Genomic DNA, 114,926 nt, shown 5'->3' with positions numbered 1-114,926 from the left:
GCGGCACGTACCAGTTCGTCCACGTCGGTGGAGGGCTGCGAGGAACCGAGCACCGGTACGCCGGCCGCGCGCGCGGCGGCCACCGCGCGGGCCTTGTTCCCGGTCAGTTCGAGCGTGTCCGTGCCCGGCCCGACGAACGTGATGCCCGCCTCCTCGCACGCACGCGCCAGCTCGGGGTTCTCGGACAGGAACCCATAGCCCGGGTACACCGCGTCCGCTCCCGCCCTGCGCGCGGCACGGATGATCTCCTCCACGGAGAGGTAGGCACGCACCGGGTGTCCCGGCTCGCCGATCTCATGTGCCTCGTCGGCCTTCAGCCGGTGCAGTGAATTGCGGTCCTCGTGCGGGAAGACGGCAGCGGTTTTCGCGCCCAGCTCGTAGCTGGCACGGAAAGCGCGAATCGCGATCTCACCGCGATTGGCGACCAGTACCTTGCGGAACATTCTCGATCCCTTCAGCCTGCCGTAGCGGACACCATGGTGTCCGCTACGGGCAGATCAGACGCCGGACCCGTAGTGACTTGTTACCTGACCAGGCGCCATGTATCTCAGCAATGGGTCAGCATGCACCCTGCCAGAGGTGTGGAAGGACGCCGACACCTACCCACCGGTATCGCGCTCCGACCCCCTCTGAACTGCAGAAACACCGGTCAGCCCACCAAGACTGCAGGTGTGGTGAAAACCGGTGCCGGCGGAAGCCGAAGGGGCGCCACGCCCAGCACCTGACCGGGTTGCCGCGCCCCTGCACGTTCAGCTGTGGCCAGTGCACGTTCAGCTGTGGCCGGCCCTCGTGTCCTGCACACCGACCCCAGCATTCAGGTAGCCGACGCCAAGGTCCGGACCATTCACGGACCACGCTCCGTCGACGTCAGTCACAGCCGCCATTTCAGCAGGTCAGCAGGTCAGCAGGTCAGCAGCAGCAACAACAGGTCAGCAGCAAGATGAGCGCGGTACCACCCGCAGACAGAAAACCTGCCCGCGGCGCCACGCGGTGCGAGCCGGAGCGGTCAGCCCGCGGGAAGAGTAACGGTGAAGCGTGCCCCGGGCCCGCCGCCCGCCAGGGTGATGTCGCCGCCGGCCGCGCGGGCCAGACGCCGGGCAAGCGCCAGGCCGAGCCCCGCGCCGTCGTGTCCGTCCTCGGGCCGCGCACGACGGCCGGGCTCGAAGAGCGAGGCGACGAACTCCTCGGGCACACCGGGCCCGTCGTCGCTGACCTCCACCGTGACCGCACCGGCCTCCGCGGTGCAGGCGAGGGTGACCGAGTGCTCGGCATACCGGAGGGCGTTGTCCAGCAGCGGCATCAAAATCCGCTCGGCGACGGCGGGCGAGACACCGATGTCCACCGCCTCACCGACCACGCCGACCGTGGGGGCACCGGGGTGTGCGATGGCGATGCGCTCGGCCAACTGGCGCGCCAGGTCGGGGAAACGGCAGCGCCCGGGGGTCTGGGAGCTGCGCGTCCGGACCTCGGAGAGCAGGGTGTCGCAGATCTGCTGCATGGTGGCGGCGGCGCCCGCGATGGCTTCGTGGGAGGCCGCCTGTTCGTCCGCATCGCGCGGACGGCGGGTCAGCCACTCGGCTTCCGCGGTGATCCGCGCCAACGGCGTCCGCAGCTCGTGGGACAGCTCGGCGGCCTGCTGCTGCTCATGTCGCAACACGGCGGCGAGCCGGTCCAGCAGGGCATCGAGACTGGTAGCGAAGGAAGCGAGCTCGTCGGGGCGGCCGACGGCGCCGAAGCGTTCCGGGGCTCCCGCCGCACTCCACCGCGCGGCCTGGTCACTCATGGCGGCGACGGGCCGCAGAGCCCGGCGCACCACGAGCCGGGTCAGCAGATAGATGGTGCCCAGCAGCAGCGCCGCCAGCGCGATCGACCCGGCCAGGGCGGCCTCCGCTGTACTGCGATACGGGTCGAGGATCACGGACGAGACCACGGTGCCCGTCTGCCGGCGGCCGTCGGGGGCCTTGACCGGGAAGGCATAGAGCCGGGTCGCACCGGGCCCGCCGGTCTCGGCAAACGCCTCGCCGTGGCCCGCCAGCAGAGCCGCCTGCCGTTGCAGACCGGCAGGCACGCCGGGCGGCTTCTCGATCGCGCGGTTGCCCTGGAAGATCCACACGCCGGTGTCCAATGCCTGGTCCTGCGCGGGCTCGTGGACGAGCAGCCGCCCGTCGGGCCGTGCCTCCACGGTGGCCGCCACCGCCTCCGCCCGGGTACGGAGCACGTCGTCGGCCTGCTCGTGCAGCCGCTTGTCGAGGGCCAGGTTGAACACCGTCGTCAGCACGGCGACCCACAGCGCGCTGGTGGCCAGCGCCATCAGCGCCAGCCGGCCGCGCAGGGTGCGTGGGGCGGGGAAGCGTTTCACGGGATTGCGTTTCATGAGAAGCGGTAGCCGACGCCGCGTGCGGTGCTGATGCCGTGCGGGCTGTCCGCCTCGCGCAGCTTGCGCCGCAGCCGTGCCAGGTACTGGTCCAGGGTGTTGTCACTGACCTGCGCCCCCTCCGGCCAGCCCGCCCGCACCAGCGCCTTGCGGCGTACCACGGCTCCCGGGTCCGCCATGAGACAGGCCAGCAGCCGGAACTCCGTAGGGGTCAGCGGGACCGCCTCGCCGTGCACCGTCAGCTCGTGCCGAACGGGGTCCAGACGCAGCGCGCCCGCACTGTCGGCGAGCGCGTTGCCGCCGCCTCCGCGGCGCAGGACCGCCCGGATCCGGGCCGCCAGTTCACTCAGATGGAACGGCTTGGGGAGGTAGTCATCGCCGCCCGAGGCGAACCCGGCGAGCCGGTCGGTGAGATTGCCGCGGGCGGTCAGAAAGATCACCGGGGCCGTGATGCCCGCACCGCGCATCGCCTGGCAGACATCCCGTCCGTCGGAATCCGGCAGCCCGATGTCGAGTACCACCGCGTCCACCGCCGCGTCGACGCGGCGCAGCGCCGCGGCACCGTCAGTGGCGGTCACGACGTCGAAGTCCTCCTCGCGCAGGCCGCGCGCGAGGACATCGCGCAGGCCGTGGTCGTCCTCGACGATCAGAATGCGGGCAGCGGTCACCTCGCCAGTATTACCCCGGCCCGCCCCGCCCCCGTGAACGAGGACGAGGGCATCGGTGGACGCGTTCAGGTTCCGTTCAGGTCCGGCTCGGTCCCGCGCGGCGGGGAGCTGAGGGAGGGGCGCAGAACCCGGGCCCGCTCAACGGACCCGCGGTCGCGTGATCGGTGGCAGGCGTCATGGCCATCGTGGACGCCCCGATGATTGGCAGCCGGCTCATCGCCACACCGCGCGTGCACGGCCGTAACGAGCGCGGACAAGGCATGACGCATGGGGACACTCGACGAGAGGTCACGAGAGGTCATGAGTCAGCCGGAATACCGCCTCTCCCCCGCAGCCCGAAGAGCTTCGGCCAATGCCCGAGTCGTACCGGGTGAGTGAGTACCGCCGCGCGGTCTCCGCCCTGCGCCAACAGGTCGTGCATACCGGCTGCGGCGTGCCCGGCCTCGTCGCGCACCGGGGATAGAGGTAGCCGCGCCCGGCGCGCTCGCGGGTCACCAGACCCTTATCGGGCCCTAAGGCGTGAGGGCGCTCCCCAGGAAGTGGAGGAAGTCGCTGGTCGCGTCGGCGGCTCCGACGGCGGGGAGGATCGCCGAGGCGAGTACCGCGACGGCCAGCAGCCGGGCGCGGGGAAGGGGTGCGGCCTGGAGGGCCGCGACGCGTCGGGTGACGGCCAGTTGGGAGAGGTGCAGCGCGGAGGAGAGACGGCTGCGGTGGGAGAGCAGCGCGGCGCGGGCGACCGCCCGGGCCGTGGTCTCGCGTCCGGCGCCGGTCTCGGCCGCGTCCTCGTCGGCCCACCTCTCCAGCAGGAAGGTGACCGTTTCCCGCAGGGGTACGAGCACCGGGACCACGGCCGCGGCGAGGTCGGCGACCAGCCGGAGCCGGTCGTGCCGGTGCCGCAGATGGGCGCGCTCGTGGGCGAGCAGGACCCGGCGCTCGTGCGCGTCCAGGCCCGCGAGCATGGCGGAAGTGACCACGATCCGGCCGTCCGTGCCGGGCAGCGCGAACGCCTGGGGGGTGCTGGAGGTGATGACGATGAGCTCACTGTCCGCGGGATGCGTCTCGCGCAGTCGCTTCAGGTTCCGCAGGGTGGCGCGATGGGTCCGTAGGACCCGGTGGGCTCGGTACATGCCCCATACGAGCAGGGCGATGGCCAGGACGGCGATGACCTCGGGGACGGGCTCGGGGATGTGCAGGCGGTCCTCCTGCGCCTCGGCTATCACCGGCGGCGCGTCGTCCAGGAGCGTGCCGCCCAGCAGCATCAGCGCCCACACCGAGGCCGCTGCCGTCACCCCACCGGTGATGACCAGGGCCCGTGCCGCGTAGGCGGGGGCGAGCACCCGGCCCACCCCCGGAGCCGCCACGGCCAGCAGCACCGCGAGGACCAGGGGCACGTACACATCGACCCTCATGTGTCGCTGCCCCCGCCGAGAAGTTCCCGCAGCGCCCGTTCCTCCGCCGGGCTGAGTCCGGTCACGAACTGCTGGAGCGCGGCGATGGGGTCGGGGCCGCGGTCCAGGGCCTGATGCATCACCTCGGCCGTCAGCTGCGCCGCGTTCTTGGCCGGACGGTACGCCCCGCGCCGGCCGTCGGCACCGCGCACGACCAGGCCCTTGTCGCACAGGCGCTTGAGGATGGTGTGCACCGTGTTGTAGGCGAGTCCGCCGATGTCCGTCTGGACCTCGGTGGGGGTCATCGGCCGCTCGGACGCCCACAGCGCGGCGAGGACCTCGCTCTCCAGCTCACCAGAGCTGCGGCGTTCGCCTTCGCCACGGGAATTACCGGGAACCATGACCCCCACCTTACGGCGTGTAGGGGCGCTCAGGCGACGAGCAGTTCGGAACCGTGCTTGGCATCGAGCAGCTCGGCGAAGAGCCGCTCCCATCGCGGCCGGAGAAGGTCCATGTCGTAGCGGCGGGCGGAGACGGCGGCCCGTTCGCCCAACTTGTCGCGCAGCGGCTCGTCCTCGATCACCCGGGTCATGGCGGCAGCGAGGCCGCCGGTGTCGTCCGGGGCGACGAGCAGGCCGTCCTCGCCGTCGGTGATGATCTCCCTCGGACCCTGCGGGCAGTCATAGCTGATCACCGGCACGCCATGGCTCATCGCCTCGGCGAGGACCATTCCGAAGCCTTCGTGCCGGGAGCTCAGAACGAACAGCGAGGCCTTGGCGAGTTCCTCGTCCAGATGTGTTGTGGCGCCCATCAAGTAGACGTGGTTGTACAGGTGGCGGGCGTGGATGAGGTCGCGCAGCCGCTGCTTCTCCGGCCCCGAGCCGAAGATCCGCAGCTGCCAGTCGGGGTGCTCGCGGGCGACCTCGTCGAAGGCAGTGATCATCTGGTCGAACCCCTTGGACCTGACCAGCCGCCCGGCCGCGACCACCACCGGCCGACGCAGGGTCGAACGCTGGGCCGTGGCGGCGTGGAGCGGGTTGGGTATGCGCGCAATCCGCACATCGGACACGGTCAGCGCCGAACGGTAGGCGCGCTCATCGGCATCGGTGAGCACCGTGACCGCGTCCAGCTGCGGGTAGGACTCCCGGATGGCGTCGGCGAGCTCGGGCTTGTGGTGCGCGAAGTGCAGATGTTCCTGCCCCACCCTCGCCACGCCCTCCGGCGCATACCGCGCGATCAGCAGATTCAAGGCCGGCCGGGTCCCGACGACTATCCCGTCCTCCAGTGACTGGAGATAGCGCACGATGCGGCGGTCCGTGAGCCGGTTGAACCGGTGGTAGCGCACTTCCGCCTTCGGCACCAGGCGACTTGGCCCCCGCATGGCCAGTGACTCCCAGCGCCGGCGCCAGGTGGGCGCGGCAGCGGAGACGTCGAGCAGCGGGCGCAGGTGCACGCGGCGGTCGAGGGCGAAGACCGGAGTCTCCCGCCGGCGCCACACGCTGACGACTTCCACCTCGTGGCCGGCGGCGACCAGGGCGTTCGCCTGACTGATCACCGTCCGTACGGTGCCGCCGACGGTGTAGGCGTTGAGCAGCAGGAAGCGGATCTTCATGGTGCCTCCCGACGGCAGACGACCGACAGGTTGTCCTTCACCGTGTAGTACGGCTCGATCCACATGCCCGCCACCGCCTGGGCCGGGTAGGTGAAGATCTTCTTCTTCCCCACGATGTCGTCCAGGTGGCGCCCCAGCCGCAGCATCTCGGCCCGGCCGGGAAGCTTCAGATACAGGTCCCAGGTCTGCTCGGCTCCGGAGCAGGCTGCGGCCAGCTCGTCGAGGCCGATGGACGCCCCGAACCGGCCGCCCGCACCAGCGGTCGACAGACGCAGTTCGCTGCCTGTGGATTCCCGGGAGCGGACGACCAGCGTCCCGTCTTCCCGCGAGCCCCCGCCTGCCACCATTCCGCGGATGAGGATCTGGCCGTCGCGCGGCCAGACTTCCTCCACTTCCGCCTGCGCGGGTATGAAGACGGCATTCGCCCCGTCCACCAAAAGCACCTCCCACAATCCGCCCTACAGCCCGTAGGGTCCCTAAACCCTACATGTTGTAGTGCAAGAAGGGGGGAGAGGTCGATCACTTCCGGTGGGAGAGCGGGAAGGCCGGGACGGGGCACCGAGAGGACGGGCGTGCGGGGGCGGGCCGATGTGGGGAGGAGTGCTCCGCCGGCCGTGAAGTGACCCATGGCGCCGGGCACACCCCGGGCGCGCGCTTCGTGGTCAGCCTGCCCCGCCCGAAGCCCCCGGGCGGGACAGCTGCGAGACAGCTGCGGACATCGCGCCGGTCCCGGTGATGCTCAGGAAACACCCGTGAGGGTCTTGTCCTGGGGGACGGCGGTCCTGCGCTCCTGTACGTGGGCGTAACCCATGAGGCCGAGGAGCACCGCGAGGAGCACCGCCGACGAACCCGCCGTGCCGAGGTCGAGACCGCCCTTGGCGAGCGGCTTGGTGAGGAAGTCACCGGCGGTCGCCCCGAGGGGCCGGGTGAGCACGAAGGCGATCCAGAACAGCACCACGTTCGGCACGGCCGGCACCCGCATCAGGGCGACGAGTACGGCGAGCACACCGGTGACGAGCAGGGCGCCGCCCGCGTAACCGAGTCCGGAGCTGTCGGAGAGGAAGTCGCCCATCGAGGTGCCGAGCGTGTTCGACACGAGGATCGCCGCCCAGAAGAGGGCCTCCGCGCGGAAGGTGACGATGTCGCGGATGGCGAACGTCAGGCCGGTGCACTTCCAGATGACGAAGATGGCGAGCAGCAGCGAGATCAGGATGGCGGCCCCTGTGGGGTAGCCCAGCCCCAGGCCCTGCGGTCCCCAGCCGAGCGACTTCGCGCCGTCGGTGAGGAACTTGGCGCTGGCGTCCCGGTTCATGAAGTCGGACATCGTGGTGCCCGCCATGCTCGTGGACAGGATGACCGTCCAGTAGAAGAAGGGGTTGTAGCGCCGGGACCGGAGCTGCACGACCAGCGTGACCACGAAGATCAGGAACAGCGCGATGGTGGTCAGGAAGTAGCCGAGCTTGAGGGTCTGGGCAAAGAGGTCACCGGCCGTCTCGCCGAGGGTCGTCGCGGCGATCTTCATGACCCAGAAGGCCAGTGTGACCTCGGGGAGCTTCCGCAACACGTACCTGTCGGTACCGGCGACGTCCATGTCGGTCAGGACTTCGGGCTCAGGCAAGGTCGATCCCTCCTGGGAGGCGCCTCCGCATCGCCACACGGCGTGCCGTGGGGCCCTGCGGGGTGCGCACAGCGGTGGCAAACGGCGAGTACGAGGTACACCGCGCTCAGCGATGACGCCGCACGCCGCCCAACGCTCCCAGCCGCAGCCTGAACACATCCTGAACGCCACCGACCGCACCCACGAAGCAGCCCCGGACGGGTGAAAGCCGGCCCCCGGAATCCGGGGACCGGCCGTCGTTCGGGGCGAGCCCGCGCTCAGCTCGCCCGTGCGGTGAGCCGCTCCGGCTCGGAGACGTCCCGTCGGGTGACCGTCAAGAACACCACCAGGCCGAGGATGACGGTGAGGAACAGCACGCTGGTGATCACCGTGCCCAGGCCGAGCCCGCCGTCCGAGGTCGGCTGGGACAGGTAGTCGCCGATCGAAGCGCCCAGCGGCCGGGTCAGGATGTAGGCGATCCAGAAGCTCCACACCGCGTCCAGACCAAGGGAGAAGTGCGCCACCGCAACCGCGGCGATCCCCAGGGCGAACAGGCCGGCGGACAGCCAGTACCCGAGGTCCATGCGCTCGGCAACCAGGTCACCGGCGGCGGTGCCCAGGGCGAAGGTGAACAGCACGGCGAGCCAGTAGAAGGACTCGCGGCGGGTGGTGTCGACATGGTGAATGGACAGGGTCCGCTCACTGCGGTACCAGGCCACGAACACCACGACGAGGGCCACCCCGAAGGCCACCGTGCTGGTCTCCAGCGGTACGCCCAGGTTGTCGGTGAGGTTGTCGCTGATCAGCGTGCCCACCACGCTGATCAGCGCCACGGCGAGCCAATAGATACCGGGCCGGTAGGCGCGGGTGCGGAACTGCGCCACCAAGACCGCGACGAGCAGGACGCTCATCAGCAGCGACACACCCGTCAGGCCCAGGCCGAGCTTCGCGTTCAGCAGATCGGCCGCGGTCTCGCCGACGGTGGTGCAGAGAATTTTGATGACCCAGAAGTACGCCGTGACTTCGGGAACCTTGTTCCAGCGGAGGCGCTTGCCAGTGGGGGCGGAAGCAGTGCCGGACGCCTCGTGCGCCTCGACTGCCCCAGGGATATCAGCTGTCATGGTGCCCGACCGTGCCATCAGCAACCTGAACGCATCCTGAGCACGCACCGCGACGCACTGTGCCGCGCCGCATCGGGCGGGATCATGGTGAGCACACTCATCGAGGTCTCCTCCCAGCATGGGGCGCCGTCTGAGCTGCCGTTCCCCCGAGGAGGGGGACGTTGGGCAAGGTTGCGGCAGCTCAGGATGCGGTCCGGCTGATGCGGTCCCGCTGATGGGATCCGGTGGACGGGGAACGACAATGGGGGTGGCCCCCCGCGCCGCCGGACAGCGTCTGAAAGGTGGCAGGCATGCGTGCCTCGCTGATCCAGCTCACGGTGTCGGACACCGAGTCGGCAGACGAACGCCGGTCGCGCGCAGCCGAGTTGGTCCGCGGTCGGGCCGGGGACGACCTCGTGGTCCTGCCGGAACTCTGGACGACCGGCGCTTGGGCCTACGACGCCTGGGAGGCGGGCGCCGAACCAGTCGACGGCCCCACGGCCCGCGCCATGTCGGAGGCGGCGAGCGCCGCGGGCGTATGGCTGCATGCCGGCACACTGGTGGAGCGCGGGGACGACGGTGCGCTCCGCAACACCGCATTGGTCTTCGACCGCACCGGAGCGCTGCGCGGGGTGTACCGGAAGATCCATCGCTACGGCTTCACCGTCGGCGAGGCCGCGCAGATGGCCGCGGGGCGGGAAGTCGTGACGGTCACCACCGAGTTCGGCATCCTCGGCATCGCCACCTGCTACGACCTGCGCTTCCCCGAGCTGTTCCGCGCGCTGGTCGATGCCGGTACGGAGATCCTTGTCCTGGCGTCCGCATGGCCGGCCCGGCGCCGTGAACAGTGGCGGATCCTGGTGCGTGCCCGAGCCGTCGAGGAGCAGGCCGTCGTCCTGGCCTGCTGCGCCGGCGGCACGCACAGCGAGATGAAGCAGGCCGACGGCAGTCTGATCGTCGACCCGTGGGGCACGGTGCTCGCCGAGGCCGGCGAGGGCGAGGAAGTTCTCACGGCGGACGTCGATGTGGACGTGGTGGGGGCGATCCGGGAAGAGCTGCCGGTCCTCCGGGACCGTGTCCTCGCCATCCCCGCACTCCCGGCCCGGTAGGCAGCGGCCGGATGGGGTGATCGGGTGCGAGCCGCGCTTGCCGCTGGACGCACCCAGGCCGCGCGGCGAGCGCACGCGGCCGGGTCCATGGAAACAGTGATCCCGTTCACTATCGGTCCGTCGTCGCCAGGAACCGCTTCAGGGCCCGGGCTCGCTCCGGCCCGCAGGCCCGGCAGCGGCCTGGCCTGCGCACCTGTCCCGGACGGCGGGGGATTTTTTCCCCTTCTTCCGAAATGGGTGGTTGCGTGTATCGTCCTCAGAGGCAGTTCCCGCACGCGATGGAACTGGTGGGAGACAAGACATGATGAAGAAGATCATCGCGATAGCGTTCGTCACTGCACTGTTCGGCGCCGGAGGCGCCGGCATCGCCTCCGCGGCCCCCGCATCGCCGGGACCTCCGCCGGGCCGTGACACCGTCACCACGACGTTCCACTGTCCCGCCCCGCGCGGCACCTTCACGATCACGGCGGACCCGTGGGTGATGGGCCAGTACGAGTGGTATTACAGCGAGCACGGCTGCACATACACCTCGTAATCACCGGCCCCCCACGGTCACGCTCATTCACGCGTCACCCTCATTCGCTCGTCACGGTCATTCCCTCGTCACGGTCATCCGCTCGTCGGGCCCCCTGCGGCCACCGGGCCCGGCCCGGTCGGTAGAGTCCTGCCGTGGCACGGAGGGGGGACCTGCGATGACGGACATCGACGCGGTGGTGGCTCGGTTGCGCCAACTGCCGGACGTCTCGGGTGGGTTGGTGCAGCTGGATCCCGGGATCGACGACGCCCGGATGGACTCCTGGCCGGTTCCGGTGCCGCCAGAGATGCGCGTGCTGTTCCGCTCCGTCGGCGGCATCCGGATCACCGTGCGTCGTTCCGTGGTGAACGGACATACCTCGGCCGAGCACGTCGACTTCACCGAATCCTTCAACAACGGTGAGTACCTCGGGCACGACGTCAGCTGGTACCTGGAGCACGCCGGTGGCCCGGGCAGTCACTGGTTCGTCTACCTGGACCACGGCGACGGACACTGCTATGTCGATGTCGACCGGGACACCGGTGACTGGGGCCCGGTCTTCCAGTTCTGGGACGCCACCGACACCCGCCGGCTGGCACTTTCGCTGCCCGACTGGCTCCAACGGTTGGGTGACTGCGTGCACCAAGCCGTTGCGGAGGCAGGCACGGAGGACACCAACGCCTTCGGGACGGCGTTCACCGACCGGTGGTGGGAGCCCGCAGGGGATCCGGTACCGGTCACACCCGTCCGTGCAAACGAGGCCAGATCGGCCGACGACCCGGTGCTGCGAGACGCGGCGGCCGGTTTGCCGGACGAGGCTCTCCTCGCGGATCTGCGACCGGTCGCCGGAGTTGCCGAGGTGCTGTTCGACCTCCCCGTGAGTTGCCGCTACGCACGTCGGCACGGCGGAGCCGTCCTGACCGCGGTGCAGTGGGACGGCGAATAGACCGTGCCCTGAACATCTCCACGGACGCAGGGACGCAGGGACGCACGGACGCAGGGACGCACGGACGCAGGGACGCACGGACGCACCGACGCACCGACGCACCGACGCACCGACGCACGCCTCGGCCGTCGGTGTGCCCGACCCGAGGCTGGGTGGAGGTCGGCTGCGCCTTCATCGTCCCCACAGCAGGCCACCGTCCGGCCGAGGAAAGGGGCTCGGCATCATCCGTTGCTGGAGCTCTCTCACTTGGGCTCACGTCAGCTGAACCGATACCGCCTTCCTCGGAACTTCACGGCGTTGGCTCTCTCCCGCGGGCAGAGCTGTCGGCTCTGCCTTTGGGCAGAGGGGCCGTGGTCCGTGAGGGCGATGCTACTGCCGTGGGTCTGCCATGGGGCAGGCGGCGCTTCCCCGACTTGAGAGCGACGGATTCGGGGGTGTCTCGCGGCCACGATGGTGGGGAGTTTCGCACCCCTTCCAGGAGCACTTATGACGCAGCCCACCACCCTTGCCGCCGCCCTTAGGGCCCCCTCCGGTGTCGCCGCCCGCGCGACGGGCTGACGCACGTCCACGGCGAGGGCGACACCCGCGTCGTCGCCCTCGACTCGGTCTTTGTGGAGTTCGGGTGCGGGCCGATTCATCGCAGGTCGTCGCAGGTCGTCGCAGGTCGTGGGGCCGCCCGACTCCGGCAAGTCGACGCTGATGCAGTGCATATGGGAGCTCGACGCGCTCTCCGCGGGCTCATTCCGCAGCCGAGCGGCGGCACTGCCCCGCTGCCAATTCAGCCAACCCCCAGGTACCGGCGGGACCGTCAAGCGGTCGACGCCCGAGGGAAAGGAACAAGAAAATCCGCCTGTCCATCATGAGAAACACACATCGGCGCAGAAGGTCATGGAAACGCTGGGGCACCTGGGCAATCCCGGCCTGCGCCGCCGCCCTCCTCGCGCTTCCCATGCTTCCGGAACGGGGTCAGGCAAGTGCCGGCATAACCTGGCGGCCTTGCGCGGGAAACCGTCATGCTCAGTGCGGCACGCTGCCTCTCCCCGTCAACTGGACCGCCCCTGGCGAGACGTTCAAGCTGGAGGTAGCCAGAAGAAAGGCCACCAACCCCGCCAAACGCATCGGGGTGCTGCTGGTCAACCCCGGCGGGCCCGGAGGCTCCGGCGTCAACATGGCGCTGGACAGCCAATTTCCCGCCGAGCTCAGGGAGCGCTTCGACATTGTCGGGTTTGACCCACGCGGGATAGGCAAGAGTCATCCAGTCAAATGCTCGAAACGATTGGTCGACAATCCCCCGCGTGGGCTGCCACGCAATCAGCGCGAATTTGAACGACTCGTTTCTTACCACCGTGAACTCCGCCAGGACTGCCGCAAGCACAGCGGTCCGCTCTTCGACCACGCCGACACGCTCAACGTCGTCCGGGACATGGACGCGCTACGTGCCGCGCTCGGCGAGGAGAAGATCAATTACTTCGGCCATTCTTACGGCACGCTCATCGGCCAACAGTACGCGGAGAGTTTTGGCGGACATATCCGGAGCATGGTCCTCGACAGCAACATGGACCACAGCCTGCAGACAAGGGACTTGGCTGTCACCGCAGCGGCTTCGGTCGAAGATTCGCTGAAGGAATTCGTCCGGTGGTGCAAGACCACACCGACGTGCGCGCTCCATGGCCAGAACGTCCTGCTCCGCTGGGACCGCCTGCTGTCTGCAGCCGACCGCGGCGCACTGTACGAGTCCAACGCCCCGGTCTCCGCCGACGACATCATCAGCCGGGCCTACGACGCCTTCAGCTCCGGCCCACCGGAGCGGTCTCAGCTCGCCAAGTGGCTGACCACGTTGCGGATCGGCAAGCCGCACTCGCAGGGGGACACACCCCGCGCCAGTCAGGCCTCCGGAACCGAACCCCACGGCAGAGACGCCGTGTTCTGTCAGGACTGGCAGACGCGGATACGCGACTACCGGGAACTTCACGCCCTCGTTCGTGCCGAGAGAGCAGCCGCGCCGCATGCGCGCACCTCTCCCGAAATGCGCAAAGCCATCCTGAGCTGCGTCGGATGGCCGAAGCACGCCAACAATCCGCAGCACCCCCTGCGCGTCGATCCCCACGCACCCGTCATTCTGCTGGCCAACGCCCGCCACGACCCCGTAACCGGGTACACCTGGGCCCTCAACGTACAAAGGCAAGCCCAAAAGAAGACCCGACTGCTCAGCTTTGGCGGATGGGGGCACGGCGCCATCGGCACCAAGTGCACCATAAACGCGGTAAACCGCTACCTGATCCATGGCTCATTGCCGCGACCTGATACCGGCTGCCCCGCATCTCAGAAGTGAGGGTGCGGGATTGATCATGCAGGTCAATTCGACGGTGTAACGGGTCTGTCTGGTTTCTGTCTGGTTGGTGAGAGTAAGGGGCGGTCCGCTGAGACCGGGCAGCCCCCTCCCCCGCCGAACTCCGGCCTCCTCAGCGCCGCCTCCGCCCACGCGCCGGCGGGTTGTCACAGGCCGATCAAATGATCGCAATGCGCCCGATATACGACCTTGGGACGGCCGAAACAGGCCCTGTCTAATGTGCCCGGCATGGGGCTTTTCAGCGCCTCTGTACACCACATACCTCCATGAAGGAGCAGCTTTGTCCAAGCCAGCCATGTCATCTGTCCGACGCCCCAAGCGCACCGGGATGCGCACCGCCCTCACCGTCGCCGTGGCCGGCGCCGCCCTCGCCGTACCAGCCGGTGCGGCGGTCGCCATGCCGACCGATTACGTCAAGGAAGTCAAGGTCGAGAGCGGCGACACCCTCACCCTGGACGGCAACACCCGTACTGCCACCGTCAAGGATCCCGAGCACGGCGTCACGGGCAAGCTGAACCAGCACAAGCCCGGCCCGGTGCCGAGCCGGATGGACCCGAACGGGACGTACACGCTGGTCTTCCCGAAGCCTGCGGCGCAGGCCGATGCCACGCCCAAGGTCGTCTACAAGCACGACGGCAAGACGGTGAAGACCTTCGCCCTCCCCCATGGCCCCGGCTGACGACAGCTGATCGTCCGGACCAGCGGCGGCTCCCGGCGCCACTCAGTGGCCGGGGGCCGCCTCGCCGTGCGGCCGCACCGCCTCTGTCCCGACCGCACGCCGTGAGAGCACCGATGGATTGCCGCACATGCAGGACAGACAGCATCATGTGCGTTGTGAAACCGCCCCCCGCCCTGACTGGAAATGACGTGCCGGTGCCTCGCCCTCTGCCGGCCTCCGCGGGGCGCGCCAGGGCGGCGCTGCCGGTGCTCGCCTTCGCCATGGCGCCCGTCTTGTTGCTGCTGACCGGTTGCGCCGGCGGCGGTGAGCCCAAGAGCGCGGGAACGACGCCGGCCCTTTCGGCCCCCAGGCAGTTGTGGGCCCCCAGCAAGCCCCCGCCACCGCTCGCCGAGCCCAATTCGAAGGTCTCGGACGGTGTGCCGTCACCCGTGCGCGGGGTGCCGCGCGTGCCGTCCGGCGACATCCACCAGGTCTCGGCGCTCGCCCTCGCCAAGGCCCGGCTCACCACGATGACCAGCCCTCTCGACGAAGAGGGCACCGACAAGAAGATCAAGGACTGCAAGACCGCCGGGCAGAAGCCGTGCCCCGTCCAGAAGCCGCAGTACCGGGACATGAACGGCGACGGTAAGGACGAATTGCTACTCGGCATCACCTCGGGGCGTTACTTTCTCTTCCTGTGGGGCTTTACCGTCAAGGATGGCCAGGTCAGCCTGATCCTCGACCAGGCCGAGCGCCCACTCTCAGTGGAATTGTCGGGACGTGACGTCATCGTGCGGGAGCCGGCCGACAAGGGTTATGACATCCGCCGGGTCTACTCGTGGGACGCACGGGAGCAGGCCATGGACGAGCGGTCCTTCGAATACCTTGAGTCAAGCCGCAGGAAATGAGCGCCGCCCCTATGGTGACGCGAATACCGAGGTCGGGGGCGTGTGTCGCCCCATTTCGACCGGAGCGAGCGTGCACGATTTTCTCGCCGCCCCTTCTCCCGTGGTGAGCCGGCGGGCGCAGCGGAAAGCTCACACCGCGCCCTCGCGGGCTGCGCGGGCCGCGCGGGCCAGGTCCATGTCCGTGGTCTCCGGGGCCAGGAACTGCGATACCAGGCCGCCGAGTGCGAGCACACCTGCGCCGACGAGGAGCACGAACTCCGCACCGAACCGCTCCAGGCCCATCGGCAGCAGGAAGGTGCCGACGGCGGCGCCGACCCGGCTCATGGCGGTGGCGAAGCCGACGCCCGTGGTGCGCAGGGAGGTGGGGAACACCTCCAGCGGATAGACCGCGGTCAGCGCGCTGGAGGCGGCGTTGAGGAAGATGAAGAAGAGGAAGCCGACGACGATGACGGGGGTGGAGGACGGCCACACGGCAACCAGGGCCAGGCAGACCGCGGTGATCCAGAACGGCGGAATCAGCAGCTTGCGCCGGCCGATGCGGTCCACGACCAGGCATCCCGCCGTCACCCCCGCCACGGCGGTGAAGGAGTAAACGAGCAGCGCCGCGACCGCGTTGTCGCCCATGTGAAGCGCCTCGAAGACCTGGGTCCAGAACGTGCCGATGGCGAAGTACGGCAGCACGAGGGCGGCCCAGAAGACGCTCGCGAAGACGGTGCTGCGCAGGTGACGGCGGCTGAACAGGGCGCGGAAGCCGTCCTGTTGGCCTTGGCCCTGGGCGCGCTCGTCGAGCTCGGCCGTGATGTCGATCTCGATGCCGTACTTGGTGATCAGCGCCTCGGCCTCCTCCCGGCGCCCCTTGCTCAGCAACCAGCGCGCCGACTCCGGGATACCGCCGCGCAGCGCCACGCACACCGCGGCGATCACCGCGCTGCTGGCCAGCGACCAGCGCCAGCCGCCCGCGACGTCCGCGAACAGGGCGCCGACCACCGTCGCCAGCGCATAGCCCACGTACCAGCTGATCTCCAGGCTGGCCAGCAGCCGCCCGCGGCCCTGCCGCGGCGCGTACTCGGACAGCAGCGGCGCGCCGATCGCGTACTCGCCGCCGATCGCCACACCCATCAGCAGCCGGATGAGGAAGAGCTGGAGACCGTCGGTGACGAAGAACTGGAGCACCGACCCGATCAGGAAGATCAGCATGTCGACGAGGAATACCGGCCGTCGCCCGAAGTGGTCGGCGAGCCGTCCGAACAGCGGGCCGCCGACGAAGATGCCGATCAGCGGAGCGGCGCCGACCAGGCCCTGCATCACTGGGGAGAGGTGGAGGTCGGCGGTGAGCGCGGCCATCGCCATGCCGATGCCGCCGATGATGTAGCCGTCGATGCCCTGGCCGATCTGCGTGGCGAGCTTCAACTTGGTCTGCACGAGACGGCGTTGGCGCTGGGTGGCGCTGCCGGGGGCCGGTGGGGCGCCGGGCTGGTGGTGCTCGGTCGCAGGCGTCGTTGCCATGTGCGGTCCTTGTCTTTCGGTGTCGGGACAGGCCGGGGCGCGCCGCGGCCCGCGGCGGAGCACAGCGGGGAAGAGCTCAAGGAGAAGTGGGAGAGGAAACGGACGGGGAAGGGGTCAGCCGGTGGGCCAGTCGAGGGCGACGTACTGGGTCTCCAGGAATGCCTCGATGCCCTCGCGGCCGCCTTCTCTGCCCAGCCCCGACTGCTTGACGCCGCCGAACGGCGCCGCGGGGTCGGAGAGCAGGCCCCGGTTGAGGCCGACCATGCCGGCTTCCAGCTGCTCGGCGATGCGCAGCGCCCGGGCCACGTCGCGGGAGTAGACGTACGAGGCGAGGCCGTGCACCGTCGCGTTGGCGCGGGCCAGCATCTCGTCCTCGTCGGTGAAGGTGGTCAGCGGCGCGACGGGCCCGAAGACCTCCTCGTGGAGGATGCGGGCGTCATCGGGTACGTCGGTCAGGACCGTCGCCGGGTGGAAGTGGCCGGGCCTGTCGGGGATCGTGCCGCGCGCGGCGACCTGCGCGCCCCGCGCGAGCGCGTCGTCGACGAGGGAGCGGATCTTCTCGACGGCCGCCTCATTGATCATGGGGCCGAGGGTGATGCCGTCCTCCAGGCCGGGTCCGGTGCGCGCCTCGGTCATGGCCGCGCCGAACTTCTCGGTGAACTCGGCCGCGACGGAGGCATGGACGTAGAAGCGGTTGGCGGCGATGCAGACCTCGCCGCCACCGCGCATCTTGGCGTCCATCGCACCGCGCACGGCGGCGTCGATGTCGGCGTCCTCGCAGACGATGAAGGGCGCGTTGCCGCCGAGCTCCATGGTGACGTTGACGATGTGCTGCGCGGCCTGTTCCAGGAGGAGCTTGCCGGTGGCGGTGGAGCCGGTGAAGGAGAACTTGCGGACGCGCTCGTCGTCGAGCCAGGCGGTCACGACCTCGGGGGCGCGGTCGGTCGGCAGGACGTTGAGCAGGCCGTCGGGCAGGCCTGCCTCGGTGAGCAGCGCGGCCACCGCGAGGGCGGTGAGCGGGGTGTCCGGGGCGGGCTTGAGGAGCACGGGGCAGCCCGCCGCGAGCGCCGGGGCGATCTTGCGGGTGGCCATCGCGGCGGGGAAGTTCCAGGGCGTGACGAAGGCGGTGACGCCGACGGGATGCTTGCGCACGACGTGGCGGTAGCCGCCGCCGGGCGCGTCGCCGAAGGAGGAGCCGATCCGTACGGCCTCCTCGGCGAACCAGCGGAAGAACTCGGCCGCGTAGCCGACCTCGGCCGCCGCGTCCCGGTATGCCTTGCCGTTCTCCAGCACGATCAGCCGGGCGAGCGTGTCGGTGTGCTCGCGCATCAGCCGGAACGTCTCATACAGGATTTCGGAACGGCGCCGGGCCGGTGTGGCGCGCCAGCCGGCCGCGGCCGCCGTAGCCGCCTCGACCGCGGCGAGAGCGTCGTCGGCACTCGCCGCGGACACCTCGCGGACCAGGTCGCCGGTCGCCGGGTCGTACAGGGGGAAGGTCCGATCGTCCGATGCGGCGCGCCAGCGGCCGCCGACGAACACATCGCCTGCGGCGAGCGGTGCTTTGGCGAGGGTGTCGATGCCGACGAGGTTCATGAGCTGCTCTTTTCTCCGTTCCGAAACCGGGCTCGTCCTGTTCGCGGCGAATTTACGAGCGGGTCACACGGGCGACAAGGCCGCTTCCCGGATCGCAATGGGGGTTGCTGTCAGGGCAACTCCCAGGTCGCCCGCGGGAGTACGGCCCATGGGGGAGCAACCCGACGGCGAGCCCGCGCCCACGCGCAGCGGAGGGTGGAGGGAGAAGAGAGCTCAGGTCAGTCGCGCCCTGGGGGTCGCCGTGCGGCGTGGCTCCCAGCCGAGGAGGGCGGAGACCCGAGCCGCCGCCCTGGCCGTCGTGCGGCCGGCTTCGTCGAGGCGGTCGCCGAGCCGGGGCCTGGGCGCGGAGATGTTGAGGGCCGCGACCACCCGGCCCCGGAAGTCCCGTACCGGCGCCGAGACGCCGACCAGGCCGGCCTCGAACTCCTCGCTCACTCGCGCATAGCCCTGCCTCTTGGCCTCCTGGATCAGGGCCCACAGGTCGGGGACGGGCATTTCTCCGCTCGTGCCGAAGCGGACGTACAGCTCGTCGGGGGTGGCGTCGGCGAGCAGTACCCGGCCGGCCGAGGTCTGCCAGGCAGGTACCCCGCGGCCCTCCCAGCCGTGTACCCGGAAGGAGTGCCCGGAGACCGACAGCAGGGTGAGCACTTCGCGGTCGCTGAGCACGCACAGGTGGCTGGTCTCCTCCAGGTCCGCTGACAGCGCATGCATGAGCGGCTCGGCCATGCGCACCAGGCGGCTTTCCGAAGTCCGGGCCACCAGCGAGAAGAGTCGCCAGCCGAGCCGGTACTCCAGGGTGTCCGGGTCGCGTTCGACGATGCCTTCGGCGGCGAGGGCTTTGAGCGCGCGGGAGACCTGGGTCTTCTCGCGTCCCACCAGTTGGGCGAGGCGTACGACGCCGAGGCCGCCTGCGTTCTGTGCCTCGTCGGAGGCGAGGGTTTCCAGCAGGTCGATGTCGCGGCGCAGGCCGTGTCCGCGTGGGGTCGCGGGGGCCGGCGAGGGGGTGTCCGTCACGCGCGCCATCCTAGGCACCGATCCGTACGCGGAAGCCCCAGGTCAAGGCAGGAGTTGTCATGAGAGCAACCGGCATTTCGATTCACCCTGCGGCCTTGCGAGGGGGTGGTGGCGGACCTAGATTCGCCGCATCGGGCCGGATGAACTGCGTCGGAAGCGAGGTTCATCTCGTTCACCCGAGTAGCAGCCCTTTCAGGCGATTTTCCCGCCGTTCTCGCTTTTCCTCACCACGCATTGCCGTTCATTGCCGTTCATTCGAGTTTCCCGCCGGTCACTCGACGACGCACCTTCCCGAGGTCCAGGAGTTCCGATGCCCTCCCCCTTTGCCGCGACCGCATTGATCGGCGAATCCTTCGTCGGTGACGGTGCCAACGCCGCGCACACGAACGTCGTGATCGGCCGCAAGGGCGGCCCGGTCGAAACGGCCTGGGCGACGGCGCTGGCCACCCCGAGCGCCGGACACGTCCCGTTCATGACCGTCGTGCGGCCGTCGGTTCCGGTCAAGCCGCAGACGCTGTTCGTGAACAAGGCCGTCGCCGGGGGTGAGCTGCACCAGCGCGCGACCTGGGGTTCCGCTCAGGCGGGACTGGCGCGCGGGGTCATGGACGCCGTCGAGGAGGGCCTGATCCCCGCCGAGACGGCAGACGACCTGCTGATCATCGCCGCGGTGTGGGTCAACCCGGCGGTCGACGACCTCGACGTCTCGTTCCGCAACCAGCGCGCCGCGGGATACGGCGCGGTGCGGGCCGCGGTGACCGCCACGCCGTCCGTCGCAGATGTGCTGGCCGCGGCGGTGAGGGGCCCGGAGAACCCCTTCTACACGCCCACTCCCGAGGTGCTCGCCCGATGAAGATCACTGACATCACCCTGGACCGGCTGCGTCTGGAGCTGGACCCGCCCTTCCGCGCCGCCTGGGATCCCGAGCCACGCCGGCGCTTCGACGCCACCATCGTCCGGGTGCACACCGACGAGGGGATCACCGGCATCGGTTCCGGCGACCTCATGGACGGTTTCGACACGTACAAGCACCTGTTCGTCGGCGAGGACCCACTCGACATCACCCGGCACGTCCGGGCGATCGAGACGGCCAACTTCCACGGCGCCCACTACTGGCCGCTGGAGGCGGCGCTGTGGGACATCATCGGCAAGGTGCACGGCCGCCCGGTCGCGGAGCTGTTCGGCAATGCGGCGAAGCGGCTGCCGGCGTATGCGTCGTGCGGGGAGCTCAAGTCCCCCGAGGAGCGCGTGGCGACGGCGCTGAAGGTACGCGAGGCCGGCTTCCGGGCCATGAAGATCCGGATCGACCGGAACCACGTCGACGAGGGTGTCGCGGCGGTCCGGGCCGTCCGGGAGGAGCTGGGCACCGGCTTCGAGATCATGGTCGACCTCAACCAGTCCTGGCGGATGGCGGGGGACACCGCCCCCGCCTCCGACCTCGCCAAGACCCGCAAGGTCATCGCGCGCCTCGCCGAACTCGATGTGTTCTGGGTCGAGGAGCCGCTGCCCTACGCCGACCTCGACGGCTTCAAGCGGCTGCGGGCCGAGAACCCGGGGGTGCGCATCGCCGCCGGCGAGATGCACCACTCCCCCACCGAGCTGCTGCGCTACCTCGAAGAGGACGCCCTCGACATCTACCAGATGGACGTGGTGCTCGCGATCGGCATGCACCGTGCCCGCACCCTGGCCGAACTCGCCCAACTGAAGCACCGTCAGTTCACCCCGCACAGCTGGACCAACGGCATCGGCGTCCTGGCCAATCTGCATGTCGCGGCGGGCGTCGGCGGCGGCCCCTTCTTCGAGTTCCCCTACGACCCGCCCGGCTGGACCCCCGAACGCCGCGATTTCATGCTCGCCGAGCCGGTGCGGGTGAACGCCGAGGGCGATCTCGAAGTGCCGGACAAGCCCGGTCTCGGCATCGAGCTCGACGAGGAAGCGATCGACCACTGGAGGCTCACGTGACCTACACCATCGAGGAATTGCTGCACCGGTCGTACGACGAGTGGCGGGCCGCCGCGGACAAGCTCAGGTTCGAGACGCGGCCGTTCATCGACGGCGCCTTCACCGACGCCACGTCCGACGACACCTTCCCGAGCGTCTCGCCGCGCGACGGCGCGCTGCTCGCCGAGGTGCAGGCCGCGTCCGCCGAGGACGTCGACCGGGCGGTGCGTTCCGCCCGCGCGGCCTTCGAGGACGGACGCTGGCGCGACCTCGCCCCCAGGGAGCGCAAGCGCGTCCTGCTGCGCTGGGCCGAACTGATCCGCGCGAACGCCGAGGAACTGGCCCTGCTCGACACCTTGGAGATGGGCAAGCCCATCACCGAGTCGGTGCGGATCGACGTGAACCAGGCGGCCGAGACCATCGCCTGGTACGCGGAGGCCATCGACAAGACGTACGACGAGGTGGCGCCGACTCCCGGTGACGCGCTCGCGCTGATCACCCGGGAGCCGCTGGGCGTGGTCGGCGCGGTCGTTCCGTGGAACTACGCGCTGCTGATCGCCAGTTGGAAGCTGGGCCCGGCGCTCGCCACCGGCAACAGCGTCGTCCTGAAGCCCGCCGAACAGACCTCGCTCGCCGCCCTGCGCCTGGCCGCGCTCGGCAGCGAGGCCGGACTGCCCGACGGTGTGTTCAACGTGATCCCCGGGCGGGGCGAGGTGGCGGGGCAGGCGCTCGGCCGCCACCCCGAGGTCGACAAGATCGCCTTCACCGGCTCGGCGGAGGTGGCGCGGCTCTTCCAGGTGTACGCGGGCGAGTCCAACGGCAAGCAGGTCGCCGTCGAGGCCGGCGGCAAGTCCCCGCAGCTCGTCCTGGCGGACGCCGACATCGAGGCCGCCGCCTCCGCCGTGGCCTGGGGGATCTTCTACAACGCGGGCCAGACCTGCAACGCGGGATCCCGGGTCGTCGTACACGCCTCCGTGAAGGAACGGCTCCTGGAGGCCGTTCGCCGGATCACCGCCGCAACCTTCCGGGTCGGCGACCCGCTCGACCCGGCCACCGTCATGGGCCCGATCGTCGACGAGGACCAGCTGGCCAAGATCCTCGGCTATATCGCACGCGGCAGGGAGGACGGCGCGACCGTACTCCTCGGCGGCGGACGGACCCTTACCGAGTCCGGCGGCAGCTACATCGAACCGACCGTGCTGAACGGGGTGGCGAACACCTCCGCCGTCGGCCAGGAGGAGATCTTCGGCCCGGTCCTCGCCGTGGTGACCTACGACGGAGACATCGACGAGGGCGTACGCCTCGCCAACCAGACCGACTTCGGACTCGTCGCCTCGGTCTGGACGCGGGACATCACCGTCGCCCACCGCACGGCCAGGCGCCTTCGGGCCGGCACCGTCTGGATCAACACCTTCGATGCCAGCGACGTCATCACTCCCTTCGGCGGCTTCAAGGCCACCGGCGCGGGCCGCGACAAGTCCCTGCACGCGCTGGACGCGTACACGGCACTCAAAACCACCTGGATCAACCTCGGGGGCTGAACACGAGCCCCTTTCGCCGCTCCCCCCTCTTTCCCCATTCGCCGCCCCCCTTCTCACTTCTCCCCTCTCCCCTCTTCCCCCTTCTCCCTCCTTCTCTTCTCACCGCAGCGAGGACAACGATGAGGATCGGTTTCATCGGCCTGGGCAATATGGGTCGCCACATGGCCCGCCATCTGATTCACGCGGGACATCTGGTCACCGTGCACGACACCCGGCCCGAGGCGGCCGCCGAACATCTCGCGCTCGGCGCCACCTGGGCCGACTCCCCCGCCGCCTGCGCCGAGGGCGCGGAGCTGCTGCTCACCATGCTGCCCAACCCGCGGATCGTCGAGGAGGTGCTGCTGCGCGGCGGTGCGGCGCAGGCGCTGGCGCCGGGCGCGCTGTGGATCGACATGTCGACGTCGACGCCCGCGGCCGCCGAACGAGTAGCCGCCGAGGTCCTCGACGCCCGGGGCGTGCGCCGACTCGACGCGCCGGTCAGCGGGATGGCCCGGGGCGCCGAGGCCGGCATACTGCAGATCTTCGCCGGTGGCGCGGACGACGACTTCCGGATCGCGCTGCCGGTCCTCGAAGCCATGGGTGACCCCGACCGGATCCTGCACGTCGGCCCGATCGGCGCCGGATACAGCGTCAAGCTCATGATCAACCTGTTGTGGTTCAGCCATCTGGTCGCCACCTCCGAGGTGCTCGCCATGGGCGTGAAGGCGGGCGTCGACCTGGGAGTGCTGCGCAGCTCGCTGCTCGCCAGCCCGGCCGCCTCGAACTTCCTGGAGAGCGACATCATGTGCGTGCTCGCCGACGGTGACTACGACGACTCATTCGCGATGGCACTCGCCTGCAAGGACCTTGGGCTCGCCATCGACCTCGGCCGGGACCTGGGTGTGTCCACCGAGCTGTCCGCCCTGGTCGAGCAGATCTACCGCCGCGCCAAGGCCGAGCACGGCGACCTCGCGGGCGAGATGAGCCCCGTCCGCCTCTACGAGTCGCTCGCCGGCCGGGAGTTCCGTCTGCCGAATCCGGCCGCCGCGCTGGACGACGCGGCACTGGTGCTCTGAGGCGCCGGAAGGCACCGCCGGACACGCTCCCACGCTCACACTCACCCACATCAGGAGCCGCACCCATGGCCTCTCCTCAGCGCGACAGCCTCGCGCCGCTGAGCATCGACCCCATCTGCCGCATCGAGTTCGGGCCCGGTCACATCGACCGGCTCCCCGAGCTGATCACGACCACGGGCCGGCACCGCGCCTTCGTCGTCACCGACCGGGGTCTGCGCGCAGCGGGCGTCGTCGAACGCGTCCTGAAGATCCTCGACTCCGGCGGGATCGAGTACGCCGTTCACGACGAGGTGGCGCCCAACCCCTCCACCGGCGACGTCGACGCGGGCGCCAGGCGGGCCCGCGCCTTCGGGCCGGCCGCGGTCGTCGCGCTCGGCGGCGGCTCCGTTCTCGACGCGGCGAAGGGCATCTCCCTGCTCGTCGGCAATCCGGACGCGGTTGCCGCCGACGCCGGCCGTCTATGGGAAGCGGCCGACGGACTGCCGCTCATCGCGATCCCCACCACGTCCGGCACGGGGGCGGAGACCAACGGCTTCGGGGTGATCGAGGACGCCGGAGCCTGCCGCAAGGTGTATCTCGGTCACCCTTCCGTGAAGCCCCGAATCGCCCTGCTGGACCCTGAGTTGACGCTCGGTCTGCCCGCTCCGGCCACCGCCGCCACCGGCATCGACGCACTCGTCCACGGCATCGAGTCGCTGGCCTCACGCGGCGCGAACCCGGTCTCCGTCGCCTACGCCACGCAGGCCGTGACGATGGTGAGCGGCGCGCTGCCCACCGCGTACCGGGACGGCTCGGACCTCGACGCCCGCGCCGCACTGATGCTGGGCGCCCACCTCGCCGGCCAGGCCCTCACCCTGTCCGGACTCGGCCTCGTCCACGGAATCGGCCACGCGCTCACCGCCCACACCGGAACCCCGCACGGAGTGGCCCTGGCCGCCGTACTGGAGGAGGTCATGGTGTTCAGCGCTCCGGCGGCCCGGGACGCGTACGAGCAGGTGGGACGGGCCATGCGCCGCACCCCGCCCGCGGACGGCGACTGGGCACGGGCCACGGTGCAGGCCGTGCGCGAGATCTCCGGAACACTGGACGTCAAGCGGCCCCTGCGCGAACTGGGCGCCGACCGCGGAATGCTGCCGGCCATCGCCGCGGGAGCGGTCGCGGACGCGGTGACCAAGAACGCTCCGCTGCTGCCGAGCGAGGCGGAGGTGCTGGAGATCCTCACCCGGGTGTACTGACGGGCGGCGCGGAATCGCGGGGGGCGGATGCGGAGTTTCGTCCCTGGGCGGCGAGGCCCGGGGCGCGACCCCGCGCCCTCGCTGTTCCTCGAACGAGGGGGCCGCACGGCTCGCGCAGGTCGACGGTTGGGGCCGGTCGAGCTTCGCCTCGTGCACGGGCCACGCGCCGCCTTGTCTACCCTGGACCCGCAGCTGGTTCACCCCGCCCGCCAGACGGGGTGTCGCAAGAGGGAATCCGGTGGAAGTCCGGGACTGCCTCGCAGCGGTGAGTGGGAACGACCGCCGTCATGAAGCACTGGGTCCGTGTGTGACCTGGGAAGCGACGGCCAGTAGGCGTCCCGTCCTTCGGGATGTGCCCACAAGTCCGAAGACCTGCCACTGCTCGTGCGCGGTGCGATCACCACGCACGCCTCCATGGCGACCCGGTAGCGGGACCGCTGAGTGAGTGGTGCGTTTCACCCCACCGTGCCCGTGGTGCGCGGGGCGGGCCCGCATCCCGTTCGCGGCCCGGCGCCGGTCCTCACGACGACTCGCGAAGGAGAGTTTCGTGCCCGGCGAAGCGAGCGTTCCCTCCGTCCCTTCTCCCCGTACGCCCCGCCCAAGCGGGCCCTGTGTCCTGCTCAAGCATGGTGAGATCTTCCTCAGGGGCCGCAATCGGCACCTGTTCATCGAGCGGCTGCACGACAACCTCCGCCGCGCGCTGCGGGGCGTCGGCGGCTCCACGTGGATCAAGTCCGGCCAGAGCGTCACCGTGCTCGGCGGCGAGGTCCCTCTGGATGTCCTCGTGGAGCGCGCCCGACGGGTGATCGGGTTCAACTCGGTGGAGCCCGCCCTGCGCGTCCCGAGCACCGTTACGGACCTCACCGAGGCAGCCGTGGAAGCGCTCGCCGGCGCCCGTGCCGAGCGACCCGGAATCAGTTTCGCCGTGCGGGTCAAGCGCCGGGACAAGACCTTCGAGATGACCTCGTCGCAGTTCGAGCGCTTTCTCGGGGCACGGGTCCAGGAGGCCCTGGGGCCCGTACCGGTGAACCTCTCCAGCCCGGATGTGCGGGTCTCGGTCGAGATCGACCGCACGGAGAGCTATCTCTCCTGGATCCGTCACCAGGGGCCTGGCGGACTCCCCGTCGGTTCCGGCGGACGTGCCCTGGTGCTGCTCTCCGGCGGGTACGACTCGCCGGTGGCCGCCTACCGGGCGATGCGTCGTGGACTGGGCTGCGACTTCGTCCACTTCACCGGCGCTCCGTACACGAACGCCGCTTCCGTGTACAAGGCTTACGCCCTCGCCCGGGAACTCAACCGCTACCAGCCCGGTGGGCGGCTGCATGTCATCGCGCTCGGCCACGCCCAGAAGCAACTGGCCATCGCGGGGGCCGGCAGGCTCCAGGTCGTCGCGCAACGACGGCTGATGGTCCGTGCCGCTTCCGCGCTGGCGGGCCGGACGCGAGCGGAGGCCCTGGTGACGGGTGACAGCCTGGGACAGGTGGCCAGCCAGACCCTGGCGAACATGGCCGCCGTCGACGAGGCCGCCGCCCTGCCGGTGCTACGGCCGCTGGTCGGCTGGGAGAAGCAGGAGATCATCGACGAGGCCCGGTCCATCGGCACCGCGGAGATCTCCGTGCTGCCGGACGAGGACTGCTGCAAGCTCCTCGCACCGTCCCGGGTCTCCCTCCGGGCCGGACTGACCGACCTGCGTTCGGTGGAGAAGCGCCTCGACCTGGACGACGTGGTGGACAGTCTGCTGCGCGATGTCCAGGTCATGTACCCGGGCGAGACCGACGGAGAGACGGAGCCCGGCGCGGACAGCCCTGACGGCGGCTCCGCGCCCGGCAGCCCTGGCCCGGCCGTGTGTGCAACGGGGCCGTCCGGGGCGGTGTCCTCATGACCGGAGAAGACCGTCGACGGATCCTCGTGATCGGGATCGGCTCGGGGGATCCGGCGCATGTGACGCTGTCCGCTGTACGGGCCATGCGGGACTGCGACGTGTTCTTCCTGCTCGACAAGGGCACCCGGACGTCCGCACTGACCCGGCTGCGCAGGAATCTGTTGGCCGAGCACGCCGGCTCCGGACACCGAGTGGTCGAGGCCGAGGACCCTCGGCGTGACCGCTCCCCCGCGAGCCCGGCCGGCTATCGGGCCCAGGTCGTCGACTGGCGCCACCGCCGCACCGCCCTGTACGAGCGGCTGATCCGGGACGAGCTGGCGCCGGGCCGGACCGGCGCCTTCCTGGTGTGGGGCGATCCCGCTCTCTACGACAGCACGATCGACACGCTGGAGGAGGTCGCCGACCGGGGTGCGGTGCCCTTCACCTACGACGTGATTCCCGGGGTGAGCAGCCTCTCGGTGCTGGCCGCCCGCCACCGTACGACAGTGACCCGGCTCGGGCGCCCGGTCCGGATCGCCCCCGGCCGGCACATCGCCGGGTCCGCTCTCGGCGAGGGCGAGGGCGAGGACATCGCCGTGATGCTCGATGTCGGTGCGGCACTCACCGCGCACCGGGACGAGGGCTGGTGGATGTACTGGGGCGCCTACGTCGGCACACCGGAGGAGTTGCTCGTCTCCGGCCCGCTGGCCGAAGTTGCCGACCGGGTACTGGAGTTGCGTGCCGCGTCCCGGGAGCGTCATGGCTGGATCATGGATGCCTGCCTGCTGCGCGCCGACGCTCCCGGAGCGTCGGCAGATGCCGTTCCACCGGAGTCCTGCTAATGCTGTGACCGCAACCTTCGGGCGGCCGGCCGCCGGCCCGCCGGCCGCGCCACCGGATGCGGGTGGCGTGCCTACGGATGCCCGAACCGCCTCGCCTGGCCCCGGTATTCGCCTCGGTTCACCGAGGCCCGCGCCCCGCCACCGAACAGTGAGCCACGCGACCGCCACCTCGCCCTCGCCGGTCCGACCGATGTACCCGGTTGTCGGTCGATGGTCGCAGTGGGCGGGTCACGCATCGGGACGATGGAGGTGCTGGAGTTTCGACTTTCTGGCGTCCCGCTGGGCCGGGCTGCGTCCGTACGGTGCTCAGGACCGGGAAGACCATGGCAGTTGTGCGGAACGGAGCGTGCTCGTGAGCGTAGGGGTGTTGGAGGCCAGGGGGCTGACCAAACGATTTGGGGGGAAGCCGGCGGTGGACGACCTGTCCTTCGTGGTGCGGGCCGGCCGGGTGACCGGTTTCCTGGGCCCGAACGGGGCGGGCAAGTCCACGACGATGCGGATGTTTCTGGGCCTGGACCGCCCGGGGTCAGGCAGTGCGCTGGTCAATGGCACGCCCTTCCACCAGCTGCGTCGCCCTATGCACGAGGTCGGTGCCGTGCTCGAGGCCAAGGCCGTCCATCCCGGGCGCAGTGCGTACGGGCATCTGCTGGGCCTCGCGTACAGCAATGGGATCGGCCGCCGGCGGGTGGCGGAGGTCCTGGAGATCGCCGGCCTCGCGAAGGTGGCGCACAAACGGGTGGGCGGCTTCTCGCTGGGGATGGGACAGCGGCTCGGGATCGCTGCCGCTCTTCTCGGAGATCCCCAGGTGCTGCTCTTTGACGAGCCGGTCAACGGTCTCGACCCCGAGGGCGTCCGCTGGATTCGCAACCTGATGAGAGGGCTCGCGGCCGAGGGCCGCACCGTGTTCGTGTCCAGCCATCTGATGAGCGAGATGGAGGTGACGGCCGACCATCTTGTCGTGATCGGCCGGGGGAAGCTGATCGCCGACACCGGCGTGCGCGAATTCATCGCGGGCAGTTCACGCAACATGGTCAAGGTGCGCTCTCCACAGGCCATCCAGCTGGCCGGACGGCTCCGGGCGGCCGGCGGGCAGGTCACCGCGGATGACGAAGGCGCGCTCCTGGTCACCGGCCTGGACCAGGTCCAGGTCTCGGAGGCCGCGGCGGAGTGCGGGGCCGCCCTGCACGAGCTGTCGCAGCAACGCGTTTCGCTGGAGACGGCGTTCATGCAGCTCACCGAGGACAGCGTGGAGTACCGCACCGAGTCGCTGCCGTAGGTCTGAGTTCCGAGCCGCAGCCCCATCCCGACCCAGGAGGTACCCCCATGTCCGTGACCATCCCCGCGGCCGAGCGCCGGTCCGACGTTCCCGCCGAGCCCGTGTTCTCCCACCTGCTCCGGTCCGAGTGGGCCAAGTTCCGCACCGTCCGTGCCACCGTGTGCTGCCTGCTCGCCACCGCGGCGGTGGCTGTCGGTGTCGCCGTCATCGTGGCAACGGCGATCGACAAGGAGGGTCCCCAGCCCATCGGCCGGCTGGTGATCAACAGTCACATGGGCCTCGGCGTCGGCCAACTCGCCGTCATGGCCCTGGCGGTGACGACCATCGGCAGCGAATACAGCACCGGGATGATCCGCACCTCGTTGACGGCCGTACCGCGGCGCGGGCCGTGGCTCGCGGCCAAGACCCTGGTCATGGCCGCGCTGGTGCTCATCACCGGGATGCTGCTGAGCATCGTCTCCTTCGCCATCGAGTACGCGTCCGCGCCCGCTGTTTCCGGCTCGGTCACGGATCCGGCGGTCGTACGGGCGATTCTCGGGGGCGGGCTCTACCTGAGTGTGCTGTCCGTGCTCTCGCTGGCTGTCGGCGCCATGCTCCGGAGCACCGTCGGCGGCATCGTCGTGATGTTCACGCTCATCTTCGTTGTGCCGGGGCTCGCGTCCGCCCCGGCGCTCAGCGATCTTGCACATTTCCTGCCCGGCAGCCTCCCGCCCGGCAGCGCCGGTTGGGCGATCATGCAGCCCGGCCCGATGCTGGGCGGCCTTGGCCCGTGGGCCGGTTTCGGGGTGCTGTGCGCCTGGGCGGCGGTCGCGATGGCGGGAGCCGTGTATCTGCTGGACAAGCGGGACGCCTGACGCTACGCCTCAAGGAGGCCGGCATCGTGGGCAAGAATCGCGGCCTGGACGCGGTTGGTGCACTCAAGTTTGGCGAGAAGCCGACTCATATGGGTCTTCACGGTGGACTCGCTCATGTGCAGGCAGGCGCCTATCTCGGCGTTGGACATGCCCTCGCCGACCAGGCGCAGCACCTCGCCTTCGCGTTCCGTCAGGGCGGATGTGCGGCGGCGCGCGGCGGTGGCCCTCGACGTGCCGCGGGCGGAGAAGTTGGAGATCAGCCGCCGGGTCACCGAAGGGGCCAGCATGGCATCCCCGTCGTGGACGGTCCGGACCGCTCGGGCGAGATCGCGGGGCGGGGTGTTCTTGAGCAGGAAGCCCATCGCTCCCGCCTCCAGGGCCGCGTGCACGTACTCGTCGAGATCGAAGGTGGTGAGCACCGCCACCTTGGGCGGGTGGGGCAGCTGGTTGATCTCCACGGTCGCCGCCAGTCCGTCCATGACCGGCATACGGATGTCCATCAGCACCACGTCGGGCCGGTGCATGCGGGTCAGGTGCACGGCCTCCACCCCGTTGCTCGCCTCGGCCACCATGCTGATCCCGGGGTCGGCTTGCAGAATCATGCTCAAGCCGGACCGGACCAGGTCCTCGTCGTCGGCAAGCAGGACGCGAATGCTCATGGTGCTTCTTCCCTCGTGGGTATCACGGCTGAGACCCGGAATCCGCCGTCGGGTGTGGGGCCGGCCTCGAAGGTTCCGCCCAGGACGGTGACGCGTTCGCGGAGCCCTACCAGGCCGTGGCCGCCACTGGGCAGGCGTGCGGTCGACGGTGCGGTGGGCAACTCATTGTCCACGGTGATGTGCAGCTCATCGGGCACATACCGCAGTTGGATACGAGTGGCGGCGGTCCCCGCGTGCTTGTGTACGTTGGTCAGCGCTTCCTGGACCAGCCGGTACGCGGTGCGCTCGGCCGTCGTGTCCAGCGACCGGCAGGGGCCGGACGTGGCCAGTTCGATCCGCATGCCGGCCGCGCGCGACTGGTCGACCAGCCTGGACAGGTCGTTCAGGGTCGGCTGCGGCGCGCGTGGTGCGGACTCCTCGCATTCGTCGACCCGCAGTACGCCGAGTACCTGGCGCAACTCGTCCAGAGCCTGTCGGCCGATCTCGCCGATGAGCCGGGCCTGGGTGGTGTGCTCGCCATGCGCCGTGCCGACTTCCAGGGCGCCGGAGTGGATGACCATCAGGCTGACCCGATGGGCGACCACGTCATGCATCTCCCGCGCGATCCGTGCCCGCTCTTCCATCCGGGTCTGCGAGGCCAGCAAGTGCTGCTCACGTTCCAGGCGTTCGGCCTTCTCACGCAGGTTCTCCACCACCATCCGCCGCGCCCCCGCGTACATGCCGGACAGGACGGGCACGACCATGAGGAAGCCCATGAGCGGTATGCCGGACACCAGTTCTTCGACGGTGAACTCGCGCTGGTCGGTGAGGAGTACGTAGCCGGCAGTGGCGGCGGTGGCAACGGTGGACAGCACAGCCAGGGTGCGTCGACTGCGGCCGTATTTCGCCAGGGAGTACAGGCAGACGGGAAGCGCCGGGAAGCAGATCTCGGCGGGTATGGCCAGGATCACGGCGACACACAGCCCCACCGGCCAGCGCCGCCGCACCACCATCGCCAGCCCGGTCAAGGCCGCCAGCGCGAAGTAGACCGGTGCGGGAAGCCCGAGCGGATAGCTCTCCTGGACGTCTACGAGGACGGTGGGGAACAGGGCGCAGCCGAGCGCGACCAGGACGTCGAAGGCCATGCCCCGGCGGTTCTCCCACCAGAACGGCCGCGCCGGAATGAACGCCGGGAATCGTCGACGCCCGTCGGCGGTCACAGGGCGGGGCGCCCTGGTGGGCGGGGTTGGCAGGGCTGGAGACGGTCCTGGAACGCGCGGCTCGGCCCGTGCGACATCGTGAAGTCGCATGGCGGCTCCATCCTCCAGCGGTGTGAGGGGGCTGTCACCAGCGGTGGGAGCCGGTGCCCTGCCCCTGCCCGCCTGGTCACCCGTGGGTGTTTCAGTGCTCAACCAATTGCTCGGTGGTCAATTGGCCCAGCATGCAGCAAACAAGCCATCACTGCATCAGCCGATCGACGTACCGGCGGGTACAACGACGGCACCGACCTGGTCGGCACCACGTCCGGGAGCGTCGTCACGCCGGGGCGCCTGGTGACGGCGGAGGACGCGGCCGTGCCCACCCCCGACCTGCCCCGCGTTTCGGAAGTGGCCCTGACGTTCGCCGAGCGAGGTATCCGCATGTCGGCAGTGCGGCTGCCCCTGTCGGTGCACGGCGAGGGCAATCACGCCTTCGTTCCGAGTCTGATCAACCTCGCATGCGAGAAGGCTTTTCGGCCTATCCGGGCGACGGCTCCAACCGCTGGCCGGCGGTACACCGGCCAGCCGCCGCGCCCCTGTTCCGGCCGGCGCTGGAGTCGGGGGGGCGCGCGGGCAGCCGGTGGCACTGGACGGGCGAGGACGGCATACCCGTCCGCGACATCACCGAGGGCATCGGCCGGCGCCCGGGCCTGCCGGTCGAGAGCGTCTCCCACGAGCAGGCCGCCGACCGCTTCGGCCGGCCCGCCTCGGTACAGACGCAGCCCGGCGGCCCCTCGTCGGCCCGCGCGGCAGCTGCCGTAGCACGCCTTGCCAGCACCCGGGCAAAGCAGGGTAAATATGAACCATGAGCGGAAATTCGGGTCGTTTCCGGCGTTGGCTGAGCCGCGCACCCGGCCGTTCCGTCTCTCCGGGCGTGGCCCCTGCCGGGAGCGGCACCGGCGACCGGCAGGACGAACGCCCTGTGGGGGCCGGAGATCCCCAGCGCATACGGCGCTCGTTGACCACGCGCAGCGTCGCCCGGGAGGTCTTCCTCCTCCAGCTGGTGCTCGTGGTGCTGCTCGTCGCGGCGGCAGTGGTGGCCCTCGTCGTCCAGACCCAGCGGGACACCATGACCGACGCCCGGCACCGGACGATCGCCGCCGCTGAGTCCTTCGCGCACTCCTGGGGGCTCCAGCAGGCGCTGAACAGCGACAATCCGACCGCGAAGCTCCAGCCGCTCACCGAGGCGGCCCGGAAGGCCTCCGGCGTCGACGCCATCATCGTCTACAAGCTCGACGGGATCACCCTCACCCACAGCGACCCGGGGCAGATCGGCAAGCACGTCATCGGCCCCTATGCCGACGCCGCCCGGGGCAAGCCCTTCACCAGGACCTTCCAGGGCGCCCTGGGCCTCTCCGTGATCTCTGCAGCCCCCGTCAAGGACTCCTCGGGCAAGGTCGTCGCCATCGTCGCCGCACCGGTCACGGTGGAGAAGGTGCAGAAATCGGTCAACCGGCAGCTGCCCATCTTCCTGGGCACCGCAGTCGGGGCCCTGGCACTCGCCGCAGGCGGCGCGGGGCTGGTGAGCCGTCGGCTGCGTCGGCAGACCCACGGTCTGGGACCGGCCGAGATGACCCGGATGTACGAGCATCACGATGCGGTCCTGCACGCGGTACGGGAGGGCGTCCTCATCGTCGGCCGCGACGGGCGGCTGCTGTTGGCCAATGACGAGGCACGGCGGCTGCTGGACCTGCCGGCGGACGCGGAGGGACGCCATGTCGGCGACCTGGGGCTGGACCACCGCACCGCCGAGCTGCTGGCGTCGGACCGGAGCGCCACCGACGAGGTGCACCTGGCCCAGGACAGACTGCTCGCCGTCAACAAGCGGTCCACCACCCCCTACGGATCCCACCAGGGAAGCGTGGTGACCCTGCGCGACACCACCGAACTGAGGTGGCTGTCGGGGCGCGCCGAGGTGGCGCGGGAGCGGTTGAGACTCCTCTACGACGCCGGGCTACGGATCGGCTCCACGCTGAATGTCGTGCGCACTGCCGAGGAACTGGCGCAGGTGGCGGTCCCCCGGTTCGCCGACATCGTCACCGTCGAGCTGCTGGACCCGGTCCTGAAGGGCGAGGAGCCTGCCGTGTCGGGTACCGAGCTGCGCCGGACCGCCATCGCCGGCCTGGCGGCGGACCATCCGCTCTACCCCGTCGGCGAGCTGATCCGCTTCGCCCCGGGCACCCCGATGGCGCCGAGTATGGACCAGGTCCGCTCCGTGGTGGAGCCAGACCTGGCCGGCTCTCCCGCCTGGCGGTCCCAGGACCCGGAACGCGCCCGACGCATCCTGGACCACGGGGTGCACTCCTTGGCGGTCGTACCGCTGCGCGCCCGGGGGGTGGTGCTGGGACTGGTTGACTTCTGGCGGTCGGGGAGCTCCCCTCCATTCGACGACGAGGACCTGTCCTTCGCCGAGGAACTGGCAGGGCGGGCCGCGGTGGGGATCGACAACGCCCGGCGCTACACCCGCGAGCGCACGATGGCGATGACGCTCCAGCGCAGCCTGATGCCCCGCGGCCTGCCCGACCAGGACGCCCTGGAGGTGGCGCACCGCTATCTCCCCGCCCAGGCGGGGGTGGGCGGGGACTGGTTCGACGTCATCCCGCTGCCCGGCGCCCGGGTGGCGCTGGTCGTCGGCGACGTGGTCGGACACGGTCTGCATGCGGCGGCCACCATGGGCCGGCTGCGCATCGCCGTGCACAACTTCTCGGCCCTGGACCTCTCCCCCGACGAGCTGCTGGGCCACCTGGACGAGCTGGTGACCCACCTCGACGTCCAGGACGAGGACACCGACGAGGGACCGACGATCACCGGCGCCACCTGTCTGTACGTCGTTTATGACTCCGTCTCCGGGCACGTCACCGCGGCCACGGCCGGCCATCTGCCGCCGGCCGTGGCCTACCCGGACGGGAGCGTGGAGTTCCTGCACCCGCCGGTTTCCCCGCCGCTGGGTCTGGGCACCGGCCTGCCCTTCGAGACCGCTGAGCTCTCGCTGCCGGAGGGCTCCCGGCTGGTGCTCTACACAGATGGGCTGGTCGAGAACCGCAGCCGCGACGTGGACGCGGGACTGGAAGCACTGCATGCGGCCCTCACCGGACCGGACCGTACGCCGGAGGACACCTGCGCCACCGTCTTGCAAACGCTGCTGCCCGCCAGGTCCACCGACGACGTCGCGCTGCTGGTGGCCCGGCTCCGGCGGCTGGACCCGGCCCATGTCGCCGAGTGGGACGTGCCCCGCGACCCGGCGGCGGTGGGCCCGGTCCGCAACGCCTGCGTCCGCCAGTTGACGGACTGGGGTCTGCAGCACATCGCCTACGGCACCGAGCTCATCCTCAGCGAACTGATCACCAACGCCATTCGCTATGGCGTCGAGCCCATCCACGTGCGGCTCCTGCACACCCGCAGCACCCTGATCTCGGAGGTCTCCGACGGCAGCAGCACCTCCCCGCACATCCGCCAGGCGAAGGCCACCGACGAGGACGGCCGCGGCCTCTTCCTCGTCGCGCAGTTCGCCGAACACTGGGGCACCCGCTACTCCCCCAGGGGCAAGACGATCTGGGCCGCTCAGCCGGTCGGCCCCGACGCCGTGAACTCGGAAGAGGAGCTGCGGGAGCATCTCCTGAACCATTGGGAGCAGCGCGGGGAGTGGTGAGGCCGCGGCTGTGGTGAGGCCGCGGCCCGGCGCCTCGCGCCCGGCAACGAGCGTGGTGCCTCCCTACGCGCGTGGTGCCTACTCGCCGCTATGACCTGGCCCGACCACCGTCCTGCCAGAGGCGCGCAATGGCGCGGAGTACGCTGGTTTGGACCATTTCTGAGAGAAGCTCGGGCGGTGACCCGTCGCGGCGGGGTGGCGCCAGGACCGCCCGCGTGACAAGCGTCGGCGGCCCTGCGGGAGTGCCGAGGACGCCCGCTCGGCCAGCCTGCGAGGCCGTCGGCGTTCCGCCCCACCTCCTGGCGGGCGCCGTCCTTGGCGATGGGGCCGCTGTACGAGCCATGTGACCCGCACCGTGTCATGGCTTGCCCTGGTCCGCGTCCGCCACCCGCCCGGCGGACCGCTCCCCCACCTGGCCCTGTTGGAGGCGCCGTGGCTACACATCATCGAGTCCGCGCAGGCGCTCTCCTGTGCTGTCTCGGCCTTGCGACGCTCGGTCTCGGTGGGTGCGAGGAAGGGAGAACCACCCGGCCGGTCGCGCCCTCCCGGGCCGGGTCCGCCGCGGAGGTGGGCGGGACGGCGGCACTGATCAAGGCGGCGAAGAAGGAGGGCAGGCTCAACACGATCGCGCTGCCGCGCCAGTGGGCGAGCTACGGCGGGCTGATCGACGGCTTCGAGAAGAAGTACGGCATCAAGGTCGTCGTCGACAATCCGTATGGCCACAGCCGCCAGGAGATCGATGCGGCGAAGCGCTACCGTGGCCAGAAGCGCGCCCCCGACGTGCTCGACATCGGGGATTCCTTCGCCCAGTCCGCGGCGCGGCAGAACCTGCTGGCCCCCTACCGGGTCGCGCCGTTCGACCAGATCCCACCGGAGCAGAAGGACTCCAAGGCCCGCTGGTACAACAACTACGGCGGCTACATCTCCATCGGCTGCGACGACGCCCGCGTCCGGACCTGCCCCGACTCCTTCGCAGATCTGCTCCAGCCGGCGTACAAGGGCATGGTCGCGATGCACGGCGAACCCACGAGCGCGGGATCGGCCTTCGCCGCCGTGTACGCGGCGGCGCTCGCCAACGGAGGGTCGTTCGACAACATCCAGCCGGGCATCGACTTCTTCGCCCGGCTCGACAAGGTCGGCAACTACAACCGGGCCGACCCCAACCCGGCCGCGATCGCCAAGGGCAAGACACCGATCAGCATCGAGTGGGACTACCTCAACCTGGAACACATCGACCAGCTCCACGGGACGGGCGTGCACTGGAAGGTCTCCATTCCCTTCGACGGCAGCTTCTCGCAGTACTACGCGCAGGCGATCAACAAGGACGCCCCCCACCCGGCCGCGGCACGACTGTGGGAGGAGTACCTCTTCAGTCCGGAAGGCCAGAACCTCCGCCTCGTGGACTACGCCCGCCCGGTGCTGTTGGCCGCCATGGCGAAGAACGGCACACTCAACAAGGCCCTGGCCGCCCGGCTGCCGACAGTCGAGGGCACACCACAGTTCCCGAACGAGGCCCAGCTCGCCAAGGCCCTGCGCACCGTGCGGAAGAACTGGGCCAAGGCCGTCGGCAACTGACCCGTCAGCGCCGGCCACTCGGCCGCCTGCACCCTCATCTGCTACCGCAGGCTCGCCACATGAAATGGCCTCTAATGGCCCGGGTCATTCGGGTGCGGGGACAGCGGCGTCACCGTGTCGCGCCGCCACACCCGCAGGGGCATCGACACGAGCACCTGCTCCAGCTGCTCCGCGTCGTCCGCGCTGAAGAGACCCCAGGTGCGCCATTCACCAGGGGCATGCGGCGGACGCCACAGTCGCGCCAGGCTTCCCTGCGCGGCCAATTCCGCCGACCGTACCGCTTCCCGGGTCCGGATCTCCTCCACGGCCTCTTTCGACGTGCCCTCCGGAACGGTGGTCACCATGTCGACCAGGAACTCCATGAGCGGCTCTTCTCATCACGTCAGCCCCGATACCGCAAACACTAGCGTCGGCCGCAGCGTGTGGAGGATGACGTGCGGGCGCGGCGCGCCGGGCGCGCGACACAGAGTGGACCGGCACCTGCCCCACCTGCGGCCGCTCCCTGGGAAGAAGCAGATCCAGCACCTGACGAAGCACTGCTACAGGATTCAGTCGAGACGGGATACCTGGTAGTGGCTGATGTACCAGCCGTCGGTCGCGCGCTTCACCAGCGTGCTGAGATGGACGCTGAGCGTGGGCCGGTCGGTGAAGGAGAAGTCGACGCTCAGGTACCCCAGCACGAGGTCGTCGGCGAGCTGCCTCGTTTCGAGGATCCGATAAGCGGCCGTCATCCCACGGGGTTGGGACGCGTAGTAGTCGGCGACGCCCTGCCGTCCGACACTGTAGGGGTGCAGTCCCTGGAAGATCGCGTCCTCGGTGAAGAGGGAAGCGACGCGCTGGGGCTCATGTGCGTCAACGGCTGCTTTCCACCGGGCGAGGACGCCACGCAGGACCCCCTCGCTGTCTGTCGTGCTGTTCATCGAGCCTCCCTGATGACGGAATCGGGCATCGGTCTCGCGCCGCGAGCCGACGTTGGCCGTCGCAAGCTCAACGCCCCGCGCTCTGGCCGCCGTCGACGTGCAGGATCTCTCCGGTGACGAACGAGGCGTTCTCGAGGTAGACGATCGCGTCGACAACGTCGTCGACCTCGCCCATCCGGCCGAGCGGGTGCAGTGCGGCGAGGCCCTCGTACGTCGCGGCCGGGTGCATCGGCGTGCGGATGATGCCCAGCGCGACGGTGTTGACCCTGATGCCGCGCCCCGCGTACTCGATCGCCAGTGCCTTGGTGACCGCGTTCAGCCCGCCTTTGGTCAGCGACGCGAGCGCCGACGGCTGCTGCGAGTCGGCGTGGTCGACCAGGCTGGTGGAGAGGTTCACCAGATGGCCCCCGCCATCCCGCGCGAGCATGGCGGCGACTGCGCTGCGGGAGAGCTCGAAGAATCCGCGCAGATTCACCCCGGTCATGGCGTCGTAGTCCTCGTCGGTGTAGTCGGTGAACGGCTTGGCGATAAAGGTTCCGGCGTTGTTGATCAGTGTGTCGATCCGGCCGAACCGCGCCAGGGCCGCGTCGACGACCCGGGCGCCGACGCCCTGCTCGGCCACGTCTCCGCGGACGGCCAGTACCCCGGCGTCGCTGGATTCGCCGATGGTGCGAGAGATCGCGGCGACCCCGTACCCGAGCGCGCGGTACGCGGTGACGAGCGCGGCGCCGATGCCGTGGGAAGCACCGGTGATGACGGCGGCCTTCTGTACGGCCTTCACCGGAGGGAGGCCGACCGCTCGCGGCCGGCCGCGAGGAGTCCCGCTCCCACGATGCCGCCGGCGGCGCTGATGAGGCCGAGCGTAAGGGCAGCGCCCGTTCTGGCGAGGGACGACATCACAGCAGCTCTCCTTCGCAGCACGGGCGAGATGTCTGCCAGCCTCCCCGGGCTGCGCCGAACGCGCGCTCGTGGAGGAGCAGTTGGGCGGATTGCTACGCCCATTCAGGTGCCGTCGGTGGATTTACGGTTCAGAAGAGGCCGGCGTGTCACTTGGAGTGATTTCGCTCGGGTGCGCGGAAATGGTCGACGTCCACGACGGCCTGCGCGAAGGCTTTGGGGGCTTCCTGGGGCACGTTGTGGCCGATGCCCTGCAGAGTGCGGTGCGCGTATCGGCCGGTGAACTTGTCGCGATAGGAGGAGCCGCCGCCCGCAGGTGTGAAGGGATCTGCCGCGCCGTCAAGGGTGAGGGTGGGCACGGTGATGACAGGGCTTTGGGCCAGGCGCCTTTCGAGGCCGTCGTACCGTGGGTCGCCCTGGGCCAGGCTCAGCCGCCAGCGATAATTGTGGATCACGATGCTGACGTAATCGGGATTGCTGAATGCTGCCGCGGTGCGATCGAATGTGGCAGCATCAAAATTCCAGGTCGGGGAGTTGAACTTCCAGATCAACTTCGCCAGATCATGCCGGTTCTGCTCCAGGCCGAGCCGGCCTCTTTCCGTGGCGAAGTAGAACTGATACCACCACGCCCATTCGGCCTTCGGCGGCAACGGCTTCTTATTGGCTTCACGGTTCGTGATCAGATAGCCGGTCACGGAGACCAGGCCCTTGACCCGCTCCGGCCAGAGTGCCGCGATGATGTCCGCCGTCCGTGATCCCCAGTCGTACCCGGCGAGGATCGCCTTGTCGATCCGCAATGCGTCCATCAAAGCGATGATGTCGAGAGCGAATACCGACTGCTGTGCGTTGCGGAACGTCTTGCTCGAAAGAAAACGCGTCGTGCCATGGCCACGCAGATACGGGACGATGACGCGGTAGCCCTTCGCCGCCAGCAAAGGCGCGACAGCGGCATAGCTGTGAATGTCGTAGGGCCAGCCGTGCAGCAGAATGACCGCGGGGCCATGGGCCGGGCCTGCCTCAGCGTATCCAACATTCAGGACGCCGGCCCTGACCTGCTTCAATGGGCCGAAAGGCGATTCCTTCCCCGGCTCTTCCCTCCCCTGGGCGATCGTCGGCGGACCCTGATCGTTGTCATTGGGCACGGCCTTCGAGCATGCCCAGGAAAGGCCGGCAGCTGAAGCCACGGCCGCTCCCGTACCGAGGACCTTTCCGAAGGTTCGCCTGCTGATCATCCGAAATCTTCCCGTGAAGCCGCGGCCACCAGGCACCCGGGTTCGTCATGGGTGAATACACGAAATCCCCTACCCGGTCCGGCACCCCTCACCTCGCCGATCACGCGAATGCCAGGCCATCGGGTCGACGTGGCTGGTCGGCCTGGGTTCGGCAGGGCCTGGAGCCGGTCCATGGCGTTGGTGAGCACGCTGGTCCAGGGCCATCGGGTGGGGAAGCGGAGCCAGTGGCGGCGGCCGGTGTGTACGAGCGGTGCGGCGGCGGAGAACAGCCGGAACCGGAGCCATTCGGGGTCCCACTTGGCGGTCGCCGTGGCTCACATCGGCCGGCACCTAACGGCGCGCCACCGCTTCGCGAGAAGCTTGTCCGTTCCAGCGGACGCCAAAAAGCAAAGGCAAGGAGATTTCTCTCCCTGCCACTACCAAGCTATAGCGCACTGGGGGGCTTGCGGCAAGGCCCGGGTCGGGGCGCAGAATCGTCGGCCGAGGCCACAACCTGCGGAAATGGGGGCAGTACGTGCGTGTGTTGTTGTCGACGTATGGGGGACGCGGTGACGTCGAATCAGGGGTGGGACCGGCAGTGCGGTGGCGCGCGCTCGGGGCGGAGGTGCGGGTGGGCGCGCCGCCCGGCTGGGCGGTGTGGCCGGCCGGCTCGTCAGAGGGAAGGCAGCCAGAGATGAGGACGTGCCTGGCAAGAGGTTCGGCAGGGCTGAAGGCGCCGGTGATTCGATCGGCCACCGCAGCGCAACGGAGCACGGCTGCCTCGGAGGTATCGCAGTGATCGAGCAGTACGTGTTGGGTCTTCAAGAGGTTGACGAGACGCAGGTCGCGGTCGTTGGCGGCAAGGGCGCGCACCTGGGCGGGCTGTCGCGGATCGAAGGCATCCGCGTGCCGGGGGGCTTTTGCGTGACGACGGACGCCTTCCGGCGGATCATGGCGGAAGCGCCGTCGATCGACGAGCGGCTCGATCAGCTGTCGCGCGTGAACCCGGACGACCGGGAGGCGATCCGCACACTCAGCGCGCAGATCCGCCGGACCATCGAAGGGATTGCCCTCCCGGGCGATCTCGCGGCGGCGATCACCCGCGCGCTCGCCCAGCTCGGCGAGCAAGCCGCCTACGCCGTCCGGTCCAGCGCGACGGCAGAGGACCTGCCGACGGCCTCCTTCGCCGGCCAGCAGGACACGTACCTGAACGTCGTGGGATCGACGGCGATCCTCCAGCACGTCAGCCGGTGCTGGGCCTCGCTGTTCACCGAGCGGGCCGTGACCTACCGCCGGCGGAACGGCATCGACCACCGTACGGTCCACATGGCCGTGGTCGTGCAGCAGATGGTCTTCCCGCATGCGGCCGGCATCCTGTTCACGGCCGACCCCGTCACGGGCAACCGGAAGGTCGCCACCGTGGACGCCGGCTTCGGCCTCGGCGAGGCCCTGGTCTCCGGCCTGGCGAACCCGGACGTCTTCAAGGTGCGACACGGCGAAGTCGTCGACAGGGCGATCGCCGCCAAACAGCGTGCCGTTCAGGCCCTGCCGGCCGGCGGTACGCAGGAAGTGGCGATCGCCTCGCAGGAGCAGGAGCAGCCGGCGCTGACGGATGCGCAGGTCGTGCGGCTCGTGCAGCTCGGGCGGCGGATCGAAGCGCACTTCGGCCGCCCGCAGGACATCGAATGGTGCCTGGCCGACGACGGCTTCCAGATCGTTCAGAGCCGGCCGATCACGACGCTGTTCCCCATCCCGGAGACCGGCGACCAGGAGAATCACCTCTACGTCTCCGTCGGCCACCAGCAGATGATGACCGACCCCATGAAGCCCCTCGGGCTCTCCGTCTGGCAGCTGACGGCCATGGTGCCGATGCACACGGCCGGCGGGAGGCTGTTCGTCGACGTCACCCGGCGCCTGTCCTCGCCCGCGAGCCGCGCCGGCCTCCTGGACCTCGTGGGGAGAGGCGATCCGCTGGTCAGGGACGCCCTGGAGACCGTCCTCGACCGTGACGATTTCATCCCGTCGCTCCCGGACACGGGTCCCGGCGGGCCGCCGGCCGGCGGTGCGTCCGCCCCGACCGAGACCGATCCGGCCATCGTCACCGAGCTGATCGAGCGCAGCCGGGTGTCCATCGCCGCCCTGGAACGCGACATCCGGACGAAGACCGGACCGGCCCTGTTCGACTTCCTGCTGGCGGCCTTCGAAGAGCACAAGACAGTCCTCAGTGATCCGCTGAACCTTCAGGCGATCATGGCGGGGATGGAGGCCACATGGTGGCTCAACGACAAGCTGCAGGAGTGGCTGGGCGAGAAGAACGCGGCTGACACGCTCACGCTGTCCGCCCCCGACAACGTCACGTCGGAGATGGGACTGGCGCTGCTCGACGTCGCGGACGTGATCCGCCCGCAGTCGGAGGTGGTGGCGTTCCTGCAGGGCGTCGAGGGCGTCGAATACGTCGAATACACGGCCTTCCTGGACGAGTTGGCGAAGCGCGCGGGCGGGAGCGAAGCGCGCGACGCCATCGAGGCCTACCTCGACCGGTACGGCATGCGCTGCGTCGGCGAGATCGACATCACGAGGCCGCGTTGGCGCGAGCGCCCCACCACGCTGGTGCCCGTGATCCTCGACAACGTCAGGAACTTCGAACCGGGCGCCGCCGAGCGGCGCTTCGAGCAGGGGCGGCAGAAGGCGCAGAAGAAGGAACAGGACGTGCTGTCACGCTTGCGGGCCCTGCCGGACGGCGACCGGAAAGCCGACCAGGCCAAGCGGATGATCGACCAGGTCAGAACCTTCATCGGGTACCGGGAGTACCCGAAGTACGGCATCGTCAGCCGCTACTTGGTCTACAAGCAGGCCCTGCTGAAGGAGGCCGAGCGCCTCGTGCAGGCAGGCGTGCTTCCTGAAAAGGAGGACATCTTCTTCCTCACGTTCCAGGAACTCCACGACGTCGTGCGCTCGAACCAGGTGGATGACCGGCTCATCCAGCAGCGCAAGGACGCGTTCCGGTCGTACCACGCGCTCACCCCGCCCCGAGTGCTCACATCGGATGGTGAGGCCGTCACCGGGACTTACCGGCGCGACGACGTGCCGGCCGGCGCCCTGACCGGCCTACCGGTTTCCGCCGGGACCATCGAAGGAAGGGCCCGCGTCATCCTTGACATGGCGGAGGCCGATCTCGAAGCGGGCGACATCCTGGTCACGACCTTCACGGACCCCAGCTGGTCGCCGCTGTTCGTCGGAATCGCGGGCCTGGTGACGGAGGTGGGCGGCCTGATGACCCATGGCGCAGTGATCGCCCGGGAGTACGGCCTGCCGGCCGTCGTGGGCGTGGAGCAGGCCACCCGGCTGATCCGGGACGGGCAGCGGATCCGCGTGCACGGAACCGACGGGTACGTAGAGATCCTGCTCTGACCGACCACACCGAGAAGCCCCATCCGTAGCTTCCGACTGAACAACGCCAAGCAGTTGATGACCACCCCACGACCGCCGCCCGCAACCCGGACACGCGGACACGACCCGTTTCTGTTCTTCACCTGGGAAGTGCCTCTTCCGCTATCACGTACCTATCGTTGCAGCTCAGAGGCACTTTCTACGTTCTCGAACACCTACCGGACAGCACCCCTCGTGACAGCCCGAGGCTAGAAGCACCACTGAACTTGATCGGGCGCTGTCGGAGTCGTTCGCCTGACGACGGTGGGTCCGCCGGAGCCGCCTCGGGCACACACCGGTCGTCAGCGTGCGCGGCCGGAGACCCACCAACATGCCTACAGGCGTTCCGGATGCTGACCGCGATGACCCGCGCCAGTGCAGTTGCAGGCCAGGAGGCTGGGAGCAGATCCGTCGATCACCCGACCTGTGCGGCGATGGTTCGCGCACACACCAGGGACTCGGTGTGCGTGGTGTCCACCTCCAGGTCATAGATCACGCCCTCGTGAACCCGATGTGCCTGCGACGCGGCCATTCCCTGGACCCGATCTCCCCGTGCGACCTCACGGTCGGCGGCTACCGCACTCTCACACCTGACGCCGACCCACAGCACGGCCAACCCGCCAAGAGCCTTCTGCCACCGCTGCTGGGACTCCGCTCCGCCGAGGAAAACCTCATCAATGATGACCCGGGCGCCTGCACGGGCCATCGCCACGACGCCTTCCATCCAGGCTGCCTCCAGCACCCGGAAGTCCGGCCCGACGCTCACCCCGCCGTCCGCGTCGAACTCGATCCCCTGGTCCGACCTCTGCATCTTCGCCGGCATCGCGTCGATGAGCGAATCGACCCCGAACGCCAGCCATGGATCCGGCAGTACGGCCTGTAGGCACCGTACGATCCCGGACTTCCCCGAGCTGGAACCACCGTTGAGAATGATCATCTGAGTCGTCACCGCGCCACAATAGAGCGCCTGCCACACGGCACGAACCGAATTTCGGCTGACACTGCTCTACTGCCACAACCCGGTGCACCTTTCAGGACACGGCAGCAGCACCACGTCCTTCCGGTCCAGGGCTCCGGTGTGGTCCAGGGCGGCCGGCCGGGCACGGTGAGCGGGCACGCCGGCCACGGCCGACCGGACACAGTGCTGCGCGATACCGCCGGTCACGGCAACGTCTCAGCTCAACCATGCCGTCAGGCCCGCCCGTTGATGAACGTCCCGGCCGCCGTCACAGTCCTGGCACGCTCAGCGGCAACGTCCCGGCCCACGCCGTGGCAGGCACCGGGGCCGAACCTGCGTCGATCAGCAGCCGGGCGAGGCGGTGGGCGCACTCCGCCTCGGTCCCCGGCCGGGCCGGCCGGGTGGCCGGATGCGGCGGGGGGCCGGGTAGCCGGTGGCCGGCTCGCTCGCCTTCGGCGACGCGCGCTCGGGGCTCGCATACGGCTACACACGCCGCCGGTTCGCCTTCCCGGGCGGCGCGGCGCCGGAGAACGCCCGTCTGTCGAAGGCGGTCTACGAGGCCGCGACCGCATAACGCGGCAGGAGGAGCAGCACCGTCATCGTCCGCCCAGTAGGCAGGTTGCCGGTTCCACCCGCCTGCTGGGCAGCCGAACCGGGAGCCTGGCCCCAGCCGAGGGGCCTTCTGCCGCAGCACCAGGCTGATCGGGCGTTGAGACGCCCTACGAAGGTTCGGCCCGGCTGGTGCAGGTGAACGGCTTGTCGATCCAGTAGGTGTGGTGCTGCTCGTCGTTGACGACCGGGTACTTGGTGCTCGGATCGCAGAGCTTGTCAATCTGGGCACCGTCCGCGGAACTGATGGTGAACCAGTACTTGTTGGTGTCCGGGCCGACCTTTTGGCACTTGTAGAAGAACCCCTTCATGCCAGGACCGAACACATCACTGCGGTAGTCGGCGGCCAGCTTCTTGTTCAGGTTGATGTTGTCGCAGTCGGCCGTCATGCCCTGGACGTTGATGGTCTCGGCCGCCTCGGTCGTATATCCCTTGGCCGTGTGGATACCCGACGCCGTCCAGGTCCGCGCCGGCAAGCCGATCTGCTCGGCAATCTCGGCAAGCAACGGACTGTCGGGGGCGGCCGGCTCGGTCCGTGTCGTGCTGCTGGCGTCCGCAATGCCTACGACGACGGCGACGCCGATACCCAGAGTCGCCAGCAGAAGGGGTGCGATCCAGATCCCTTTTCGAACCAGGGGCGAGAATGTCACGTCGCGCTCCATTCCAGGCAGGCCCGGCGGGCCGACTTCCGCCCCCGGGGCTGATCGCACCCTAGGTGTCCGGGCGGGTGGCCGAAGGGATCGGCGGCCGGGTCGGGGTTCTTCTGCACCACGGTCGACCCGGACGGGCGAAACATGCACATAGTCAGATTGCGAGTGGCGTTGCCGCAGGCCAGAGAGTCTATGCCGCACGGGACGTCGTCCTGCTGAACCAGCATCGTTGCGGCGTGCGCACAGCGGGTGGTCCCCACGCGCACAGCCGGTGGTCCCCCCGGACGTGGACAAGGTGCGTCATGCCGGGGCACCCAACACACTGGTGAGTAGTGGCGGTGTTCTGCCCCACGACGAGCGCGGTGTGTCGAGGCGGATGCGCCGAGTAGACGGATGCGTCGGTCGTGCGCTGTTCGCTTACGGACGCCTCGCGACCGCCCGACCAGAGTCGCGGCCCGTCGCGAAGGGACGTTGTCGGCCTCCCGCACTCGATCGATCGCTCTTCACCTCTGGGAGGAATCGATGAGCGTTGTTCTCCCCTCGCTCGACGAGCAGAACGCACGCGAACATGCCGTTTACCGCCAAGTCGAGAATCACCTCTTCGAGACCGAGATCAAGCCGCGCGTCAGGCCGGAGATCGTCGAGGAGCATCGGCGCCGCCCGATCGGCAAGCACAGTGACGACCTTGAGCGGGTCCTCACCTATCTGCGCAGGCACCACTTCGAAATGACCGGCAAATACATCCTCGTCTGCACCAAACCGCACGAGGAGTGGCGCATCGCAGTGCTCCGCGACGACCTGCCGCCGCAACTCCTCGACGAGGCGTTCCCTGACCGATACGAGGCGGAGCATGCACTGTTCCTCAAGCGTCTGTGCGACGCCGGGCTGCTCACGGAGTGAGGGATGAGTTGCGATGAAGGTCGTCGGCTATAGCGAGCAACTGAGTATCCGCCCCGGCCAACGGGTGGACTTCCTCGTCAGCTGCGACGCCGAGCGGTACCACGCGGACATCGTCAAGCTGATCCACGGGGACACCCATCCCGACGGTCCGGGTTTCAAGATCGAGCCCGTGCACACCGAGGTCGACACCGACTTCCCCGGCCGGGTCCAACGCGTCCATGCCGGCTCGCACATACTCGTGGACCATCACCCGACGCTTCAGACGGACACGCCCTTCACGCTGCAGGTGTTCCTCGCCCCCACCACCCCGCACAAGGGGGTCCAAGGTCTGGTCACCAAGTGGCACGAAGGCAGGCAGTCCGGTTACGGCCTGTTCATCGGCGACGACGGCTGTCTGCAGCTCTGGCTCGGCGACGGCTCCGGCGAAGTACAGAAGGTCACCTCCGGCAAGCCGCTGCTCGCGGGCACCTGGTACCTGGCGTCCGGATCGGTGAACACCGACGGCGAGATCCAGCTCCGCCAGGAGCCGTTCGTGACCCCGGCCAACGGGCGGTTCACCATCGCGTCCTCGCTGGAGTCGACCACCGCGGTGGTCACCGGGCGGGCTCAGGTCACGCCGGCCTCGGACAACGACGTTCCGTTGGTGATGGCCGGATACGTGGAGGCGCTGACCGACGAACTCATCGGCGTCGTGGTCGCAGGCCACTACAACGGCAAACTGGACCGTCCGCGCATGCACCGCGAAGCCCTCTCCCCGCAACAGATCGTCTCGCAGGTCGACGCGCCCCGCGGAGCGGCACTGGCGGCGGCGTGGAACTTCCAGGAGGAGATCACCGACTCCGGTATCCGGGGCACCCGCACCATCACCGACGTCTCCCCGAACCGACTGCACGGCCGCACGGTCAACGTGCCCACCAGAGCGGTCACCGGCTACAACTGGCAGGCGCGTGAGCAGAACTTCATCCACGCGCCGGAGCAGTACGGCGCCATCCACTTCCACGACGACGATCTCGACGACGCGAGGTGGCGCGTCAGCTTCACACTGACCGTCCCGGAAGACCTCCCGTCCGGCCTGTACGCGGCTCGGTTGCGCGCCGACGGCGACACCGACCACGTACCGTTCTATGTGCGTCCCCGCGAAGGCCAGGAGAAGAAGATCTGCTTTCTGGCGCCGACGGCGAGCTATATGGCCTACGCCAACGACCACGTCGCCCTCTCGACCCCGCTCGCCCAGATGCTCATCGCACGAGCGCCCGTCCTTCAACAGCAGAACATCGTGCTCAGTGAGCGCCGCGAGTTCGGACGCTCGACGTATGACGCCCACAGCGACGGCTCCGGGGTGGCCTACTCGACCCGTCTGCGCCCTGTCCTCAACATGCGCCCGGGGTACCGGCATTGGCTCTCCCCGTCGCTGTGGCAGTTCAACGCGGACCTGCACCTCATCGACTGGCTGATCGAGAAGGGGTACGACTTCGATGTCATGACCGATGAGGACCTGCACCACGAAGGTGTGAGCGCGCTCAAGCCCTACCGTGTGGTCCTCACCGGGTCCCATCCCGAGTACTACTCGGAGCAGATGCTCGACGCCCTGAACGGCTACCTCGACACCGGTGGCCGCATGATGTATCTCGGCGCCAACGGGTTCTACTGGGTCACCAACTACGACCCTGAGAACAAGAACATCATTGAGGTCCGCAAGGGACACGGCTCGAACGCGTGGCGCTGCAAACCCGGTGAGTTCCACCTCTCGTTCACCGGGGAGTACGGCACCTTGTGGCGGCATCGAGGACGAGCCCCGCAGCGCCTCGTCGGTGTCGGATTCGTGGCACAAGGCTTCGACGTCTCGTCCTACTACCGGCAGACCCCGGACAGCCTCAACGGTGCCTCCTGGATGTTCGAGGGTATCGAGGAGAACGGGAAACTCGGCGACTTCGGGCTCGTCGGCGACGGCGCTTCAGGCCTGGAACTCGACATCTACAGCGCCGAACTCGGCACGCCCCCCGAGACGGTGATCGCGGCCGCTTCGCAGGACCACACCGACATCTATCTCGAAGTACTGGAGGAGCTGTACTTCAACGCCCCGGGCACGGGCGGAACCGAAGACCCGCGCGTACGTGCCGACATGGTCTACTTCCCCACCCCCAACGGCGGCGGCGTATGGTCGGCCGGCTCGATCGCCTACTGCGGTGCGCTGTCGCACCACCACTACGACAACAATGTGTCGCAACTGGTGGGGAACGTCCTGAACCGCTTCCTGTCCGACGAACCCGCACCACTCGGAGCCGGCTCGGAGAAGCAGTCGACACAAGCCACCCGGACTTCCTGACGCCTCGGCAAACCGAGGCGGCACGCTCACCGGTGGGAGGTCGGGACAACCGTGTCGGGGCCGGCTTGGATCACGGGGGCTCGGCCTCCCCGCCACCATCACCGTGCTTGCCCCTCGTGGAGGTGCGCCAGGGCAAGCACGTGTGAACCAGGACCAGGGTGTGACGCTATTCGGGCCGGATGGGGGCCAGTTGACGGCTGGGACACGTAGGGTCGTCGGTGACCAGGTTGTTTCACTGCTTGGAGGAAATGGAATGAAAAAGGTCCCATTCGGCGCCCTGACCATGGCGCTCGCGGGGCTCGCGACGGCGCTTGGGTTCCTCGCGATCCAGTTGCGCACACAAGGCTACGAGCCGTACGTCAGGGACGTGACCTTTACGGCCACCATGATGTACTTCACCGCGATCATGACTGTGGTGACGTGGTTCCGTGCTCGCGGGACACACTCAAGCTGAGTTCTTCGGGCACGGTGACGGGCGCCAGGGCTGAGGTCCTGGCGCCCATCACCGTTCGGGGACACGGCCGTTCGGGGGTCGTGGTCAGGAAGCAAGTGCCTGGCATCAGCCGGCGCTGTGGTTTGCCGCTGCCGTTGGTCCCGGCGACTACAGGCCGATGCCCTGGGTGGTCAGCGGCCCGTACTCGTCGACCAGCTCGCGCCACATCAGGTAGTCCCCGTCTCTCTCCTCGTGGCAGGCGGGGTTGAAGCTGAGCATGTACCAGGTTCCGGCGCTGGTGCGCGTCCACACCTCTCCCTCACCGTCGACCACCTCCGCCGGCGCCGGAACGGGCTCGATGTGGTCCGTCGGAGCCCAGGTGGTCCGGCCGGGGTACTGCCTGCGGCGGGCCTCGGTCGCGGCGAGCTGCGCGGCGAGGCCGTGGTCCTTCTCCGGCCCGGCCGTGACCTCCGGCCGGCCAAATGCCTCGGTGACGGTGGGCAGCTCGGCATGCGGCTGCATGCCCTTCTCCGTCATCTCGTGATCACCTCAGCGGTCACCGGAGCCTCCGCTCCACCGTGCACAAGAGGTTCTCCGCCGAGCGCAAGAGGTTCTCCGCGGCGCGCAGCGCCTCCTTGCCGAGTGCCAGGACATGGCCCTCCTCCCGGTCGACGTCACCGCTGCGCGTCATAGCGGTGACGGGCGGTCTCGATCTCCTTGAGGTATCGACGGGTCCAGGCGCACATGCCGTTGACCGTGTCGCGCAGCGCCAGCCCCGCTTCGGTGAGGCGGTAGTCGACGCGAGGCGGCACGGTGGGATACACCGTCCGGTCCACCACACCGTCACGTTCGAGCCCACGCAGGGTCTGGGTGAGCATTTTGTGACTGATGCCGTCCACCGCGGTCCGCAACTCGGTGAAACGCAGTGTCCGGTCTTCCAGGACATTGATGATCAGAAGCGCCCACTTGTTGGCCACCCCGGCGAAGATCTCGCGGGCCAGGGAATCGGCGCGCGTCACATCGGCGTCCTCGGACATGCGGCTCATCTGCTCGGTCACCATGAGGTTCCCCTCTCACCGGAAAGTGCGTTCTTCCACGTCAGAGCTTACTCACCTACGGTTCCTGAGTAACTGAAAGTGACCGGGTTCGCAGCCACGGACGTTGCGGAGCGCACTGCAAGAGATGGGTCAGGCAATGATTTTTGACCACCGTGGAGAACCCGTCCGCACGGGCCGCGTCGCCGTCAACGGGACGAGACTGCATTACCGAACGGCCGGATACGGTCCGGCGGTGGTGTTGCTGCACGGTGTGCCCAAGACCGGCTATCACTGGCGGCACCTCGTCCCGAGGCTCACGGCACAGCACACGGTCGTCGTGCCGGACCTTCGTGGACTCGGCGATTCCGCCCATCCCGCAGGAGGGTTCGACTCCGCGACGATGAGCGACGACATCGCTGCGCTGATGGCCCACCTCGGGTACGAGTCCTACAGCGTGATGGGTGAGGACTGGGGAGCGGCGGTCGGTTATCAGCTCGCCGCCCGACACCGTGATCACGTCGACGCATTGGTGTTCGCCGAGGCGTTGTTGCCCGGGTTCGGCTTCGAGGAGCACAGTTTCCTCACCCGCGAGAATGTCTCGGGTGGAATGTTCCTGTGGCATCTGGGTTTCTATTTCCAGCCGGACGTACCCGAGATGCTGATCGCCGGGCATGAACGCGAGTTGATCACCTTCATGCTGAAGGACGAGCGCAACTACCCCGACACCGCCACGGCCGACGCCGTCGACGAATACGTGCGTTGCTACTCCCTGCCCGGCGGCATCCGCGCGATGCTGTCGATCTACCGCGCGATGCTCGACGACGCCGAACAGAATCGGCAAGCCGCGCAGACCATGTTGGACATCCCGGTACTGGCGCTCGGCGGCGCGGCATTCATCGGCGACCGCAATGAGACCCAGATGCGACTCCTCGCTCATGACGTCACCGGTCACGTCTTCCATGCCGGACACGACCTCGCCGAGGAGGTACCGGACGAGGTGGCCGATGTGGTGCTGCCGTTCCTGGCCGACCTGATTCAGGTGTAGTTGCCGTGCCTCCTCCAAGCTCGTCACATCTCCAAAGTCCTGGACGAGTACCAGCCCTATCTGCGGCTTCCCCAGTGGCTCGAAGCCATCCGCCTGTCGTTGACGGACAGTGGCGGCTTCGCAGTTGTTGAGTCAGAGCCACGACTCGCGAAGAGAGCCACTGTTGCCCGGTCCTGGAACGGGCCGGGCAAGCCTGGTTGAGCCGACCGACCCGGCGACCCGAGGCCGGAACAGTCAGGAGCCGAGAAGCGCGTGGGCGATGGCTGTCTGCTCGGGCTGGAGGGTGACCGCGCCGTCCTCGATGTCCCAGAGGCAGTTCTGCAGGACGCGGCCGAGTGTCCATCCGGCGGCCCGCTCGCGGTCCAGACAGACGACTTCTGTCATGAGGTGGAAGCGATGGCGTACGGCCCGGGACACGTCCGCGGTGCCGATCACGTCGTCCCACCGGTTTCGCAATGCAGGCAGCAGTTCGAAGCCGGGGTCGCCGGCCAGGGGTTTGGGGTCGATGGCGAGCCAGGGTGCCCGTCCCGAGACCTGCGCGGACGGAAGAGGGGCGAGAACGTTGTCGTAGTGCAGATCCCAGTGCAGAAGCCGGGCACCGGGCTCGTCCAGTAGTTCCCGCACCGCGGCCGCGCACGTAGCCAGCAGTCGGCGCTCGGAGGAGTCCGCCAGAGAGCGGCAGTACGTGGGAACCCGGTCGAGCATGGCCTGGGCGATATCGGCCAATAGCCGCAGGCCGGCGGGGGCCGGAACGGCGACCAGGTGCGCCAGCAGCCCGGAAAGGTGCTCGAGAGCCGCCGTGCCGTCGGGCACCGTCGCAAGGGTCCGGGTCGCATCGAGACGTTCCAGAAGCATGGCCCCGGAGTCCGGGGCGCAGTTCAGTAGTTCGACCGCGTGGCGGGTGCCCCAGACGCGCAGGGCGAGCGGCTCGCCGTGCGTTTCCTCATCGACGGGCTGGAGCTTGAGTACCGCGGGCGAGCCGTCCGCCTGGAGAACCGGCAGTACGAGTGCGACGGCTCCGTGCGCGGGCGGGCCATCCAGTCGCAGACTCCAGCGGGCCAAGAACTCCTCGGCCAGAGTCGGCAGGGCAGCGGTCCATACTCGCCAGGCATCGCCGTTCTGGGAGGCGGTCAGGGCCGCCGGCACTTGGACCTGGGACTGCGGTCGGCTGAAGTCCACGACGCTCCCGAATTGCAATGGTGTGGGGATGCCGGCGTGCCTGACCGTCCTCGTCATCAAGACCCTCGGGCCGCCGTCGTGCGAGCGTACGGCGTCCTCCGCACCGCCCGCTCTGCACTTCACAAGGTCGCGGGCCTCACCCTGCCCCGAGTGGGCCGTCTGCTCCACCAGGCGCCTCTGCGCCACCGTGCGTGGGTGACGCCTCTCGACGGCAATCATTGGGCGCCGCTGTGTCGTGAGCCGGAGTGGTCCCGTCAACTTTGGGGAGGCGGGCCTTGGGCAACTGTCCGGAACCCGCCGCTTCGTGAGGTCCGGCGAGAAGATCGCCTGCTTCGGTGCGCCGGTAGACCACGCGACGGCCGACTCGTGTCCCACTGATCAGGTCCGCGTCGCGTAGTACGGCCAGGTGGCCGCCGATGGTGCCGAGCGACTGATGGAGTTGTGCGGCGAGTTCGCTGCTGGTTGCGGGGTGTTGGAGTTCGAGGAGGATGGCCGCGCGGCCGGTGCCGATCAGCCGCGCCAGGGCGTGAACCGGCCTGCCGGGCAAGGGCGTTGCGGCAGATCCGCGGGCCGGGTAGACCTGTGCGTACCGGCCTTCCGGCGTCGCGCACAGCCAGGTACCGCTCGACACGCTCACGGGGACGAACAACATTCCTTCGTCGCCGATGATGCGGTCCGGACCGGGCCGGCCGCTGAAGCGGATCGCGTCGGCGCCGACCCAGGCACTTCGGCGGCTCATGCGCTCCAGGGCACGGGGCCAGCCGTGGGCGGCCAGCAATCCCGCCCGGTAGGTGACATCGCGTTCGAGCAGTGCCCGGCGACGTGTCCAGTCCGGGGAGACATGGGATTTCCACACGGCATGGAGCAGGTCTGCTGTCCTGGCTGCCCACCCTCGCCCGGACAGCCAGCTCAGGTCGTGACGCTTCCAGCTGTGCGCTACTGATTTCTCCAGCCCCGCGCGGATGTCCGCGTCGGGTACCCGGGCGACGTCCTTGAGCTCGCTGGTGAGAGTGGTGCGCATACCGCCCGACGGGGGATCGCTACGAACTCGGGCAGCCACTTGGTCGAGCCGAACAAGTTGACCATGCCTTTGGCGAAGGGGTCCGCATCGAGGGTGGCCATGAACGCGTCCCGGTGGCGGGTGTGCCAGGTGGCCAGCCACGGGTCGGAGCACGGCTTGCCCAACACGATCATCGTGCCCAGTGTCTCGGCCAGTGGAGACAGCGCGAACCGGGACCGCGACAGGGCCGTCGTGCTCAAGCGCAACATCGTCATCTTTCGCCTCCTGCCGAAACGATAGTGTCCGCCTCGACGCGCCAGGAGAGTCTTGCCGGTGCACTCCTCTCTCCTGAAACAGGCAGACTTCCGCTGGTTCTTCACCGGGCAACTGGTGTCCCTGCTCGGCAGCTCCATGGCACCGGTCGCGTTGGCCTTCGCTGTCCTGGATGCCTCGGGCAATTCGGGCGATCTCGGCATCGTTCTCGCTTCCCGCATGGCGCCCCTGCTGGTCTTTCTTCTGGTGGGCGGAGCCGCTTCCGACCGGTTCCCGCGCCGGACGGTCCTGACGGCCGCCAATCTGGGCTGTGCCCTCGCCCAGGGCGGCACCTCTGGGCTCCTGCTGACCGGCCACTACTCGCTGCCCCTCGTGGCCGCGCTGGAAGCCCTGGGCGGCGTCCTCGCCGCGTTCACCACACCGGCATTGCGCGGTGTCGTGCCCCAGCTCGTCGACAGGACGCAGCTCCGGCAGGCGAACGCGCTACTGGGGTCGGTACGCAATGCCACGAAGGTTCTCGGGCCGAGCCTGTCGGGCCTCCTCGTCGTGGCTGCCGGCAGCGGCCCGGCCCTCGCCTTCGATGCGTTGACCTACCTTCTGGCGGCGGGATGCCTCACTCGGCTGGCCGTCACCGCCACGGCAGCCAGACCCCGGCCCACTGCCCTGCTGACCGGCATCCGCGAGGGCTGGACCGAGTTCCGCCGTATCCCCTGGGTCTGGAGGGGCGCCGTGTCCTTCTGCGTGATCAACCTGGTGCAGACCGGCACTTGGCAGATCCTGGGGCCCGCGCTCACCCGGCAGAGCAGCGGCGAGGCGACCTGGGGACTGGTGCTCAGCGCCCGCGCCATCGGCCTGCTGGTGATGAGTGTGCTGATGTACCGGCTGACGGTGACGCACCTGCTCCGTCTGGGGCAGCTGGCGAGCACGCTCGGCGCCCTGCCCCTGCTCGTGCTGGGCGCGCACCTCAACGCCCCCTGGCTGATCGCCGGAGCCTTCCTTGCCGGGCTGGGCTCCTCCCTCACCGGCATCGGCTGGGACACCTCACTGCAGGAGCACGTTCCCACGCACGTGCTGTCACGCGTCTCGTCCTGCAACGATCTGCTGTCCTACCTGACGATCCCGGTCGGCCAGCTCTGCGTCAGTCCCCTTACCCAGACGTTCGGCGGCTTCCGGGTGACCACCACCGCCGGAATCATCTACGCCGTCGCGGCCGTCCTGCCCCTGGCATCCACCGCCGTCCGTCGCCTCCCGCACACCCAGGCCGAAGCGCCTGACGTGACGGTTTCCGGCAAGACTCCCGAAGCAGCCGGGGGATGACGGACCGGTCCTACGGGCTGTCTTCCAAGGGCCGGCGGCCCCAGGCCGAGATCATCGGTGAGGTGGCCAGATCGAGGCGCCCTGCCGCGATGTTGGCGAGGTGCTGCTCGATCTCCTCGTCCGTGGCGAGACCCGCGGCGGTGAGCTTGCCGCGCACCTGGTGGACTGTGGCCGCTTCGAGGGCGTCGCACGCGGGCGAGGCGATCGGGAAGTAGGCGTCGGCCTCGACATCGACGAGGCCGACCTCGCGCAGCAGCCGCGGCAGCTTGCGTCCGTAAGCGAGGTCGGCACCGCGCTGCTGCAACAGTTGACGGAAACCGGTGCGCAGCCGGTTGGCCAGCTCCTGCTCGGGGCCGTACTCGTCGGGGCAGATCAGCGGCTGCAGCGCGGGATCGGCGTCCTCGATCAGCAGCCAACCGCCGGGGCGCAGAGCCTGGACCATGGTGCGCAGCGCGGCATCGCGGTCGGCGACGTGGACGAGGACGAGGCGGGCGTGGATCAAGTCGAAGGGGCCGGCCGGGGGTTCGTCGACGGCGACGTCGTGGCGGAGCACTTCGACTCCCGCGGCGGCGGCCGTCTCGGCCCAGGACACGTCGATGTCGGTGGCGAGCACACGCCCGCGAGACCCGGTACGCGCGGCGAGCCACGCGGAGACGGTCGGTCCCCCGGCCCCGACCTCCCAGCACCGCCATCCCTCGTCGATCCCGACCGTCTCGAAGTGCCGAAACGTCGAGGCGTCGAAGAGGGCAGCCAGCGCATCGAAGCGTGTACCCGCCTCGACCTGCCGGTTGTCCAGAAGGTACCCCTCATCCTGACCCATGCGGCGATCATGCCATGGCGGCAGGGCAGCGGTCGTCCGCCCCGGCTGCCGCTCGGAACTCGGTTGCGGAGCCGCGCCGTAGTCGGTTTGCGGTCCGGCCGGTCCGTTCCGGAATGGTGTGGGGGGGGCGATGTTCCGGTGCCGCCGCAGCCAGGCGCGGAGGGCCTTGGAACGGTAGCCCTTGCCACCCCGGACGTGGTCAAGCAGCAACCGAGGCCGTTCCAGGCCGAGTTGGGGACTCGTAGCGCTCCCATCACGGCGGTGAACAGCGCCGAGCCTGACGGCTAACCGCTGCCCGCGCTCGTCCAGCGCCATGAGTGTCATCGAGGGTGGATTCGCCATCTTTCGCAGCATGCGGAGGGCAGGGCGATGCGGCGGCGGGATCGTATCCGATAGTTCTCGAGCGCTACCCGCTTTTGAGCATCATCGCTGAATCGATTCGTTTGCCTCATGCAAAGATTAGCGTGATTCATGCCCCAGCAGTCCGCTGCGCCACAGCGCTCGCAGGCGACTTGTCGCGCACTCCAGGAGGCATGATGAAGTCTCACGCTCGGAATCCCAGGCAGTCATCCAGCCGTGGTCGGGTGCTCACCATAACGGTCGCTCTCGTGGCCGTTATCGCCACCGTATCCGTGTGGCTCGCCCAGCGAAACAGCTCCGCCAACGAGTCGGTGTCCGCCGAGCTCCCGGCAGCAGGAACCGGCTCAGCAGCCCGTCAGGCGGGTAACACAGGTGCCGTCACCGCGCTGGACAAGACCTTCCTCACCAAGGTCCGGCAGGCCGGGCTGTGGGAGATGCCGGCCGGCCGACTCGCCCAGACACACGCATCGAGCGAAGCCATCAAACGCGCCGGCATGCATCTGCTCGATGGCCACAGCAAGCTCGACGAGCTGGCCCGGGAGGACTCCGAGGCGCTGAACGTGCCCATCCCCGACCAGGCCACCGCCGAACAACAGGGCTGGGTGGACCAGCTGAAGAACGCCCGTGGCCGGGCGTTCGACCAGCTCTTCGTGGACCTGCTGCGCGCTTCCCACGGCAAGATCTTCATCACCATCGGCGAGGTCCGCGCCACAACCAAGAACTCACTGATCCGGCGACTGGCCACACAAACCAACAACACCGTCCAGGACCACATGGACGTACTGGAGGACACCGGACTCGTCACAGACGCCACCCTCGACGACGTCGCCTCCACCATCCCCAAATGAACAAGTGCCGTGCCACGAGGGTTGCATCTACCCATGGCGCAGTGGCACCTCGTGGAGCAGTCAGGCAGGGCCGACAGCACCTCACATTCGCGTACTCCAGCGGGAGCTGGGAGCCGAAGTGTCCTTCCGCGTACGCGCCGGCCCGTGCAGTCTCTCATCCCAGGCCCGCGCGCGCGGCCGCGACGGGCGATCAGAGCCTGCCGCGGGTCCGGGTCATGAGCCGCCGGCACCACGCTGCGCCGAGACGTCGGCCCACCCCAGGGGATGCAGCTCCGCGTCATCCGCGGGCGGCTCGCCACCTGCCTCATTGAGAGCGGTCAACGCCTTGATGAGAGCGGTCCGTTGACGTGGGGCGAGCCGCTCGACGATCGCACTGATCTCGGCACGGCGTCGGCCGGTGACGTCCTCCACGGTGCGACGCCCCTCGTCCGTGAGCCGAAGTAGGGTATCGCGGCGGTTGTCGGGGTTGGTCTGCCGGTCTGCCAGGCCCGCCGTGATGAGCCGGTCCACCATGCGCATTGCGGTCGAAGGCGCGACCCGGAGCAGTTCGGCGAGGGCGACCAACTTGGTAGCACCGCGCGTGGAGAGAACCATCAGCATCCGGAACTGCGGCAGCGTCACCCGCTCCTCTACCTCTGCAAGCGAACGCGCCGACACCGCAACCAACAACCTCGACGCCGTGAGCACCGCACGGGTCACCGCGTCCACATCATCCACGTCCCTCGCAGGGACTTCGCGCTCGGCCACGGCGCCGCCATCATGGCCCGCTACGCTCCCCGGCACCCACGGCTCGCCCGCCGCCTGTGCGCCTTCATGGGTTTCGACGTGGACGGCAGCGAAGCCGCTTTCCGCGCCGCCGGGCAGGCCATCCCGTTCGTACGTCTGGAGGCAACTCCCGGTCAGCGCCTCGTGTGATCCTTCGACATCATTGTTCACAGACGCGGGAACTACGGGGGCACTCCGCATCGGCCAACTCACGACATTAGCGGTTACGGAGAATCAAGGCCGTGGCTGTGGGGTGAGGCGAGGTCACCGCACGCGTCCATCGAGAGTGAGAACGCTTGGCCCTTCCGACTTTTCATGATCACCCGCCGGATGAAGGTTGCGGAGTGCCCTGCTCCCCGGTTCAGGGGGTGGGCGGGTCGGCTCTCCGCTTCAGAGCGGGGGCGGGTCGGTCCAGCCCAGCGGATACGGTTCGTGCACGGCGGGCGGAGCGCCCGGCTCACCCGCGGCCTCGGTGAATGCGGTGAGCGCCTCGACCAGCGCGCTCCCCTGCGCAGGATCCATCCGCGAAACGATCGCCGAGATCTCTTTCCGGCGCCGGGCCATCACCTCTTCGACGATGCGCCGACCGTCCTTGGTGAGTCGGATCATGGTCTCGCGGCGGTTTTCGGGGTTGGCGCGCCGATCCGCCAAGTCCGCGGCGGCCAGCCGGTCGATCATGCGCATCGCAGTGGACGGGTTGACGCCCAGCAGCTCGGCAACCGTGGAGAGATTGACGGAGCCGTGCACGGACAGCACGACCAGCAGTCGGAACTGAGGCAGAGTCACCTTGTCCTCGGCCGCGGCCAGCGAGCGAGCGGAGACGCCGACGAGCACCCGCGAGGCGGTCAGCACGGCCCGGGTCACCGCATCGACATCGCCACTGTTCCGTGACCCTTGCGCGCGCTCGATCATGCTCTTTTGTACCTCGGTCAGGCGCGAACCGGACAACGTTTGCGTCATGCAAAGTGGGCAAGGAGAGGAAATTTTGAGAACTGATGCGCGCTCCTCTGCCGCGTACTGGCGCCCGGCCGACGGACATCGGCCGCCCGGCTGACGGATCGGCCGCGGCCTCGACATACACAGGTCGAGACGAGTGGCCACGGAGCATGGTGGAGGGCAGCCCGGACCGACCCGGCGGCCCTGGTCCGACTTTTTCGTAAGTGCTGTGCCCTGGGAGCATGGTGCGATGGAACATATGCGGCAGACGGTCAGCTCTGGGTCACCACTTGAACCACACATTGGCTTCTCGCGGGCAGTCCGCAAAGGGGCGCACGTTGCGGTTGCCGGCACTGCTCCCATCGGGGACGACGGAACGACCGTGGGGCAAGGCGACGTCTATGCCCAGACCATCAGGTGTCTGGATATTGCGGAGGGCGCGCTGACTGCAGCGGGGGCATCACTGGAAGACGTCGTGCGGACCCGCGTCATGCTCACTGACGTGACTCGATGGCGGGAAGCCGCACAAGCCCACGGAGAGCGGTTCGCGACGGTCCGCCCAGCATGCACCTTTGTTGAGGTCTCGCGTTTCATCGATCCGGACTGGCTCGTCGAGGTAGAGCTCGACGCCATCCTCGACCAGGAGCCGTCCGGTCGATCATGTGACTGCGCCGGGTGCGGATCGTCGGTCTAGGCATGGGGCGGGATCAGCGTGGTGCCTTGTCGAACGCTGAGTGGGGAACGGTCCTCCGTCAAACGTTCTTGAAGCGCATGCGTCCTCCACCCACTACGGTCTCCGGGTGACCGAACTTCAGACCTTGCGTGCCACCCGTGAGTCCTACGACGCCATCGCACCCACCTACGCGCAGCTGTTCCACGACTCCCTGCGCGACCGCCCCCTGGAGCGCGCCCTCCTCGGCGCCTTCGCGGAGCTGGTGCGGGCGAACGATGAAGGCCAGGTCGCAGACCTCGGCTGTGGGCCGGGGTACATCACAGCTCACTTGCACGGGTTGGGCCTCAATGCCTTCGGTGTCGACGCCTCCCCCGTGATGGTCGAGCTCGCTCGCGAGGCGAACCCCGGCCTTCGCTTCGAGGTCGGCTCGATGGCCGCGCTGGACATCGAGGACGGCGCACTGGGCGGGGTGCTCTCGCGGTGGTCCGTCATCCATACCCCGCCGCAGGACGTGCCCGCCGTCTTGGCCGAGATCGCCCGGATCCTGGCTCCCGGCGGGCACCTGTTGATCGACTTCCCCGCCACCGACGGCCCCCACCACGAGACTCAGGCCTACGACCATGCGGTGGTAACGGCCTACCGCTGGTCCCCCGACCGCCTCGCCGCGCTCCTGCGCGACCACGGATTGGCTGAGGCAGCCCGCACGGTGATCGAGCCGAAGCCCACCGACCAGCGGCAGTTCCAAGAGGTCCAACTCCTCGCCTGCAAGGCGTAGACCTCGATCACGTGACGGCATCGGCTCGGATCGTTGGGCTGGGGGATCGGGCGGGATCGGCTGGGCGAGGAGGAACAGCCTCGCGAGTCACATGATCGCCCGGACAGCTGCTATTGCTGCATCAGACAACGTTCGCCCTGTTGACTACCTCGCATAGTGGTCCGTCGCCGGCAAGCTTGTTCCGCCAGACGAGGTGGCGGCGGATCATGCTGCCCTGTCGCCCCTTGTGGCCGGCTTGGTCGTTGCCGTCGAGTGCGAAGGACGCAGAGCGGTGAGCTGGGCCTCGATGCGGTTCAGCCAGGAACTGTTGGCCGGCGTATAGGCGAACTCGACGTTGTTCGCCGCGGCCCAGTCGCCGACTCGGGTGGCTTCCTGGCGGTTGGGGGCGGGAAGAAGCTGTCGAGCACGATCGCGATGCGGGCCTTCGGTGGGGCGAGGCTGCGCAAGTAGCCGCGGATATCAGGGAGTTCGTGCGGTTCCTCGTCGTGGGCTTGTGGAAGTCGTCCTCCCGCGGCCCCGACTACGTCCGGTCCGCGCTGGTGAGCGTCACCTCGGCGATCCTCGCGACGAGCCTGCCCTGCCCGGACAGCGGAAGCACCTGGGCTCGCCGCCAGGGCACCACCGTTCCGCTGCCCCGGGGGACGATTCGCACAAGGCGCCGCCCCCTCGTCGTCATCGATCTGGCGGCGCATGCTCGTTCTGCCACCCAGACGGCCTGGCGACACAACGGTGCCCGAACTGCCCCTCGCCGCAGACGGGTTCACCGTAGGCATCAGGAAGACTGCGGTCGTCGCTGTAGTCCCTCAAGGAGCAGTTCGACCAAGCGGCGGGGGTCGTAGCGAGGGTCGCTGTCACGTCCGATGCAGAGGTTGCCGATGCCGCGCATCAGTTCGTAGGCGTGTGTACCGGGCCTGATTTCGCCAGCGTTGACCGCGGCGTCGAGCAACTGCGCGCAGACGGGCACCAAGCGGTCGAGGAAGTAGGTGTGCAGCGCGTCGAAGCCGCTGGTGTCCGACTGCAGCGCGTTGGCGAGTCCATGCTTCGTGACCAGGAAATCAACGAAGAGGTCGACCCACTGACGGAGTGCTGCGAGCGGAGAGTCGGCACTACCCAGCAGGCTCGGGCCGGCCTCGGCGCATGCCTCGACCTGGTGGCGGTAGACGGCGACGACGAGATCCGCCCGAGTCGGGAAGTGGCGGTAGATCGTCCCCATCCCGACGCCCGCTCTGGCCGCGATCTCACGGATGGGCGCATCGATACCGGAGGTGACGAACACCGCAGCGGCGGCGGCAAGCAGCGTCTGCTGGTTGCGCTGCGCGTCGGCCCGCTTGCTTCGGGCCGGCACCTCCCCGGAGGGGCTTGTAGCGGGCACCACGCTCTCCTTTCGACGGCCGTTGACAAAGCGGAACACTGCTCCGTATGTTAAACGGAACAACGCTCCGGTTCAGCTTAGCTGAAGCCGGACGCTCCTGACCGCCTCACCCGCTGCCGACCGAATGGGACCGGTAGCAGAGGCCATTGAAGGGAAATACGCGTCATGAGTGCATCGACTGATCCAGCCGGCAGCTTCAGCTCGCCCACTCCAGTCCTCTCGGTCAGTCCGGTGGTGCTGTTAGTTCCTGGCCGAGCCGTGGACCTGGAGGTGCGGGTCTCCGCGCCCGTGACCGGGAGCGATCTGCCGGTCATCCTCCTCTCGCACGGTCAGGGCTACTCGAACCACCTCTCCTCGTTGAACGGCTATGCACCCCTCGCCAACTTCTGGGCGGCGCACGGCTTCGTCGTGATCCAGCCCACCCATCTGAGCTCCAGGACGCTGAGCCTGGATCCCGATACCCCCGGGGCGCCTCTGTACTGGCGATCACGGGCCGAGGACATGAAGTGCATCCTCGACCAGCTCGATGTGATCGAGGCCGCCGTCCCGCAGCTCCTCGGGCGCCTGGACCGAAGCAAGGTCGCCGTAGCCGGGCACTCGATGGGCGGGCACACCGCGAGTCTGCTGCTGGGCGCCCGGCTCACCGATCCGCACGACGGAACGGAAGTGAACCTGGCCGAGCCCCGAATCAAGGCGGGTGTACTGCTAGCCGCGCCCGGCAGAGGCGGCGATGCCCTCAGCGAGTCCGCAGCCGAGAATTTCGCTTTCCTCTTGACCACGGACTTCGCCGAGATGACGACACCCGCGCTCGTGGTCGCCGGTGACAAGGATGTCTCTGCCCACCTGACGGTTCGGGGCCCGGACTGGCACACCGATCCGTACCTCCTCTCGCCGGGCCCCAAGTCCCTGCTCACGCTGTTTGACGCGGAGCACGGGCTCGGCGGGGTCTCTGGGTACGACGTCGCCGAGACCACGGACGAGAACCCCGAGCGAGTGTCTGCGATCCAGCGGCTCACCTGGGCCTACCTCCGTACAGAGCTCTATCCCGGGGATTCCGCTTGGCAGGCGACGTGTGACGCGCTGACGGCCGGCCCCAACCCGCTCGCACGAGTCGAATCCAAATAGGCCGAAGAGGCACCGTCTCTGCAGTGGACCAACAGCACGAGACGGCTGCTCTCGACGATGAGAGAGTCGCCACGCCGGGAGCATCTTGCGACTGATGCTCCCGGCTTCGTTCCGTAACTCGCGGACATTCAGGGTGCGTTCACCCGGAACACCGATGGCCGGGAGCGCCCACCCACCTATGGGCGACGTCCGAGAAGCTTCCAAAGTGAGTGTCTTGGTTCGGTGGAAGCGAACCAAGGGGCTCTCATGACGAGAAGGCGGGCGGCATGGCCATCACCATGGTAAATCCCAGCGGATTGCCGGAGATCGATGCCTACCGGCAGGTGTCGATCGCGACTGGGTCGAAGCTGGTCTTCATCGCCAGCCAGGTCGCCTGGGATGCCGATGGGGTCACGGTCGGCGAAGGTGACCTCGCCGCTCAGGTCGAGCAGTGCTACCTGAACATCGGCACCGCCCTGGCCGAGGTGGGTGGTTCCTTCGACGACGTGGCCAAGTTAACCGTCTACGTCGTCGACTGGACTCCCGACAAGATGCCCCTGTTCCTGGAGGGGGTCGCTCGGGCGGCCATGAAGCTGGGGGGCACCCCGGTACCGCCGGGCACGCTGCTGGGCGTTGCAGCACTGGACGTACCTGCCCATCTGGTTGAGGTCGAAGCGACCGCGATCATCGACTGAGCAGCTGTTCTTCGCCCTGCGATTGTTCTTGACCTGCGACCTCCGACCTCGGGCCTCGGGCCTCGGGCCTCGGGCCTCGAACGGTGTCTGGAGCCGGTCGCTCACCTGGGCAATCGCCGGACGCTGAGGCGGCTTTCGTCATGGTCATGTGCTCCGGCAAGGTGGGCCGCTCACCTGTGTTGGGTCCCGAGCCGCGCCGATCCCTTGTCGTTCAGCAGCCGGGCCGCCTCGATGTGGTGCAGGTGGATCAAGATGTCGTAGCTGCGGCCGAGCGCGACGTCGTGCGGGCCGTCCGGGTACTCGGTGCCGATGCTGCGTGTCGGCCGGGCCGCGGCCAGCCACGCGCGGGCCGGGGAGCCGACCGTACGCAGGTCCACCGCGTAGTCCCGGTACCGCACCCGGTCCAAGGTCCGCTCATTGCTGCCGCGGCCCGCCGGGCCGAGCGTCCGCCGACGGATGGCGCCGTCGGGGCCAGTGGCGTTGAACGAGCCCTGGTCGAAGCTCAGGCCCACGCTCACATAGGCCGGCCCGAGGCTCTCCCGTAGGAACGCGCCCTGCATCCGGGGGTAGTGGGCGGGGTCTTGTGTCTGATAGGCGACGTGGGCGTCATGTGCCGACAGCAGCACCTTGGTGCCCGTGCGCTGCTGCCACCGGACCACGTTGGCCGCCATTGCCCTGTCGCGGTAGCGCATGCCCGCAGCGAGCTGAGCAGGATCGTCGAAGTCGAAGGCGTACTGCCGGGCGGTCTGGTCGATGGCCGTCGCGTTCTGCACGGCCCGCTCGAACGCCGCCCGGTCCGCGCCCGGCGACTGCCGCGTCAGCAACCGAAGCGCTCGGCCGGTCCGGTCCGCCATCTCCTTGCGCTCGGCGTACGGCATGTCCAGATAGTGATCCATGTACTTCCCCGTCGCCACGGTGGGGCGCAGCCCTCGGTAGAGCCCGTCGAAGCGGGCGTTCAGCCCCGGGTGGGTGCGAGCCACATAGTCGGTGACCGCGTCGTACACCTCGGGTCCGGTCCAGCCGATGTCGTCGCCCATGAAGCGGACCGGGTCGTGCGGATGTCGGACGTTGTATGCGCGCATCCACTCGATGAGCCGCAGATAGTCGGTGTTGTTCCACCACAGGTAGTCGCGCTGGAACTCGTCGCTCATGATGCGGCGGGGGTCGCCCTTGCCGTGCAACACATAGTCGTCGAGGCGTAGTCCGGTGCTCCAGCTGGCCTCCAGCGCGAAGGTGCGGAAGCCCTTCTCCGCCACGAGGTGGCGGAAGATACGGCGTTTCAGGGCGAAGAAGTCGTGCGAGCTGTGGGTGGCCTCGCCGATGCCGACGGCCCGGGCATCGCCGATCATGCGGTCGAGAGGACGCAGATCGCTGGTGTCGCCCTGCGGTTCGACCGTCCGTAAGGGATGGGCGCCCCGCTCGAGAGCCTCGACGGCCAGGGCGGTGGAAGTGTCCGAGGCGGCGGGCCCTGGGACGGCGGCCGCGTTCGGCGGCGCGCCTGCCGTCGCCGTGCCGAGGAGCAGAGCCAGGACGAGAGCAGTGGGGTACTGGTTCATGGCACCAGGCTTTCGCTCCGCGCGGGCCGGGAACATCCGGCAGGCTTCCGTCGCGGGCTAGGGAAAACCGTGGGGCGGGCACGGGGGATTTCCCCATGGAGCCCAGTCAGTCACCACCGCGAAGGCGATCCCCAGTAGCGAAGTGCCGCCGCTTCCGTAGGACGGCTCCGCGCGTCTGCGGGGTCGGCCATTCGGTGGGGGAAAAAGGGGCGGTGGCCCGCAGGGAAAGCTGCGGGCCACCGCCTGAGTCTCTGATGGCAGGGCCACCTCTGTCCGGGGGACTGTGTGGCGTCGTCACCGGTGAAGCGCCTCGTTGGCCTTCGACGCGGCCTGGCGCAGATCGCTGGTCGCTCGCTCGGCGCGGCCTTCGGCGGTCATCCGCTCGTTGCCCACGGCACGGCCCAGGGTTTCCTTGGCGGCACCCTTGGCCTGCTTGGTCTTGGCCGTCATCTTGTCGGTGGCGGTCATGGTCGCACTCCTTCTTGCGTTGGTGTGTTTCCCTGACGCAAGATCGCCTGCCCTTGCCGAAACGGCCCAAACACCCGCACTACGGAGTCGGTTATCTGCGCCAGGGCAGTTCTTCGAGCGCGGTGACGTCGCCGGCCGCGAGAAAGCCGAACAGCCGCAAGGCCTCCTCGCGCCCGCTCACACGCATCTCGCCGGGGACCACCGAGTCGTCCTCAGTGTTCTCCCAGACCACCAAGCCATCGGCGAATACGCTGAGGCACCACCCGCTCTCATGGGACAACGACACGTCGGGATGCTCGTCATCGGCCTCTGCGAGACCCTCCAGGACTTGCGCCATCGTCGCCGTATCGGGTTCGTCGACCGTCCCGCCCATGACGTCGCGCATGAAGTAACTCATACGGCCAATTACCTCATGCGCTGATGGTCCATGGGACGGTCCCTCGGCAGTTCCCGAGGGGCTTCGTGGCTGGGGCGCGCCCGAAGCATTCCGACCCATGTGGGCGGGTGGTGATCCCTCGGATACGGCCACGTGACAGCCGCTCGGCTGGCAAGATGCCATCCATGCCGAACGTTTCATCGATTACATACGTAGGTGTCGGAGCGGTCCTTCAGGAGATCGGCATGGTGCCGCCCGAGAAGGTGCGGAGCGTCCTTGAGGAATGTGCCAACTATGCGCACGACGTACTGAACTCCTACGAGGTCGCCCGCGCCCTCGAAGAGTTCGGCGTGGCGGTCTCGGTTCACGCCGACGACATCGACTTCCTGGAGCAGGACTACGCAAGCCTCCTTGACCACGCGGCCACGCTCACCGACGGCGCGGTCACCCTCACCAACGTCAGGCTGCGCGAGGGCGAAGAAATAGGCGGATCTCGCGACGACATCCTGGAGTTCGAACGAAACGGCCGGCTCGTCTCCATCTCGGCCGAACACTTCGGGGATGGCTATGACTACTTCGACCAAGGGGCAGCCTGCGAAGCCATCGCCGCACTCTCCCCCGACAACGACCCACGCGAATTCCGCGACGTCGACTTCGAACGCAAGACGAACCACGGCTACGACAGCATCATGGTCCTCGCCACGCCCGAGCAGGCGAAGGCACTGACAGAGCGCCTTGGCCTGACAATCCGGTAGGGCGTGTCCGGTGGCCCACCATGGCCCCACCGGACAATGCCTTTATCCACGGGGACCGCCCCGCATTCCGCCCCTGCCCCGATCCGGGCGTCACTGACCCTGGACGCTGAGCGGGCGTCCGTCGGCTCGTCCCGCGGGGGCGTCCATGAGGTTGGCGCGAGCCCGCCACCACGGCAGAAGCTGAACGACACCGAACGACACCTCCAGGGCGAAGAAAAGCCACAGCAGCCGCGTGGCACCTTGGGCCAGTGCGTACGCCTGCCACATGGCGAACAGCGTGCGCCCGACACCGTCGAAGAGTCCGTGTACCGGCAGCGGCTTGACGATCCGTAGGAGTGCCCAGACCAGCACAACCGAACCCATCAGATTCGCGTACAAGGTCTGTATCGGGTCGAGGGGAGGAAAGCCACCCAGCCCGAGCGTGCCACCCAGTGACGACAGCGCGCCGTGCACCAGCGCATAGGTCCATGGCGTCGCAAATCCAGCGGTGACGACGAGGTCGTACCAGGCACCGGCGCGTATGACGCGAAGATAGGCGGGGCGGGAAGGGGCGATAAGACGGATCACGACGAGGCTCCTGCGGGTCTCTTGGCAGCGACGCCTCACGGTAAACAGTGGAGTACGCTCCAAGGTCAAGTCCACGGTCCGGCGGAGGGTCATGCGTATCGGCGAGCTGGCCGCGCAAGCGGCGATGTCCAGGGACACCATTCGCTTCTACGAGAAGATCGGCCTCGTCACAGGTCGACGGCTGACCAATGGTTATCGAGATTTCCCGCCGGAGACGGTGACCTGGCTGCATTACGTCCGCACCGCGCAAACACTCGGCTTCTCACTGGCCGAGATCGCACGGCACGGCGAGGAACTACGCGACGCCCCGGACTCCGCTGAGGCGTTGTCCGCGCTGTTCGAGGACAAAATCCGGGTCATTGACGCGCGTATGGCCGAGCTTGCCGACCTGCGGGCCGACCTCGACGCGCGCGTCGGCACCGGATGCCCGCTGCGGGCGGCCGGCCAGGCCGGCTGAAGTGGCCCGGCTCGTAGGCATCATGAGGGTCGTGGACGAGACGGAACCCCAGGACAACGACCACTGACCAAAGAGACAGAACCGGTGTATTGCCCCGGAGCGTGGTTGACGGCGCGCTCGGTTTGGTCAATGGCGAAGGCCTCAGTGGGGGTTTGTACGCTTCGCCGCACGAGGCATCGAGGGTCCACCATCATGCCCGGGTGACCCTCTCATGACATAAGTCATCGTCAGAAGGTGACTCACGGCCCTGCATGGTCGGCTGCCGATCCTCGTAGACTCCATATCATGGTGAAATCACTCAAAGCCGGACGAGATGACTCCTGGGAAGGCGTCGTCATCGATAAGTCCCGAGGCATGCTCGACGGCTCGAACATGTACCACTTCGTCGAAGTTCGCCTTGCCGACGGCGAATCCGTGAAGGTCCGGATCGGCCGCCAGCTCTGGAAGTCGATCACGGTCGGCGACCGGATCGTCAAGCAGCCGGGCGCCGACCCCGCCAAGGGGTAGCCCTCCGATCGAGCCGGCCACCGCCTGCGGCGCAGCCGCAACGGCGGCCGGCCGACCGGCTTCGACCTAGAGCGGGAGGAGCTTGGCGCGCTAGCCTGCCGATCATGGCGGACTGGAAGATTCGGCCGGCTCTGGTGGCGGACATCGAGGCCGTGGCCGAGTTGCGGGCCGTGGTGCTGCGGGCGGATCTGGAGCGGCTCGGGCGGTACGAGGAGCAGCGGGTGCGCCAGCGGCTGCGGGACGGGTTCGCGCCGGCGCACACCTGGGTGATCGAGGTGGGCGGTGCGTTCGCCGGCTGCGTGTCGCTGCGGCCGGCCGAGGACGCCCACTGGCTGGAGCACTTTTACCTGGCCCCGCACCTGCAGGGCAGCGGCATCGGTGCGGCCGTGCTGCGCGGGCTGCTGGAGCAGTGCGACCGCGAGGGCACCCTGCTCCGGCTGAACGTGCTGCAGGGCAGTCCGGCCAGGCGGCTGTATGAGCGGCACGGATTCACACTCGAGACCGAGGATCCGGTGGACGTGTTCATGGTGCGTGAGCCGGCGTCTGTGTGAGGCGGTGCGGAAACTCATCTCACGGCCTTCCGTACTGCCTTAGACACTCCTTGGGCTCAGCCCGACCACGGGTAGTACTGCCCTGCGGCCGGATCCTCGTCCCGGAGAGTCGGAGGGTCCCGTACCTGGAGCGTACGACTCCCGGATCCGTGAAGATCCACGTGGCGTCCGGCGGGAGCACCGGCCTGCCGGCCCGGCCACGCTCCGGCGGTCCTCCGAAGGGTCCTGCTGCCGCGGCGGGCCGCTCTGGCCCGCAACTTGCCCGTACCCGTTCCTGCTTTTCGGGGGGTCTCTGTCTTTGGGTATCCGGGGCCTCTGTCTTTGGGTAGAGGCGGGTCGCCCTCAAGAAGCAGGGGAACGCCGTAGGTGTCCCCTGATAATCGTCGTTATGTCATCCAGCGCCCCGCCTGTGACCGAGAATCGCGCTACCCGAAGCCCGTTTGCGGGGCCTGGGGAGCGGGGGCGGCAGCTGTGGCGAGCGGCGGGCGAGGCGGTTCTGGCCGGGGCGCTGGTGCTGCTCATCTACCTGGGTGAGTTGGAGATCGACGCCAGGCTGGTGAACGGGGCGGCGGCTCTGGGAGCCATCGGTATCGCGCTGGTGCTGGTGCGGCGCCGGTTTCCGGTGGCCAGTGTGGTCGGGCTGGCCGCGCTGATGGGGGTGGTGCCCTCCGTGGCGCTGCTGACCGCGGTGGCCGCCTACACCGCGACCCGGCGGATGAGGACGCCACGGCGGCGCGTCGGGGTGCTGCTCGGGGCGGCCGCCTCGGCGATGCTGACCTGCGCGGCGTTCGCTCCCGCTCTGGAGGTGGGCAGCAGTCTGTTCGGCCTTGCGCTGGGTGCGGTGCTCGCCGTTACCACGATCGTGGTTCCTGGGTTGGTCGGCACCGCCGCGGGGCAGCAAGGCCGGCTGCTACGGGCGTTGCGGGAGCGCGCTGTCGCCGCCGAGGAGGTGCGGCGGCTGGCGGACAGCGAGTCTCGTATGCGTGAGCGGTCGCGTATCGCTGCGGAGATGCACGATCTGGTCGGGCACCGGCTGAGCCTGGTCTCTCTGCACGCGGGCGGGCTGGAGATGGCGCTGCGGAAGGAGGCACCCGAACTGCGGGACGAGGCCGCCGTGGTGCGCCGTGCCACCCGTGATGCGATGCAGGAACTGCGGGAGGCGCTGGGGGTCCTCGGGCCGTTGGGGCAGGACACCGGCACCGCCGCGCTGACCGACGCCACGGGCACCCGAGCGGACGTCGAGGCGCTGGTCGAGGAGTCGCGCGCCGGCGGCATTCCCGTCGAACTGCTCTGGGAGGGGCCGGATCTCGACGCTCGGCCGTCCCGGGTGCGGCGGGCGGTGCACCGAGTGGTGCGCGAGTCGCTCACCAACGTGCACCGGTACGCGGCCGGAGCACATGTGACCGTCACCGTCCGCCACACCGTCGAGCGGGTGGAGGTGCGGGTGTGCAACGGCGTTCCGCCCATCCGGTCCGCTGTCGTGACCGGGCTGGGCTCCGGGCGCGGGCTGACCGGGCTGCGGGAGCGGGTGGCACTGCTCGGTGGCGGCCTGGAGGCCGGGCGGACGCCCGGTGGCGGCTTCGCCGTTGCGGCCGAGATCCCCACCGCCCCCGGGTCCGGCGCAGAGACGGTGGACGCGGCGCCGGACGACAGTGGATCGGTCGCCCTCGACGAGCCCGGCAGTTGGCTCTCCGTCCTCCAGCGGCGCGTTGCCGGCGCCGTCACCGGGCTGCTCGGCCTGGTGGGGGTGAGCGCGATGATGCTGTTCGGCGTCTTGCTGGTGGACCATTCACGATATGACCTCGCGTACCGGAGCCCGGAACAGCCCCGGGTGGGGATGACGAGGGAGCAGGTGATGCGGGCCGTGGCACCGGACGACGACGCGTCCCGCGCGGCAGCCGCCGGGCACGAACCACCGCGGCCGGGTTCCGCCACGGACTGCCTGTATCCGTACGCCGGCGGGAAGCCCGAGGGCGGGCGGCTGGAGATCGTCCGCTACTGCTTCCGCTCCGACACGTTGATCGCGATCGACCGTTTTACCGTTCCGATGGTGACCGAACCGCACGGTGGGAGCAGGACGCATGACTGACCAAACCAACTCCGCGGGCTCCAGGGCGAGTTCCGCGATCCGGGTGCTGCTCGCCGACGACGAGGAGATGGTCCGGCACGGCGTCCGGCTGATCCTCCGGCACGCCGACGGCATCGAGGTGGTGGGCGAGGCGGCCAACGGCGTCGAGGCCGTCCGGCTCGGCGCCGAGCACCGGCCCGATGTGGTGCTCCTCGACGTCCGCATGCCCGTGGTCGACGGGCTCGCGGCCGTCGAATCGCTGGTCGCCCTCCAGCCCGCTCCGCAGGTGGTCATGCTCACCACTTTCGGCGACGAGGAGAACGTCATCCGGGCCCTGCGGGCGGGTGCCACCGGCTTCCTGCTCAAGGACGACGGGCCGCAGGAGCTGATCAGCGCGGTACGGGCCGCGGCCGCGGGGGACGCGGTGCTCTCGCCCGGCGTCACCGGGACCGTCGTCCGTCGGATGCTGAGCTGCGGTGGGGCCGGTGCCGGTGCCACCTCAGCCGACCGGAGGGTGGCGGGGCTGACGGGCCGGGAGCGGGAGGTGCTGGTCATGCTGGGTGAGGGGCTCTCGAACCTGGAGATCGGCAGTCGGCTCCACATCGGTGTGGGGACGGTCAAGACCCACGTCGGCTCGATCCTGGGGAAGACAGGGTGCGGCAGCCGGGTGCACGCGGCGCTGCTGGCGCACCAGGCCGGGCTCATGGGCTGAGCCCCGGGCCGGGGCCGTCCGGCTCTCTCTTCGGACAGAGGGGCCGTGGTCCGTGAGGGCGACGTGGCGGTGGCGGTTCTGCCCTTGGGCAGGTGGCGCATCCCCGACCTGAGTGCGACGGATTCGGGGGTGCGTCGCGGACACGATGGTCGGGAGTTTCGGACCCCTTCCAGGAGTACCCATGTCGCAGCCCGCAACCCTGACCACCGGCCTCCGGGCCCCTTCCGGAATCGCCGCCCGCGCGACGGAGCTGACCAAGGTCTACGGCGAGGGCGATACCCGCGTCGTCGCCCTCGACTCGGTCTCCGTGGAGTTCGGGCGCGGCCGGTTCACCGCGATCATGGGGCCGTCCGGCTCCGGTAAGTCGACGCTGATGCACTGCATGGCGGGGCTCGACACCCTCTCCGCGGGCTCGTCCTGCATCGCTGACACCGAACTCTCCCGCCTGGGCGACCGGCAGCTCACCAGGCTCCGCAGGGAGAAGATCGGCTTCGTCTTCCAGAGCTTCAACCTGCTGCCCACGCTGAACGCCGTCGAGAACATCACGCTCCCCATGGATATCGCCGGCCGCAGGCCCGACCAGGAGTGGCTGGAGCTGGTCGTGGGGACCCTCGGCCTCTCCGGGCGGCTGCGGCACCGCCCCTCGCAGCTCTCCGGCGGCCAGCAGCAACGCGTCGCCGTGGCACGTGCGCTGGCCGGGCGACCGGAGATCATCTTCGCGGACGAGCCGACCGGCAACCTCGACTCCCGTTCCGGCGCGGAGGTCCTGGGCTTTCTGCGGGATTCCGTACGCGAGCTGGGACAGACGGTCGTGATGGTCACCCACGACCCGGTGGCCGCCTCCTACGCGGACCGGGTGGTCTTCCTCGCCGACGGGCGGCTCACCGACGATCTGCCCGCCCCCACCCCCGAGGCCGTGCTCGACCGTGTGCGGCTCTTCGACACCAGGGGACGGACGAGCTGACGCGCCCGGGGCCGCCTCCAGCGCCCCGTATCCCGCATCCGCACACCGCCCCCTCGTACCTCCAGGACTGACTTCGACCATGCTGCGTACCGCTCTGCGCAACGTCCTTGCGCACAAAGCCCGCTTGATCATGACCGCTCTCGCGGTCCTGCTCGGTGTCGCCTTCGTCTCCGGCACCCTCGTCTTCGGCGACACCGTCGCCCGCTCCTTCCGCGACGCCTCCGCCGAAAGCCTCAAGGGAGTGGCCGTCTCCGTACGGGCGTCGGGGGCCGGCACCGTCGCCGAGGCGGGAGGCGGCTCGGGAGCCGCTGCCACCGATACGCCAGGCAGCGCGGACGGCAAACGGACCACCGCCCTCGACACCGCGCTGGCCCGGAAGATCGGCCGGTTGCCCGACGTCGCCTCGGTACGCCCCGCCGTCAACGGCGAGAGCACCCTGGCCGGCAAGGGCGGCCGCCCGGTCAACGCGGACAACACCTGGCAGAACCTCGCCGCCAACTACCTGCCGGACAGGGACGGCAAGGACCGCCACTTCCCGCTCAAGGAAGGCCGCGGCCCGGCTGCCGAGGGCGAGCTGGCGGTGGACGCCAAGACCGCCGAGAAGGCCGGCTACCGGATCGGGGACACGGTCCGCTTCGCCACCGACGGGCCCGCCCTGACCAAGAAGCTGGTCGGCATCGTCTCCACCGACGATCCGCGGATCACCGCCGGCGGCACCCTCACGCTCTTCGACACCCCGACCGCACAGAAGCTGTTCCTCCACCCCGGCCAGTTCGACGAAATCGCCGTCGCGGCCAAAGACGGTACCGACGAGCGCGCGCTGACCGAACGGGTGCGGGCACTGCTCCCGGAGAAGGGCGCCCAGGCCACCAGCGGCGCCGACCTGGCCGTCGAGCAGTCCGCCCAGATCACCAAGAACACCCAGTCCCTCACCAAGACACTGCTGGTCTTCGCCGGAATCGCCCTGTTCGTCGGCGCGTTCATCATCGCCAACACCTTCACCATGCTCATCGCCCAGCGCAGCCGCGACATCGCACTGATGCGGGCCGTGGGCGCCTCGCGCCGCCAGGTCGTCCGCTCCATCCTCATCGAGGCCGCCCTCGTCGGCCTCATTGCCTCCGCCGCCGGATTCGCGCTCGGCCTCGGCATCGCCACTGCCATGCGCCCGCTGCTCAACACGACTGGTGCCGGACTGCCCGACGGACCGCTGGTCATCACTCCCGCGTCCCCGCTGTCCGCGCTCGCGGTCGGCGTCGTCGTCACCGTCCTGGCCGCCTGGCTGCCGTCCCGCAAGGCCGCGAAGATCGCCCCCGTGGCGGCGCTGAGCAGCGTCGACCAGGCGCCGCCCGCCCGCGCCCTGAGGGGCCGCAATGTGCTCGGCACCCTGCTCACCGGGGCCGGGGTACTGGTGATGCTGTATGTCTCCACGCTCACGACGAGCAAGGAGTCGAACCTGATGATCGCGATGCTCGGCTCCCTACTGACCCTCGGCGGCGTGATCGTGCTGGCCCCGCTGCTCTCCCGGCCGCTGATCACCCTGGCCGGTAAGGTCACCGCCCGCCTCTTCGGCATCAGCGGCAAGCTCGCCCACGAGAACGCGCTGCGCAACCCGCGCCGCACCGCCGCCACGGCATCCGCCCTGATGATCGGGCTCGCCCTGATCACCGGTCTGACCGTCGGCGCGCACTCCGCCCAGCACGCCATGGCCAAGGAGGCCACCCAGGGCCTGACCGCCGACTACAAGGTCACCAACAGCACCTCACGCGGACTCGCCCCGGACGCGGCCGCGAAGGCCGCCCGGGTGCTCGGAGTCGCCGCTGCCACCCCCGTCACCTCGGCGGAGCTCGACACCCAGGGCCAATACGCCGTCATCACCGGCACGGACCCGGAGGCATTCGGCAAGACCGCGCAGCTCGACGTCCAGTCCGGTTCGCTGCACGACATCGGCCGCGGAAAGATCGCGGTCTCCGACGAGTTCGCCCGGAAGGCCGGCCTCGAAGTCGGCGACACCATCGACGCAGCGATGGGCACCGGCGTGGACACCGGCGTGGCTCGGAAGAGGAAGCTGGCGGTCGTCGCCGTCTACGCCAAGATCCGCGCCGCCGACGACGCGCTGGGCACCCTGACCGACGTGCTCCCCTACTCCGGCTCCAAGGAGCTCGAAAACGTGCTGGTCAAGGCCGAGCCCGGCAGGGCCGCCGGCCTTGAGCGGAAGATCCGCGCCGCGCTCGGCGACAGCCCGCTGCTGAGGGTCCGAAGCCAGGAGCAGCTCATCAAGGAGAACAACGGGTCCATCACCACGGTCCTCAACATGATGTACGGGCTGCTCGGCATGGCCGTCATCATCGCGGTGCTGGGCGTCGTCAACACCTTGGCCATGTCGGTCTTCGAGCGCACCCGGGAGATCGGGATGCTGCGGGCCGTCGGCCTCCACCGCTCCGGGGTCAAGCGGATGGTCCGGCTGGAGTCGGTGGTGATCTCGCTGTTCGGTGCGGTGCTTGGGATCGGCACAGGCATCTTCCTGGCCTGGGCCGGAGGCAGCCTGACCACGTCCTCGATGCAGGAGTACGAACTGGTCCTGCCCTGGGGGAGGCTGGGGATCTTCCTGGCTCTGGCGCCGACGATCGGGGTGCTGGCCGCGATCTGGCCGGCTCGCCGGGCGGCCCGCCTGAACATGCTGCGCGCGATTCAGCCGAGCTGAGCCAAGGGGCGGGGCCTTCGGTCCGCGCAGGGGTGAGGGACCCGAGCCGACGATCTCAGGTCCCTCATTCGCGCTCCGGCAGGGAGACGGTCATGCACGCGATACCGGCTCAACGACCTTACGGGCAAAGGAGTTACGCGAGCACGGTGTGCCGCCGCATGACTGCTGTCAGCCGGCGGTCGGCGTCAGAGGAGGCGGCCGGCCGCGTCGGCGAGGGCGATCGTCGCTCTGGTCCGCTTACCGACGGGCTCCCGCCGGACCTCGAAGCCCTCGCAGACGGCCACGATGATCTCCAGCCCGTGCTGGCCGACCCTGCCCGGGTCGGCCGACCGGGCCACCGGCAGCACCGGCTCGCTGTCCCAGACGGTCACCTCGATGAAGTCCCCGTTGAGCTGCAGGTCCAGGAGACACGGGCCAGGGGCGTACTTGCAGGTGTTCGTCACCAGCTCGCTCACCACCAGCTGGACCGTGTCCATGGCCCGACCGGAGACCGGAAGACCGTGCAGGGCCTGCAGCCGGGCCAGGAAATCACGGGCAAAGGCGCGAGCGTCCCCGATGCTTCCTGCGGAGCCGTCATAGGCGGTACATGCCGAAATTGGATCGTTGACCAGCGACTGCTGATCCTCGCCCCCCACTGTTTGATCCATACGACCCGCCTTGTTGCACCTGTGATGTCTGTGCTCCGCCTACCCCCCGAATCACGACGTACGCACTCGCCGGCAGGGAAGCCTGAGGCCGGACAGGACACGAACGGGCCAGGCGTCCTGTCCGGCCCGGGACTGCGTGCTCCCGGGCCCAACCTCGCCGCACGCCGGCCGAGTGACGAGCTGCGGCCTCCGCATCCCACGCCCTACGACGGGTCGTAGACATAAGGCAGGGCGTTGCTGTTCCCGGCCGGGGTGTGCACCATGACATTCACCGTGCCGGGCGCTCCGCCCGGGGAGGTCGCGACGACCTGGGTGTCGGAGATCGCCGAGAACGAGGCGGGGACACCGCCGAAGGACACCGCGTCGGTGTAGGTCAGGTTGCTGCCGCCCAGCACGATCGCGTCGCCCCCGACATCAGCGCCATCGGAGGGGTTGAGGCTGGTCAGGACAGGCGCCCCGAGATATGTGTAGTAGGGATTCCCGGTGGCTGCCGTGCTGGTTCCGCCCGGTGTGGTGACGGTGACGACGACCGTGCCGGACCCGGCCGGTGCGGTCACGGTCAGTTGGTTGTCGGAGACCACATTGATGGCGGTGGCCGGATTCCCCCCGAAGTTCACGGCGTTGGTGAGCGTCAGACTGGTGCCGAAGACGGTGACGGTGTTGCCTCCGGTGTCCGGGCCGAGGTGCGGGGACAGATCGCTGAGGGTGGGCGCGGCGAGATAGAAGTACGGCAGCGGGTTACTGGTGCCGCCGGCCGTGGTGACCGTGACGTTGACCGAGGACGGCGGGCCGGCGGGCGCGATGACGGTGATCTGGCCGGCGGTGTTGGTGAGGATGGTTGCCGAGTTGCTCCCGAATTTCACCGAGGTCGCACCGGAGAGGTTGGTGCCGTTGACCGTGACCACATTGCCGCCCGCCGTAGGACCCGACGTCGGACTGAGGCTGCTGATGACCGGGACGGGAACGGCGACGTAGGTGTACGTGAGGGCGTTGCTGGTGCCGCCCGCCGTAGTGACCGTGACATTGACCGTGCCAGTGCCTGCCGGGGCGCTGACGGTGATCTGGGTAGCGGTATTGGTGAGGATGGTCGCGGGGCCGACACCGAAGAGCACCGAAGTCGCACCGGCCAGGTTGGTGCCGTTGATGGTGACCACATTGCCGCCCGCCGTAGGCCCCGACGTCGGACTGAGGCTGCTGATAGCCGGAACGGGAACAACGGCATAGGCGTAGGCAAGAGCATTGCTCACGCCACCCGCCGTAGTGACCGTGACATTGACCGTACCCACACCCGCGGGCGCAATGACCGTGAGCTGAGTAGCCGTATTGGTCAGAATGACCCCCGAATTACTCCCGAACTTCACCAAGGTCGCACCGGACAGATTGGTGCCGTTGATGATGACCACATTGCCGCCCGAGGTGGGGCCCGACGTCGGGCTGAGTGTGGTGAGTACGGGGGCCGGGGCGTAGGTGAAGAACACGTTCTGGGTGCTGGTCCCCGTCGGTGCCGTGACCGTGACCTGGACCGTGCCCGTCCCTGCGGGCGTCTTGGCCGTGATCTGCGTATCGCTCACGATGAGAAAATTGGTGCCGTTGGGGCCGAACCTGACCATGGTGGCGCCGGTGAAGCCGGAGCCGGTGATGATGACGTTGGTACCCCCCGCTGGAGCACCTTGGGTGGGGCTGACACTGGTCACTACGGGGGCCATGATCCTCTTCTCCTTCTCGTACCGCCTGGGCAGTCGCGCCCCGGCCGGCGGTTGTCGGCCAGGGCGCGGGGCGTCGCCGCCCGCCCGCGCCACGCGCTGCGGACGGGCGGCGACTCGGGGGTGGTCGTACCGTTGGCCCCCGGTCGTCCCAAGGATCAGGTGACGGTGAAGGCCTGGGCGTTGGAGTTGCCGCCGCAGGTGTGGACCGTGATGGTCCCGGCGCCGGTGGCGAGTCCGCCGGGCACGGTGGCGACGAGCTGGGTGTCGCTCACGGGGGTGAAGACCGCGGTGGCGGTGGCGGCGGCGCTGTCGGTGAAGGTGACGGTGTCGACGCCGACGAACCCGGTTCCGTTGACGGTGATCTGGTCCCCCGCCGTACCCGAGGTCGGAAGCACCGAGGTGACGGCCGGCGCGAGGTAGTAGTCGATCAGGGTGGCGCCCGCGGCGCTGGTCCCGCCGGCGGTGGTGATGTTCACCGACTGGGTCGACACCGTACCGACCTGACCCGGGTTGGTCGGCGCGGTGAAGGTGACCTGGCTCGATTGGGTGGGGGTGACCGCCACGTTGCCGACGGAACCCACTCCGACCTGCGTTCCGGAGAGGAAGTTGGTGCCGAACAGCGTCACCGCGCCACCGGTGGCGGCCGATACACAGGTGACGCTCAGCCCTGTGGTGGTCGGCGAGGCGATGACGAAGAACGGCAGCGCGTTGCTGGTGGCGCCGGCGCTGCTGGTGACGCTGACGGAGACCTGGCCGGAGCACGGCGCCGTGCTGGGCACCACGAAGGTGACCAGGGTGGCGGTGACGCTTGTCGGGGTGACCGCCGCCGAACCGAAGTTCACCCTCGTCGTGGTGCCCAGAGCGCTTCCATTGATTTGGACGGTGTCGCCTGGCTTGCCCTGATTGGTGGTGGTTGTTGTGTCCACCAATGACGTGATGGTTGCCATGATCTTTCTCCTTCGAACGTGCCGCTCTGCCGGGGTGCGCAGGAGCAGGCGGTGAGCTGACGCGGCCCGCAACCGCATGGGATGTCCCCGTGGGGCGGGAAGGGGATGGTGGAGACCGTTGCCTCAGGGCGCCTGGGCGGGCCGTCCTATGTGAAGCGACGCGGCGCCACATCACGGACGCCGTCAATCTCGCTTGCATTGATTAAAGCCAAGGGGTGAAGGAGGCGATAGGTGGAATTGGCGCATCGAGGGGTCTATATGTAAATCGGTTAAGAGCTCGCCATTCGACTCCGTCCGCCGTTGCGCGCCCCGGCGGATGCGGTTCGATCCAGCGCCAACGAGCCTGAAAAAACGGGCAGATGACTTCAGTCGTCCACCGGCCGGCGGTATCCGCGCTCGTCAGAAGGCGTCTCTGATTCCGGTCCGTCGCACGTTTCCCGGCGGGGGTGGGGGGCGAAGTTCGGCGCCGGTCGCGACGGCCAAGTGCTGGTTGTGCGCCGCGCGCTGAGGCATGAGAAAGAGCGCCGGCCGACGGCCCGGCAATTCACGGCGTCTGCGCGCACGAGGACGCCGCGAGCGGCCTTGGGCGGCGATTCCGGGTGAGGCGGCGGGTCATGAGGCGATCGCGGCTCAGGTGTTGAGCATTTCGCGCACCGCCCGGCGTCATGATGGTCCTCGTCTCGCACGGGAGTCGACTCGCACGGGAGTCGAGGTGACTGCCACGCAGGTCAGGGCAAAGGCCCGAGCGAGCGGATCCGCGTCTTGGTCCGCTTCCAGAATTTGGTCGAACGCGCCGGCCGGATGCGCGATGCCGAGCCGAGCCGAGCCGGCTATGGCGGCGCTGACGCAACGGCGGTGAGAGTCGCGTACCGGAAGAAGGGCCCGAAGGACACCGTCGGTTGCTGTATCCGACGACCGGCGGCCGGACCCGGCGGGGCCCGGCGGCGGGGCCCGGCGGTCAGATGTAGGCGAAAGCCCCGGGCGCGGTGGCGGTGCCGCCTGTCGTCGTCACCATGACATTCGCCGGACCCGGGGCGCCCGCGGGAGGAGTGACGGCGGCGATCCGGGTGTTGGAGATGATCCCGAAGGCGGCCGCGACCCCGCCGATCGTCACCGACTGGGTGAACGCGAGCTCGGCGCCCTCGATCAGAACGGGACTGCCGCCCGCTGTCGAGCCGGTGGAGGGGGTCACCGAGGTGATGTGGGGCGGCCCCACGTAGGTGTAGGTGGCCCGCCCATACGAGTTGCTCCGCGTGAGCAGGGTAATCGGCACGGGGCCAGCCGTCTGCGCGGGCGGCACCGCCACGATGACCTGGTCGTCCAGGACGGACGACGGGGTGACGGCCACGTCGCCGAAGTGCACCGAGATGGTGGTGATCAGGCCCCGGCCGGTCACGGTCAGCGTGCCGCCCCCGCCCAGCGGGCCCGACTTCGGGCTGATCAGGGTCAGCATCGAGTCCGGGAGGTAGTAGAACCGGCCGACGGTCCGGGTGGTTTGCTGCCCGAGGGTGACGCCGACCTTGACATCGCTGACGAGGAGCGGCGAAACGGCCCGGATCTCACGGTCGTTGACGATCGTGAACGAGGCGGCCGGATAGCATCCGAAGCGGACGGCGGTGGTGTTGCTCAGGCCCTCCCCGATGATGGTCACCGGCGTTCCGCCCGACATGGGCCCCACGTTGGGGTACCCACCTTCCGGCGCGCGCAGCACACTTACCGTCTCATTGCCGTTGTTGACCACGTAGACCTCGAGGTCGTCCGGCGCGATCACCAGCCAGGACGGCGCGTGGAAGCCCGGCACCGTATCGATGATCGTGTTGCTGACGAGGTCGATGACGGCGACGCTGTCATTTCCGTCGCAGGTGACGTACGCCAGCAGCCCGTCGTGGCTGACCGCCACGCCGAAGGGGATGGGCAGCCCGGTGAAGGTGGACACCACGGAATGCGTGACCGTGTCGATGACGCCCAGCCGGTTGCCGCCGTACTCCGACACATAAGCACGCTGTCCGTCGGAAGAAACCGCCACTCCCCGGGGGAAGAGGAACCCGGTGATGGTCTCGATGACGGTGTCGGTGGCGGTGTCGATGACCTCGACCGCGTTCGCGCCTTCTTCGGTGACGTAGACCTGCGCCCCGTCGGGAGTGACCGCCACACCGCGTGGCCCGCTGCGCACCGGTACCGAGGCGATGAGGGTGTCGGTGGCCGTGCTGATCACATCCACCCGGTTCCCGCCCAGGCTGGCCACGTAGAGCCGCGAGCCGTCGGGTGTCACCGTGAGGCCGAGGGGCTTGTCCAGCCCCGGGATGGTGGCGGTGACGGTGTTGGTGACGGTGTCGATGACCGCCACACTGTCGGTCCCGAAGCAGGCCGCGTAGGCGCGCAGCCCGTCCGGGGTGACCTCGATCTCCCACGGTCCGCTGGTCACACCGATCGTGGTGACGACGTTCCGGGTGGAGGTGTCGATGACACTGATGCTGCTGGCCCCGAAGTTGGTCACATAGACGTGCCGGCCGTCCGGGGTGATCGCCGCCCAGATGGGGGCGTGCCCCACCGGGATCTCGTTCACCACCCGCGGCTCATCGGTGTCCACGACGTCCACCCGACCCGGGATGTCGCCAGTTTGGACGGGTGACGGAAGTGCCCCCGCTGAAGCGCCTTGGGTGGGGCCGACGCTGGTCCCTGCCGGAGCCATGATGCTCTCCTTCTCCTGCCGTTGTTCGACCGCGCCCCACTGGTCCTCCTGCCGTTGAATCGACCGCGCCCCGCTGACGGGTCGTCGGTCAGGGCGCGGACGGGCCGCCGTTCGCTCCGCGGTGGGGGCGCGGGGGCGGGCGGCCCTGGTTCTCGTGGCGTCGGTGCCTGGGTATGCCGTCTTCAGCAGGCAGGGGAAACGGGAGGCAGGGCACCGCAATTGCTCGGGGTGTTGCCGACCACCAGACTGCCGATCAAGGCCACCCCACCGGCGTTGGTGAAGATGCCGCCGCCGTTGACGCCGGCGGTATTTGCGGTGACGCTGCTGCCGGTGAGCGTCAGTGCACCATCGGTGTAGATACCGCCGCCGTATGACGCCTTGCTGTCGCGGACGGTGCTGCCGGTGAGGGCCACCACGCCGCCGAGGTTGGCGATACCGCCTCCCACGCCGAGACCGGCGTCACCACCGCTGACAGTCACTGCGATCACGGACAACTGACCGGTGGCACCCGGGACTTGTGACGGACCGTCGACCTCGAAGATCCGGAAAGCCGGTGCCCCCGGCGCCCGGGTGATCTGCGTGCCAAGGCCACGCATGGAGATCGTGGTGGTGATGTTCGGCAACCCCGCCGGTTGCCCGGCTCCACCCGAACTGTGGGCGCTGGTGAGGGTGTACGTACACAGGGGAGCGAGAATCAAGTCGCCGCCCCCGGCGGCGTTGGCCGTGTTGACCGCATCGACCAACGCCGATTCACCGCACGACACCACAATCGGCGACGCTGCGCGGGCGTCGGAAGCAGAGACCAATGCCAGCGGAACGACCCCCGCCGCCACCAGCGTTCGCAGAACATGAAGAGCTCGCAAGACGCCTCCTAGGACGTGGTTGAGCCAGCTCCGCCGGCCAACGCCCCTCAGGGCGCCGGCTGGTGGAACCCTCCGTCAGGCGACGCCATGCCCATGGAAGCCGAGCCAATGCACCTAGCACCTATGAGCCGACCACCGCATCTCCCAACGGAGGGATGGGCGGCCCACCTGGTAAGTACAGCCAGTAACCCACCCGAGTGACCTGCGCACAAGGAATGCTGACGGATATTCACCCGTTCAGCCGGGCGCCCGTCACGGGGTCAGCGGCTCTTCGTCGTGCTCCTCACCCCGTGCGCAATGGCCGGTTGACGAAAAGCGACCGACGGCAGAACCACGCAGGGGCTTCCTCACGACCCCGCCCCTCCTCGATGGCTCCGGCCGTGCACGGTCAGCGGGTCCTGAGCTCGTCGACGTCCAGACCGCGGTCGACGCCGTGGGGCATGACCCTCTGCCCGGGCTCGGGTTCCAGGCGCTTGCCGTCGAGAGTGACCTCGACTTGGTCCGGCTCGAACGACACCATGTCGCCGATCCGGTCCACCTCCCGGTAGGCGTTGCCGTACGACCAGGCGGCACGGCGCGCGTCGCCGATGTCGAAGTAGTCGCACAGACCCTTGTAGGGGCAGAAGGTCTGGCCTTCGACGGGGCGCAGTTGCGTCTCGTCGATGTCGGCGCGCGGGACGTACCAGCGCGGGGCGAATCCCGACTCGAACAGCACGACGGGGTGCTCGGAGCGGGCCACCACGGTGTCGCCCAGGCGGACTTCCAGGGTGCGGGAGGTGTTGCGGATGTCGATGCGGTGGTAGGGGTCCGCGGCGTGTCCCAGGATGCGCTCGTCCTCCTCGTAGAAGGCGTCCATCGCGCGCCACGCGAAGGCGATGCGGCCCTGGAGTCCGGCGGCGTGCTCGGGGAGCGCGGTGAACTCCCAGGCGGCGCGTTCGGTGCTGCGGTCGCCGGCCCGCACCGTGTACCAGGCGGTGTCGCCGAGGTCCTTGTGCCGGGTGACCTTGCCGCTCGCGGCCAGCGCATGTTGCTCGATGTCCTCGCGGGGGAAGTAGGCGACGGGGTAGCGGCCCGGCTCGTGCAGCACGATCACGTCCTCGCTGTCCGCGATCCAGGTGTCGTTGAACTTCACGCGCATGCGTCGGCGCAGCCGCTCAGCGAACAGCAGGCGCTGCGGCAGGGGTTCGGGGGTGAGGAAGTGTCCGATGGCACCTGCGGAAAGGGGCCCTTGCTGCCAGGACAGTCCCATGACGTGTTCCTTCCGGGTGCGGGGTGGGCGGGAGGCTGCACCCCGGGGGTGTGGGGGTGTTGTTGTCGGCTCAGGGCTTGCGGGAGCAGCGGGAGTCCTGTGCCTCGGGGCGGCGGAAGCAGATCCGGACGACCTTGCCGTCGCCGGTGCCGGTCAGCACTCCCCAGTCGTCGGAGAGCTCCGGGACGATGTGCATGCCGCGCCCTGAATCCCCGCTCGCGGAGGGAGGCGGGAGACGGACGTTGGACCGGCACGCGCTGTCGTGGACTTCGAAGTGGAGACAGTAGGTGTGCCGGGGATCCGCCCGATCCGCCGGGGCCCCGACGAGACGGACCACGTAGTTTCGGCCGTCCCGGGTTCCGTGCCGGACGGCATCAGGCCAGGACGCGGCCGAGGAAGTCGCGGATGTGCTCGGTGATGGTGCCGAGGTGGCTCTCCAGGGCGAAGTGCCCGGACTCGAGCAGATGGATCTCGGCAGCCGGCAGGTCCTCGCTGAACGCCTCCGCGCCGGCGGGGCCGAAGATCTCGTCGCCTGCGCCCCAGACCGCCAACAGCGGGACCTGGGAGTCCCGGAAGTACTGGTGGACCTGCGGATAGAGGTCCACGTTGGTCGGGTAGTCGCGGAAGAGCTTGAGCTGGATCTCGTCGTTGCCGGGCCGGTCCAGCAGGGCCTGGTCGTGGACCCAGTTGTCGGGGCTGACAAGGCTGGGATCGGCGACTCCGTTGACGTACTGCCAGCGGGTGATCTCGGCGGTCAGCGCGCCACGCATGGGGGCTTCGGTGTCCGGGCCAGGGGACTGGGCGTAGGCGAACGCGCCGTCCCAGAAGGGCTTGACGAAGCCCTCTTCGTAGGCGTTGCCGTTCTGGGTGATGATCGCCGTGATGCGGTCCGGGGCCTGGAGCGCGAGCCGCCAGCCGATGGGCGCTCCGTAGTCGTGCACATACATCGCGAAGCGGTCGATGCCCAACTGCTGGAGCAGGCCGGAGGTGACCTCGGTGAGGGCATCGAAGGTGTAGGGGAAGTCCTGCAGGGTCGGCATCGCCGACTGGCCGAACCCGATGTGGTCGGGGGCGATCACGTGGTAGCGGTCGGCGAGCACCGGGATCAGGTGGCGGAACATGTGCGAGCTGGTCGGGAAGCCGTGGAGGAGCACGACGGCGGGCGCCTGGGGGTCGCCGGCCTCCCGGTAGAAGACGTCGAGGCCGTTGACGGTGGCGGTGCGGTGGTGGACTTCGGGGATCATGTCTCTAACCCTTCTTTCGAGCGTGAATGGTTATATGGCCAGTCGAGCACACTCAACCTAACCTGTCAAGATAGTTTTAGTAGTTAGCGCGAGGGGATTCGGGGCGGCGTCACCGTGCCGGGCAGCAGGCGGTCGGCCTGCCTCAAGCCTCCGTCCGCGAACGGTCCTGAGCCAGCGCAGCCGCCCGCCCCGAGTCCGATCGGGCGGCCGCCGCCGCAATGGCGGCCGATCGAGAGCAGCAGGACGCGCTGCTGAAGCTCCTCCACTCCACGCCGGTGATCAACGGCGTCATCGAGGACCGGCTGGCGAATCCGGAAGCGGCCGAGTCCTGGCAGCGGACACCTGGCGGCCACGGCAGCGCAGAGCAGCATCGGCGCCTGCTGCAGGCACGCGATGCCCTGCAGGACATGGTGCGCGGCACCCGGCCGGCCGCGTCGTCGGCGCCGCTCTCACGGACGTCACCTCCCGCCCGCACCTCTCCCCTGCGGGCGTGGCCTGGAAGCTTGACGCCCCCACGGAGCGCTCAGTCGGTTCGCAAGCGCTTACCGGCCCCGCAGCCAAGCCGTGCCTTTCGGGTCTTTCGGGTCTTTCGGGTCAGCGGGAGGCCAACGATGGACGGGGGCCGGGGGTCGTCACGTCTTACTGCCTCGGTCATGCCGGTTACTGCCTCGGCCATGCCGGCGCTTCACCTTGGCGATCTCGCCCGCGATGGGAAGCCAGTAGTAGGGGATGAAGGCGGCGATCACGACCAGGCCGAGTACGGGAAGCAGGGCGCCGAGCAGGATTCCGGTGGCGAGCCAGACGAGGGCGAGCCGGAAGCGCCGGCCGATGGCTGTCACGTCGGCCGCATCGATGGTGGTGGTGAGGAGTCGGCGATCGTGACTGGCGTACCACCAGATGACGTTGAACAGCACGGCCACGAGTTCGAACGCGACGCCGTGCAAGACGACGGCGGTGCGCTGCCCGTTCCCGTCGCGGAACGCCTGGGCCAGCACGGAGGCGGCGAACGGCAGGAACGCGATGTCCATCAGCAGCAGTGTGTTGAGGAACAGCACCACGCGGTCGGCGCTGCGGATGTGGTCGAACATGACGTGATGGTTGGCCCACACCTGCCCGATCAGCATGAAGGTGACGCCGTAGGCCAGGTAGGACGGCCAGAGCGTGGCGAGGCCGTGCAGGAGATGGCGGGTGTCGTGCGGCGGGCGGATCTCCAGGACGAGCAGCGTGATGGCGATGGCGAGGACGCCGTCGCTGAACGCGACCACCCGGGCAGGATCGCGTTCCACGCCGAACGGCGTTGACCCTCCCGGTGCATGAACAGGCTCTGTCATCGCCCCAGCCTCAGGCACCGCATGCCGCTACCCGCGCAACCGAGTGGCGTTTCATCCAACGAGGCAGGGAATGCAGAACGTTCAGTCAGCCGCCATCGTGGTGATCACTCCGGTGGGTTCCCGGCCGTCCTGGCCGGTGGCCGTCGGCTGCTGCGGCGCCCCGGTGGTCTTCGTACGGCGCGGCAGTGCGCCTGCGGCCAGCGCGCCGACCGCGGCGAGGGACGCGAGGACCAGCAGCGTGGTGCCCATGGCTGAGGTGAAGGCCTGCCTCGGCGGTCCGGTGTGGTCCGCCGGCGGACGGGTCCGCACCGGCCGCCGCAGACGGCGTAGACAGTGTCTACGCGGTCTGGCGGCGTCCCCGCGCCCGGGTTCGTGGTCGTGTCGGCCGTGACCCGCCCGTCAGAGCTTCTCCACGTCCGCCGGCCGGGCGTCCTTGTGACCGGCCAGGCAGCGGGAGCCGACCGAACCGGGGGTAGTCCCTTCCGGCGCGGCGTGCCGGTTACCTTTGCCACATGACGATGCACAAGCCCGTCCCTGTGAGTGTCGGCGCGATGGTGGAGGACCTCAGGACACTTGTCGAAATCGAGTCTCCCTCGCGCGACCTCGACGCCTTGACGGCATCGGCCAAGACTGTCGCCGCTGTCATCGAGAGCCGTCTTGGCGGGAAGGCCGTCCTCGTGGAAAGCGAGGCCGGGCCGCACGTCCACTGGTCAGCCGGCGGCGATCCCAAGGTGCTGATCCTCGGTCACCACGACACGGTGTTTCCGCTCGGCACTCTTGAACGCCGCCCGTTCATGGTCGAGGACGGGCAGGCTACCGGCCCCGGGGTCTTCGACATGCTTGGCGGTCTGGTACAGGCCGTTCATGGCCTGGCGACGCTCGATGACCGGTCAGGCGTCGAGATCCTGGTGACCGCCGACGAAGAGGTCGGCTCCCGCTCCTCGCGCGCGCTCATCGAAGAGCGCGCCCTTGCTTGCGGCGCTGTCCTTGTGCTGGAGGGCGCCGCTGACGGCGGAGCGCTGAAGACCGGCCGGAAAGGCTGCGGCACATTCCAAGTCTCCATCGCGGGCCGGGCGTCGCATGCGGGCCTTGAGCCCGCAGCCGGGGTCAACGCCCTGATCGAAGCAGCACACCAGGTACTGGAGATCGCAGCGCTCGGTCGACCCGAGATCGGCACGACCGTCACCCCGACCGTCGCGTCCGCCGGAACTCTGGACAACGTCGTTCCCGCAGAGGCGACGGTCATCGTCGACGTCCGGGTCGAGTCGGCCGACGAGAAGGAGCGCATCGAATCCGCCTTCGCCGCGCTGACTCCGCATCTCGATGAGGCGGAGATCGCGGTTCAGGGAGCTGTCGGCCGGCCCCCTATGCCGGAGTCGGCGTCGGCCGAGCTCTTTGTGGTGGCACAGCAGCTGCTTCCTGACCTCGAAGGCAAGGCAGTCGGCGGCGGAAGCGACGGCAACTTCACGGCCGCACTGGGGGTGCCCACACTCGACGGCCTTGGAGCGGTCGGAGGCGGTGCCCACGCCGACCACGAGTACCTGCTGATCGACGCCATGGCCGAGCGGGCGAACCTTGTTGCTGGACTGGTGAACGCGAGGCAACACGCATAGGAGAGTGAGCAGGTGTCGCGCATGCGCGGCCTGCGAGCAATCACGCGAGGTCGCGATTCGCGGGATTCGCGGGATTCGCGGGATTCGCGGGATTCGCGGGATTCGCGGGATTCGCGGGATTCGCGGGATTCGCGGGATTCGCGGGATTCGCGTGGGCCCTGCCCGCCGCGGTGCTCACGCCGCCCTGCGGGTCCCGCGTCAGCCGGGCGGTCCGCCGCAGACGGGACGCTGCCGACCACACGGCGGCCCCGGCACTCCACACGATCAGCAGCCACAGGACGACGATGGCCGGGTTCACCCAGACCGGGACGAGGTCGTACTGGGCGTTGCACTTGTTGTGCATCGGGAACCCCTGCGACGGCTCCCGCCAGTGCTCGCCCCGGTACTGGTGATCAAACGGCGGCCCTGTGCACCGCACGATCACACGCACGATGACGGAGATCGCCCGGCCGGTCGGATACCGCAGCGCGTCCTCGCGCCGAGACCTGCTCAGCCCCGGGCCGGAGGTCCCGGACGCGCACTGACAGCGGCCGTCTGTGACGGAGCGCCCGCGAGCAGGAGCAGCGCATCGACGAGGTCGTCGGTACTGGTGCCGGTGGCTAGGCGGCGCAGCTGCAGGCCGATGATGAGGGCGACGGTGGGACCGGCGAGGCGTTCGGCGTCGGGTGTGCCGATCGCGCCCAGGAGAGAGGCGGCCAAGCGGTCATAGGCCGCGAAGCACTCCTCCGCCGCAGCACGGAGCTGGGGGTCTCGGCCGGCCTGGAGGTACAGCTCGAAGGGTGCGATGTGCTCGCTGTCGAAGGCGGTGTCGGCGGCGACCTGGCCGATCAGGGTGGCGGCCTGCTCCGGGGAGGTCCGGCCCGCGCAATAGCGTGCGGCCAGGTCGGTGAAGCGGCGGGTCTCCTGGTCGACGAAGGAGCGCAAGCTCTCGCGCAGCAGGTCGTGTTGGGTCGCGAAGTGGTAGGTGATCGAGCCGAGAGAGACGCCGGCCTCCTTGGCGATGCGACGGTTGGTGACCGCTGCGATCCCGTCGTCGCCGATGATCCGGAGCGTGGCCGCAATGATGCGTGCGCGGGCCTGGGAGGTGTTCGGCATCTCGTCATCGTCCCATGGCCGGTCCGGGCGTCATCCACCTTGTATCGACGAGGAGCGGAGGCGGGCGCGGGAGGCACCGGCGGGTGGCGGGCGGCCAAGTGGGCCGGGGGCCGCCGGCGTTGTCGCCATGAGCGGCATTGTCGCCATGAGCGGCATTGTCGCCATGAGCGGCATTGTCGGCGGACACATGGGCTCAGGTGCACGCGTCCGGGAGGATCCGTATGAATCGGGGTACGCCGGCCGGCTTGACGGCGTGCCGACGTGTGGACGTGTGGACGCCGTGTCCGCGGCCACGGCTCCCCCGCCGCCGCGAAGGCGTGCAACTCCCCTCGGGGCATCGCGGATCCCGCCATCCTCCGTTACTGTTCGTTCGAACGAACAGTAACGGAGGACGACTTGCCGCACATCAAGGGATCGACCGTTCTGCTAACCGGCGCCAGCGGAGGCATCGGCAACGCGCTGGCCCGGACGCTCGCGGCCAGAGGTGCCCATCTGGTGGTTACCGGTCGACGCGCAGATGCGCTCAAGCAACTCGAAACGTCCTTGGGTGCCCGCGCCCTGGTCGCGGATCTGAGCGACCGTGAGGCGGTCGAGGATCTTGCCGAACGAGCCGGGCCCGTGGACATCTTGGTTGCCAACGCCGCCCTGCCCGCCAGCGGCAACCTGCTCGACTACACACCCGACCAGATCGACCGGTCGCTGGACGTGAACCTGCGTGCCCCGCTCTTGCTGTCCCGGCTCCTGGCCCCGCACATGGTGGCCGCCGGCCGCGGCCACCTGGTCATGATCGGCTCACTCTCGGGCCGGACGTCCTCCCCGGCCACCTCGCTCTACAGCGCCGCGAAGTTCGGCCTGCGCGGCTTCGCCCACGCCTTGCGCCAGGATCTGCACGGCACGGGCGTGGGCGTGTCCATCGTGCAACCGGGCTTCGTCCGTGAAGCGGGGATGTTCGCCGACACCGGCGCCACGCCACCGGCCGGCATACGTACCGTCAGCCCCGAACAGGTCGCGGCCGGCACCCTCAGCGCGATCGAACGCAACCGTGCCGAGGTCAATGTCGCACCACTCGAACTACGCCTGGGCAGCGCCATCGGGGGGCTCTTTCCCACCCTGGCAGCCGCTGCCCAGCGCAGAGGTTCACCGGCCTCCCTCGTACAGCAGATCGCCCAGGCCCAGCGCCACCAACGCTGACCGCCACGACCGGCCGGGGCCGGGCGACGGCCGTCACCTGCACGGTGTGACCGGCGCCCGCCACAGTCCGACGATGGCGTCGATCAAGCCCGTGGCGGCGTCGTGCCAGCTGGAGCGTGGGGTGGAGGTGTTCTCGGCAAGGGCGCGTTCACGCTCGGCGCAGGTGTGCACGATCAGCTGGCGGGCCATCGCACCCCGCTCGATATGGACGTCGGCCGGCAGCTCGGGCAGGCACCGGTTCAGGCCTTCCAGCGTCTGCCGTAGCGCCGGGGAAGTGAGCGACTCCTCGGCCATGATGTCCTGCAGCGCCGGGTCGGTCATCACCTGGGCACAGAACCGGGCGAACCAGGTGGGGCTGCCCACCGATGCCAGATGTTCGGTGGTGGGCCGCACCAGACAGGCCACCCAGTCTCCGATGTCCGCCGAGTCGCGGGTCCCGGCCAGCATCCGCACGCGCGTCTGCTCGATCTGCTCGGTGTGTTTCCGGGTGATCGCACGTACCAAGTCGGCTTTGGTGCCGAAGTGGTAGCCGACCGCGGCGTTGTTGCCCTGCTCCGCCGCTTCGCTGACCTGGCGGTTGGACACCGCGTAGACACCGCGCTCGGCGAACAGCCGCCCGTTGACGGGTCCGGGCACAGGTGACCGGCGGTGCGGTGCCGACGACAGCGTTCACGTAGGGTCGCGGCATGGATGTGACCGGGAAAGTCTGGGGCGCCACCCGCGCGGAGCAGGAAGTGCCCTATCCCTGTGATCCTTTGGTGGAGGCGGCTGCCGAGGGGTGGCTCCGGGCCGTGGACGTGGCGGCGCCGCCCGGTCTCGTCTTCCGCTGGCTACGGCAGTTGACCATCGCGCCGTACAGCTACGACTGGATCGACTTCCGCGGACACAAGAGTCCGCGCATGCTGGTCCAGGGGCTACCCGAACTGGCCCTGGGGCAGCCCTTCCTCGTGTTCGAGATCGCGGACTTCGAGGCGGACACACACATCACCGGTGTGCTCCCGGCCCGGCTCGCCGAGCGGCACGGACGGATGGCGGTGAGCTACGCCCTGAGCCCGCGCGAAGACGGCTGCCGCCTGGTGGTGAAGGTCGTTTCCGAGGTCAAGGGCTCACTCCCCGACAGACTGCGCCGCAGGCTTCTCGCCTGGGGCGACCTCGTCATGATGCGCAAGCAGCTCCTGACCCTCAAGAAGCTGGCCGAGCGGGATGCCGTTGCCCTGCCACAGCCATGGGACTCCTAAGGGCTGTCCCGTACCCGAACTCTGTCGGCCACGCCGGCGGTATTCGCTGAACGCGCCGATCGGAAACGGATCCCGATCGGCGCGTCGCGGACCGCATGCGTAGCTGTCAGCCGAGGTGCCGGGTGAAGAACCGTAGTGTGCTGTCCAGTTCGGATGCCGGGATCTCCTCGTGCTTGCCAGGGTTGGCGTGCAGGGTCTTCTCGGCTGAGGCCAAAGCGTCGAACAGCGCCAAGCCGTGGGTCCGCGGCACCCGCTCATCGTCCCACTGCACCAGGAACTCCACCGGGACCGTGATCCGCGCGGCGGCCTCCGCTGAGGCCAACGCTCCGCCCAACCCCAACACCGCCGCACGGACCCGGGGTTCGTCGGCAACGAACGGAACGCCGAGTCCGCACCCCAACGACACCCCCCAATAGCCCACCGGACCGGCACCGACGTAGTCGAGATCCTGGACCCCGTCCAGAACCGCCTGCCATTCCGGGACGGTCTGGCGCGCCACGAGTGCCTGGAAACCGGCGACCAATGGAGCCAGCTCCTCCCCGGCAGCCACGCGAGCCTGGTTCTCGGTCGCGATCCGGTTGTACTGCTCATCCACCGGTCGGTCGCCATGGCCAGGCACGTCCACCGCCGCCACCGCGAAACCGCACTCGGCCACGAAGCGGCGCGCGCGGGCCACGATGTCGGGAGCCTTCTTGTGCTGGCCGCCGCCGTGTCCCATCAGGATGAGGGGCCGAGTACCGGCGGCACCTGCCGGCGTCCACAGCACGCCGGGAATCTCACCGAGGGTGAAGAGCTGTTCGCAGACGCCGTCGGCCGACGTCTCAGAGCTGAACCGCATAGCGTTTCAAGCCTTTCGGGATGCCTTCTGCGGGCACTCCCTAGGCCATATGAGAGAGGGAGCCCCGACCTGTCACAGCGTTGATCGGTCTCACCTCCTCGGTTCGCAGCAGCGTACGGCGACGCAGAAAGTACCACGGAGGGCTCACCCACGTCTGTGCAAGGTCGTTGACAGGGCGAACGTTGCCTGACGCGGCACGGGAACCGGTCCCGTGGGTCGCATGGGTCGCGTGCGAAGCCACCGGCGGATCGCGGCACGAGGGCTGGGCTGGGCTGAGCTCTGGTGCGTACCGGTTCATGCAGGGTTTCGTGGGATCAGCCCGGAATCACCGGTGTCGGGGCGGGCTGGGGATCTTCCCCTTCGTAGGCCGCCAGCGCGGCTTGGCGGCTCTCCAGTACCTCGCCGAGATCCTCGGGGTCCACTCGGTCCTTCGCCAGCTTCATTCGGGCTCTGGCCTCCACGAACGCCCATGCCTGCCGGGCGCGTTTGTTGCCCAGCCGCCTGCTGTCACTCCGGAGGAAGCCCGCCCCCGCCGCGAACCCCGCGGCGAGCAGAGCCACCAGCGCCGCGGGAACGCGGGCGTCCGCCGACGCCAGCCCCGCGGCTCCGGATATGCCGGCGAGGAGGGCCGCGGGAAAGCCCAGCGCGATATCGACCTTGGCCCAGAATTCGGCCCTGCGGTGAGCGAGGTCCTTCTGTCGCGTCGCTTCGTCACGTAACCGCTCGACCTCGGCGCGCGGCCGGCTCAAGGGCTCGTTCCGGGAAACGGGCTGGGACCCGGGAGAGGTAGTGGCCATGCCTGGATTCCAACACAGGTGAAACGCAAGGGACTTGTACGGGCATGCACAGTCTTACGGGGCGTCCGTGGTGGGCTCCTGACAGATCGACCACGGCAGGCCGGCGCGAAAGCCGACCCCCTCCCGGCCTACGAGCGTCTCGCCGGAGCGTGCGGTGAGGTCGCGCCTTGACGGACGCCTCCCTTCGCGCCGCTGACTACTGTGGGGGAAGCCGTCGGCGTGCTGACCGGCGGACGGGTGGCCCGCCCCACGTGCGCCGCCCCGGAACCCGATGAAAGGTGCGGACATGACGAACGTGCACGGTACCCCCGTGGACATCCCCACCCCGGACGGCATCGCCGACGCCTATCTCGCCCACCCCGACGACGGCGAGCCGCACCCCGGTGTGCTGCTGTACATGGACGCCTTCGGGCTGAGGCCTTCGTTGGAGGAGATGGCCAGGCGCTTGGCCGGGCACGGCTACACGGTGCTGGTGCCCAATGTCCTCTACCGCTCCGGGCGCGCCCCGGTGGTGGAGCTGCCCGACTTCATCGACCCCTCCCAGCGGCCGGAGATCTTCGAGCAGCTCTTCCCGATCATGCGGGCCCTCACCCCCGACCTGGCGATGCGGGACGCCGGCGCCTACCTCGACTGGCTGGCCGCGTCGCCTCTGGTCACTGACGGCCCGGTAGGCACGACCGGCTACTGCATGGGCGGCATCCTCGCGATCCGCACCGCCGCGGCCCATCCCGACCGGATCGGCGCCGCGGCCTCCTTCCACGCCGGCAGCCTGGACAGCCCGCACCTGCTCGCCGACCGCATCACGGCGGAGCTGTACTTCGGCCATGCCGACCAGGATCGTTCGATGTCCGCCGACCAGATCAAGAGCCTTGAGCAGGCCCTGGACACCGCGGGCGTCCGCTACCGCAGCGAGCTGTACGAAGGCGCCCACCACGGCTACACCCAGGCCGACACCGCCGCGTACAACTCCGAGGCGGACGCGCGTCATTGGCGCAACCTGCTGGAGCTCTTCGGGCGCCGCCTCTGACACCACGAGCGGACGGGCAGCCGGGCCTCGTGGCGATCGCCCCGAGGTACTCGTGGAACCTCGCGACCCCGTTCACCGTGTGCAGACCAGCCGCGCGGCAGTGGCCCGCTCAGCGCGCTGCAACGGTGGCGGGGTCGGTGCCCGTCTCCACTGTGTTGCCGGTTGGCATGACCAGCATCTTCGTTACCGTGCCGTCGTCCGCGACGACGTCACGGACATGTGCGAATCCCAGCTTTTTGCCCAGCGCCAGACTGGCGGCATTTTCCGCGCCCACCATTCCGTAGACCTCGTTGAGCTTCAGTGTGTGAGCGGCGTAGTGCAGCAGACCACGTACCAACTCGTTGCCCACGCCCCTCCCCCGGCTGTCCTTGACCAGTGCGGCGACCATCTCGTAGCCGTCGACGTTGCCCGTCTTCTTGATCTCCGCGTGGCCCACGTAGACGCCCTCGGCCCACACCGCCCACACATCGAAGAGGTTTTTGGTGTAGATCTCATTCAGAATCGCTTTGAATACGGCCCGGATCTCTTCTTCGGGTGACCGCTCTTGGCCCATCCAGCGGCAGACCTCTTCGTCACCGAGCAGAGCCACGAAGACATCCTCGTCCTCGGGCCGGTAGGGCGAAAGGATCAGTCTGTCGGTGCGCAGGATCGGGGTCATTCGAGGGTCCCTTCTCATCGTGAACGCCAAGTGATGTCGGTGGGGTGAAAGGCCGCGCCGGTCCGGAGCAGGAGGGCCGGCTTCCGGGTGTGCGCGGTCCCGAGGTGGACCCGCGGACGGCTTCCGGGCAGGCACAGGCGAGCGTGATCTCACATGAACTCGGTGGAACTCCGGCCCATGAGGCCGGACTTACCGGTCAGGCCCTCGAACGCGGCGGCCCGCCGAGGGAACGGAGCGGTGCCAGGCCGTCCGGCCCTGCACAACGGCGCCAGGTCATGGACCGGCCACTGAGAAAATCCCCCGCGATCCGCAGTTCCCTCACCCCGTAAAAGTCCTGAACTCCGCACTCAGGCATCCGGCCTGTGCGGTGCATGTCACTGGTATAGCGTAATAATCGCCTATCGTCACTACCTGGCACCAAAACCGATATGACAGGTAATTACGGCGTACTCCGTCATTTACACCGGTTGCCGTATGCGGGTCGTACGAGGGGAACCGGCCACCGGCCTCCGGGAAGGGAGCGGCGGTCCCGAGACCGGAAGAGGGCACCGGGCAGCGGCGGCGGATCTCCGGCTCTCCAGCGGCATGGCGACCATGGTTCGTCGCTGACGCGAGGGGGGAGGGCGAGGTTCGGCCGGCGAGGTGGCCTGGGGCGTGGCGTGTGGCCTACGCGCGGTCGTGCTGTCGTGCTGTCGGACGCGCGATCGGGGCAAGCGCGCCCTCCGGGTCCGTCTGCCCCTGCGCCCGTGTGCGCTCGCCATGCGCGCGTCGGACCGCTCGTCCGCGGCGCGGCATCCTTCGAGGCGGTGGGGGGAACCGGGTTCGGTGGTAAGGCAGTTGGGCGCCCCGTGCGGGCCGCGCCGGCCGGTGGCCGGTGGTCGCGGCCCGCACGGAGGGTGGTGCGGGAGGGGCAGGCGTGGGCGGTCAGCCGTGGGCCTGCGGGGCGGGTCCGGTCAGGAGCCGGCGCGGTCCATGCGTTCGCGCAGGCTACGGGGCCGCATGTCGGTCCAGACCTCGTCGACGTAGGCGGAGCACTCGTCCTGTGTGCCCTCCTTGCCCACGGCGTGCCATCCGTCGGGGACCTCCAGGTCGGCCAGCCACAGCGAGTACTGGTCCTCGTCGTTGCGCAGCACCTGGTAGCGGGCGTTCTCGTCCATGTCACGCTCTCCCATCATGGGTTGACTTGTTCTTGTTGATCGGCCGGGTGGGTCATCGGGCGGTTCGTCGGGTGGCCGCAGGGGCCGGGCGGTGGGGGTCAGGGTGTGCGGTCGGGGAGGCCGGGCGGGCGGTTGATCCGGGTCGGGCTGGTCTCAACGGCCGTTGTGCGCTGGCCTTTTCGGGAAACCGTCGCGGCCGGGTACTCGGCGGCACCGGCGAACGGGTTCGGATGCAGGACACGGACACGTCGGCCTCCGGGCCGCTCATGCGTCCTCCCGGGCGTGCTGGGCGATCCGGCGGAGGGCCTCGGCGAAGTCCTCGGCCACCGCCCGTACGGTCGTCTCCTCGTGCACGTCGGGGCGGTAGTGCCAGGTGAAGGCGAGCCGGCCGTCCTGCACCGCGCCGACGGCTTCCAGCAGGTGGGAGCCACCGTCGCGGGGGTCGTGGTCCTGGCCGAAGGAACCGTGCTCGGTACGGACGAGTGCACCACCGGCGGGCCCGCCGGGCCGGGCGTCCCACTGGCCCAGGTAGTTGAACACGATCTGCCCACGACCGGTGCGGTCCAGGCGCTCGCGCACCTCGGCGGGGCCGTGGGTGCGCAGGGCACCGAAGCCGAGACCGTTGCCGGGGACGGCCCGCAGCTGGCGCCGCACCGATTTGACCAGGGCACGCCAGTCCCGGGAGGGATCGAGGTCCGTGGGGTCGGACACCTGGAGGCCGACCGGGTAGACGGTGGTGAACCAACCGACCGTGCGGGAGAGGTCCACCCCCTCCAGGACGTCCTCGCGGCCGTGCCCTTCGAGGTCGATGCAGACCCGGTCATGACCGGTCCAGCGCGCCAGGGCCAGGGCCAGGGCGGCCAGCAGGACGTCGTTGATGCGGGTGCGATAGGCGGTGGGGGCCGCACGCAGCAGCGCCGTGGTGTCCGGCTCGTCGAGCATCACGGTCACCGTGCGCGACGCGCCGGAGGGCGCGTCGGCGTCGTGGTCCACGGGAAGCGGTGCGGAGGCCACTGCCTCCTCCCAGTACGGGAGTTCGTGGTCCAGTCCGCCGTCGGTGACATGTGTGGCCAGGTTCCTGGCCCAGTCCCGGAAGGCGGTGGTCCGCTCGTCGAGTGTAATGGCCTGCCCTGCTGCGGCCTGTTGGTAGGCGGTCTCCAGGTCGTCCAGCAGGATGCGCCAGGACACCGCGTCGACGACCAGGTGGTGTGCCACCAGGAGCAGGAAGGCGGGGCGGTCCGGGTCGCCGGTGAACAGCGCCGCCCGGAGCAGCGGGCCTCGGCCGATGTCGAAGCCGGAGTGCAGGTCGTCGGCCGCCTTCTCCATGGTGGTGTCGGCCTCGTCGGGCGGCAGTCCGGTCAGGTCGTGCCGGATGAGGACGCCGTGCGGCTCCGAGGGCGGCGGGTTGTGCTGGTGCCAGCGGCCGCCGTCCTCGGTGAACCGCATACGCAGCGCGTCGTGGTGCTCCAGCAGGGCGGCCAGCGCTTCCTGGAGGGCGGCCAGGTCGGGGGTTGCGTCCAGTTCGAGCAGCGCTGACTGGTTGAAGTGGTGGCGGTTGGCCCGGGGGGTGGCGAAGAACCACTCCTGGATGGGGGTGAGCGGCAGGTCGCCGGTCACCGGCCCGCTGTCGGTCCGGTCCGGTCCGGTGGTGACGACCGTGGCCAGTGCCGCCACCGTCTGATGGGTGAACAGGTCCTTGGTGGCCAGGTGCAGTCCGGCCCGGCGCAGCCGCGACACCACTTGCATGCTCAGGATCGAGTCGCCGCCGAGGTCGAAGAAGTTGTCGTCGGCGCCGACCGTGTCGAGGCCGAGGACGTCGGCCCAGATCTGCGCGATCCGGCGTTCGGTGTCGGTGCGCGGCGCGAGGTGCGGGCCGGTGGCAGCGGATGCCGGGTCGGGATCGGGCAGGGCGAGCCGGTCGGTCTTGCCGTTCGGGGTGAGCGGCAGCCGCGCCAGGGGGACGAACACCGAGGGCACCATGTGCGGCGGCAGGAGGCGGGCCAGGTGGTCGCGCAGTTCCGGGACGGGCAGCGGATCCGGGGTGCCGTCGGCCGGGACGACGTAGGCGACCAACCGGCTGGGGCCGGCCGGGCGTTGTGCGGCCGCGGCGCGTGCGACGACCACCGCGTCACGTACCTGGGGACTGCGCCGCAGCGCGCTCTCGATCTCGCCGGGCTCGATCCGGAATCCGCGCACCTTGACCTGGTCATCGGCGCGTCCGGCGTAGCGCAGATCGCCGTCGGCGCCCCACCGCACCAGGTCGCCGGTGCGGTACATCCGCTCCCCCGGAGCGCCGAACGGGTCGGCGACGAACCGCGCCGCGGTCAGCCCCGGGCGTGCCAGGTAGCCGCGGGCGAGTCCGGCGCCGGCCACGTACAGCTCACCGGTCACACCGACCGGTACGGGTCGCAGGGCGGCGTCCAGGACGTACGCCCTGGTGGTGCCGATGGGGCGGCCGATGGGCGGGGCGCCCGCTCCCGGGGCCAGCGGGCCGGTCCACGTGGACACCACCGTCGCCTCGGTCGGGCCATAGGAATTGATCATGCGGCGGCCGGGGGCCCAGCGCTCCACCAGATCGGCGGGGCACGCCTCGGCGCCGACGATCAGGGTGCGCAGGTGGGGCAGGCCGTCGGCCGTCTCGGGCGGCACGGTGGCCAGTGCGGCGGGCGGGATCAGGGTGTGGGTGATCCGCTGTTCGGTGAGCACCTGGGCGAGCCGTTCGCCGAGCAGCGGTCCCTCCTCGCCCGCCACCAGCGTTGCTCCGGAGAGCAGGGAGATGCACAGCTCCAGGACGGAGGCGTCGAAGCTGGGTGAGGCGAACTGGAGGACCCGGTCGCCCTGGTGTACCTCGTACCGTGCGGCGGCGGCCGAGGCGAAGCCGGCGAGTCCGGTGTGCGTGACCACCACGGCCTTGGGGGTGCCGGTCGATCCGGAGGTGTAGATGACGTAGGCGGGGTGCGCGTCCGTCAGCGGGGTGCGACGGTCCTCGTCGGTGGGCGCGGAGTCGGAGCCGTCCGTACGCCAGATGGCGGCCGGGTCGTCGAGGACCACGGCAGCCCCGGAGTCGCGCACCATGAAGTCCCGCCGCCCGGCCGGATACGCCGGGTCCACGGGCAGGAAGGCGCCGCCGGCCTTGGCGACGGCCAGTTGGGCCACCACCGTCTCCGCCGAGCGGGGCAGCGCCAGCGCCACCACGCGTTCGGGGCCGACACCGCGGCCGATGAGGTGGTGTGCCAGCCGGTTGGCCGCGCTCTCCAGCTCCGCGAAGGTCAGCTCGCGGGCGCCGTCGACGAGCGCCACCGCATCGGGCGTCCGGGCCGCCTGCCGCTGGAACAGCTCGGGCAGGGTGGCCGGGCGCACCGGGCGAGCGGTGCCGCTCCCGTGGGCCAGCAGTCGGCGCAGTGCGTCGTCCGGGGCCAGCGGCAGGGCGCCGAGGGGGCGGTGCGGGTTCTCGGCGATGGCGGTCAGCAGCGTGGTGAGCTGGTCGGCCATCCGCTCGGCGGTGACGGTGCCGAACAGATCGGTGTTGTAGGTGATCAGCCCGTGCAGTGCCCCGGAGTCGGTTTCGGCGAACTCCAGGGTGACGTCGAAGCCGGCGTGGTGCGTGTCCGGCTCGATGTCGCTCACCTGCAGACCGGGCAGGTCCAGCGCCGCTCCGGGCGCGTTCTGGAGCACGACCATGGCCTGGAAGAGCGGGGTGCGGCTGGTGTCCCGGACCGGCTGGACCGCGTCCACCACCTGCTCGAACGGCACGTCCTGGTGCGCGAAGGCGTCCAGTACCGTCTCCCGCACCTGCGCCAGGAACGCGGGGAAGGCCTCGTCCGGATCGACGGTCGAGCGCAGGACCAGCGTGTTGACGAAGAAGCCGATCAGCCGCTGGGTCTCGGCGCGGTCGCGGCCCGAGGTGACGGTTCCGACGGCGACATCCCGCTGTCCGGACAGCCGCGCGAAGAGGGTCTGCGCCGCGGCGATCAGCGTGGTGAACAGGGTGGTCTGCCGGGCCCGGCCGAACTCCGCCAGCCTGCGGGCCGTCTCCGGCGGGAGGACGAGCGGGGCGCTCGCGCCGTTCCTGGTCTGTACGGCCGGGCGCGGCCGGTCGGTGGGCAGGTGCAGGGGCTCGACGCCGACGAGGCGTTCCTGCCAGTACCGCAGCTGCTCCTCGGCGGCCGCCCCGTGCGCGGTGCGCTGCCAGTGCGCGACGTCGGCGTACTGCACGGGCAGCGGCGGCAGTTCGGCCGTGGTGTCGCCGAGCGCCGCCCGGTAGAGGTGAGCCAAGTCACCGGTCAGCACCGCGGTCGACCAGCCGTCGGTGATGATGTGATGGAGCGTCAGTGTCAGGACGTGGTCGTCGTCCGCCAGCCGGACCAGTCCGGCCCGCAGCAAGGGGCCGTGGCGCAGGTCGAAGGGGCGGGTGCGGTCCTCGGTCAGCTGTCGTTCCAGCTGCGCCGTGCGGTCGCCGGCGGGCAGCGCCGAGAGATCGCGCAGCGGCAGCGGCACGTCCTGGGGCGGATGGATGAGCTGCACGCCCTGGCCGTCCACGGTGTCGAAGGTGGTGCGCAGCGACTCGTGCCGGGCGGCCAGCGCCGTCAGGGCGGCGCCGAGCGCGGCGGTGTCGAGCCGGCCGTGCAGCCGCAGCGCCAGCGGGGTGAGGTATTCGGTGCTGCCGGGCGCGAAGGCGTCGAGGAACCAGAGGCGTTGCTGTGCGAAGGACAGTGGCAGCGCGGTGTCCCGGGAGACCGGGATGATGGCGCCGCGGCCCGCGGGGGCGGTCTCCCCCTGCGCGAGCAGCGCGGCGAGCGCGGCCGGGGTGGGGTGGGTGAACACGGCCCTCGGGGTCAGTTCGGTCCCGAACGCCTCCGCCAGCCGGGAGGTCAGCCGGATGCTGAGGATCGAGTCGCCGCCGAGCGCGAAGAAGTCGTCCTCCACACCGACCCGTTCCACGCCGAGCACCTCGGCCCAGACCTGTGTCGTACGGCGTTCGGCCTCGGTGCGCGGGGCGACCGGCTCCGGCCGGTCCGGGCCGCTGCCGGGTGCGGGCAGGGCCGCTCGGTCCACCTTGCCGTTGGCGCTGAGCGGCAGCGCCGCCAGCGGCACGAACGCGGTGGGAATCAGGTAGTCGGGCAGCGTCTGCCGGGCGTATGCGCGCATCGCCTCGGTGTCGAGGCCGTCGTGCCCCACCACGTAGGCGACCAGTCGCTTCGTCCCGGGCCGTTCCTCGCGGGCCAGCACCGCTACATCCGCGACGCCGGGGTGGGCGGCCAGGACTCCCTCCACCTCGCCGGGTTCGACGCGGAAGCCCCGGATCTTGACCTGGTCGTCGGCGCGGCCGAGGAATTCCACCGTGCCGTCGAGCCGTCGGCGGGCCAGGTCCCCGGTGCGGTACATCCGGGCGCCGGGCGGCCCGGACGGGTCCGCGACGAACCGGTCCGCGGTCGCGCCGGGGCGGCCGAGGTAGCCGCGGGCCACGCCCTCGCCCGCCAGGAAGAGTTCACCCGCGGTGCCCGGCGGCACGGGCCGCATCCGTGCGTCGAGGACATGTACGCGCATGTCGTCCAGCGGCCGGCCGATGGGCACGGTGTCGGGGACCGCCGCGGCGTCGGTCATGGCGAAGGACGTCGCGAAGGTCGTGGCCTCGGTCGGTCCGTAGCCGTCCACGACGGTGAGGCCGGGGCAGGCGGCCAGCACCCGGCGCACGGCGGCGGCCGGGACGACATCGCCGCCGGTCCATACCTGGCGCAGCCCCGCGAAGCAGTCCGGGGCGTCCTGGGACAGCAGCCGGAAGAGTCCGGCCGTCAGCCACAGTGCCGTGACCTCTCCCCCGGTGGCCAGCCGCCGCAGCAGGGCCGCGTCCACCGCCCCCGGCGGGGCCACCACGACGCGTCCGCCGTTGAGCAGCGGCGCCCAGACCTCGAAGGTGGCGGCGTCGAAGGCCACCGGCGAGTGCAGCAGCACCCGTTCGCAGACGGGGCCGGTGAAGCGGCTGTCGGTGGCGAGTGCCGCCACGTCGCGGTGGCGCACCCCCACCGCCTTCGGGGTGCCGGTCGACCCGGAGGTGAACATCACGTACGCCAGCCGGTCCGGGTCGGTGGGCGGCAGCGCCGGGGCCCCGGCCGGTTCGGCCGGTTCGGCGGTCCGTGCGGCAGCCACCTCCTCGGCGGTCAGCTGTGCCGTTACTCCCGCGCCGTCGAGCAGCATCCGGCGGCGCTCCTCGGGCGCGCGGCCGTCCACGGGCACATAGGTGCCACCCGCCTTGAGCACCGCCAGCTGGGCCACTACGAGTGCGGCCGAGCGGTCCATGAGCAGCGCCACCCGGCCCTCGGCGGCCAGGCCGTCCGCGGCCAGCCGGCGGGCCACCCGGTCCGACCAGTCGGCCAGTTGACGGTAGGTCACCTCGCGGCCGACCTCGTCGGCGAGCGCGATGGCGTCCGGGGTGCGGTGCGCCTGCTCGGCGAACAGGTCCACCGGCGAGCCGCCCGGAGCGGGGCGTGCGGTGGTGTTCCACCGGTGCAGCACCGCGCGGTCGGCGGCGGTGAGCAGGCCCAGATCGTCCAGGGACCGGGCGGCGCCGTCGGCGACCGCGGTCAGCAGGGTCTCCAGGTGGGCCGCGGCCCGCTCCACCGTCGTACGGTCGAACAACGCCCCGTCATAGGCGAGGTCGAAGCCGAGGCGGTCGGCGAGGTAGGCGCGCAGGCACAGCGGGAAGTTGGTGGCGTCCTCGGCGCGTACGTCCTGGATGCGGATGCCCGCCCCGGTGGCGGCCGCCTCGTCGAAGGGATAGTTCTCGAATACCACCATGCTGTCGAACAGCGCCTCTCCCGGGGGGAGTTCGCTGAGGGCCTGGATGCGGGCGAGCGAGACGAAGTCGAAGCGCCGGGAGTCGCTCTGCTGTGCCTGGAGGTCGCGCAGCCAGGGCAGTACGGCCCGGTCGCCGTCGGTCCGGGCGCGGGTCGGAACGGTGTTGATGAACATGCCGACCATGGACTCCACGCCCGGCAGTTCGGCTGGGCGGCCCGAGACCGTGGTGCCGAACACCACGTCCTGGCGGCCGCTGTAGCGCGCCAGCAGCAGTGCCCAGGCGCCCTGCACCACCGTGTTGACGGTCAGTCCGCTCTGTCCGGCCGTCGCGCGCAGCCGGTCGGAGACCTCGGGGGTGAGCTCCATGTGAACCAGCGCGTTCGACCGTGCGCGGTGCGCCTCGACGGGCGGCCGGTCGTAGGGCAGCGGGGTGCGGGCGGTGAACCCGGTGAGGGTGCCGGTCCAGTGCCGCTCGGCCTCCTCCTCGTCCTGCTCCGCCAGCCACTGCAGGAAATCGCGGAACGGGCGGCGGGCCGGCGGGCGGACGGTGCCTCCCCCGATCGTTGCCGCGTATGCCGCACACACATCGGCGAAGAGCTGTCCGGTGCTCCAGCCGTCGAGCATCAGGTGGTGCGAGGACCACACCAGCACGATCTCGTCGCCGGGCAGCGCGGCCACCGCGAGCCGGCTCAGCGGTGCGGTGGTCACGTCCATACCGGCCGCGCGGTCCTCGGCGAGCAGCCGGTCCAGGGCGCCGTCGCGCTCGGCGGGTGTCAGGGTCCGCCAGTCGTGGTGGCCGACGGGCAGGACGGCGCGGCGGTGCACGACCTGCACGGGGTGGGGCAGGCCCTGCCAGCGGACGCTGCTGCGCAGCGCCGGGGTGTGGTCGGCGACCGTCTGCCAGGCCGCGGCGAAGGCGCGCGGGTCGGCGACCCCGGCGATCCGGACCGCCATCTGGTCGAAGTAGGCGCCCGCCGAGTCGACCAGCCCGTGGAAGAGCATGCCGGCCTGCAGCGGGGTGAGCGGATGGATGTCCGCCACCTCCCGTCCGTCACCCGCGACCAGGTCCACCTGGCGCTGGTCGAGGCGGGCGAGCGGGAAGTCGGACGGGGTGCGGCCGCCGGTGTCCGGGCGGGCGCAGTGCGCGACGATTTCGGTCAGCGCGGCAAGGGTGTCCTCGGCGAGGCGGCGGACGGTGGACTCGTCGTACACCGCGGGCGGGTAGGTCCAGCCGAGTTCGAGCCGGCCGTCCTGGACCACGCCCGTCACATCGAGCAGGTAGGTGCGGGCCTCGTCCGGGTCGGTGTCCTGCCCGGCCGGCGGAAGGGCGGCCCGGTAGAGCCCCTCGCCGTCCGGGTGGTCGCCGGACGCGATGTCCCACTGGCCGTGGTAGTTGAAGCCGACGCGCGGCTGCGGCGCGTCGGGCAGCGGGCTCTGCGGCACGAGGTGGCGCAGCGCGCCGTAGCTCAGGCCCCGCAGCGGCACGGCGCGCAGCTGCTCCTTGACGGACCGGACGGTGTCGCGCCAGTCCGTGTCCGGGGCGACGGACAGGGCGAGCGGGAACTCGGCGGTGAACCAGCCGACGGTGCGTGACAGATCGAGTTCGTCGAAGAGGTCCTCGCGGCCGTGGCCCTCCACGCCGATGAGTACGGTGTCCCGGCCGCTAAAGCGGGTCAGGGTGCGGCCGAGGGCGCTGAGCAGGACGTCGTTGACCTGGGTGCGGTAGACGTCCGGGACCTGGCGCAGCAGGGCGTCGGTCTCGGCCCGGCCCAGGCTGACGGTGACGGTGGCGGCGGTGCCGTGGGAGTTGGCACCCGCGCGGTCGACGGGGAGCTCGGCCGGGGCCTGGCAGGCCCGGGTCCAGTACGCCAGGTCGCCGTCGAGGGCGCCGGAGCGGGTGTGCCGCTCCAGACGGGCCGCCCAGTGTCCGTAGCCGCTGCTCGCCGGGGCCAGGGCGGGCGGCCGCCCGGCGGCGGCGTTGCGGTAGGCGGCCTCCAGGTCGCCCAGCAGGATGCGCCAGGACACCCCGTCGACGGCCAAGTGGTGGACGGTGAGCACGAGTTGAGCGGGGAGAGCGGGTCCGCAGTCGAAGAACAGGGCCCGCACGACCCGGCCCTCGGTGACGTCGAGGGAGGTCTGTGCGGCGGCGGTCGCGCGCTGGACGGACTCCTCCCGCCCGGGGGCATCGAGACCGGTCAGGTCGTGGCGCGAGAAGACGTCCCCGGGAGCGGTCGGCAGCACCTCCTGGTGCCAGGTGCCGTCGGTGCGGCAAAACCGGGTGCGCAGCGCCTCGTGGTGGGCCACCAGCGCGTCGACCGCGTGCCGCAGCGCCGGCTCGTCGCTCTGTGGAGCCAGCTCCAGCCGGTTGGTCATCGTGAAGCGCAGCGCGTCGGAGGGCCGTCGGCCGTCGAGGTACCAGTGCTGGATGGGGGTGAGCGGCGCCGGTCCGTCGGGAGCCCCGGCGCCGTCGGCGGGCGGCGGGTTCACGGAGGCCGTGCGCAGCGCGAGTTCGGCGATCGTCTGGTGGCGGAAGACGTCCTTGGAGGTGAGTCCGAGTCCGGCCCGGCGGGCCCGGGAGACGATCTGGATGCTGAGGATCGAGTCGCCGCCCAGGGCGAAGAAGTTGTCCTCGACGCCGGCCCGGGGGACGCCGAGCACCTCCGCCCAGATGCCGGCGAGGCATGTCTCGGTTTCGGTGCGCGGGGCCACGTACCGGGTCGCGGTGTCGGGCTGGGCGGGGGGCGCGGGCAGGGCGCGCCGGTCGGTCTTGCCGCTGCTGGTCGTCGGTATCCGCTCCAGGGGGACGAACACCGAGGGGACCATGTAGTCCGGCAGGGTCCGGCGCAGCCGGACCCGCAGCTCCTCCGCGGGGGGCGTCTGCGACCCGGCGGGCACCACGTAGGCCACCAGCCGTGGCCGGCCGCCGTGTTCGACGGCCACCACCACGGCGTCACCCACCGCGGGGTCGCCGAGCAGGGCGGCCTCGATCTCGCCGGGCTCGATCCGGAAGCCCCGGACCTTGACCTGTTCGTCGGTGCGCCCCAGGTACTCCAGCAGCCCCTGCCGGTCCCAGCGCGCGCGGTCGCCGGTGCGGTACATGCGGGCGCCGGGCGGGCCGAAGGGGTCGGCGACGAAGCGCGCGGCGGTGAGGCCGGGCCGTCCCAGGTAACCGCGGGCGACCTGGGCGCCGCCGAGGTACAGCTCCCCCGGCACCCCGACCGGTAGCGGCCGCAGGGCGTCGTCGAGCACATAGGCGCGCAGGTTGCGGCCCGGCCGGCCGATCACGGGACGCTCCGCGTGGTCGGCGAAGCGGCCGTACACGGCGTCGACGGTGCATTCGGTGGGGCCGTAGACGTTGTACGCGGTGACGCCCTCGGTCTCCCGCAGCTCCCGCCACAGCGGGGTGCCGACGGCCTCGCCGCCCACCATGACGATCCGGGGACGGTGGTGATCGCCGGTGAACAGACCGGCGGCCATCAGCTCGTGCAGGAACGACGGTGTCACATTGACGCAGTCCAGGCGGCTTCCGGCGATCTGGCCGACGAAGGCGGCCGGGTCCAGGCGTACGTCCTCGTCGACGAGGTGGACCTCCTGGCCCAGCGCCAGCAGCAGCGGGCCTTCCCATGAGGTGTCGAACGAGAAGGCGGCGCTCATGGCGAAGCGCAGCGGCCGTCCGTCGGCGGCGTGCGGGGTGATGAGCCCGGCCAGGTGGTCGTGGCAGAGATTGACCAGCTGGCGGTGTTCGACGGCGACGCCCTTGGGCCGGCCGGTGGAGCCGGAGGTGTAGTTGATGTACGCGGTGTGGGCGGCGTACAGGGCCGAGGTCCGGTCGGCATCGGTGGGGTTGTGGCCGGGCTGCCGGCCCAGGGGGGCGTCGCGCAGCGAGTCGGCCGTCAGGACGGTCTGCGGCGCGGCGTCCGAGAGCAGGAACGCGACGCGTTCGGCGGGCAGTTCCGGGTCGATGGACAGCTGGGTGCCGCCCGCCTTGAGGACGGCGAGGAGCGCCACCAGCATGTCCGAGGTCCTCGGCAGCTGGACGGCGACCACCCGCTCGGGACCGACGCCCAGCGAGATGAGGTGGTGGGCCAGCCGGTTGGCACGGTCGTTCAGGGCGGCGAAGTCGAGCGTGGCGTCCCGTGCCACCAGGGCGGGGGCGTGCGGGGTACGGGCCGCCTGGGCCTCGAACAGGTCCACGAAGGTGCTGTCCGGGACGGGCAGGGTGGCGCCCTGCCATTCCTCCAGTACCCGCCGCCGTTCCGCGTCGGGCAGCAGCGGCAGTTCGCCCACCGCCCGTCCGGGCTCGTCCGCGACGGCCGCCAGCAGCAGGCGCAGCCGTGCGGTCGCCCGCTCGACGGTGTCCGCGTCGAACAGGTCGGTGTTGTACTCGACGAAGCAGGTGAGCCCGCCGTCGCACTCCACGAAGTCGAAGCCGAGGTCGAAGGCGGCGTGCCGGCCCGGCGGCTGAAGGGTTTCGACGTCGAGTCCCGGCAGGTGCGGTGCCTCGCCGCCCAGGTTGTGCAGGGCCACCATGACCTGGAAGAGGGGGGTGCGGCTGGTGTCCCGCTCCGGCTGGAGCACGTCGACGAGCCGTTCGAAGGGCACGTCCTGGTGGGCGAACGCGTCCAGCACGGTCGCGCGCACCTCGGACAGCAGCGCGGTGAACGGCAGGTCGGCCCGCACCCGGCTGCGCAGCACCAGGGTGTTCACGAACATCCCGACCAGGTGCTCCAGTTCGGGGCGCTCCCGTCCGGAGGCCACGGTGCCGACCGCGACGTCCTCCTGGCCGGCCCAGCGGGCGAGCAGCACCTTGCAGGCCGCGAGCAGTGTCATATAGAGGGTGGTGTCGGCGCGGCGGCCGGTCTCCCGCAGCCGTTCGGTCAACGGGGCGGGCAGGGAGAACTCCAGCAGCGCGCCGTTCTTGGTCCGCACGGCGGGCCGCGGGCGGTCGGTCGGCAGCTCCAGCGGTGCCAGGTCGGACAACTTCTGCTGCCAGTAGGCGAGTTGGGCCCCGTCGGTCTCGGCCGCCCGGGTGCGCTGCCAGGCCGCGTAGTCGGCGTATTGCAGCGGGAGTTGGGGCAGGTCCGGGCGGCGGCCGTGCAGGGCCGCCGCGTACAGCTCGCCCAGGTCCCGGCCGAGCACCGCGGTGGACCAGCCGTCGGTGACGATGTGGTGCATGGCCAGGGTCAGGACGTGCTCGTCGGCGGTGAGCCGGACCAGCCGGGTCCGCAGCAGCGGCCCGGTGCCCAGGTCGAAGGGGGTGGCGCCCTCGCGGGCCAGCAGCGCGTCGAGTGCGCCGTCGCGGTCTTCCGGCGGTGTGTCCGACAGATCGTGCAGCGGCAGATCCACCGTTTGGGGGACGTGGACGTGCTGGCGGGCGTGGCCGTCCTGCTCGGCGAAGGTGGTGCGCAGCGGTTCGTGCCGGGCGACCAGGGCGTCCAGGGCGGTGCGCAGCGCCGCTTCGTCGAGGGGGCCGCGCAGACGCAGCACGAAGAAGGTCAGGTACTCGGTGCTGTCCGGCTCGAAGGTGTCCAGGAACCACAGGCGCTGCTGGGCGAACGACAACGGCAGTGCGGCGGCGCGGTCCGCCGCCGGGATCGTGTCGTCCGGTGCCCGGTGGGCCTCGGCCGGGTCCGGCAGGGCGGCGGCCAGGGCGGCGACGGTGGGGTGGGTGAACAGCAGCCGGGGAGAGACCTCGGTGCCGAAGGCGGCGCGGAGCCGGGAGGTGACGCGGATGGCGAGGATCGAGTCGCCGCCCAGGGCGAAGAAGCTGTCCTCCGCGCCCGGTTCTGCGGTGTTCAGCACCTCGGCCCACGCCCGGGCGACGAGGCGCTCCGCCTCGGTGCGCGGCGCGGTGCGGTCGCCGTCGGCGGCGGCGAAGCCGTCCGGGCCGGGGGCGGGCAGGGCCCGGTGGTCGAGCTTGCCGTTGACGGTCAACGGCAGTGCGTCGAGGGCGACATAGGCGGCGGGCACCATGTGTGCGGGCAGGGTGTCCGTCAGGTGGGCGCGCAGCGCGGTGGCGGACGGCGGGGCGCCCTGGCCGGTGCCCACGACATGGGCCACCAGCCGCCGCACCCCGGGGGTGTCCTCGCGCACCCCGACCACGGCCTCGGCGACGTCCGGGTGCGCGGTCAGGGCGGCCTCGATCTCGCCGGGTTCGATCCGGAACCCGCGGATCTTGACCTGCTGGTCGGCCCGGCCGAGGTACTCCAGGGTGCCGTCGGGCCGCCACCGGGCCCGGTCGCCGGTGCGGTACATCCGGGTGCCGGGCGGCCCGAACGGGTCCGCCACGAACCGCGCGGCGGTCAGGCCCGGCCGGTTCAGATAGCCGCGGGCCAGGCCCTCCCCGGCCACGTACAGCTCACCGACGGCGCCGGGCGGCACCGGGGCGAGGCCGGCGTCGAGCACCCGGACGCGCAGGTCGGGAATGCCGCGGCCGATGGCGCTGCCGGTGGCCCCGGTCACGGTGGCGCGGTCGAGGGGCGCGTAGGAGACGTGCACGGTGGTTTCGGTGATCCCGTACATGTTGACCAGGACGGGCGCGGTGTCCGGGTGCCTCTCATACCAGTCGGTGAGCCGTCCCAGGTCCAGCGCCTCCCCGCCGAAGATCACCCGCCGCAGGGCCAGCCGCGCCCCGAGCTCCGGGTGTTCGGCGTCCGCGCGCATCAGGGGGTGGAACGCCGAGGGCGTCTGGTTGAGCACCGTGACCCGCTCGTCCACCAGCAGACGCAGGAACTCCTCGGGGGAACGGGCGACCTCGTGCGGGACGACGACGAGCCGCCCGCCGTGCAGCAGCGCGCCCCAGATCTCCCAGACGGAGAAGTCGAAGGCGTAGGAGTGGAACAGTGTCCACACGTCGTGCTCGTCGAAGGCGAACCAGTCGCGGGTGCGGGAGAACAGCCGCACCACGTTGGCGTGCGGGACGACGACGCCCTTGGGCAGGCCGGTGGAGCCCGAGGTGTAGATGACGTAGGCGGGGTGCTCAGGCAGCGGGCGCCGGGCCGGTACCGGGCCGGTGGCGGGGCGCCGGGCGAGGTCGGCGCGGACCTCGGGATCGTCCAGGAGCAGCCGCGGGCAGGCGGCGTCGCCGAGCCGGCCGGCGACGGCTGCGGTGGTCACCAGCAGGGCCGGCGCGGCGTCGGTGAGCAGGTGGGCGATGCGGCCGCCGGGCAGTTCCGGGTCGACGGGCAGGTAGGCGGCGCCGGTCTTCAGCACCGCCACGAGCGCCACGATCATGTCCGGGGAGCGGGGCAGGGCGAGGGCCACGAAGCGCTCGGGGCCGGCGCCGCTCTCGGCCAGCCGGTGGGCCAGCCGGCCTGCCCGCGCGTCGAGTTCGGCGTAGGACAGCGTGGTGCCCGCGCAGGTCACCGCGGTGGCGTCGGGCGTGCGGGCCGCTTGGGCCTCGAACAGGTCCACCAGGGTCAGCTCGGGCCGCCCCTGCTCCGTGCCGTTCCAGTCCACCAGCATCCGCCGGCGTTCCTCGGCGGTCGTCCACGCCAGTTCGCACAGCGGCCGGTCCGGGCCGGCGGCGATCTCCGCGAGCAGCAGGCACAGCCGGTCGGCGAGCGCGCGGACGGTGCCGGCGTCGAAGAGATCCGGGTCGTGGGCGAGGTCGAAGCCGAGGCGGTCGCTGTGGTGGGCGCGCAGGACCAGCGGGAAGTTGGTCGCGTCCCGCGAGGCGACGTCCAGGATGCGGATCCCGGCACCGGAGGTCCGGGCGTCGTCGAACGGGTAGTTCTCGAAGGCGACCATGCTGTCGAACAGCGCAGTGCCCGCCGGTACCTCGCTGAGCGAGGTCAGCTGCGCCAGCGACACGGCCTCGAAGCGCCGGGATTCGGACTGGGCGTCCTGGAGGTCCCGCAGCCAGTCGGCGGCGGTGCGGTGTCCGTCGACCCGTACCCGGGTGGGCAGGGTGTTGATGAACATCCCCACCATGGACTCGACGCCGTGGAGCTCGTCGGGGCGGCCGGACACGGTGGTGCCGAACACCACATCCGGCTCTCCGCTGTAGCGCGCCAGCAGCAGCGCCCACGCGCCTTGTACGACCGTGTTGAGGGTGAGTCCGCTGCGCCGGGCGGTGTGCAGCAGCTCCCGGGACAGCTCGACGGGCAGGCTCGCCGTCAGTACCGCGGCGGAGCGGGCCCGGTGGGCCTCGCGGGGCGGGCGGTCGCAGGGCAGCGGCGTCGGGGTGGCGAAGCCCGCGAGGACGGTGCGCCAGTGCTCCTCGGCCTCGCGGCCGTCCCGGCCGGACAGCCAGCGCACATAATCGCCGAACGGGCGGCGCACGGGTGGCGTCTGCGCGCGGTCCGCGACGAGCGCGGCGTACTCCTCGCACACCTCGGTCAGGACCTGTGCCAGGCTCCAGCCGTCCAGGATCAGGTGGTGCGAGGTCCACAGCAGGCGCAGCCTGCCACCGGGCAGCCGGATCAGGGTGAGCCGCATCAGCGGTGGGGTGCCGAGGTCCAGTCCCCGCGCGAGGTCCTCCGCCTGGAGCCGGGCGAGTTCGGCCGTACGCCGTTCGTCGTCCAGCTCACGCCAGTCGACGTGGACGGTGGGCACCGTCGCGCGCCGGTGCACGATCTGGAGCGGTACGGGCACCTGCTCCCAAACCACCGAGGTGCGCAGCGCCGGCGTCCGGTCGACGACCCGCTGCCAGGCCCGGGCGAACGCCCGCGGGTCCGCCACGCCGTCCAGCAGCAGGCCGGCTTGGTCGAGGTAGACGTCGTCCGCGCCGCCCACCAGGCGGTGGAAGAGCATGCCTTCCTGGAGCGGGGTCAGCGGGAGGATGTCCTCGACGGCGCGCCCGTCCCCGGCCAGGCGGTCCACCCCGGCCTGGTCCAGCCGGGCGAGAGGGAAGTCGGAGGGCGTGCGGCCGCCCGCGTCCGGCCGCGCGCAGTGGGCGGCGATCGCGGCCAGCGCACGGGCCGTACCGTCCGCCAGCTCCCGTACCGTGCTCTCGTCGTGCACCTGGTCGCTGTAGTGCCAGGTCAGCTCCAGCACACCGTCGGCCACCACGGCCGAGACGTCCAGCAGGTGATCGAGCGCCGCACCGGCGGCCATATCGCGTCCGGGGGCCTCGCCGGCGGGCGCGAAGTCCCGGCCGTGCGCGCTCTCCCACTGCCCGTGGTAGTTGAAGCAGACCTGCGGCAGCGGGAGTTCGCGCAGAGTGCGGGCGGCCGGGTCCGGTGAGCCCAGGCGGGCCAGCGCCTCGTAACCGAGGCCCCGGCGGGGGACGGCCCGCAGCTGTTCCTTCACCGCTTTGAGCGTCGCGCCCCAGTCCGGCTCCCGCGACGGGCCGTCCAGGGTGAGGGTGACGGGGTACTGGGTGGTGAACCAGCCGACGGTCCGGGACAGATCGGCGGCGTCACCGGCGCCGGCCGCCTCGCTGTCGTCGTGGTCGTCGATGTCCTCCCGGCCGTGCCCCTCCAGGGCCACCGTCACGCGGTCCGTGTCCGCCCAGTCGGCGAGCACCCGGCCCAGCGCGCTGAGCAGTACGTCGTTCACCTGGGTCCGGTACACGCCGGGCACCCGGCGCAGCAGGGCCTCGGTGGTGTCGCGGTCGAGTCGTGCGCGTACGGTGCGGACCGAGCCGGCGAGGGCCGTACCCGGGCGGTCCACCGGCAGCGGGGTGCGCGCCGCTTCGCTCTCGGCTCTCCAGTACGCCAGGTCGTCGTCGAGTCCGCCGTCCTGCACATGCCGGGCCAGCTGCGCCGCCCAGGTGGTGAACGGCGTGGTGGCGGGCTCCAGTTGGACCGGCGCGTCCGCGGCGGCCCGGCGGTAGGCGCGCTCCAGGTCGGCGAGCAGGATGCGCCAGGAGACGCTGTCGACGGCCAGGTGGTGGGCCGTCAGGAACAGCCGCGGCCGGCTGCCCGGCTCCGCCAGGAGCAGGGCGGCGCGCAGCAGGGTGCCGGTGGCGGGGTCGAGATCCGCGCGGGCGGCGTCGGCCGCCTCGGTGCGCGCGGCGTCCCGGGCGGCGCCGGTGGCCCCGGACAGGTCGTGCGTGGCCAGGAGGCCGGGCGCCACGGCGGCTCCGGGGAGCTGGCGCCAGGTGTCGCCGCTGCGGACGAAGCGGGTGCGCAGCGCCGGATGATGGGCGGCCACCGCGTGCAGGGCCCGCTCCAGGGCGTCCGGGTCGAGGTCGTGCGGCAGGTCGAGCAGCATCGACATGCTGAAGTGCCGCAGCGGTCCGTGGGTGGCGAAGAACCATTCCTGGATGGGGGTGAGCGGGGCAGGTCCCGCGTCGTCCGGCTGCTGCGCCGCAGGTGCCGGGGCGGTGCGCAGGTCCACGGCGGCGGCCAGCTCGGCGACGGTCTGGTGCAGGAACACGTCGCGGGAGGTCAGGCGCAGTCCGGCGGCGCGGGCCCGGGAGACCGCCTGGATGCTGAGGATCGAGTCGCCGCCCAGCTCGAAGAAGTTGTCGGTGACCCCCACCTGCGCGATGCCGAGCACCGCGGACCAGATCCCGGCCAGGTCCCGCTCGGCCGGGGTGCGCGGCGCCACGAACTCCCGCTCGCGCGGGGCCGCGTCGAGGTCGGGGGCGGGCAGCGCGCGGCGGTCCAGCTTGCCGCTGGTGCTGAGCGGCAGGGCGTCCAGGACGACGAAGGCGGCGGGCACCATATGGCCGGGCAGAGTGCGCTGCAGGGCCGCCCGCAGCTCGGAGGCGGCGGGATGCCCGGTCCCGGCGGCGGGCACGAGGTAGCCGGCGAGCCGGGCGTGGCCGCGCTCGTCGGCGACGGCGAGGACGGCCGCCTCGGCGACGGCAGGCAGGGCCAGCAGTGCCGCCTCGACCTCTCCGGGCTCGATGCGGTGGCCGCGGATCTTGACCTGGTCGTCGGCGCGGCCGAGGTAGTCGAGCCGTCCGTCGGCGGTCCACCGGGCCAGGTCGCCGGTGCGGTACATCCGGCTGCCGGGCGGCCCGAACGGGTCCGCCACGAACCGTGCGGCGGTCAGGCCGGGGCGGTGCAGATAGCCGCGGGCGACCTGGTCGCCCGCCAGGTACAGCTCGCCGCCGACGCCGGGCGGGACCGGCCGGAGGCGGTGGTCGAGGACATGGGCGCGCACATTGGCCAGCGGCCGGCCCACCACCGGCCGCCCGGTGCCGTCGATACGGCAAGCCAGGGCGTCGACCGTGCACTCGGTGGGCCCGTAGAAGTTGTACGCGGCGACGTCGGGCAGCCCGGCGAGCTCCCGCCACAGCGCGGTGCCGACGGCCTCGCCGCCCAGCATCAGCAGCCGCGGGTGGTGGCGCGGGTCGGTGAGCAGCCCGGCGGGCAGGAGCTGGCGCAGATAGGAGGGGGTCAGGTCGAGGAAGTCGACGCGGTGCTCGACGACGTACTCGACCAGGGCGGCCGGATCGAGCCGGGTCGCCTCGTCGACCAGGTGCAGCCGGTGGCCGTCGGCCATCAGCAGCACGCCCTCCAGGGAGGTGTCGAAGGAGAAGGACGCGGTCAGGGCCACCCGCAGGGGACCGCCGCCCGCCGCGGCGACGAAGCCGTGCCGGTGGCCGGCCAGCAGGTTCATCAGCGACCGGTGCTCCACGGACACGCCCTTGGGGCGGCCGGTGGACCCTGAGGTGTAGATGACGTAGGCGGTGTGGCCGGGGTGCAGCGGCGTGCGGCGGTCGGCGTCGGTGGGGTCGCTCGCGCGGGCCGATGCCGGTACCGCGTGCAGGGCCGCCTCGTCGAGCACCAGCATCGGCCGCGCGTCCTCGATCAGGAACCGCAGCCGCTCCTCGGGCAGTTCGGGGTCGAGCGGCAGGTAGGCGGCGCCGGATTTGAGGACGGCCAGGATCGCCACGATCATGTCGGCGGTGCGCGGCAGGTGCAGCGCGACGAGCCGTTCGGGGCCCGCCCCCCGGTCGATGAGGTGGTGGGCGAGCCGGTTGGCGCGGGCGTTGAGCGCGGCGTAGTCCAGTGTGGTGTCCCCGGCCACCAGTGCCGTCGCGTGCGGGGTGCGGGCCGTCTGCGCCTCGAAGGCGGCGGGATAGGTGGTGGGTGCGACGGGCAGTGCGGTGTCGTTCCATTCGGTGGTCAGGCGCCGCCGCTCCCGCTCCGACAGCAGGGACAGTTCACCCAGCGGTCGGTCCGGTTCGGCCGCAACTCCCCCGAGCAGGATGGCCAGTTGCTCGGCCATCCGCACGGCGGTCGAGGCGTCGAAGAGGTCGGTGCGGTACTCCAGCAGGCCCGTCAGCCCGTCCCCGTCGGGGACGAACTCGACGCTCAGATCGAAGGTGGCCGCGCGGCGGGGCACGGTGACGGTCCCGGCCGCCATCCCCCGCAGGCCGGGGGCCGCGGGCGGGGCGGGGTGGAGCAGGACCATGACGTCGAAGAGCGGGTTGCGGCCCGCTTCGCGTACCGCCCCCGCGGCCTCCACGAGCCGCTCGAAGGGGGTGTCGTCGTGGGCGAAGGCATCGAGGACGGCGGTGGCGGAGGCATCGAGCAGCTCGCGGTAGGAGCGTGCGGTGTCGACGGGGGCGCGCAGCACGACCGTGTTGACGAAGAGGCCGACCGCGCGCTCCAGTTCGGTGCGTGCGCGCCCGGGGGTCAGTGACCCGACGGCGATGTCGTC

At 69.9% G+C, this 114,926-nt stretch carries 93 protein-coding genes, 3 pseudogenes and 1 riboswitch (2 of these 97 running past the window's edge); of the genes and pseudogenes, 42 read left to right on the top strand and 54 right to left on the bottom strand.

The window, feature by feature from the left end:
• The 9 genes from ACGFWI_RS05695 to ACGFWI_RS05655 all read right to left on the bottom strand — a co-directional run.
• On the bottom strand, nt 1–443 hold the 5' end (the start) of the coding sequence (locus tag ACGFWI_RS05695) for a pyruvate carboxylase (RefSeq protein WP_393904632.1). The gene continues 2,932 nt to the left of window position 1, outside the view; 443 of the gene's 3,375 nt are visible here — the first part of the coding sequence; its start codon is at nt 441–443; its stop codon lies beyond the left edge, outside the window.
• Between the two features lie 563 nt (nt 444–1,006).
• Nucleotides 1,007–2,374 carry an ATP-binding protein gene (locus ACGFWI_RS05690; RefSeq protein WP_393904631.1) on the bottom strand — a complete coding sequence of 456 codons (1,368 nt, stop codon included), beginning with the start codon at nt 2,372–2,374 and terminating at the stop codon, nt 1,007–1,009.
• Nucleotides 2,371–3,042, bottom strand: coding sequence for a response regulator transcription factor (locus ACGFWI_RS05685; RefSeq protein WP_393904630.1), 672 nt, complete (start codon nt 3,040–3,042; stop codon nt 2,371–2,373). The genes ACGFWI_RS05690 and ACGFWI_RS05685 overlap by 4 nt, the downstream gene beginning before the upstream one ends.
• Nucleotides 3,043–3,554: 512 nt before the next feature.
• Nucleotides 3,555–4,451: a M56 family metallopeptidase gene (locus ACGFWI_RS05680; RefSeq protein ID WP_393904629.1), complete on the bottom strand. Its 897-nt coding sequence runs from the start codon at nt 4,449–4,451 to the stop codon at nt 3,555–3,557.
• On the bottom strand, nt 4,448–4,831 hold the full coding sequence (locus ACGFWI_RS05675; protein ID WP_393904628.1) for a BlaI/MecI/CopY family transcriptional regulator: 384 nt from the start codon (nt 4,829–4,831) through the stop codon (nt 4,448–4,450). The genes ACGFWI_RS05680 and ACGFWI_RS05675 overlap by 4 nt, the downstream gene beginning before the upstream one ends.
• Nucleotides 4,832–4,860: 29 nt before the next feature.
• Nucleotides 4,861–6,042, bottom strand: coding sequence for a glycosyltransferase family 4 protein (locus ACGFWI_RS05670; protein ID WP_393904627.1), 1,182 nt, complete (start codon nt 6,040–6,042; stop codon nt 4,861–4,863).
• Nucleotides 6,039–6,476 (bottom strand): hypothetical protein, encoded by a 438-nt coding sequence (locus ACGFWI_RS05665; protein ID WP_393904626.1) that lies wholly within the window; start codon nt 6,474–6,476, stop codon nt 6,039–6,041. The genes ACGFWI_RS05670 and ACGFWI_RS05665 overlap by 4 nt, the downstream gene beginning before the upstream one ends.
• A gap of 305 nt (nt 6,477–6,781) precedes the next feature.
• Nucleotides 6,782–7,660: a hypothetical protein gene (locus tag ACGFWI_RS05660; RefSeq protein WP_393904625.1), complete on the bottom strand. Its 879-nt coding sequence runs from the start codon at nt 7,658–7,660 to the stop codon at nt 6,782–6,784.
• Between the two features lie 257 nt (nt 7,661–7,917).
• Nucleotides 7,918–8,760, bottom strand: coding sequence for a hypothetical protein (locus ACGFWI_RS05655; RefSeq protein ID WP_393904624.1), 843 nt, complete (start codon nt 8,758–8,760; stop codon nt 7,918–7,920).
• A 290-nt stretch (nt 8,761–9,050) separates the two neighbouring features.
• Between ACGFWI_RS05655 and ACGFWI_RS05650 the strand changes: the two genes are divergently transcribed.
• The 6 genes from ACGFWI_RS05650 to ACGFWI_RS05625 all read left to right on the top strand — a co-directional run bounded on the left by ACGFWI_RS05650 (nt 9,051) and on the right by ACGFWI_RS05625 (nt 15,224).
• On the top strand, nt 9,051–9,848 hold the full coding sequence (locus tag ACGFWI_RS05650; RefSeq protein ID WP_393904623.1) for a nitrilase-related carbon-nitrogen hydrolase: 798 nt from the start codon (nt 9,051–9,053) through the stop codon (nt 9,846–9,848).
• Between the two features lie 301 nt (nt 9,849–10,149).
• Nucleotides 10,150–10,383, top strand: a complete 234-nt coding sequence (locus ACGFWI_RS05645) for a hypothetical protein (RefSeq protein WP_393904622.1) — start codon at nt 10,150–10,152, stop codon at nt 10,381–10,383.
• A 157-nt stretch (nt 10,384–10,540) separates the two neighbouring features.
• The gene (locus tag ACGFWI_RS05640; protein WP_393904621.1) at nt 10,541–11,308 is read left to right on the top strand and encodes a hypothetical protein; all 768 of its coding nucleotides are present in this window, start codon (nt 10,541–10,543) and stop codon (nt 11,306–11,308) included.
• Between the two features lie 859 nt (nt 11,309–12,167).
• A complete protein-coding gene (locus tag ACGFWI_RS05635) occupies nt 12,168–13,640 on the top strand; it encodes an alpha/beta fold hydrolase (protein WP_393904620.1) in 1,473 nt (490 codons plus the stop codon).
• A gap of 313 nt (nt 13,641–13,953) precedes the next feature.
• Nucleotides 13,954–14,337 carry a hypothetical protein gene (locus ACGFWI_RS05630; protein WP_393904619.1) on the top strand — a complete coding sequence of 128 codons (384 nt, stop codon included), beginning with the start codon at nt 13,954–13,956 and terminating at the stop codon, nt 14,335–14,337.
• A 155-nt stretch (nt 14,338–14,492) separates the two neighbouring features.
• Complete coding sequence (locus ACGFWI_RS05625; protein WP_393904618.1) at nt 14,493–15,224, top strand: hypothetical protein; 732 nt, start codon at nt 14,493–14,495, stop codon at nt 15,222–15,224.
• A 129-nt stretch (nt 15,225–15,353) separates the two neighbouring features.
• Here ACGFWI_RS05625 and ACGFWI_RS05620 read toward each other — a convergent pair whose 3' ends face one another.
• From ACGFWI_RS05620 to ACGFWI_RS05610, 3 genes are all read right to left on the bottom strand, one after another.
• Nucleotides 15,354–16,730 carry an MFS transporter gene (locus ACGFWI_RS05620; protein ID WP_393904617.1) on the bottom strand — a complete coding sequence of 459 codons (1,377 nt, stop codon included), beginning with the start codon at nt 16,728–16,730 and terminating at the stop codon, nt 15,354–15,356.
• Nucleotides 16,731–16,844: 114 nt separating this feature from the next.
• Nucleotides 16,845–18,323 carry an NAD-dependent succinate-semialdehyde dehydrogenase gene (locus ACGFWI_RS05615; protein ID WP_393904616.1) on the bottom strand — a complete coding sequence of 493 codons (1,479 nt, stop codon included), beginning with the start codon at nt 18,321–18,323 and terminating at the stop codon, nt 16,845–16,847.
• A 213-nt stretch (nt 18,324–18,536) separates the two neighbouring features.
• On the bottom strand, nt 18,537–19,337 hold the full coding sequence (locus ACGFWI_RS05610; protein ID WP_393904615.1) for an IclR family transcriptional regulator: 801 nt from the start codon (nt 19,335–19,337) through the stop codon (nt 18,537–18,539).
• Between the two features lie 310 nt (nt 19,338–19,647).
• Between ACGFWI_RS05610 and fae the strand changes: the two genes are divergently transcribed.
• The 9 genes from fae (at nt 19,648) to ACGFWI_RS05565 (ending at nt 29,939) form a co-directional block, all read left to right on the top strand.
• Entirely contained in the window at nt 19,648–20,187 is a 540-nt protein-coding gene (gene fae / locus ACGFWI_RS05605; RefSeq protein ID WP_393904614.1) for a formaldehyde-activating enzyme, read from the top strand.
• The gene (locus tag ACGFWI_RS05600) at nt 20,184–21,296 is read left to right on the top strand and encodes a mandelate racemase/muconate lactonizing enzyme family protein (RefSeq protein ID WP_393904613.1); all 1,113 of its coding nucleotides are present in this window, start codon (nt 20,184–20,186) and stop codon (nt 21,294–21,296) included. Before fae ends, ACGFWI_RS05600 begins: the two co-directional genes overlap by 4 nt.
• Nucleotides 21,293–22,816 carry an aldehyde dehydrogenase gene (locus ACGFWI_RS05595; RefSeq protein ID WP_393904612.1) on the top strand — a complete coding sequence of 508 codons (1,524 nt, stop codon included), beginning with the start codon at nt 21,293–21,295 and terminating at the stop codon, nt 22,814–22,816. Before ACGFWI_RS05600 ends, ACGFWI_RS05595 begins: the two co-directional genes overlap by 4 nt.
• A 119-nt stretch (nt 22,817–22,935) precedes the next feature.
• Complete coding sequence (locus ACGFWI_RS05590; RefSeq protein ID WP_393904611.1) at nt 22,936–23,871, top strand: NAD(P)-dependent oxidoreductase; 936 nt, start codon at nt 22,936–22,938, stop codon at nt 23,869–23,871.
• A 65-nt stretch (nt 23,872–23,936) separates the two neighbouring features.
• Nucleotides 23,937–25,106, top strand: coding sequence for an iron-containing alcohol dehydrogenase family protein (locus tag ACGFWI_RS05585; RefSeq protein ID WP_393904610.1), 1,170 nt, complete (start codon nt 23,937–23,939; stop codon nt 25,104–25,106).
• A 176-nt stretch (nt 25,107–25,282) separates the two neighbouring features.
• A riboswitch (cobalamin riboswitch) is annotated at nt 25,283–25,501 on the top strand.
• A 152-nt stretch (nt 25,502–25,653) separates the two neighbouring features.
• Entirely contained in the window at nt 25,654–26,988 is a 1,335-nt protein-coding gene (gene thiI / locus ACGFWI_RS05580) for a tRNA uracil 4-sulfurtransferase ThiI (RefSeq protein ID WP_393904609.1), read from the top strand.
• Nucleotides 26,985–27,809: a precorrin-6A synthase (deacetylating) gene (cobF, locus tag ACGFWI_RS05575; protein WP_393904608.1), complete on the top strand. Its 825-nt coding sequence runs from the start codon at nt 26,985–26,987 to the stop codon at nt 27,807–27,809. Before thiI ends, cobF begins: the two co-directional genes overlap by 4 nt.
• A 364-nt stretch (nt 27,810–28,173) precedes the next feature.
• Nucleotides 28,174–29,085, top strand: coding sequence for an ABC transporter ATP-binding protein (locus ACGFWI_RS05570; RefSeq protein WP_393904662.1), 912 nt, complete (start codon nt 28,174–28,176; stop codon nt 29,083–29,085).
• A 47-nt stretch (nt 29,086–29,132) separates the two neighbouring features.
• Nucleotides 29,133–29,939, top strand: a complete 807-nt coding sequence (locus ACGFWI_RS05565; protein WP_393904607.1) for an ABC transporter permease — start codon at nt 29,133–29,135, stop codon at nt 29,937–29,939.
• 2 nt (nt 29,940–29,941) lie between these two features.
• Here the strand turns inward: ACGFWI_RS05565 and ACGFWI_RS05560 are convergent, their stop codons facing one another.
• Complete coding sequence (locus ACGFWI_RS05560; protein WP_393904606.1) at nt 29,942–30,598, bottom strand: response regulator; 657 nt, start codon at nt 30,596–30,598, stop codon at nt 29,942–29,944.
• Nucleotides 30,595–31,722 (bottom strand): sensor histidine kinase, encoded by a 1,128-nt coding sequence (locus tag ACGFWI_RS05555; RefSeq protein ID WP_393904605.1) that lies wholly within the window; start codon nt 31,720–31,722, stop codon nt 30,595–30,597. The genes ACGFWI_RS05560 and ACGFWI_RS05555 overlap by 4 nt, the downstream gene beginning before the upstream one ends.
• Before the next feature lie 572 nt (nt 31,723–32,294).
• Between ACGFWI_RS05555 and ACGFWI_RS05550 the strand changes: the two genes are divergently transcribed.
• The 3 genes from ACGFWI_RS05550 (at nt 32,295) to ACGFWI_RS05540 (ending at nt 37,060) form a co-directional block, all read left to right on the top strand.
• Nucleotides 32,295–32,645, top strand: a complete 351-nt coding sequence (locus ACGFWI_RS05550; protein WP_393904604.1) for a hypothetical protein — start codon at nt 32,295–32,297, stop codon at nt 32,643–32,645.
• 65 nt (nt 32,646–32,710) lie between these two features.
• Nucleotides 32,711–35,485 (top strand): SpoIIE family protein phosphatase, encoded by a 2,775-nt coding sequence (locus tag ACGFWI_RS05545; protein WP_393904603.1) that lies wholly within the window; start codon nt 32,711–32,713, stop codon nt 35,483–35,485.
• Between the two features lie 360 nt (nt 35,486–35,845).
• Nucleotides 35,846–37,060 carry an ABC transporter substrate-binding protein gene (locus ACGFWI_RS05540; protein ID WP_393904602.1) on the top strand — a complete coding sequence of 405 codons (1,215 nt, stop codon included), beginning with the start codon at nt 35,846–35,848 and terminating at the stop codon, nt 37,058–37,060.
• 71 nt (nt 37,061–37,131) lie between these two features.
• Here the strand turns inward: ACGFWI_RS05540 and ACGFWI_RS05535 are convergent, their stop codons facing one another.
• The 5 genes and pseudogenes from ACGFWI_RS05535 to ACGFWI_RS05515 all read right to left on the bottom strand — a co-directional run.
• Nucleotides 37,132–37,422, bottom strand: coding sequence for a muconolactone Delta-isomerase family protein (locus ACGFWI_RS05535; RefSeq protein ID WP_393904601.1), 291 nt, complete (start codon nt 37,420–37,422; stop codon nt 37,132–37,134).
• Nucleotides 37,423–37,608: 186 nt separating this feature from the next.
• On the bottom strand, nt 37,609–37,980 hold the full coding sequence (locus ACGFWI_RS05530; RefSeq protein WP_393904600.1) for an SgcJ/EcaC family oxidoreductase: 372 nt from the start codon (nt 37,978–37,980) through the stop codon (nt 37,609–37,611).
• Between the two features lie 67 nt (nt 37,981–38,047).
• Nucleotides 38,048–38,761: an SDR family NAD(P)-dependent oxidoreductase gene (locus ACGFWI_RS05525; protein WP_393904599.1), complete on the bottom strand. Its 714-nt coding sequence runs from the start codon at nt 38,759–38,761 to the stop codon at nt 38,048–38,050.
• Between the two features lie 265 nt (nt 38,762–39,026).
• Nucleotides 39,027–40,109, bottom strand: coding sequence for an alpha/beta fold hydrolase (locus ACGFWI_RS05520; protein WP_393904598.1), 1,083 nt, complete (start codon nt 40,107–40,109; stop codon nt 39,027–39,029).
• Nucleotides 40,106–40,408, bottom strand: a pseudogene (locus ACGFWI_RS05515) (hypothetical protein); the annotation flags it as partial. The pseudogene ACGFWI_RS05515 and the gene ACGFWI_RS05520, both read right to left, overlap by 4 nt.
• A 475-nt stretch (nt 40,409–40,883) precedes the next feature.
• Between ACGFWI_RS05515 and rph the strand changes: the two are divergent.
• Nucleotides 40,884–43,499 carry a rifamycin-inactivating phosphotransferase gene (gene rph, locus ACGFWI_RS05510; protein WP_393904661.1) on the top strand — a complete coding sequence of 872 codons (2,616 nt, stop codon included), beginning with the start codon at nt 40,884–40,886 and terminating at the stop codon, nt 43,497–43,499.
• Nucleotides 43,500–43,932: 433 nt separating this feature from the next.
• Here rph and cpt read toward each other — a convergent pair whose 3' ends face one another.
• Nucleotides 43,933–44,466, bottom strand: coding sequence for a chloramphenicol phosphotransferase CPT (gene cpt / locus ACGFWI_RS05505; protein WP_393904597.1), 534 nt, complete (start codon nt 44,464–44,466; stop codon nt 43,933–43,935).
• Nucleotides 44,467–44,914: 448 nt separating this feature from the next.
• On the opposite strand from cpt, the pseudogene ACGFWI_RS05500 reads away from it, so the two are divergent.
• Nucleotides 44,915–45,049: pseudogene (locus ACGFWI_RS05500) on the top strand (EstA family serine hydrolase); the annotation flags it as partial.
• 145 nt (nt 45,050–45,194) lie between these two features.
• On the opposite strand, the gene ACGFWI_RS05495 reads toward ACGFWI_RS05500, so the two are convergent.
• A complete protein-coding gene (locus tag ACGFWI_RS05495) occupies nt 45,195–45,734 on the bottom strand; it encodes a hypothetical protein (protein WP_393904596.1) in 540 nt (179 codons plus the stop codon).
• 522 nt (nt 45,735–46,256) lie between these two features.
• Here ACGFWI_RS05495 and ACGFWI_RS05490 point away from each other — a divergent pair.
• The 3 genes from ACGFWI_RS05490 to ACGFWI_RS05480 all read left to right on the top strand — a co-directional run bounded on the left by ACGFWI_RS05490 (nt 46,257) and on the right by ACGFWI_RS05480 (nt 49,414).
• The gene (locus tag ACGFWI_RS05490; RefSeq protein ID WP_393904595.1) at nt 46,257–46,634 is read left to right on the top strand and encodes a hypothetical protein; all 378 of its coding nucleotides are present in this window, start codon (nt 46,257–46,259) and stop codon (nt 46,632–46,634) included.
• Between the two features lie 13 nt (nt 46,635–46,647).
• Nucleotides 46,648–48,960: a N,N-dimethylformamidase beta subunit family domain-containing protein gene (locus ACGFWI_RS05485; protein WP_393904594.1), complete on the top strand. Its 2,313-nt coding sequence runs from the start codon at nt 46,648–46,650 to the stop codon at nt 48,958–48,960.
• A gap of 253 nt (nt 48,961–49,213) precedes the next feature.
• On the top strand, nt 49,214–49,414 hold the full coding sequence (locus tag ACGFWI_RS05480; RefSeq protein ID WP_393904593.1) for an SCO3870 family protein: 201 nt from the start codon (nt 49,214–49,216) through the stop codon (nt 49,412–49,414).
• A 147-nt stretch (nt 49,415–49,561) separates the two neighbouring features.
• Here ACGFWI_RS05480 and ACGFWI_RS05475 read toward each other — a convergent pair whose 3' ends face one another.
• Genes ACGFWI_RS05475 through ACGFWI_RS05465 form a run of 3 tightly spaced genes read right to left on the bottom strand, consistent with a single transcriptional unit; the run spans nt 49,562 to nt 50,454 of the window.
• Nucleotides 49,562–49,930 (bottom strand): hypothetical protein, encoded by a 369-nt coding sequence (locus ACGFWI_RS05475; protein WP_393904592.1) that lies wholly within the window; start codon nt 49,928–49,930, stop codon nt 49,562–49,564.
• 19 nt (nt 49,931–49,949) lie between these two features.
• Nucleotides 49,950–50,084 carry a hypothetical protein gene (locus tag ACGFWI_RS05470; protein ID WP_393904591.1) on the bottom strand — a complete coding sequence of 45 codons (135 nt, stop codon included), beginning with the start codon at nt 50,082–50,084 and terminating at the stop codon, nt 49,950–49,952.
• Nucleotides 50,068–50,454: a winged helix-turn-helix transcriptional regulator gene (locus ACGFWI_RS05465; protein ID WP_393904590.1), complete on the bottom strand. Its 387-nt coding sequence runs from the start codon at nt 50,452–50,454 to the stop codon at nt 50,068–50,070. Before ACGFWI_RS05465 ends, ACGFWI_RS05470 begins: the two co-directional genes overlap by 17 nt.
• A 133-nt stretch (nt 50,455–50,587) precedes the next feature.
• On the opposite strand from ACGFWI_RS05465, the gene ACGFWI_RS05460 reads away from it, so the two are divergent.
• Nucleotides 50,588–51,475: an alpha/beta fold hydrolase gene (locus ACGFWI_RS05460; protein ID WP_393904660.1), complete on the top strand. Its 888-nt coding sequence runs from the start codon at nt 50,588–50,590 to the stop codon at nt 51,473–51,475.
• Between the two features lie 234 nt (nt 51,476–51,709).
• On the opposite strand, the gene ACGFWI_RS05455 is transcribed toward ACGFWI_RS05460, so the two are convergent.
• Nucleotides 51,710–52,654: an aminoglycoside phosphotransferase family protein gene (locus ACGFWI_RS05455; RefSeq protein ID WP_393904589.1), complete on the bottom strand. Its 945-nt coding sequence runs from the start codon at nt 52,652–52,654 to the stop codon at nt 51,710–51,712.
• Nucleotides 52,655–52,790: 136 nt separating this feature from the next.
• The gene (locus ACGFWI_RS05450) at nt 52,791–53,675 is read right to left on the bottom strand and encodes an ArsR family transcriptional regulator (protein ID WP_393904588.1); all 885 of its coding nucleotides are present in this window, start codon (nt 53,673–53,675) and stop codon (nt 52,791–52,793) included.
• A gap of 312 nt (nt 53,676–53,987) precedes the next feature.
• Here ACGFWI_RS05450 and ACGFWI_RS05445 point away from each other — a divergent pair, with 312 nt between their 5' ends.
• The gene (locus ACGFWI_RS05445; RefSeq protein ID WP_393904587.1) at nt 53,988–55,244 is read left to right on the top strand and encodes an MFS transporter; all 1,257 of its coding nucleotides are present in this window, start codon (nt 53,988–53,990) and stop codon (nt 55,242–55,244) included.
• Between the two features lie 10 nt (nt 55,245–55,254).
• Here ACGFWI_RS05445 and ACGFWI_RS05440 read toward each other — a convergent pair whose 3' ends face one another.
• Nucleotides 55,255–56,064: a methyltransferase domain-containing protein gene (locus ACGFWI_RS05440; protein WP_393904586.1), complete on the bottom strand. Its 810-nt coding sequence runs from the start codon at nt 56,062–56,064 to the stop codon at nt 55,255–55,257.
• Nucleotides 56,065–56,672: 608 nt separating this feature from the next.
• Here ACGFWI_RS05440 and ACGFWI_RS05435 point away from each other — a divergent pair.
• Nucleotides 56,673–57,272 carry a DUF4142 domain-containing protein gene (locus ACGFWI_RS05435; RefSeq protein ID WP_393904585.1) on the top strand — a complete coding sequence of 200 codons (600 nt, stop codon included), beginning with the start codon at nt 56,673–56,675 and terminating at the stop codon, nt 57,270–57,272.
• Between the two features lie 213 nt (nt 57,273–57,485).
• Here ACGFWI_RS05435 and ACGFWI_RS05430 read toward each other — a convergent pair whose 3' ends face one another.
• Together ACGFWI_RS05430 and ACGFWI_RS05425 are read right to left on the bottom strand one after the other, a co-directional pair.
• Nucleotides 57,486–58,019 carry a MarR family winged helix-turn-helix transcriptional regulator gene (locus ACGFWI_RS05430; RefSeq protein ID WP_393904659.1) on the bottom strand — a complete coding sequence of 178 codons (534 nt, stop codon included), beginning with the start codon at nt 58,017–58,019 and terminating at the stop codon, nt 57,486–57,488.
• A 408-nt stretch (nt 58,020–58,427) separates the two neighbouring features.
• Entirely contained in the window at nt 58,428–58,949 is a 522-nt protein-coding gene (locus ACGFWI_RS05425; protein WP_393904584.1) for a MarR family winged helix-turn-helix transcriptional regulator, read from the bottom strand.
• Nucleotides 58,950–59,223: 274 nt separating this feature from the next.
• On the opposite strand from ACGFWI_RS05425, the gene ACGFWI_RS05420 reads away from it, so the two are divergent.
• Both ACGFWI_RS05420 and ACGFWI_RS05415 read left to right on the top strand, forming a co-directional pair.
• Nucleotides 59,224–59,667, top strand: a complete 444-nt coding sequence (locus ACGFWI_RS05420; RefSeq protein ID WP_393904583.1) for a RidA family protein — start codon at nt 59,224–59,226, stop codon at nt 59,665–59,667.
• 106 nt (nt 59,668–59,773) lie between these two features.
• Nucleotides 59,774–60,421 carry a class I SAM-dependent DNA methyltransferase gene (locus tag ACGFWI_RS05415; protein WP_393904582.1) on the top strand — a complete coding sequence of 216 codons (648 nt, stop codon included), beginning with the start codon at nt 59,774–59,776 and terminating at the stop codon, nt 60,419–60,421.
• Nucleotides 60,422–60,542: 121 nt separating this feature from the next.
• On the opposite strand, the pseudogene ACGFWI_RS05410 reads toward ACGFWI_RS05415, so the two are convergent.
• From ACGFWI_RS05410 to ACGFWI_RS05400, 3 genes and pseudogenes are all read right to left on the bottom strand, one after another.
• Nucleotides 60,543–60,870 (bottom strand): annotated as a pseudogene (locus ACGFWI_RS05410) (IS630 family transposase); the annotation flags it as partial.
• A gap of 71 nt (nt 60,871–60,941) precedes the next feature.
• Nucleotides 60,942–61,073 (bottom strand): hypothetical protein, encoded by a 132-nt coding sequence (locus ACGFWI_RS05405; protein ID WP_393904664.1) that lies wholly within the window; start codon nt 61,071–61,073, stop codon nt 60,942–60,944.
• 120 nt (nt 61,074–61,193) lie between these two features.
• Nucleotides 61,194–61,793: a TetR/AcrR family transcriptional regulator gene (locus tag ACGFWI_RS05400; protein WP_393904658.1), complete on the bottom strand. Its 600-nt coding sequence runs from the start codon at nt 61,791–61,793 to the stop codon at nt 61,194–61,196.
• 165 nt (nt 61,794–61,958) lie between these two features.
• Here ACGFWI_RS05400 and ACGFWI_RS05395 point away from each other — a divergent pair, with 165 nt between their 5' ends.
• Complete coding sequence (locus tag ACGFWI_RS05395) at nt 61,959–62,918, top strand: alpha/beta hydrolase family protein (RefSeq protein WP_393904581.1); 960 nt, start codon at nt 61,959–61,961, stop codon at nt 62,916–62,918.
• A 266-nt stretch (nt 62,919–63,184) separates the two neighbouring features.
• Nucleotides 63,185–63,592, top strand: a complete 408-nt coding sequence (locus ACGFWI_RS05390; RefSeq protein WP_393904580.1) for a RidA family protein — start codon at nt 63,185–63,187, stop codon at nt 63,590–63,592.
• 170 nt (nt 63,593–63,762) lie between these two features.
• Here ACGFWI_RS05390 and ACGFWI_RS05385 read toward each other — a convergent pair whose 3' ends face one another.
• From ACGFWI_RS05385 to ACGFWI_RS05375, 3 genes are all read right to left on the bottom strand, one after another.
• On the bottom strand, nt 63,763–65,148 hold the full coding sequence (locus ACGFWI_RS05385; protein ID WP_393904579.1) for an erythromycin esterase family protein: 1,386 nt from the start codon (nt 65,146–65,148) through the stop codon (nt 63,763–63,765).
• 294 nt (nt 65,149–65,442) lie between these two features.
• Nucleotides 65,443–65,616, bottom strand: coding sequence for a CsbD family protein (locus ACGFWI_RS05380; RefSeq protein WP_393904578.1), 174 nt, complete (start codon nt 65,614–65,616; stop codon nt 65,443–65,445).
• 91 nt (nt 65,617–65,707) lie between these two features.
• Complete coding sequence (locus ACGFWI_RS05375) at nt 65,708–66,013, bottom strand: hypothetical protein (RefSeq protein ID WP_393904577.1); 306 nt, start codon at nt 66,011–66,013, stop codon at nt 65,708–65,710.
• Nucleotides 66,014–66,237: 224 nt separating this feature from the next.
• On the opposite strand from ACGFWI_RS05375, the gene ACGFWI_RS05370 reads away from it, so the two are divergent.
• Nucleotides 66,238–66,747, top strand: coding sequence for a hypothetical protein (locus tag ACGFWI_RS05370; protein ID WP_393904576.1), 510 nt, complete (start codon nt 66,238–66,240; stop codon nt 66,745–66,747).
• A 90-nt stretch (nt 66,748–66,837) separates the two neighbouring features.
• On the opposite strand, the gene ACGFWI_RS05365 is transcribed toward ACGFWI_RS05370, so the two are convergent.
• Nucleotides 66,838–67,314: a hypothetical protein gene (locus ACGFWI_RS05365; RefSeq protein WP_393904575.1), complete on the bottom strand. Its 477-nt coding sequence runs from the start codon at nt 67,312–67,314 to the stop codon at nt 66,838–66,840.
• A gap of 91 nt (nt 67,315–67,405) precedes the next feature.
• Between ACGFWI_RS05365 and ACGFWI_RS05360 the strand changes: the two genes are divergently transcribed.
• The 7 genes from ACGFWI_RS05360 (at nt 67,406) to ACGFWI_RS05330 (ending at nt 75,274) form a co-directional block, all read left to right on the top strand.
• Nucleotides 67,406–67,771 (top strand): MerR family transcriptional regulator, encoded by a 366-nt coding sequence (locus ACGFWI_RS05360; protein ID WP_393904574.1) that lies wholly within the window; start codon nt 67,406–67,408, stop codon nt 67,769–67,771.
• A gap of 285 nt (nt 67,772–68,056) precedes the next feature.
• Nucleotides 68,057–68,278: a hypothetical protein gene (locus tag ACGFWI_RS05355; RefSeq protein WP_393904573.1), complete on the top strand. Its 222-nt coding sequence runs from the start codon at nt 68,057–68,059 to the stop codon at nt 68,276–68,278.
• A gap of 104 nt (nt 68,279–68,382) precedes the next feature.
• Nucleotides 68,383–68,829 carry a GNAT family N-acetyltransferase gene (locus ACGFWI_RS05350; protein WP_393904572.1) on the top strand — a complete coding sequence of 149 codons (447 nt, stop codon included), beginning with the start codon at nt 68,383–68,385 and terminating at the stop codon, nt 68,827–68,829.
• 388 nt (nt 68,830–69,217) lie between these two features.
• Nucleotides 69,218–70,918 carry a sensor histidine kinase gene (locus tag ACGFWI_RS05345; protein ID WP_393904571.1) on the top strand — a complete coding sequence of 567 codons (1,701 nt, stop codon included), beginning with the start codon at nt 69,218–69,220 and terminating at the stop codon, nt 70,916–70,918.
• Entirely contained in the window at nt 70,911–71,609 is a 699-nt protein-coding gene (locus ACGFWI_RS05340) for a response regulator (RefSeq protein WP_393904570.1), read from the top strand. Before ACGFWI_RS05345 ends, ACGFWI_RS05340 begins: the two co-directional genes overlap by 8 nt.
• 181 nt (nt 71,610–71,790) lie before the next feature.
• Nucleotides 71,791–72,573: an ABC transporter ATP-binding protein gene (locus tag ACGFWI_RS05335; RefSeq protein ID WP_393904569.1), complete on the top strand. Its 783-nt coding sequence runs from the start codon at nt 71,791–71,793 to the stop codon at nt 72,571–72,573.
• Nucleotides 72,574–72,652: 79 nt separating this feature from the next.
• Nucleotides 72,653–75,274: an ABC transporter permease gene (locus ACGFWI_RS05330; protein WP_393904568.1), complete on the top strand. Its 2,622-nt coding sequence runs from the start codon at nt 72,653–72,655 to the stop codon at nt 75,272–75,274.
• A 185-nt stretch (nt 75,275–75,459) separates the two neighbouring features.
• Here ACGFWI_RS05330 and ACGFWI_RS05325 read toward each other — a convergent pair whose 3' ends face one another.
• From ACGFWI_RS05325 to ACGFWI_RS05280, 10 genes are all read right to left on the bottom strand, one after another.
• The gene (locus ACGFWI_RS05325; protein WP_393904567.1) at nt 75,460–75,921 is read right to left on the bottom strand and encodes an ATP-binding protein; all 462 of its coding nucleotides are present in this window, start codon (nt 75,919–75,921) and stop codon (nt 75,460–75,462) included.
• Nucleotides 75,922–76,124: 203 nt separating this feature from the next.
• Complete coding sequence (locus ACGFWI_RS05320; RefSeq protein ID WP_393904566.1) at nt 76,125–77,627, bottom strand: IPT/TIG domain-containing protein; 1,503 nt, start codon at nt 77,625–77,627, stop codon at nt 76,125–76,127.
• Between the two features lie 155 nt (nt 77,628–77,782).
• Complete coding sequence (locus tag ACGFWI_RS05315) at nt 77,783–78,574, bottom strand: IPT/TIG domain-containing protein (RefSeq protein ID WP_393904565.1); 792 nt, start codon at nt 78,572–78,574, stop codon at nt 77,783–77,785.
• Between the two features lie 958 nt (nt 78,575–79,532).
• The gene (locus ACGFWI_RS05310) at nt 79,533–81,164 is read right to left on the bottom strand and encodes an IPT/TIG domain-containing protein (protein ID WP_393904564.1); all 1,632 of its coding nucleotides are present in this window, start codon (nt 81,162–81,164) and stop codon (nt 79,533–79,535) included.
• Between the two features lie 284 nt (nt 81,165–81,448).
• On the bottom strand, nt 81,449–82,099 hold the full coding sequence (locus ACGFWI_RS05305; protein WP_393904563.1) for a hypothetical protein: 651 nt from the start codon (nt 82,097–82,099) through the stop codon (nt 81,449–81,451).
• Between the two features lie 418 nt (nt 82,100–82,517).
• Nucleotides 82,518–83,378 (bottom strand): DUF427 domain-containing protein, encoded by an 861-nt coding sequence (locus ACGFWI_RS05300; RefSeq protein WP_393904562.1) that lies wholly within the window; start codon nt 83,376–83,378, stop codon nt 82,518–82,520.
• Between the two features lie 70 nt (nt 83,379–83,448).
• Nucleotides 83,449–83,574 (bottom strand): hypothetical protein, encoded by a 126-nt coding sequence (locus tag ACGFWI_RS05295; RefSeq protein ID WP_393904561.1) that lies wholly within the window; start codon nt 83,572–83,574, stop codon nt 83,449–83,451.
• Between the two features lie 178 nt (nt 83,575–83,752).
• A complete protein-coding gene (locus tag ACGFWI_RS05290; protein ID WP_393904560.1) occupies nt 83,753–84,622 on the bottom strand; it encodes an alpha/beta fold hydrolase in 870 nt (289 codons plus the stop codon).
• Nucleotides 84,623–85,254: 632 nt separating this feature from the next.
• Nucleotides 85,255–85,908, bottom strand: coding sequence for a TMEM175 family protein (locus tag ACGFWI_RS05285; RefSeq protein WP_393904559.1), 654 nt, complete (start codon nt 85,906–85,908; stop codon nt 85,255–85,257).
• 126 nt (nt 85,909–86,034) lie between these two features.
• Nucleotides 86,035–86,202, bottom strand: coding sequence for a hypothetical protein (locus ACGFWI_RS05280; protein ID WP_393904558.1), 168 nt, complete (start codon nt 86,200–86,202; stop codon nt 86,035–86,037).
• 263 nt (nt 86,203–86,465) lie between these two features.
• Between ACGFWI_RS05280 and ACGFWI_RS05275 the strand changes: the two genes are divergently transcribed.
• Complete coding sequence (locus ACGFWI_RS05275) at nt 86,466–87,566, top strand: M20 family metallopeptidase (RefSeq protein WP_393904557.1); 1,101 nt, start codon at nt 86,466–86,468, stop codon at nt 87,564–87,566.
• Between the two features lie 40 nt (nt 87,567–87,606).
• Here the strand turns inward: ACGFWI_RS05275 and ACGFWI_RS05270 are convergent, their stop codons facing one another.
• On the bottom strand, nt 87,607–87,909 hold the full coding sequence (locus ACGFWI_RS05270; RefSeq protein ID WP_393904556.1) for a hypothetical protein: 303 nt from the start codon (nt 87,907–87,909) through the stop codon (nt 87,607–87,609).
• Nucleotides 87,910–88,055: 146 nt separating this feature from the next.
• Complete coding sequence (locus ACGFWI_RS05265) at nt 88,056–88,661, bottom strand: TetR/AcrR family transcriptional regulator (RefSeq protein ID WP_393904555.1); 606 nt, start codon at nt 88,659–88,661, stop codon at nt 88,056–88,058.
• 396 nt (nt 88,662–89,057) lie between these two features.
• On the opposite strand from ACGFWI_RS05265, the gene ACGFWI_RS05260 reads away from it, so the two are divergent.
• Entirely contained in the window at nt 89,058–89,852 is a 795-nt protein-coding gene (locus ACGFWI_RS05260) for an SDR family NAD(P)-dependent oxidoreductase (RefSeq protein ID WP_393904554.1), read from the top strand.
• A 33-nt stretch (nt 89,853–89,885) separates the two neighbouring features.
• Here ACGFWI_RS05260 and ACGFWI_RS05255 read toward each other — a convergent pair whose 3' ends face one another.
• Nucleotides 89,886–90,488, bottom strand: coding sequence for a TetR/AcrR family transcriptional regulator (locus tag ACGFWI_RS05255; RefSeq protein ID WP_393904553.1), 603 nt, complete (start codon nt 90,486–90,488; stop codon nt 89,886–89,888).
• A gap of 50 nt (nt 90,489–90,538) precedes the next feature.
• On the opposite strand from ACGFWI_RS05255, the gene ACGFWI_RS05250 reads away from it, so the two are divergent.
• Entirely contained in the window at nt 90,539–91,090 is a 552-nt protein-coding gene (locus ACGFWI_RS05250; RefSeq protein WP_393904552.1) for a hypothetical protein, read from the top strand.
• 106 nt (nt 91,091–91,196) lie between these two features.
• Here the strand turns inward: ACGFWI_RS05250 and ACGFWI_RS05245 are convergent, their stop codons facing one another.
• Both ACGFWI_RS05245 and ACGFWI_RS05240 read right to left on the bottom strand, forming a co-directional pair.
• The gene (locus ACGFWI_RS05245) at nt 91,197–91,928 is read right to left on the bottom strand and encodes a dienelactone hydrolase family protein (RefSeq protein ID WP_393904551.1); all 732 of its coding nucleotides are present in this window, start codon (nt 91,926–91,928) and stop codon (nt 91,197–91,199) included.
• Between the two features lie 314 nt (nt 91,929–92,242).
• Nucleotides 92,243–92,725, bottom strand: coding sequence for a hypothetical protein (locus ACGFWI_RS05240; RefSeq protein WP_393904550.1), 483 nt, complete (start codon nt 92,723–92,725; stop codon nt 92,243–92,245).
• Nucleotides 92,726–93,011: 286 nt separating this feature from the next.
• Between ACGFWI_RS05240 and ACGFWI_RS05235 the strand changes: the two genes are divergently transcribed.
• Nucleotides 93,012–93,752 carry a dienelactone hydrolase family protein gene (locus tag ACGFWI_RS05235; protein ID WP_393904549.1) on the top strand — a complete coding sequence of 247 codons (741 nt, stop codon included), beginning with the start codon at nt 93,012–93,014 and terminating at the stop codon, nt 93,750–93,752.
• Nucleotides 93,753–93,861: 109 nt separating this feature from the next.
• Here ACGFWI_RS05235 and ACGFWI_RS05230 read toward each other — a convergent pair whose 3' ends face one another.
• The 3 genes from ACGFWI_RS05230 to ACGFWI_RS05220 form a co-directional block, all read right to left on the bottom strand.
• Nucleotides 93,862–94,410, bottom strand: coding sequence for a GNAT family N-acetyltransferase (locus tag ACGFWI_RS05230; RefSeq protein ID WP_393904548.1), 549 nt, complete (start codon nt 94,408–94,410; stop codon nt 93,862–93,864).
• Between the two features lie 953 nt (nt 94,411–95,363).
• Complete coding sequence (locus ACGFWI_RS05225; RefSeq protein ID WP_393904547.1) at nt 95,364–95,567, bottom strand: MbtH family protein; 204 nt, start codon at nt 95,565–95,567, stop codon at nt 95,364–95,366.
• 264 nt (nt 95,568–95,831) lie between these two features.
• Nucleotides 95,832–114,926, bottom strand: the 3' portion of a protein-coding gene (locus ACGFWI_RS05220; protein WP_393904546.1) for a non-ribosomal peptide synthase/polyketide synthase. It continues 957 nt past the right edge of the window; only the last 19,095 of its 20,052 coding nucleotides appear in the window; its start codon lies beyond the right edge, outside the window; the stop codon is at nt 95,832–95,834.

The organism is Streptomyces sp. NPDC048434, from assembly GCF_043200375.1.
In the GTDB taxonomy this organism is placed as follows: Bacteria; Actinomycetota; Actinomycetes; order Streptomycetales; family Streptomycetaceae; genus Streptomyces.
Note: the sequence above shows the minus strand (reverse complement) of the source record. Positions and strands in the feature narration are given on the sequence as shown.

What these genes read in the sequence shown, in the direction of transcription:
- ACGFWI_RS05690 (WP_393904631.1), bottom strand. Translation starts at nt 2,374, where the DNA reads ATGAAACGCAATCCCGTGAAACGCTTCCCCGCCCCACGCACCCTGCGC.
- ACGFWI_RS05680 (WP_393904629.1), bottom strand. Translation starts at nt 4,451, where the DNA reads ATGAGGGTCGATGTGTACGTGCCCCTGGTCCTCGCGGTGCTGCTGGCC.
- ACGFWI_RS05675 (WP_393904628.1), bottom strand. Translation starts at nt 4,831, where the DNA reads ATGGTTCCCGGTAATTCCCGTGGCGAAGGCGAACGCCGCAGCTCTGGT.
- ACGFWI_RS05670 (WP_393904627.1), bottom strand. Translation starts at nt 6,042, where the DNA reads ATGAAGATCCGCTTCCTGCTGCTCAACGCCTACACCGTCGGCGGCACC.
- ACGFWI_RS05655 (WP_393904624.1), bottom strand. Translation starts at nt 8,760, where the DNA reads ATGACAGCTGATATCCCTGGGGCAGTCGAGGCGCACGAGGCGTCCGGC.
- ACGFWI_RS05650 (WP_393904623.1), top strand. Translation starts at nt 9,051, where the DNA reads ATGCGTGCCTCGCTGATCCAGCTCACGGTGTCGGACACCGAGTCGGCA.
- ACGFWI_RS05645 (WP_393904622.1), top strand. Translation starts at nt 10,150, where the DNA reads ATGATGAAGAAGATCATCGCGATAGCGTTCGTCACTGCACTGTTCGGC.
- ACGFWI_RS05640 (WP_393904621.1), top strand. Translation starts at nt 10,541, where the DNA reads ATGACGGACATCGACGCGGTGGTGGCTCGGTTGCGCCAACTGCCGGAC.
- ACGFWI_RS05635 (WP_393904620.1), top strand. Translation starts at nt 12,168, where the DNA reads ATGAGAAACACACATCGGCGCAGAAGGTCATGGAAACGCTGGGGCACC.
- ACGFWI_RS05630 (WP_393904619.1), top strand. Translation starts at nt 13,954, where the DNA reads ATGTCATCTGTCCGACGCCCCAAGCGCACCGGGATGCGCACCGCCCTC.
- ACGFWI_RS05620 (WP_393904617.1), bottom strand. Translation starts at nt 16,730, where the DNA reads ATGGCAACGACGCCTGCGACCGAGCACCACCAGCCCGGCGCCCCACCG.
- ACGFWI_RS05615 (WP_393904616.1), bottom strand. Translation starts at nt 18,323, where the DNA reads ATGAACCTCGTCGGCATCGACACCCTCGCCAAAGCACCGCTCGCCGCA.
- fae (WP_393904614.1), top strand. Translation starts at nt 19,648, where the DNA reads ATGCCCTCCCCCTTTGCCGCGACCGCATTGATCGGCGAATCCTTCGTC.
- ACGFWI_RS05600 (WP_393904613.1), top strand. Translation starts at nt 20,184, where the DNA reads ATGAAGATCACTGACATCACCCTGGACCGGCTGCGTCTGGAGCTGGAC.
- ACGFWI_RS05590 (WP_393904611.1), top strand. Translation starts at nt 22,936, where the DNA reads ATGAGGATCGGTTTCATCGGCCTGGGCAATATGGGTCGCCACATGGCC.
- ACGFWI_RS05585 (WP_393904610.1), top strand. Translation starts at nt 23,937, where the DNA reads ATGGCCTCTCCTCAGCGCGACAGCCTCGCGCCGCTGAGCATCGACCCC.
- cobF (WP_393904608.1), top strand. Translation starts at nt 26,985, where the DNA reads ATGACCGGAGAAGACCGTCGACGGATCCTCGTGATCGGGATCGGCTCG.
- ACGFWI_RS05565 (WP_393904607.1), top strand. Translation starts at nt 29,133, where the DNA reads ATGTCCGTGACCATCCCCGCGGCCGAGCGCCGGTCCGACGTTCCCGCC.
- ACGFWI_RS05560 (WP_393904606.1), bottom strand. Translation starts at nt 30,598, where the DNA reads ATGAGCATTCGCGTCCTGCTTGCCGACGACGAGGACCTGGTCCGGTCC.
- ACGFWI_RS05555 (WP_393904605.1), bottom strand. Translation starts at nt 31,722, where the DNA reads ATGGCCTTCGACGTCCTGGTCGCGCTCGGCTGCGCCCTGTTCCCCACC.
- ACGFWI_RS05550 (WP_393904604.1), top strand. Translation starts at nt 32,295, where the DNA reads ATGCGAGAAGGCTTTTCGGCCTATCCGGGCGACGGCTCCAACCGCTGG.
- ACGFWI_RS05540 (WP_393904602.1), top strand. Translation starts at nt 35,846, where the DNA reads ATGGCTTGCCCTGGTCCGCGTCCGCCACCCGCCCGGCGGACCGCTCCC.
- ACGFWI_RS05535 (WP_393904601.1), bottom strand. Translation starts at nt 37,422, where the DNA reads ATGGAGTTCCTGGTCGACATGGTGACCACCGTTCCGGAGGGCACGTCG.
- ACGFWI_RS05530 (WP_393904600.1), bottom strand. Translation starts at nt 37,980, where the DNA reads ATGAACAGCACGACAGACAGCGAGGGGGTCCTGCGTGGCGTCCTCGCC.
- ACGFWI_RS05520 (WP_393904598.1), bottom strand. Translation starts at nt 40,109, where the DNA reads ATGATCAGCAGGCGAACCTTCGGAAAGGTCCTCGGTACGGGAGCGGCC.
- ACGFWI_RS05490 (WP_393904595.1), top strand. Translation starts at nt 46,257, where the DNA reads ATGAGCGTTGTTCTCCCCTCGCTCGACGAGCAGAACGCACGCGAACAT.
- ACGFWI_RS05485 (WP_393904594.1), top strand. Translation starts at nt 46,648, where the DNA reads ATGAAGGTCGTCGGCTATAGCGAGCAACTGAGTATCCGCCCCGGCCAA.
- ACGFWI_RS05480 (WP_393904593.1), top strand. Translation starts at nt 49,214, where the DNA reads ATGAAAAAGGTCCCATTCGGCGCCCTGACCATGGCGCTCGCGGGGCTC.
- ACGFWI_RS05475 (WP_393904592.1), bottom strand. Translation starts at nt 49,930, where the DNA reads ATGACGGAGAAGGGCATGCAGCCGCATGCCGAGCTGCCCACCGTCACC.
- ACGFWI_RS05470 (WP_393904591.1), bottom strand. Translation starts at nt 50,084, where the DNA reads ATGACGCGCAGCGGTGACGTCGACCGGGAGGAGGGCCATGTCCTGGCA.
- ACGFWI_RS05465 (WP_393904590.1), bottom strand. Translation starts at nt 50,454, where the DNA reads ATGGTGACCGAGCAGATGAGCCGCATGTCCGAGGACGCCGATGTGACG.
- ACGFWI_RS05460 (WP_393904660.1), top strand. Translation starts at nt 50,588, where the DNA reads ATGATTTTTGACCACCGTGGAGAACCCGTCCGCACGGGCCGCGTCGCC.
- ACGFWI_RS05450 (WP_393904588.1), bottom strand. Translation starts at nt 53,675, where the DNA reads ATGCGCACCACTCTCACCAGCGAGCTCAAGGACGTCGCCCGGGTACCC.
- ACGFWI_RS05440 (WP_393904586.1), bottom strand. Translation starts at nt 56,064, where the DNA reads ATGGGTCAGGATGAGGGGTACCTTCTGGACAACCGGCAGGTCGAGGCG.
- ACGFWI_RS05425 (WP_393904584.1), bottom strand. Translation starts at nt 58,949, where the DNA reads ATGATCGAGCGCGCGCAAGGGTCACGGAACAGTGGCGATGTCGATGCG.
- ACGFWI_RS05420 (WP_393904583.1), top strand. Translation starts at nt 59,224, where the DNA reads ATGGAACATATGCGGCAGACGGTCAGCTCTGGGTCACCACTTGAACCA.
- ACGFWI_RS05395 (WP_393904581.1), top strand. Translation starts at nt 61,959, where the DNA reads ATGAGTGCATCGACTGATCCAGCCGGCAGCTTCAGCTCGCCCACTCCA.
- ACGFWI_RS05390 (WP_393904580.1), top strand. Translation starts at nt 63,185, where the DNA reads ATGGCCATCACCATGGTAAATCCCAGCGGATTGCCGGAGATCGATGCC.
- ACGFWI_RS05385 (WP_393904579.1), bottom strand. Translation starts at nt 65,148, where the DNA reads ATGAACCAGTACCCCACTGCTCTCGTCCTGGCTCTGCTCCTCGGCACG.
- ACGFWI_RS05380 (WP_393904578.1), bottom strand. Translation starts at nt 65,616, where the DNA reads ATGACCGCCACCGACAAGATGACGGCCAAGACCAAGCAGGCCAAGGGT.
- ACGFWI_RS05375 (WP_393904577.1), bottom strand. Translation starts at nt 66,013, where the DNA reads ATGAGTTACTTCATGCGCGACGTCATGGGCGGGACGGTCGACGAACCC.
- ACGFWI_RS05370 (WP_393904576.1), top strand. Translation starts at nt 66,238, where the DNA reads ATGGTGCCGCCCGAGAAGGTGCGGAGCGTCCTTGAGGAATGTGCCAAC.
- ACGFWI_RS05360 (WP_393904574.1), top strand. Translation starts at nt 67,406, where the DNA reads ATGCGTATCGGCGAGCTGGCCGCGCAAGCGGCGATGTCCAGGGACACC.
- ACGFWI_RS05355 (WP_393904573.1), top strand. Translation starts at nt 68,057, where the DNA reads ATGGTGAAATCACTCAAAGCCGGACGAGATGACTCCTGGGAAGGCGTC.
- ACGFWI_RS05350 (WP_393904572.1), top strand. Translation starts at nt 68,383, where the DNA reads ATGGCGGACTGGAAGATTCGGCCGGCTCTGGTGGCGGACATCGAGGCC.
- ACGFWI_RS05345 (WP_393904571.1), top strand. Translation starts at nt 69,218, where the DNA reads ATGTCATCCAGCGCCCCGCCTGTGACCGAGAATCGCGCTACCCGAAGC.
- ACGFWI_RS05340 (WP_393904570.1), top strand. Translation starts at nt 70,911, where the DNA reads ATGACTGACCAAACCAACTCCGCGGGCTCCAGGGCGAGTTCCGCGATC.
- ACGFWI_RS05335 (WP_393904569.1), top strand. Translation starts at nt 71,791, where the DNA reads ATGTCGCAGCCCGCAACCCTGACCACCGGCCTCCGGGCCCCTTCCGGA.
- ACGFWI_RS05330 (WP_393904568.1), top strand. Translation starts at nt 72,653, where the DNA reads ATGCTGCGTACCGCTCTGCGCAACGTCCTTGCGCACAAAGCCCGCTTG.
- ACGFWI_RS05325 (WP_393904567.1), bottom strand. Translation starts at nt 75,921, where the DNA reads ATGGATCAAACAGTGGGGGGCGAGGATCAGCAGTCGCTGGTCAACGAT.
- ACGFWI_RS05320 (WP_393904566.1), bottom strand. Translation starts at nt 77,627, where the DNA reads ATGGCCCCCGTAGTGACCAGTGTCAGCCCCACCCAAGGTGCTCCAGCG.
- ACGFWI_RS05315 (WP_393904565.1), bottom strand. Translation starts at nt 78,574, where the DNA reads ATGGCAACCATCACGTCATTGGTGGACACAACAACCACCACCAATCAG.
- ACGFWI_RS05300 (WP_393904562.1), bottom strand. Translation starts at nt 83,378, where the DNA reads ATGGGACTGTCCTGGCAGCAAGGGCCCCTTTCCGCAGGTGCCATCGGA.
- ACGFWI_RS05295 (WP_393904561.1), bottom strand. Translation starts at nt 83,574, where the DNA reads ATGCACATCGTCCCGGAGCTCTCCGACGACTGGGGAGTGCTGACCGGC.
- ACGFWI_RS05290 (WP_393904560.1), bottom strand. Translation starts at nt 84,622, where the DNA reads ATGATCCCCGAAGTCCACCACCGCACCGCCACCGTCAACGGCCTCGAC.
- ACGFWI_RS05280 (WP_393904558.1), bottom strand. Translation starts at nt 86,202, where the DNA reads ATGGGCACCACGCTGCTGGTCCTCGCGTCCCTCGCCGCGGTCGGCGCG.
- ACGFWI_RS05275 (WP_393904557.1), top strand. Translation starts at nt 86,466, where the DNA reads ATGACGATGCACAAGCCCGTCCCTGTGAGTGTCGGCGCGATGGTGGAG.
- ACGFWI_RS05270 (WP_393904556.1), bottom strand. Translation starts at nt 87,909, where the DNA reads ATGCACAACAAGTGCAACGCCCAGTACGACCTCGTCCCGGTCTGGGTG.
- ACGFWI_RS05265 (WP_393904555.1), bottom strand. Translation starts at nt 88,661, where the DNA reads ATGCCGAACACCTCCCAGGCCCGCGCACGCATCATTGCGGCCACGCTC.
- ACGFWI_RS05250 (WP_393904552.1), top strand. Translation starts at nt 90,539, where the DNA reads ATGGATGTGACCGGGAAAGTCTGGGGCGCCACCCGCGCGGAGCAGGAA.
- ACGFWI_RS05245 (WP_393904551.1), bottom strand. Translation starts at nt 91,928, where the DNA reads ATGCGGTTCAGCTCTGAGACGTCGGCCGACGGCGTCTGCGAACAGCTC.
- ACGFWI_RS05240 (WP_393904550.1), bottom strand. Translation starts at nt 92,725, where the DNA reads ATGGCCACTACCTCTCCCGGGTCCCAGCCCGTTTCCCGGAACGAGCCC.
- ACGFWI_RS05235 (WP_393904549.1), top strand. Translation starts at nt 93,012, where the DNA reads ATGACGAACGTGCACGGTACCCCCGTGGACATCCCCACCCCGGACGGC.
- ACGFWI_RS05230 (WP_393904548.1), bottom strand. Translation starts at nt 94,410, where the DNA reads ATGACCCCGATCCTGCGCACCGACAGACTGATCCTTTCGCCCTACCGG.
- ACGFWI_RS05225 (WP_393904547.1), bottom strand. Translation starts at nt 95,567, where the DNA reads ATGGACGAGAACGCCCGCTACCAGGTGCTGCGCAACGACGAGGACCAG.